Here is a 113022-nt window from a genome sequence, read left to right as displayed (position 1 = left end):
AGCACGTCAGCAATGGTGCTGGACGAGATCTCCGGTAAGAACGACACGAGCGTCTCCTTTCAGCGCAGCGGTGAGAAGCGGGACGCCCACTGGCCATCCTGCTCCAGTGTGTGAACGACGGCCTTGACGACCCCTTCGGACAATTGGGCGACCACGAGCGTGTGAGTGTCGACGCGCCGGTCCACCTCTGCGACCGCGTCGAGGTCGATGCGCTGGTGCGGATTCAGCCGGTGGGTGCTGATGCATTCCTCTACATCCGCCGGAGTGACGAAGGGGATCATCGACACCGTGCTCCTGCCGGCATCCAGGACGGACTGCAGCTGACCGGGAAGGCCGGCGTTCGCCGCCTTGATGGCCTCCAGGGAGATGCCCAGCGAGCCGATCGAGGAGGCCAGGTCGAGCGCGGCCACGGTATCGACCAGGACCGTGGCGCCGGAGGCGATGGTTCCGACGACCTCTCCGACCAGGGGCAGGCGCAGACGTCCGTACAGGCCGGCGATGATCGGCGTGAACTGAGGCTGCAGGCCGGCCGGGAGTCCCGCAACCTGGTTCTGGCTGATCTCCCAGTCGCTGCGACCCTCCACTCCCAGACGCTTGAGCGAGCCGTCGGCGTTGAACTCGTAGGCCGTCTCCAGATCGTGGTGACCGAATGGTCCCTTTCCCCGCGGACCGCCGACGTACTTCGCGGCCCCGGTGCCGTTGCCCGACAGGTTCCCGATCAGGTCCCACTCGTTGACATAGTTGACCATCGGGTTACGGCCGGCGTCCCGCTGCCTCTGAAGCCATTCCTTCGCCCGCGGAGAAAGGCTGTCCCAGGGGTCCGGACCATTGAAGGACACTCCGGCCCAACCGAACTCTGCCGCGACCAGCATCGCCTGCCACCCGCCGAGCGAATGCCCCACCGTGGAGTACGACGCTTCGGGGTGCTCTTTCTTGACGCTCTCCCGGACCCGTCGGGCGAACTCCATCGCCTCCGACGCCTGCGTACCGGGCCCGGTGTCCCCGCCCACGACCGACATGGTGTCTGCGAGGATGTCCGCCCGATGCTCCGGGTTCGTGCCGGCGAATGCGATCGTGACGTGCGAGAAGTCCGGCTTGCCTGCGACCACGGGCACCACCGCCATGCCCTGGAACCCGGAGACCGGATCGTGGTGCGAGTCGTAGACGAGGTACTCGACATCGTCGGGACCTACCTTGAATCTTGAGCCTGCGGTGTACGGAGGGTCCCGGGCCAGCGGGTCGACGAGATACGCCTCTTTGGCGATGTCATGGTCTTCCTTCTGCGTCGTCATTCGAAGACCTCCGATGTGCCGTCGCTGTAGAACACGGTCATGGCGATGCGAGGTACCGAAGGGGGAAGAGTGGGCATCATCGGAGGCGAGTCTCCTAGCGGAAATCCGAGCGTGTCGGGGCCGATGATCACCTCTATCTCCTCCCCGTCGAGGGTGGCGATCGCGTTGACGCTCCAGGCCGCTCCGAGTCCCGGCTTGCCACCTTCGCGCTTGAACCGGATCTCTTCGACATTCGCCCATCGCGAACGGAAGTGAAGGGCCGACTCTCGTTGGTACTCGAGATTCGACTTCGGTCTCTCGGTCGAGTTCCCGTACAGAATGCGGTCTCCCATCTCAGCGCACGCGGTCGTGCCCGCGAGCAGCGCACCAGCGACCGCCAGCCCTGCGACAACTGTCCGAAATTTGTTCATCACTCTCAGAGACGATGGGAGTATCAGATCATGACGTGACACGCACGTACTGGCATCAGTCGATGACCTCGGTTGACCCATCGCTGTAAGTCACCGTCAGGACCACGGGCGAGGCTGTCGGGGGCAACGTCGGCGTCTTGGGAGGTGGATCGGTATGCAGAACCGCCAGCGCGTGCGGGCCGATGATCACCTCGTAGTCCCTGCCCTCGATGGTGGCGACAGCATTCGCGCGCCACGAGGCACCGAGGCCTGGCTTGCCGCCCTCCTCCGTGAAGCGAATTCGTTCCACGTTCGCCCACACCGTGCGGAACTCCAATGCCGACTCCCGCTGATACTCGTGAGTCGACTTCGGCTTCAGCGTTCCGTACAGGATGCGGTGCCCGACGTCACCGCATCCGGTCGTGCCCAGGAGCACCGCCCCGGCGACCGCCAGCCCGGCAACAGCCGTCCAAACTCTGCTCATCACCCTCAAAGACGAGGGGCCGCGTCGGATCGTGACGCGAGGGGGCAGCGGGGCTAGGCGTGCAGCGCCGCGTTGAGCTCCACGCCGGTGCCGTTGCGGCGGAGGACCTCGACGGCTCCCGTGAGGGAGTTGCGGCGGAAGAGGAGGCCGGGCTGACCGGACAGCTCGGCGGCCTTCACCGTGCGGGGGCGGCCGTCCGCGGTCGGCGCCTCGCCGACCAGCACGACCTTGGTTCCTGCGGTCACGTAGAGACCGGCCTCGACGACCGAGTCGTCGCCGATCGAGATGCCGATGCCAGAGTTCGCGCCGAGCAGGGCCCGCTCGCCGATCGAGACGCGGTGCGTTCCGCCGCCGGACAGCGTCCCCATGATGGATGCGCCGCCGCCGATGTCCGAGCCGTCGCCCACGACGACGCCCTGCGAGATACGGCCTTCGACCATCGAGGTGCCGAGTGTGCCGGAGTTGAAGTTGACGAATCCCTCGTGCATCACGGTCGTGCCCGGGGCCAGGTGCGCGCCGAGGCGCACCCGGGATGCGTCGGCGATGCGCACGCGCTCCGGCGTCACGTAGTCGAGCAGCCGCGGGAACTTGTCGATGCCCGAGACCTGGATGCCGGCGCGCTGCAGACGCGGACGCAACCGGTCGAGGTCGGCCGGGTTCACCGGTCCGGCGTTCGTCCACGCGACGGTGGGCAGGTGCGCGAACACGCCGTCCAGGTTGAGGCCGTTGGGCTGCACGAGCAGGTGCGACAGCAGGTGCAGGCGCAGGTACGCGTCGGGCGTGGAGGCGGGAGGCGCATCCAGTTCGATCTCGACCGTCACGATGTCGACGCGCACGGCGCGGCGCGGGTCGTCGCCGGCCAGCTCCTCGAGCTCGGCCGGGGCGATCCAGCGGTCGCGGCCCGCCGGCAGCCTGCCGAGCTGGGGCTCGGGGAACCAGGTGTCGAGCACGGTTCCATCGGCGGACACCGTCGCGAGCCCGTAGCCCCAGGCGGAACGGACGTCGGTGGAACGGACGTCGGTGGAGCGGGGCGCGGCGGAATTTTCAGGCACGGCAGAGGGCATGCCCCTAGGTTAGTAGGGTGCAGATCAGCAGTGTTCCCCTCGACCTGACCGCCTCGTCCATCGACCTCACACGCCAGCTGTGCGACATCGAGTCCGTCTCCGGCGGGGAGGGCACCCTCGCCGACGCGATGGAGGCCGCGCTGACCGGCCTGCCGCATCTGGAGGTCATCCGCGACGGCGACGCGATCGTCGCGCGCACCGACCTGGGCCGCGGCCGGCGGGCGCTGATCGCCGGGCACATCGACACCGTCCCGCTCAACAACAACCTGCCGACGCGGTTCGAGGAGCACGACGGCATCCGCTATCTGTGGGGCCGCGGAACCGTGGATATGAAGGCCGGCGTCGCCGTGCAGCTGAAGCTCGCCGCCGAGCTGACAGATCCCTCCGTCGACGTCACGTGGATGTGGTACGACCACGAGGAGGTCAACGCCGAGCTGAACGGCCTCGGCCGCCTCGCCCGCAACCGGCCCGACCTCTTCGTCGGCGACTTCGGCATCCTCGGCGAGCCGAGCAACGGCGTCGTGGAGGGCGGCTGCAACGGCAACCTCCGCGTCGAAGTGCGCACCTACGGCCTGCGTGCCCACTCGGCCCGCGGCTGGGTCGGCGACAACGCCATCCACAAGGCCGCGCCCATCCTGGACATCCTCGCGGGCTACCAGGCGCGTGAGGTCGAGGTCGACGGGCTCGTCTACAAGGAGGGCCTCAATGCGGTCGGCATCTCCGGGGGAGTGGCCGGCAACATCATCCCGGACGAGTGCATGGTCCACATCAACTACCGCTTCGCTCCGTCGCGCTCGTCGCAGGAGGCCATCGAGCACATGCACGAGCTGTTCGGCGACTACGAGATCACGGTCGTCGACCGTGCAGACGGCGCCCGCCCGGGACTGGATGCGCCCCTCGCGCAGGAGTTCGTCGCCGCAGTCGGCGGTGTGGCGAAGCCGAAGTACGGGTGGACGGACGTCGCCCGGTTCAGCGCCATGGGCATCCCCGCGGTCAACTACGGCCCCGGCGACCCGCTGAAGGCGCACGCCGACGACGAGCGCGTCGACGTCGAGCAGATCGTCGCGGTCGAGGAGGGGCTGCGTGCCTGGCTCACCGGCGCCGGCGCGCGCTGACTCCACGGCGCTGCCGGATGAGGCGGGCGGCCGGGCGGTCGCCCGCGGCCCGTGGTGGACGCTGTGGTGGGTGCGGGTCCTCCTGATCTATCTGGGGGCGCGCGCGGTCACGACCGTCATCCTCCTGAGCTTCGCCGCCGCGGAGGGCGCGAACGCCTGGACGAGCGCGTCGCCCGACTACTTCTCGTTCGCGAACCTGTGGGACGGGCGCTGGTACGAGATCGTCGCCGGCTCCGGCTATCCCGCCGGCCTTCCGACGACCGACGGTGTGCATGTCGCCGAGAACGCGTGGGCGTTCCTCCCCGGCTACCCGGGGCTCGTCGACGCGGTCATGTTCCTGACCCGGTTGCCCTGGCCGATGGCCGCGGTGCTGGTGTCGTTCGCGGCGGGCGCCGGGGCGGCCCTGGTGTTCCATCAGCTGATGCGCCGCGTGGGCCTGAGCGCCTCGACCAGCCTGTTCGCTGTCGTCCTGTTCTGCGTCGCGCCCGTCTCGCCCCTGTTCCAGGTGGCGTACGCCGAGTCGCTGTACATCCTGCTTCTCGTGACCGCGCTGCTGCTGCTCGTCGAGCGGCGATACGCCTGGCTGTTCCCTGTCGTCCTGGCGATGGCATTCACGCGCCCGTCGGGGCTCGCGTTCGCCCTCGCCCTCGTGCTGCACGTCGGCTACCGGTGGATGCGGCGGCGCGACGACCCGTTCCCGGTGCGCGAGCGCGTGCTCAGCGTCTCGCTCGCCGTCTTCAGCGGCCTCGCGGGACTCGCCTGGCCGGCGATCGCCGCGATCGGGACGGGCTCGCTCACGGCCTACACCGACACGGAGCTGGCCTGGCGGTCGGCGTACATCGGGTACACGCACCTGGTGCCGTTCACGCCCTGGTTCCAGGGGGCCGACTGGTGGGCGAGCGCCATGCTCGGCATCCCCGGCTGGGTGGGCATGGCCGCGCTGGTCGTCATCGTGGCGCTGTTCGGCATCCTGCTGTTCTCCCCGGCGGTGCGGAGGCTCGGCGTCGACCTGCGGTTCTGGGTGGCCGCGTACTCGCTCTACCTGCTCGCCGTGTTCTTCCCGCAGTCGAGCACGTTCCGGCTGCTGATGCCGCTGTTCCCCCTGCTCGGCGCGCTCGCCCTGCCGCGGAGCCGGGTCTACCGCGTGGCGATCGTCGCCCTGTTCATCGCCCTGCAGGTGGGCTGGGTCGCCGTCTGCTGGTTCATCAACGGATACGACTGGTCACCTCCGTGATCCCTCCGATTTCCGCACGTCGGCAACGATGTCGGATAATAGAAGGACATCCACGAAAGGGGAGCTGCATGGCGGCCATGAAGCCGAGGACCGGGGACGGGCCGATGGAGGCTGTGAAGGAGGGACGGCTCATCATCGTGCGTGTGCCGCTCGAGGGTGGGGGACGACTGGTGGTCTCCGTCAACGACGCGGAAGCCAAAGAGCTCCACGACGCGCTTGCCAGCGTCGTGACCTCCGCCTGACCATACGCTGTATAGAGAAGGGCCCCGATCGAATCGATCGGGGCCCTTCTCGCATGTGTTGGGCCGGTGGGCCGGTCGCCTACGGCGCGAGCTTGGTGATCTGCAGCAGCCCCTCGCCGGCCGGCGACAGGGCGCTGATGACCGCGCCGGACGCGGACGTCTCGGTGATGAGCGTGCGGAAGCCGGTCGCGACCTCGTCACGCGCCGCCGGGTCGGCGACGCGTCCACGCCAGAGCGCGCGGGCGACGAGCACCGTTCCGCCCGGGCGCACCAGGCGCAGCCCGTGCTCGACGTACTCGATGACCGACTGCGGGTCGGCGTCGATGAAGACGATGTCGTACGAGTTCTCGTTCATACGCGGCAGCACCTCGAGCGCACGACCGGGGATGAGCCGCACACGGTTCGACGGCAGCCCCGCCTCGGTGAAGAACGCGCGGGCATGCTGCTGGTACTCGACCTCCACGTCGATGGAGGTGAGCTGCGCATCCGTGCCGCCGGTGAGGAGCCACAGGCCCGAGACTCCGACGCCGGTTCCGATCTCGACGACGTTCTCGGCACGCGTCGCCGCCACGACGACGGCCGCCTGGGCGCCGGTCGCGGGCGAGATGGGGTCGATGCCCAGTTCGAGCGACTGCTGCCGTGCCCGGGCGATCACATCGCTCTCGACGACGATGTCGTCGGCGAATCTCCAGTTCGAGTCCTTGTCTGACACTGCACTCCCGTCGATCGGCCTCGGGCGCGGGCCTCTTCACAGGATACGGCGGGCTCATGCGGCATCCGTGCAGGCACCGCCGCGATACCCTGGAAACGTGTTCGGGCTGACCTTCGACAAGCTGCTGATCGTGGCGGTGATCGCCGCGTTCGTCATCGGCCCGGAGCGCCTGCCCGCGTACGCCGCGAAGCTCGGTCAGCTGGTGCGGTCGCTGCGCGACTTCGCCAACGGCGCGAAGGACCGGATGCGGGATGAGATGGGCCCCGAGTTCGACGAGGTCGACTGGAAGAAGCTCGACCCCCGCCAGTACGACCCGCGCCGCATCATCCGCGAAGCGCTGCTCGAGGACGGCCCGGAGGCCGCCGGCGCGATCAAGCCCGTGACGCAGTCCGCGTACGCGCAGCGGAAGCTGCCGCTGACGGCCGGGGCGATCCCGCCGTACGACACCGAGTCCACCTGACGCGGCGCGGCGGGCTGCGCGGTCGCGCATCCACTACGCTGCGGACATGATCGCAACGGAGCAGTCGCTGAGCAGGGCGACCGTCGCGCGGTACGCCGTCGGGTCGCTCGGCACGGGCGGCTTCGCGACCCTTCCCGGGCTGGTGCTCGTGTACTACCTCACCGACTCGCTGGGTGTCGCCGCGATCGTCGCGGGCGTGGTCGTGACGGTGGCCAAGGTGTGGGACGTGGTGATCGACCCGGTGATCGGCGCCCGCAGCGACCGGATGCTCGCCGTGCGCGGCTCCCGCCGGCCGATGATGCTGCTCGGCGCGCTCGCGCTGCCGGTGTTCTTCCTGCTCACATTCGCCGTCCCGCCCGGGACGACGGCAGCGGCCGCCGCCGTCTGGGTGCTGCTCGCGTTCGTGCTGACGGCGACGGCGTTCAGCCTGTTCCAGGTGCCGTACATCGCGCTGCCGGCCGAGCTCGCATCCGGATACGACCAGAGGACGCGCCTGCTGACCTGGCGCGTGGTGGTTCTGACCTTCGCCATCCTGCTGTTCGGGGCGGGCGGGCCGGCGCTGCGGTCCCTCGGCGGGGGCAACGCCTTCGCGGGGTACTTCCTGATGGCACTGGTCGCGGGTGTGACGATCGGCGCCGGGATGCTCGTCTCGGCGTTCGTCGCGCCGCGCGGACTGCCCGCTGCCGAGCCGCCGGCGCGGGAGAGCATCGTCGCGACCGTGCGCTCGAACTACGCGGCCGGGGTGCGCGTGCTGCGCGACAGCCAGCCGTTCCGCGCTCTGCTGCTCACGTTCCTGCTGCAGGGACTGGCCACCGGCCTGATGCTCGCCGGGGCCAACTACGTCGCCACGTGGGTGCTCCACTCGGAGGACGCCGTGACGTTCCTGTTCGTGGCGCTCATCGGCCCCGCGCTCATCGTGACGCCGCTGTGGGGCGTCATCGCGCGCCGCATCGGCAAGGAGCGCGGGTTCGTGATCGCGAGCGTCCTGTTCGGGCTGGCGGCCCTGTCCATGGTCGCGCTGCTGTGGGCGCCCGGCGCGTGGGTCTATGCCCCCGTGGCGCTGGCGGGAGCCGGGTACGCGGGCATGCAGTCCCTGCCGATGGCCATGCTGCCCGACGTCATCTCGCACGACGCGCGGCGCAACGGCGAGGGTCGGGCGGGAACGTTCGGCGGCATGTGGACAGCGGGGGAGACGACGGGCATGGCGCTCGGCGCGACCGTGCTGAGCATCGTGCTCGCGGTGAGCGGCTACGTCTCGCGCAGTGCGGCCGTGGCGGAGGCGGGCGCGTCTCAGCCGGCCAGCGCCGTCGCCGGGATCGCCCTGAGCTTCAGCCTCGTGCCGGCGATCATCATCGCGATCAGCCTGGTGCCGCTGGCGCGCTACCGGCTCCGGAAGGGAGACATCGATGTCGTCGTTTGACGCAGCGGCCATCCTCGGGCGCCTCGCCGCCCTGCGCGAGGCGGACGCCCCGACGCACGGCGGCCGGGTGCTGAGCTACGTGTACGACTCGGGGATGCCCGAGATCGACGAGCTCGCGGCCGAGGCCATGCGGCTGGTGCAGCCGGTGAACGGCCTGGACCCGACGACATTCACGTCCGTCGCGGTGATGGAGCGCGAAGTCGTCGGGTTCGCCCGCGAGCTGCTGCACGGCGGGGACGACGTGGTCGGCTCGGTGACCTCAGGAGGCACGGAGTCGTGCCTGCTCGCCGTGAAGACCGCGCGCGACCTCTGGCGCGCCGCGGGCGGCACGGGGACGCCCCGCCTGCTCGCGCCCGTGACCGTGCATGCGGCGTTCCAGAAGGCGGCGGCACTGTTCGACCTGACGCTGGACCTCGTGCCTGTGGATGCGCGGACCGGGCGGCTCGACGCATCCCGTCTGATCGAGCGCATCGGTCCGGACGTCGCGCTGGTCGTCGTCTCGGCGCCCTCGTACCCGTACGCGACACTCGACCCGATCGAGGAGGTGGCCGCCGCGTGCGACGACGCCGGGGTGGCCTGCCATGTGGATGCCTGCATCGGCGGGTGGATCCTGCCGTTCTGGCGGGCGGCGGACGGATCGGCGCTGCCGGCGTGGGACTTCCGGGTGCCCGGCGTGACGAGCGTCTCGGCCGACCTCCACAAGTACGGCTACGCGCCGAAGGGAGCCAGCGTCCTTCTGCAGCGCGGGCGCGACCGTCAGCGGCGCCAGTACTTCGCGACGACCGGCTGGCCGGGGTATCCGGTCGTCAACTCCACCCTGCTCGGGTCGAAGTCGGCCGGGTCGCTCGCGGCATCCTGGGCGATCATCCAGGCGCTCGGAGCCCGCGGTTTCGGCGGCCTCGCCGAGTCGTGCCGTCGTGCCACCCGCGGGCTGCAGGACATCGTCGGCGACATCGAGGGGCTGCGCGTGCTCGGCGACCCGACCGGTCCGCTGCTCGCCGTCACGACCGACGACGCGGTGCCGCCGGAGCGCCGCGTCGACCCGCACCACTGGGCCGACCGGGTGCGGCGCCGCGGCTGGGTGTTGCAGCTGCAGCCGGGGCTGGTGCAGCCGGACGGCACGCGCCTCCCGCACACCACCCACCTCACGATCACGCCGGTGACGGAGGCGCGGATCGACGAATTGGAGGCGGCCCTGCGCGGTGCCGCCGACGAGGCGCGCGGCGTGCCCCCTGTCGACGGGGATGCGGTGCTCGCCGCCCTGCCGGGGGACCTGTTGGCGGGGCTCGCGGCGGGCGACCTGGAGCTCGACTCGGCGACGGCTGCCCACATCCTGGGCTCGATCGGCCTCGCGGGAGGCGCGACCCCCGGCCTCCCCGACGATCAAGCACCGCTGCTCGCGCTCGTCTCGGCGTTGCCGCGCCCCGTCACCGAACGCCTCCTCACCGAGCTGCTCGCCCGGGCCGTAGAGCCTCCCGACGCCTGACCCCGTCCGGTGTCCCAAGCAATCCGCTCCTGACTTTTTCGGGTCGACACGCCGTTCCTAGGCCGAAAAACTCAGGAGCTGATGCTGAGGTCGTCAGCGGACGGAGAGACCGAGCTTGCGGCCGGCGAGGCCGCGGGAGCGGGTCGCCAGGCGGTCGGCGACGGCGCGGATCGCGGCGGCGGCGGGGTCCGCAGGGTCGGTCACCACGATGGGCGCTCCGATGTCGCCGCCGGCCCGCAGCGGGATGCTGAGGGGCACGCTGGCGAGCAGCGGCACCTCCTCCTCCTGGCCGGCCGACAGCCGTCGCGCGACCTCGGCGCCGCCGCCGGAGCCGAACAGGTCGAGCACGCTGCCGTCCGGCTGCACGAGCCCCGCCATGTTCTCGATGACGCCGATGACCCGCTGGCCGGTCTGACGCGCGACGACGCCGCTGCGCTCGGCCACGTCAGCCGCGGCGGGCTGCGGTGTCGTCACCACGAGCACCTCCGCGCCGGGCAGCAGCTGGCCGACCGAGATCGCGACATCCCCGGTGCCCGGCGGGAGGTCGAGCAGCAGCACGTCGAGGTCGCCGAAGTACACGTCCGACAGGAACTGCTGGATGGTGCGGTGCAGCATCGGCCCGCGCCACGCGACGGCCGCGGAGGCCGAATCGACGAACATCCCGATCGAGACGACCTTCACGCCGTAGGCGACCGGCGGAAGGATCATGTCATCCACGCGCGTCGGCCGCGGCGCGACGCCGTTCTCGTCGGTCAGGCCCAGGATGCCGGGGATGGAGAAGCCGTGCACGTCCGCATCCACGATCCCGACCCGTAGCCCGCGCTCCGCCAGTGCGACTGCGAGGTTGGCCGTGACCGTCGACTTGCCGACTCCGCCCTTGCCGCTCGTGACGGCGTAGACGCGGGTCAGCGACTCCGGGCCGAACTGCTGACCGCGCGCCGGCCGGCCCGCCCGCAGGCGGTCGGTCAGAGCACGCCGCTCGGCGGGGGTCATCACGGAGACGTCGACGGCGACCTCGGTCACACCGGGGACCGCGGCCGTCGCCGCGCGCACGTCCCGTTCGATCGCGTCGGCCGCCGGGCACCCGACGATGGTCAGCTTGATGCCGACCTCGGCACGGCCCTGCGCATCCACCTCCACGCCGCCCACCATGTCGAGCTCGGTGATCGGCTTGCGGATCTCGGGGTCGAGCACCGCCCCGAGCGCGCTCCGGACGGCGACGGCGAGATCGACTCCCGCGCTGTCCGGCTCAGGCACGGGCCTGCTCGCCCTCGCCCGCGTCGCCCCTCTCGAGGTCTTCGAGCAGCGAGCGGAGCTCGGCGCGGATGAAGTCCTTCGTCGCCATGTCCTTCACCGCGAGCCGCAGGGCGACGACCTCGCGCGCCAGGTACTCGGTGTCGGCGAGGTTGCGCTCTGCACGCTGCCGGTCCTGCTCGATCTGCACGCGGTCGCGGTCGTCCTGACGGTTCTGCGCGAGCAGGATCAAGGGAGCGGCATACGACGCCTGCAGCGAGAGCACGAGCGTCAGCGCGATGAAGCCCAGAGCCGCGGAGTCGAAGCGCCAGGCGTTCGGGGCGAGCGTGTTCCACGCCATCCACGCGAGGACGAAGACGGTCAGCCCCAGGATGAACCAGGGCGTGCCCATCGCCCGCGCGATCCACTCGGTGAACCGGCCGAACCGGTCGCGCGACTCCAGCGGGCTGCGCCGCAGCACCGGCGTCCGGAGTCCCTTCGGGGCGTCGAGCCCCGCGTCCTGCCTACCTCCTGCCACTTCCGCCCCTCCTTCCGTTCACGATGCGGATGCTTCCGGTCTGGTCGGACGGCGCCGTGCGTTTCACGGGCTCGTCCTCGTCTTGACTTCGCCAGTCGTCGGGGAGCAGATAGTCGAGGATGTCGTCGATGGTCACCACCCCGACGAGACGATGCTTGTCGTCGACCACGGGGACCGAGACGAGGTTGTACGAGGCGAGGATGCGCGACACCTCGGCCGCGGAGGTGTCTGCCGTGACCGGCTCCAGGCTCGGGTCGAGCAGGGTGCCGAGGCGCACGTGCGGGGGATAGCGCAGCATCCGCTGGAAGTGCACGACGCCCAGGAACCGGCCGGTCGGCGGCTCGTAGGGCGGCAGGGTCACGCACACCGCGGCGCCGAGCGCGGGCGCGAGCTCGTGACGGCGGATCAGGGCGAGGCCCTCCGCGACCGTCGCGTCGGCCGAGACGATGATCGGCTCGGTCGTCATCAGACCGCCCGCGGTGTCCGGGTTGTAGCTGAGGAGCATGCGGACGTCGTCCGCCTCCTCCGGTTCCATGAGCTCCAGCAGGTGCTCGCCGCGCTCGTCGGAGAGCTGGGCGATGAGGTCGGCTGCGTCGTCCGGCTCCATCTGGTCGAGCACGTCGGCGGCCCGGTCGTCGTTCAGTTGGGCGAGGATCTGCACCTGCTCGCTCTCCGGCATCTCCTCCAGAACGTCGGCGAGACGGTCGTCCGGCAACTCCTCCGCGACCTCCAGCATCCGCTGCTGAGGGAGGTCGAGGAGGGTGTTCGCGAGGTCGGCGGGCTTCAGCTCCGAGTAGGTGGCGATGAGCTGCTCGGCCGACTGCGCCTCGCCGAGCTTCTGCTTCTCGCGCACCTCGTTCCAGGTCACGAACGTCGTCGCGCCCTTGGCGAAGGGGGAGCCGCCCGCCTTGGGCTTGCGGACGAACAGCTGGCTGACCGCCCAGTCGCCGGTCTCGGTCTCCTCGATCGCGACGTCCTCGATGGTGGCCTCGCCGCCGCCGTCGGTGAACACCACGCGACGGCCGAGGAGCTCGGCGATCACGCGCACCTCGCCGCCGCGCTGCTCGAAGCGGCGCATGTTGATGATGCCGTTGGTGATGATCTGCCCGCTGCCGATGCTGGTGACCCGCCCGATGGACAGGAACACGCGGCGCTTCCCGGGGATCTCGACGATCAACCCGACGACGCGGGGAGGGTCGTTCTTGCGGTACACGACCAGGACGTCTCTGACCTTGCCGACCCGGTCTCCGACGGGATCGAACACGGTCGTCCCGGCCAGGCGGGCGACGAAGACTCTGGGCGAACTCACCCTGTTAACCTAGCCCTCGCAGGTGAACGAAGGCTGTTTCCGTGCCCTCGCGAAGACTGGATGGAACAATGGGTGGATGAGCACACCTGGGCTGAACAACGGGCGCAACCGAATCCTCTTCCCGACCCTGCCGCGAGGCGAAGTGGTCGCCACCTTCGAGAGCTATCCCGAGGCGCAGGAGGCGGTCGACGTGCTGGCCCGCGCCGACTTCCCCGTCGACAAGGTCTCGATCGTCGGCAGCGACCTGAAGAGCGTCGAGCGCGTCACCGGCAAGCTCACCTGGGGCCGCGTCGCACTGGCGGGTGCGGCGTCCGGTGCGTGGCTCGGCATCTTCTTCGGCCTGCTGCTCATCATCTTCTCGCCGTCGGTCAGCCTCGCGTTCGTGCTCGCCGCGCTGCTCCTCGGTGCGGGATTCGGGATGCTGTGGGGCATCGTCTCCTACGCGATCAACCGGCGCAGGCGCGACTTCACGTCCGTCCAGCAGGTGATCGCGACCAGTTACTCGGTGCTCGTCGACTCCGACCTCGGCAACCGGGCACGCAACCTGCTCGCGAGCGGGGGAGCGGAGGAGCCGGCCGCGGCCCCGGGATGGACGCCGCCCGCGCAGCCGCAGCACCCGTCCGACCCGCCGCCCGCGCCTCCCGCGTCGGCACCGCCGGTCGCTCCCCAGCCGGGCGACGAGCGTCCGCCCGCACCCTCGGCCTGACCCCCTCCGCTGAGGTGCACGTCGTGGCGGCTATTTCGCGTGCGAAACAGCCACAACGTGCACCTCAGCGCTGCGAGAGCCGCCGCACCCACGCCTCCACATCGTCCGCGGTGCGCGGGATGTCGGCGGAGAGGTTCTCGGCGCCGTCCTCGGTGACCAGGATGTTGTCCTCGATGCGTACGCCGATGCCGCGGAAGCTCTCGGGGACGGTCAGGTCGTCCGGCTGGAAGTAGAGCCCGGGCTCGATCGTGAACACCATTCCGGGCTGGAGCACGCCGTCGAGGTAGAGCTCCCGGCGCGCCTGCGCGCAGTCGTGCACGTCGAGACCGAGGTGGTGGCTCGTCCCGTGCACCATGTAGCGGCGATGCTGCTGGTTCTCGACCTCCAGGGCCTCTTCGGCGCTGACCGGGAGCAGCCCCCATTCGGCGGTGCGCCGAGCGATGACCGCCATGGCGGTCGCATGGATCTCGCGGAACCGGATGCCGGGTCGCACGATCGCGAACGCCGCGTCCGCCGCCTCCCGCACCGCCTCGTAGATCAGGCGCTGCGTCTCGGTGAAGGTGCCGTCGATGGGGAAGGTGCGGGTGATGTCGGCGGTGTAGTAGCTGTCCAGCTCGACGCCCGCGTCCAGCAGGATGAGGTCGCCCGGCACCACGGGGCCGTCGTTGCGCGTCCAGTGCAGGATGCACGCGTGCGGCCCGCTCGCCGCGATCGTGTCGTAGCCGACCGCGTTGCCGTCGGCGCGGGCGCGGCCGTAGAAGACGCCCTCGACGAGTCGCTCGCCGCGCGGGTGCGCATTGATGCGCGGCAGGTCGGCGATCACGTCGTCGAAGCCGCGGGCGGTCGCCGCGACCGCAGCGCGGAGTTCGGCGATCTCGTACTCGTCCTTGACGAGGCGCAGCTCGGAGAGTTCGCGGGCCAGCCGGTCGTCCTCGTCGTGGTCCTCGGGGTCGACATCGGTGCCCTCGCCGTCGCCGTCTGAACCGTCTCCCAGCAGCAGGCGCGTCGCATCCGCGTCGTCCGTGATGCCGCGGTCGGCCTCGCGCAACACCACCGTGTCGCCGTCCACCGCGTCGAGCACCGAGCGCACCTCGGCGATGCCGCGGGTGGCCAGCGCGAGGTCACCGGCGACCTGTGCGAGCGACGGACGGGGACCGATCCAGAACTCGCCGATCTCGGGGTTCGCGTAGAACTCGTCGGAGTCGCGTCCCGCCCGCTCACGGAAGTACAGGGTCGCCTCGTGTCCGGACGCCGTCGGCTCCAGCACCAGGACGCTGCCCGGCTCGGAGTCCGAACCCCAGCCGGTCAGGTACGCGAACGCCGAGTGCGCGCGGAACGGGTAGTCGGTGTCGTTGGAGCGCTGCGCGAGGCGCCCGGCCGGGATGATGAGGCGCTTCCCGGGGAACAGGTCGGACACGCGCGCGCGACGGGCCGCCGCATACTGCGCCTGGCGGCGCGGCTCGGGCACGACCTCCGGACGCTCGGCCCATCCCGAGCCGATGTACTCGCGGAAAGCGTCGGAACCCGGGGTCGTCGAGCGGTTCTGCGTCGCGCGCGGAGCCTCATCGGACTCGGCGGCGGCATCCGTCTCGGTCGTCGTGGCGACCGCTGCGGCGGTCGGGTCGTCGACGGTGTCGGTCGCGATGTCGGCGTCTGCGGTGGCTGGCGTGGTCGGCTGGGAGGACATGGCGTCCATTCTTCCACCCGCTGGCCGCCATGCGCCCGGCCGGTCAGCGCCCTCCTAGGATGGTCACCATGGCTGATGCGCGGCGGTTCCGAGGTCCCGTCGACCTGCACACGCACTCCAGCGTGTCCGACGGGACGGAGACCCCGGCCGAGCTCATCCGCGCCGCCGCCGACGCGGGGCTGGGCACCGTCGCGCTCACCGATCACGACTCCACGGCCGGGTGGGCGGACGCCGCAGCCGAGGCCGCACGCGTCGGCATCACCGTCATCCCGGGGATGGAGCTGTCGACCCGCATCGAGTTCGCCAGCGTCCACATGCTCGGCTACCTCTTCGATCCGACGAACGAAGCCCTCGTAGCCGAGACCCGCCGCATCCGCGACGGCCGGATGCGGCGAGCCGAGGACATGGTGCGGCGCATCTCCGAGGATTACGACATCACGTGGGACGACGTCCTCGCGCAGGCGACGGAGGGCGCGACCGTCGGGCGCCCGCACATCGCCGACGCGCTCGTCGCGCGCGGGCTCGCCTCGGACCGCAGCGCCGCGTTCGCCGGGATCCTGCACTGGCGGAGCGGCTACTTCCAGCCGCACTACGCCCCGGAGCCGCTGACCGGCGTCCGCCTCATCCGCGGGGCGGGCGGTCTGCCCGTGCTGGCGCATCCCGCGACCGGCGGCCGGGGCCGCGTGATCCCGGAGGACCGGCTGCGGCGCCTGGTCGACGCCGGGCTCTTCGGACTGGAGCTCGACCACCGCGAGAACACGGCGGACGGGGTCGAACGGCTGCGGGAGCTCGCGGCGCGCTACGGCCTCCGCATCACCGGATCGAGCGACTACCACGGCGCGGGCAAGCCCAACCGGCTGGGGGAGAACACCACCGATCCGGCCGTGGTCGACGCGATGATCGAAGAAGCGACAGGCGCGGCGCCCTTCTACGCTCCGTGACCACCAGCACGTAGCCTGGACCCCGGACATGACGTCGGGGCGAGAAGGATGCGAGGTGCGCGAGTGAGACGGTTCTGGCGAGGATCGGCGGCCGCTGCCGCCCTGACGGCCGTCCTCGTCGTCGTTGCGGGCGTCACGCCCGCGAACGCCGACAGCTACCCGTCGTGGGACGACGTGCAGGCCGCGAAGAACAACGCGAGCGCGGCCCAGGCCGAGGTCGACCGGATCAACGGTCTGCTGACGGGTCTGCAGACCGCCGCGAACGCCGCGGGCGACCTCGCCGTCAAGCGGCTGGGGGAGTACGGAACCGCCGAGGCGGCCCTGCAGACCGCGACCGCCAAGGCGCAGGGTCTGGCCGAGAAGGCGCAGGAGGCATCGGCCCAGGCGGATGCGCTCAAGGCCCAGAGCGGCAAGCTCGCCGAGCAGCTCACCCGCGCGGGCACCTCATCCGTGTCGCTCCGGTTGTTCCTCAGCCCGAACGCGACGCGCTCCGACTCCCTGCTGTACCAGCTCGGCGCGGTGTCGAAGCTCGCCGACCAGGCAAGCTCGCTGTACGCCAGGGCGAACGCCCAGAAGAACCTCGCCGCGTCGCTCAGCGAGCAGGCGACCAGCGCCCAGAAAGTGCGCGACCAGCTCGCGGTGGATGCGAAGAAGGCCCTCGACGTCGCGACCGCGGCGAAGCAGGCGGCCGACGCTCAGCTCGCCGACCAGAAGAAGCACGCCGACACGCTGTACGCCCAGCTGGCGACCCTGAAGAACACCGAGGCGTCCGTCGAGAAGTCGTACGCCGAAGGGCAGGCGGCGGCCGCGGCGGCCGCGGCGGCCGCGAACCCGGGCGGCGGGTCCGACGGGTTCGCCCCGCCTCCCGGCATGGTGGTCGACCCGGCCGGCGCCCAGGCGTACGCGGCGAGCCGCCTCCCGGCCTTCGGCTGGGGCGGCGAGCAGATGAGCTGCCTGATCAAGCTGTGGAACCATGAGTCCGACTGGCGGGCGGACGCCTACAACACGTCGAGTGGCGCGTACGGCATCCCGCAGGCCTGGCCCGCCAGCAAGATGGCGTCGGCCGGCCCGGACTGGCTGACCAACCAGAACACGCAGGTCAACTGGGGCCTCGACTACATCAACCGCGCCTACGGCTCCCCGTGCGCCGCATGGACCTTCGAGATGAGCCACGACCCCAACTGGTACTGAGCGCGTCCTCCGTCCCACGCAAACAGCTCCTGAGTTTTTCGCTCCGATCCTGACGAATCGGGCGAAAAACTCAGGAGCTGTTCGCGTGGGAGGTAGGTCAGCTGGCGGGGGTGGTGGCGGAGCCGCCGCGCGAGCGACGACGGCGACGACGCGGAGCGCTGTTGCCGTCGCGGTGTTGCGATCCGCCGCCGTCGTGGGTGCCGGCGGCCGGGGCCTTGGCCTCGCCGCCCTCCGACGCGGAGTCGTCGGGAGCCGTCGAGCCCTGCGACGCGCCCTGACCGGAGCCGCGCGTGCGGCGACGGCGGCTGCTGCTCGAACGCTCCCCGCTCTCCGGGCCGGTGGAGTCGGTGCGGCCGCCGCGCGGCGACTCGGTCGCCTTGACGGCCGGGGTGGGCTTGAGCCGGCCCTTGACGCCCTGCGGGATGTCGAGGTCGGTGTAGAGGTGCGGCGACGACGAGTAGGTCTCCGTCGGCTCCGGCTGACCGAACTCGAGCGCCTTGTTGATGAGGGCCCACTTGTGCAGGTCCTCCCAGTCGACGAACGTCACGGCGATGCCGGTCTTGCCCGCGCGGCCGGTGCGGCCGGCGCGGTGCAGGTAGGTCTTCTCGTCGTCCGGGATGGTGTGGTTGATGACGTGCGTGACGTCGTCCACGTCGATGCCGCGAGCCGCGACGTCGGTGGCGATGAGGATGTCCTTCTTACCCGCCTTGAACGCGGCCATGGCGCGCTCGCGCTGCTCCTGGTTGAGGTCGCCGTGCACGGCGGCGGCGTTGAAGCCGCGGTCGTTCAGCTCCTCGACCAGCTTGGCGGCGGCGCGCTTGGTGCGCGTGAAGATCACGGTCTTGCCGCGGCCCTCGGCCTGGAGGATGCGGGCGATGACCTCGTCCTTGTCGAGCGAGTGCGCGCGGTAGATCAGGTGCTTGATGTTCGCCTGGATCTGGCCCTCGTCGGGGTCGGTCGCGCGGATGTGGACCGGTCGGGTCATGAACCGGCGCGCCAGCGCGACGATCGGGCCCGGCATGGTCGCCGAGAAGAGCATGGTGTGGCGCGTGGCCGGCGTCTGCGCGAACAGCTTCTCGATGTCGGCGAGGAAGCCGAGGTCGAGCATCTTGTCGGCCTCGTCGAGCACCATCTCCTGGACGCTGCCGAGGTTCAGCAGGCGCTGACCGGCGAGGTCGAGGAGGCGCCCAGGAGTGCCGACGACGATCTGCGCGCCGCCCTTCAGCTGGGCGATCTGGCCTTCGTAGGCCTTGCCGCCGTAGATGCTGGCGATGGAGGTCGGGCGTCCGGCGGCGGCCGTCTCGAGGTCTTCGTAGACCTGGATGGCCAGCTCGCGGGTGGGCACGACGACGAGTGCCTTCACGCCGGGCTCGGGGTTCGGGCCGAGGCGCTGGATCAGGGGGAGGCCGAAGCCGAGGGTCTTGCCGGTTCCCGTCTTCGCCTGGCCGATGATGTCCTGGCCGGTGAGCGCGAGAGGGATGGTCTGCGTCTGGATGGGGAACGGCTCGATGATGCCCTTGGCGGCGAGCTGATCCACCATGTCCTGGTCGATGTTGAGTTCTGAGAAAGTCACTGGTGAATTGCCTGTCGATTCGATTGGAGTGTCCACGCCCTGTTTCTCTGTCGCAGGCGTAGGGCCGTCGATCCTGCGCCGACGGCGTCTCCAGCCTACTGGACGGTCCCGATACACTGCTGAGCGTGTCGACTTGGTTCACCCGGCGACGGCCTTCCGTCGAGCTCCCGCGCCTGACTCCGCGGGCGCGCACGCTCCCGACCGTCCGTGTGGACCTGCACGAGGTGATGCCGGATCTGCTGCCGTATCTCGGCCAGTCCGCGTACCTCCAGCTGGAGCAGTTCGAGACGCTGTCGCGCGTCGCGGCCGAGGCGGAGGACCTGCACGCGAAGGGCCTCATCTCGGCGGCCGCCGGTCATGCCCTGTCGAAGCATCAGGGGATCGTGGCCGAGATCCGGCGCCGAGGGGACGACCCGGCCGACGCCATGAAGCCGTTCGCGGATGAGATCGAGGGCTTCAGCGCGCTCATCGTCGGCGCGGACTGGCGCGAGACGCTGCTCTCCGCCCTCGTGACGGGCGGCCTGCTCGACGACTTCTTCATCCGCCTCGCCGCCGGCCTTCCTGGCGATGTCGGACCGCGCCTCGCGCACTTGCTCGGCTCGGAGTCCGGTCAGGAGGGCGTGCTGGAGGTGCTGCGCGCGCAGATCGCGGGCGATCCGCTGCTCGCGTCTCGGCTCGCGATGTGGGGCAGGAGGCTCGTCGGCGACACGCTGCTCGTCGCGCGCTCCGCGCTCCACCTCTCGGGTAACAGGATCGCCGACGATGCGCGCATCGAGCCGATCTTCACGGAGCTGATCGCGGCGCACACGCGCCGGATGGACGCGCTCGGCCTGACCGCCTAGCCCGCGACATTCGTGCCGAATGTGCGCTCAGCGTGGGCGATAACGCACATTCGGCACGAATGTGCGCTCAGCGCGCCACGGCGCCCTTCGCCAGCGCGTGCAGCATGCGGTCGTCGTTCGTGGAGCGGACGCGGCCGATCAGCAGGTCGGCGACCGCGACGATGAGGGCGGTGCCGAGGAGCGTGATCCACCAGATCCAGCCGCCGTCCCACTTCAGGCCGGCCCAGGTGAGCGCCACCCAGAGCACGGCCGACGAGACGACGCCGACGGCCGGGATGAGCACGGAGCCGTGCGTGTGACGGTTCGGCAGCAGATAGCGTCCGGCCAGGCCGATGATGGCCCCGCCGAGGACGACGAAGAGCAGTTCCACGAGTGGGAGGCTAGCCGACGAAGCCGATGCGGCGCGACTCCTCGGTGCCGATCTCGACGTACGCGATACCGGCGGTCGGGACGACGTAGAGCCGGCCCTTGTCGTCGGTCAGCTGCAGGACACCGGTGCCGCTGGCGAGTGCGGTCTGCACCTGCCCGGCGAGCTCTTCGGCCGACTGCGACGACTCGAAGTTGAGCTCGCGGGGGGCGTTGACGATTCCGATGCGGATCTCCACTGAGGTGCCTTTCGAGTCTGACCGGCGGGTGTGAGTTCAGACTACGGCACACGGCTCGCGGCCCCCGCTCGCGTTCTCTGTCGGCGGACGCCGATACCGTGAAGGACATGATCGCTCGAGGTTTCCGGATGCACGCCGCCGGCACCCTCGCATCCCCTCCCGCAGCGGGCGGCCCGGCGCTCGACGGCTCGCAGTCGGAGGTGCTCCAGCTGCCGGACGGCGCCTCCGCCGCGGTGCTCGGAGCGCCCGGCACGGGCAAGACCACGACGCTGGTGGAGGCCCTGGCCGAGCGCGTGCTCGACCGCGGCTACCGGCCGGACGAGGTGCTGGCGCTGAGCGCCTCGCGCACCGCGGCGACGGCGCTCCGCGACCGCATCGCCCTGCGCCTCGGCGTTCCCACGCAGGGGCCTCTGGCGCGCACGGCGACATCGCTCGCGTTCCAGCTCGTCGGCGAGCGGGCGCGACGCATCGGAGCGGAGCCCCCGCGCCTCCTCACCGGAGGCGAGCAGGATCAGATCATCGCCGAGCTGATCAGCGGCCACCTGGAGGACGGAACCGGTCCGGTCTGGCCCGAGCCGCTCGTCGAGGAGGTGCGGACGCTGCGCGGATTCCGCACCGAGCTGCGCGAGCTGATGGCGCGCTGCGCCGAGCGCGGCGTCACCCCCTCCCGGCTGTCCGAGCTCGGCGCGATCACCGGCCACGACGAGTGGCGCGCCGCCGCCCGCTTCATCGCCGAGTATCAGCTCGTGGTCGACAGCTATCGCGGCGGCTTCGTCGACTCGGCCGAGCTCATCGCGTCGGCGGTCACGGTCATCGCCGAGGGCAGCTCGCTCGACGGCCTGCGCGCCGTCTTCGTGGACGACCTGCAGGAGGCGACGGTCGCGACGCTGGCGCTGCTGCGGGCGCTGGCGGCGCGCGGCGTCGCGGTCGTCGCATTCGGCGACCCGGATGTCGCATCCACCACCTTCCGCGGGGCCCAGACCACGGCCCTGGGGCAGCTCGAGGGTCGCCTCGGCGTGCCGGTGACCCGCTTCGTGCTGACCACGGCGCACCGCCAGACGCCCGCGCTGCGCGAGCTGACCGCCCGGGTGACCGAACGCATCGGCACGGCCGCAGCGGGCGTCCAGCGGCTGGCCGCGGCCGGGCGCCCGGAACCGGAGCAGCCGGATGCGGCGCAGGTGGATGCTGACGATGTGGATGCGGCCGCGCGCCGCCCCGAGATCGTGCGGCTCGTCGCGGTGTCCGCCCCCGCCGAGGCGTCGCGGCTGGCGCGCAAGCTGCGCGAACGTCACCTGCTCGACGGCGTCCCCTGGAGCTCGATGGCCGTCGTGGTCCGTTCGGGCGCCCATGTACCCGCCCTCTCGCGTGCCCTCGCGGTCGCCGAGGTCCCGACGACGACGAGCATCGCCGGGCGTCCGCTGCGCGACGATTTCGCCGCCCGCCAGCTGATCACGATCGCCGGCGTGCAGCTGGGGGCGATCGAGCTGACGCCCGCGGTCGCCACCGAACTGCTGCTCGGGCCGTTCGGCGGGCTCGACAGCGTCAGCCTGCGACGGCTGCGCCTCGCCCTCCGCCAGGAGGAGCTCGCGGGCGACGGCAACCGCCCGGGCGATGAGCTGCTCGTCGAGGCGCTGCAGCATCCCGCGCACCTGGCAACGATCGACGCGAGCCCGGCCCGCCGGGCGGCGCGCCTGGCCGAGACGTTGCGATCCGGCCGCGAGAAGGCGGAGAACGGCGCCTCGATCGAGGAGCTGCTCTGGCACGTCTGGGAGCGCAGCGGCCTCGCCGCCCGCTGGCTGGAGCACTCGGAGCGGACGGGCATCGTCGCCGACGAGGCGAACCGGCACCTCGACGGCGTCGTCGCACTGTTCACCGCCGCCCGCCGCTTCGTCGAGCGCTACCCGGAGCGTCCGGCCTCCGACTTCGTCGTCGAACTCCTCGGCGCGGAGGTGCCGGAGGACACCCTCGCCGCCCGTACTGCCGGCGACGCCGTCCTGGTCTGCACCCCGAGCGCCACCATCGGTCGCGAGTTCGAGGTCGTCGTCGTCGCCGGACTCCAGGAGAGCGTCTGGCCCAACCTGCGCCTGCGCGGTTCGCTGCTGCACCCGCAAGAGCTCGCGGACGCCGTGGAGGGTCGCACCACCGTGACCGAGGACGAGCGGGCGGAGGTGCTCGGCGACGAGCTCCGGATGTTCGCGTTGGCGGTCTCGCGCGCCCGCGGCCAGGTGATCCTCACGGCCACGGCGAACGACGACGAGCAGCCCTCCCCGTTCCTGCGCCTCGCGGCCGACCTGGCCGTCGACGACGCCGACGACGGCGCCCATCCGCTCTCCCTCCGTGGCATGGTCGGCCGGTTGCGTCGCCGCCTCGCCACGACGGGCGCACCTGACGCGGCCGAAGCGCTCGCCCGGCTGGCGGACGCGGACGTGGAGGGCGCCGATCCCGCCGCCTGGTACGGCCTGCTCGAGCCGTCGACGACCGAGCCGCTGGTCGACTTCGACGACCCGGAGGCCGTGGTCCGGGTGTCTCCGTCGCGGCTGGAGACGTTCGAGAAGTCGCCGCTGGCGTGGTTCGTGGACACGATGGCCGCCTCGCCGAGCGGTCTCGCCGCGGGCATCGGCACCGTCGTGCACGCCGTCATGGAGGAGGCGAGCACGAGCGACGACCGCGACCTCAGCGTCGAGCGGCTGTGGCAGGGCATCGAGCGCCGGTGGGGCGAGCTCGCGTTCGAGTCGCCGTGGCTGGAGGAGAAGGAACGGCGACGGACGCGGACCCTCACGGCCGGGGTCTCGGAGTACCTCCGCGACTTCGAGCGCGCCGGCGGTGTGCTGCTCGGCTCCGAGGGCGCCTTCGAGCTGCGCCTCGGCCGGGCGCTCGTGCGCGGGACGATCGACCGGGTGGAGCGCACACCGGACGGCACGGTCGTCATCGTCGACCTCAAGACGGGCAACCGCACGCCCTCGGCGGCGGAAGCGGCCGAGCACGCGCAGCTGGGCGCCTATCAGCTCGCCCTGGAGCACGGAGCGGTGGAGCAGGCCGCCGACCTGCCATCCGGCGGGGCGAAGCTGCTCTTCGTCGCCAAGGGCGTCCGCGGGAAGGGCTACCGCGAGGTCGCTCAGGACCGCGTCGACGACGAAGGGCTCGACCGGCTGCGAGAGCGCGTCGCGCGAGCGGCCGACGGCATGGCGGGCGCGACCTTCGCCGGGGTCGTCGACCTGGGCGAACGCGACCCGCACGGGAAGTACGAGTACCGCATCCACCTGGTGCCTGCGGTGAGCGCGGGAGGAGGAGCATGACGGACGAAGCGACGCACGTCGACGACGAGAGCCTCCTGGAGTGGGCGACCGAGCAGGCGGAGCTCGACCTCGTCGAGCAGGCCTTCTCACTGGCCGAGACGGAGGAGGAGCGGCCGCGCCCGTCGCGTGCGCTGAGCGCGGCGGACATCGCCGAGGCTCTCCGGCTGCCCATCCCGACCGCCCAGCAGCAGGCGGTCATCGAGGCGCCGCTCCGACCGGCGATCGTGGTCGCGGGAGCCGGCAGCGGCAAGACCGAGACGATGGCGAACCGGGTGGTCTGGCTGCTCGCGAACGGCCACGTTCGAGTTCCCGAGATCCTCGGCCTGACGTTCACCCGCAAGGCGGCGGGCGAGCTGGCGGGCCGCATCCGCACCCGTATCGAGCAGCTGGTCGCGTCCGGCGTGACCGAGGTGGAGTTCGACCCGTTCGACGCCCCGGCGGTCGCCACCTACAACTCGTTCGCGAACGCGATCTTCCGCGAGAACGCGTTGCTGATCGGCCGCGAGCCGGAGTCGGCGGTGCTCAGCGAGGCGTCGGCGTGGCAGCTCGCCCGCCGTCTCGTCGTGACCAGCACCGACGACCGCCTGGTCGAGCTCGACCGGGGCGTCGAGGCGGTCACGACCGCGGTCGTGACGCTGAGCCGGGCGCTCAGCGAGAACGTCGCCGACCCGGACGACGTCGAGCGGATGGTGGAGCAGTTCGCGCGCATCGCCGAGCTGCCGACGGGCAACGGGCGCGTGAAGGAGCTCTACGCCTCCGTGCGCTCGGCCGTCGACGCGGTCGGGTCGCTTCCTCCGCTGCTCGATCTCGCCCGCGCCTTCGCCGACGAGAAGCGCCGTCGCGGATTCGTCGAGTACTCCGACCAGGTGGCCCTCGCGCTGGATGTGAGCGAGCGCCTCCCCGCGGTGGTCGCCGACTACCGCCGGCGCTACCGCGTCGTGCTGCTCGACGAGTACCAGGACACCTCCGTCGTGCAGACGCGTCTGCTCTCGACGCTGTTCGCCGGGCAGCCGGTGATGGCGGTCGGCGATCCGCACCAGTCCATCTACGGCTGGCGCGGCGCCAGCGCGGCCAACCTCGGCCGATTCTCCGCCGACTTCACCGGTCAGCGCGCTGGGGCGGAGGGCGGAGCGGCCGAGTACGCGCTGAGCACCAGCTGGCGCAACCCGACGCGCGTCCTGGATGCGGCGAACGCGCTCGTGGAGCCGCTGACGGCCGCCTCACCGGTGCACGTCGAGCGCCTGCAGCCGCGCCCCGGTGCTGTCGCGGGGGAGCTGACAGCGATGTTCGAGCAGACGGTTGCCGACGAGGCCGAGACGGTGGCGCGCTGGCTCGGCGCACGGCTCGGCGAGCGCGACGACGACGGCGTCCCGCCGAGTGCTGCGATGCTCTGCCGGTCGCTGAAGAAGATCGACGTGTTCACGTCCGCCCTCGCCCGCCACGGCATCCCGTATCACGTGCTCGGGCTGGGCGGCCTGCTGGAGCAGCCCGTCATCGCCGACCTTGTCAGCGCTCTGCGGGTGATGCACGACCCGACCGCCGGCTCCGAGCTGATCCGGTTGCTCACAGGCGCGAAGTGGCGCGTCGGGCCGAAGGACATCGCCGCGCTGCGCGATGTCGCGTCGTGGCTCGCCGAGCGCGACCACCGGTACCAGCGGCTCGATCCCGAACTGCGCGACCGGCTGCGGCGATCCGTCGCGGGGGAGGAGTCGGCGTCCCTGGTGGATGCGCTCGACTTCGTCGTCGAGGCACCGGACGACCACGGACGGTTGGCGGGATTCAGCCCGGAGGGTCTGGCGCGGATGCGCGACGCCGGCCGACGGCTCGACCACCTGCGGTCACGGGTCGGGCTCGACCTGCTCGACCTCGTCACGCTGGTGCAGCAGGAGCTTCTGCTCGACATCGAGGTCGCGGCGAACGAGACCGCGCAGCTCGGTCAGGCGAGCCTCGACGCGTTCGCGGAGCAGGTCGCCTCGTACCTCGCGGCTGACGACCAGGCGACCCTCGGTTCCTTCCTGTCATGGCTCGCGGAGGCGGAGCAGCGCGACAACCTGGCCCCGCGCAGCGAGGAGCCGGAGCCGGGCACCGTGCAGATCCTCACCATCCACGGCGCGAAGGGCCTGGAGTGGGATGTCGTGGCCGTCCCGCGCCTCGTCGAGGGGGAGCTCCCCGGGCCGCCGCAGAGCCGCAAGGGCTGGCTGGCCTTCGGGCAGCTACCGAACGAGTTCCGCGGAGACTCTGCCGAGCTTCCGGTGATCGCCTGGCGCACCGCCGAGACCCAGAAGGACGTCAACGACTCGATCGCGGCGTTCGAGGAGGACAACCTCGCCCGGCACCTCGACGAGCAGCGCCGGCTGATCTACGTCGCCGTCACCCGGGCCCGGCAGCGGCTGCTGCTGTCCGGTTCGTACTGGTCGACCCAGACCAAGCCGCGCGGCCCCGGGTCGTACCTCCTGGAACTGCAGGAGGCGGGTCTGCTGCCGCCGGACGCGTTCCCGGACTGCGACGAGCCGGAGGAGAACCCGCTCGCGCTGACCGCATCCACCGTGACCTGGCCGCTTGAGCCGCTCGGCGCCCGCCGCACGCGCGTCGAGGCAGCGGCGGAGGCGGTCCGCCGAGCACGGGAGCGCGGGGTGGGCGACGGCGGTGTCTACGCGCGCGATCTCGACCTGCTGCTCGCCGAGCGCGCCCGACGCGCAGAAGAGGCGGGTCTCGTCGAGCTGCCCGCGCGCATCCCGGCCTCGCGGTTCAAGGACTACGTGACCGACCCGGCATCGGTGGCGGCGACCCTGCGCCGGCCGATGCCCGAGCGCCCGTACCGCCAGACGAGGCTGGGCACCCTGTTCCACCGCTGGGTGGAGGAGCGCTTCGGCACGGTCGCGGGCGCGACCGACGTGCTCGACGCCCACGTCGCCGAACTGGACGACCTCGCAGGCGACGTGCTCGAGGCCGAGCGCTTCGAGGAGCTCCGAGCCACCTTCGAGCGCAGCCAGTGGGCCGGGCGGCGTCCGGAGGAGGTGGAGCTGGAGATCCACATCACCCTCGCAGGGCAGGTGGTCGTCTGCAAGCTCGACGCCGTCTACCGGGCGGAGGACGGCATCCACGACTACCAGATCGTCGACTGGAAGACCGGCAAGGCGCCGCGCGACGCGGACGACCTGGAGCGCAAGCAGCTGCAGCTCGCGCTCTACCGCCTGGCGTTCGCGCGCTACGCAGGGATCGACCCGGAGCGGATCGACGCCGTCTTCTACTTCGTGGCCGACGACGCGGTCGTGCGGCCGGAGCGCCTCTACGCCGAGGAGGAGCTGACGTCGCTCTGGTCGTCGGCGACCGGCTTCATCCCGCCCGAGCGCCCGTAGCCTCCGGGATCCGTGCGGTCGCCGGGGGTCCGGTCGAGCATGGCCTCCACATCGCCGACGGCCATAATCGGGCCGGTCGCCGTCGAGAGCGGGTTCATCGAGTTGCTGCGGACGCGGTCCACCAGGCCGTCGAGCATCTCGACCGCGTCATCCACGATCGTCTGGTCGCGTACCTCGCGGCCGTGGAGCAGCCACCGGGCCACCTCGAGCTCGGCGTACAGCATGGCGCGCTGGGTGAACTGGCGGTCGGTGGCGACCTGCCGCGTGGAGGCGTAGGCGCCCAGGGCGCCGTCGGTCGCCTCCGGGTTCATGGCGAGCAGCCAGTGCAGGTCGCGCGCCGGGTCGCCGACGCGGAGCGCCGACCAGCCGAGCACGGCCGTGACGACATCGTCCTCGACGAGGAACGAGTCGGAGGTGAGGGAGCCGTTGATGACGGTCGGCTGGAACTGCCAGATCGAGTGGTCGGCCGCCGCATCCCGCCACCGGTCGCGCAGCGCCACGGGCAGGAGACCGGTGGATGCGGCCGATTCGATGACCGAGTTCGCCGCCGTGAGGCACTCGGCCGATGACATCACCGGCAGGCCGGCCTCGCCGACGAAGGCGGTGGGGAGCGCGTGGATGGCCGCGATGGCGTGCCCGATCGACCCGGCCAGGCCGTCGCCCGGCGGCACGTCCTCCACCGCGATGTGCTCGCCGGGGAGGAAGTCGTAGACGACGGCGCGCGTTCCCGCGACCGGCGCCTGGCCGAGGTAGCGGGGCACCTCGAACGGGAGACGGCTGCGGATGCCGGTGGTGAGTGCGCGCAGCGCGACCAGGTCGGCGCTCTGCTCGGTCTCCGCGATCTGGTTCGTCGGCACGCGCACGATGACGGTGGAGCCGTCCCTCGTCGACAGCAGCGCCGAGTCGAACTCGCCTGCGCCGCTCCTGGTGTAGCTGCGGGCGCCGGAGACGTCGAGGTCGGGAACGGCCGAGGTGGCCAGCGCGGCTAGAGTGAAGTGGGATCTGGCCATGCACCTAGGCTAATTGGACCTCCTTGCGACGGCCGTCCGCCACGCCCCGAAAGGACCTCGATGTCGTCCGCCCCGACTCCCGCCCTTCCCCTCGCCGCTCTTCCGCTCTCGCGGCACGCAACCGATCGCGACCATGCCGCGCGATCGCGGCCCGCCCTGTTCGACGAGCTCTGGGAGGAGCCGACCACGCGCGTGCTCGCGCTGTGGAAGGGACGGGCGCTGCTGACCGCGGAGAGCGTCGCGGCCGCGACCCCCGCAGCCGACGGTTGGTCGGCCCCGGATGCCGGACCGGCCGAGCTGGAGCTGCTGCCGGTGGACCGGGTCACCTCCGCGCTGATCCGCGTGTACCTCGGCCGCACCACGGTCGCCTCGGCGACCGAGCCCGCGGGCATCGCCGTGGTGCTGCAGGTGCTGACCGACGCCGCCGCGCAGGAGCTGGAGCCGGACGAGGCGCGCTGGGGCAACCTGCGTACGGTCGCCACCGCGCTGAGCGACCGCGACGCGGGCCTCTTCACCGAGGCGCTCGCGATGGCGAACTGGCACGCGACGCACACGCACTGCCCCCGCTGCGGATCGCCGACGGTGGTCGAGCAGGCGGGCTGGGTGCGGCGCTGCCTCGAGGACGGCTCCGAAGTGTTCCCGCGAACCGACCCCGCGGTCATCGTGACGGTGCTGGATGCGGACGACCGGCTCCTGCTCGGCTCCAACGCGATGTGGGAGAACTCCCGCTATTCGCTGCTCGCCGGGTTCGTCGAGCCAGGCGAGTCGTTCGAGGCGGCGGTGGAGCGCGAGATGTTCGAGGAGGCGGGCATTCGCGTCGTCGACGCCCGCTACAAGGGCTCGCAGCCGTGGCCGTTCCCGGCATCGGTGATGGTCGGCATGACGGCGCGGCTGGCCGACGATCAGGCCGCGAGCGCGCTCGATCCGGACGGTGAGGAGATCCTCGACGTGCGCTGGTTCACCCGCGACGAGTTGTGGGCGGCGCGCGAGCAGATCATCCTCCCGGGCCGCTCGTCTATCGCGCGCGCCCTCATCGAGGACTGGTACGGCGGCCCGCTCGACGAGCCGCCGGCGCCGTGAGCACCGCGCTCTCCGGCCCGGACGCCCTGCTGGCCGGGCTGGATGCTCAGCAACGGGTCGCGGCGGAGGCGCTGTTCGGCCCGGTGTGCATCCTCGCCGGTGCCGGCACGGGCAAGACGCGCGCGATCACGCACCGCATCGCGTACGGCGTCGCCTCCGGCGCCTATGCGCCCGGTCGTGTGATGGCGCTGACGTTCACCGCGCGCGCCGCTGCCGAGTTGCGCGGCCGCCTGCGCCAGCTCGGCGCCGGGGGAGTGTCGGCGCGGACCTTCCACTCCGCCGCCCTCGCGCAGCTGAACTACTTCTGGCCGCAGGTCGTCGGCGGGCAGCTGCCCTCCGTGCTCGACGGCAAGGGCCGCATCCTGGGGCATGCCGCAGAGCGGCTCAAGGTGAAAGTGGACACGGCCACCCTGCGCGACGTCGCCGCGGAGATCGAGTGGCGCAAGGTCTCTGGCCTGAGCATCGAGCAGTACACGGCCGCCGACCGGCCGACCCCCGGCTCGCTGACCGCGACGCAGGTCGCCGATCTGCTGCAGTCGTACGAGGACCTCAAGGACGAACGCAAGCAGATCGACTTCGAGGATGTGCTGCTCGCCTGCGCCGGGATGATCGAGTCCGAGCCGTCGGTCGCCCTGCAGGTGCGCGAGCAGTACCGCTTCTTCGTCGTGGACGAGTACCAGGACGTCTCGCCGCTCCAGCACCAGCTGCTCAGCCTGTGGCTGGGCACCCGCCGCGACCTGTGCGTCGTCGGCGACGCCAGCCAGACGATCTACTCCTTCGCCGGAGCCCGCAGCGAGTACCTGCTCGGGTTCGAGCACGAGCATCCCGGCGCGACCGTGGTGCGACTGGAGCAGAACTACCGCTCGACGCCGGCCGTGATCGACACCGCGAACCGTCTGATGCGCGGGAGGTCCGGCGCGCTGACCCTGCGCCCGGCCGAGATCGCCGGCGGGACACCGCACGGTGACCCCGTCACCGAGCCCTCCACCTTCGAGGACGATCGGGCCGAGGCCCGCGCCGTCGCCGGACGCATCGCCGCCGAGCTGGCCGCGGGGGCACGGCCGGAGCACATCGCGGTGCTGTACCGCGTCAACGTCCAGGCCGCGGCACTCGAGCAGGCGCTCGGCGACCTCGGGATCAGCTACCAGATCCGCGGTTCGAAGCGCTTCTTCGACCTGCCGGAGGTGCGCCAGGCCGTCATGTCGCTGCGGGCGGCCAGCCTCGCGGCCACCGAGGACCCGCTGTTCAAGTCGGTCAGCGACGTGCTCCGCTCGCTGGGATGGTCGGTGCAGCCGCCCGAGGCCCGCGGCGCCGTCCGCGAGCGCTGGGAGTCGCTGAACGCCATCATGGGCCTGGTGGACGAGCAGCCGCCCGGCCAGACGCTCCGCGGCTTCACCGACGAACTGCTCGCCCGGCAGGCCGGTCAGCACGAGCCGACGATGTCGGCCGTGACCCTCGCGACCCTCCACGCGGCCAAGGGACTGGAATGGCCCTCGGTCTACCTGATCGGCCTCAGCGAGGGCCTCGTCCCGATCAGCTATGCGAGCACCTTCGAGCAGATCGACGAAGAGCGCCGCCTGCTGTACGTCGGCATCACGCGAGCGCGTCGCAGCCTCCACCTCAGCTGGGCGGCGCGCGGAAACCAGCCCGGCAGGCCGCAGCTGCGGCAGCCGTCCCGCTTCCTGGCGGAGCTGCGGCCGACGGTCACGGCGGAAGGCCGAGGCACCCGCACTCCGGGTGCGGCTCCCACGCGAGGCTGACCCAGTCGGCGCCGCCCCAGTCCGCGCGATGCCGGAGCAGCCGCCAGCTCGCCCCGACCGGTGGCGGCGCTGCCGGCCGTCCGCGGGCAGCGGCGATGCCCGCCAGCGCCAGCGCGGCGGCGCGGGCGGCGACAATGGCGGACGTGATCGCGTCCTCACCCGGTGGCGGCAGCGTGTGCAGCTGGGTGGCCATCACCGGCCACGCCGGGTCGGCGGTCGTGCGGTGAAGGTCGACGCACCGGAGGCAGGGCGCCGTTCCGGGTCGCACCCACGGCCCGACCGTGACCCCGGCATCCCCGAATACGACCGCAAGGTGAGGGATGTCGCGCCGCAGCCAGCGGGCGGAACGCTGCGGCTGGATCGCGTACGAGCCGACCAGGACCGCGGCTTCCGCCCGATCGAGCGCCGGGTCGTCCCACGCGAGTCCGCCGCGCACCTCCGCGCCCGCGTCGGTCAGCATCCGGGCGAGGTGCGACGCCGTCGGTCCCGCTGCGTCGAGCACGACGAGCGGCGGCCGGCCGGGCGGTCGCTCGTCCCGGTTCTCTGAGCTGTCATCGCGCGTCAACACGGGCGCGACGCGCTTCAGCAGCGCCGTGGCCGCACCCGGCGGCGCGCCGGCCCTCTCCGCGAGCAGCTGCAATCCCTCGCGGGTCACGCCGCAGGCGAGCGCCGCGAGCATCCGCTCGTCGGCCGCACTGACGCCGTCGAGCACGAGCACCGGCTGCTCCACACCGAACTGCAGGCAGTCCGGAGTGCGCCAGACGCGTTGGATGCGGGGGTCGAGTGCGAGGGCCATCCCCGCATCCTGCCGGACGCCGGGGCCCGGTCAGCGGTTGTCCACAGCCGCTGACCGCGCACCCCGGTCATCCACAGGTCAGGCTTCGGTCGGCCGGTCCCGGTCGTCGCGCAGGAGGTCCTCGATGGCCTGGTCGAGCGCATCCTGCTCGGGCTCCTGACCGGTCGCGGTGGCGGTGAGGCGTGCGACCAGCGCCGACGGGTCGTCGAGGTCGGACGACTGCGGCAGCAGGTCCGGGTGCGACCACAGGTCGTCGCGCGCATCCATGCCCACCGCTTCCGTCACGGCCTGCCACATCGCGGCGGCGTCGCGCAACCGGCGAGGTCGCAGCTCGAGCCCGACGAGGGTCGCGAACGCGGACTCCGCCGGACCGCCCGATGCACGCCGGCGCCGCACCGTCTCGGCGATCGCGTCGGCCCGGGGGAGCAGGCGGGTGGCGTTGGCAGTCACCACGTCCACCCACCCCTCGACCAGCGCGAGGACGGTCTCGAGACGCGCGAGCGCCTCCTGCTGCTCCTCGGTGCGCGGCGGGATCAGCCGGCCGCTCACCATCGCCTCGCGCAGCTCATCGGGGTTGGACGGGTCGAAGTTCTCGGCCAGCGACTCCAGGGCATCGGTGTCGATGGTGATGCCCTTGGCGAAGGCCGTGATCTGCGTGATCAGCTGGAGGCGCAGCCACTTGGCGTGGCGGAACAGGCGCGCGTGTGCGAGCTCGCGCACCGCGAGGTACAGCTGGATCTGGTCGTCGGGGATGTCGAGACCGTCGCCGAACTCCGCGATGTTCTGCGGGAGCAGCGCCGCGGTGCCGTCCGGCAGCAGCGGGATGCCGATGTCGCCACCGGAGACGACCTCCTTGGAGAGCTGCCCGACGACCTGGCCGAGTTGCATCGCGAACAGGGCCCCGCCGATGGAGCGCATGACCTGGCCGGCGTTCTGCAGCATGGCCTGCATCTCCTCCGGAGCCTGCTCGGCGAGGACGCGGGTGAGCGCGTCGGAGATGCTGAGCGCAACCGGCTCGGCCAGCTGCGTCCACAGCGGCATCGTCTGCCGGGCCCACTCGGCACGGCCGATCAGCTCGGGCGCGGCGCTGAGTCCCGCGACGCCGGTCGCCTGGTCGAGCCAGAGTGCGGCGACGTGGAAGGCCTGGTCGAGCGAGGCGCGCTCGGCCGGCGTGACCGCATGGGCGCCGTCGGCGGCCAGCTGGCGCGCCTGCTGCTCGGCGATGTCCCAGTTGATGCCGCCGCCCGGGTTCATCAGCGCGTTCTGGAGCTGTCCGAGCAACGCCTGGATGCTGGCGGGATCGTTGGGGAGGCCCGCGGCGCCGGCGAGGCGGCTCGGGTCGATCGATGCGCCGTTCCCCGACAGGAACTGGTTCAGCATGTCGCGGAACTCGTCGTCGTCCCGCTCCTCGTTCTGGTCGTCGGCCATCGTCGTTCCCTACTCCTCGAAGTGAGCCGGCCGTCCGGTGAGCAGCCGTCGGGCTCGGCTTCAGGCTTGTCATCTACGCTAGCCGCTGGCGCCGGGATGCCGGGTGGGAATTGCCCTATGCTCGCTTCCGGACCGTGCGCCTGTGGCGAACACGACCCTGACGAGAGGACGCCCCCGTGACGCTGTTCGGCGACGAGGACCCGACGCTGCGCACCCAGGAGCGCACGCGCATCGCGCCGCCGCGGCGCGTGATCATCGGATGGGTCGCCATCGGCCTCGCCGTCGTCCTCGGCCTGGTGCTCGCGCTGGTCCCCGCTCCGTTCGTGATCGAGCAGCCTGGGCCCGTCTACAACACCCTCGGCACCGACCAGCAGGTCGGCGCGACGGAGGGCGGGGACGCCAAGGAGCTCATCAGCATCTCCGGCCAGAAGACCTATCCGACGTCCGGGTCGCTCGACCTGCTCACCGTCTCGGTGGTGGGCAATCCGGAGCAGCGCCCGTCGTGGATGGAGATCGCGGGCGCGTGGTTCCAGCCGAGCAAGGCGGTCCTGCCGCTCGAGTCGGTGTTCCCGCCCGGCACCACCACCGAGCAGTCGAACGCCGAGAACGCCGCCCTGATGGTCGACTCCCAGCAGGATGCGATCGCCGCCGCCCTCAACGAGCTCGGCTACACCTTCCCCGAGAACGTGGCCGTCAAGCAGCTGATCAAGGGCACGCCGGCCGCCGATGTGCTGAAGGTGGGCGACGAGATCACTTCCGTCAACGGCACCAAGATCGCGAGTGTCGACGAGCTCCGGAGCGCGGTGAAGGAGAACGGCACCGGCAAGGCGGCCGAGCTCGGGATCGTGCGCGACGGCGCGCCGACGACCGTCTCGATCACCCCGACCGAGTCGCACGGGCAGGTCGTGCTCGGCATCGGCGCCGGGATGGATTACACCTTCCCCTTCGACGTGAAGATCCAGCTCAACGACGTGGGCGGCCCGAGCGCGGGCCAGATGTTCGCGCTCGGGATCATCGACAAGCTGACGCCCGGATCCCTGAACGGCGGCAAGCGCATCGCCGGGACGGGCACGATCGACAACACGGGGCAGATCGGCCCGATCGGCGGCATCCGGCAGAAGATGTACGCGGCGCGCGACGACGGCAAGGCCGACTACTTCCTCGCGCCCGCCTCGAACTGCGACGAGGTGACCGGCCACATCCCCGCCGGTCTCCGGGTGTTCGCCGTGAAGACGCTGGACGACTCCCTCAAAGTCCTGAAGGCGGTGGAGGACGGATCGAGCACCTCCGGCCTCGCCACCTGCCCCGCCCGGTGAGCGCACGGTCGCGTAGCAGCGTTCTCCAAGCGTCCCTTGCCTAGGATGGTTCACATCCCCGCCACGCGAGACCAAGAAGGCCATACGTGAGTTCAACAGCAGCAGCTCGACCCGCAGGCCGCCGGCGCGCGGCCATCTGGATCACTCTCGGGGTGATCGTCGCGGTGGTCATCCTGTTCTTCGTCTTCGCAGGGCTGTACGCCGACATCCTCTGGTACGACCAGCTCGGCTACCTCCAGGTGCTCACCACGCAGTGGTTCGCAGGCATCGCCATGTTCTTCATCGGCTTCTTCGGGATGGCGTTGCCGCTCTGGCTGTCCATCCAGCTGGCGTACCGGCTGCGCCCGGTCTACGCCAAGCTGAACTCGCAGCTCGACCGCTACCAGCAGGTCATCGAGCCGCTGCGGCGCCTCGCGATGTACGGCATCCCGATCGTCTTCGGCATCTTCGCCGGTGTCTCCACCGCGAGCCGCTGGCAGACCGCGGCGCTGTGGCTGAACGGCACCGCCTATGGCAAGACGGACCCGCTCTTCCACCTCGACATCGGCTTCTACCTCTTCGCGCTGCCGTTCTACCGCAGCGCGGTCGGGTTCGCGTCGGCGGTCGTGCTCATCTCGCTGCTCGCGACGCTCGCCACCACCTACCTGTACGGCTCCATCCGGGTCAGCGGTCGCGAGGTGCGCATCTCGCGCGCAGCGCGCGTCCAGATCTCCGTGATCGCCGCGCTGTACCTCCTCCTCCAGGGCATCAGCATCTGGCTCGACCGCTACGCCACGGTCACCGACTCCAACGTCAACGACATGATCAACGGCGCCGCCTACACGGACGTCAACGCGACCATCCCGGGCCGCGCGATCCTGGCGGGCGCCGCGGTGTTCGTCGCCATCCTGTTCGTGCTGACGGCCTTCATCGGCCGCTGGCGCTTCCCGATGGTCGGCACGGCGCTGCTCATCGTCGCCGCACTGGTGGTCGGCGCGATCGTGCCGTGGGTCGTCCAGCGGTTCCAGGTCGACCCGAGCCAGAAGACGCTGGAGTCGCCCTACGTGCAGAAGGGGATCGACTACACCCGCGAGGCGTATGGGCTCAGCGACATCGAGACGATCCCGTACAACGCGAAGACGACGGCCGAGCAGGGCGCCCTGCGGCAGGACGCGCAGACGACCGCGCAGATCCGCATCCTCGACCCCGCCGTCGTCAGCCCGTCGTTCCGCCAGCTGCAGCAGTTCCGGCAGTACTACGCGTTCCCCGAGAAGCTGAACGTCGACCGCTACGAGGTCAACGGCACGCAGCAGGATGCGGTGGTCGCCGTCCGCGAGCTGCAGCAGTCCGGCCTCGGCGGCACCCGCAACTGGTTCAACGACACCGTCGTCTACACACACGGCTACGGTCTGGTCGCCGCCTACGGCAACCAGCGCTCTCCCGACGGCCAGCCGGTCTTCATGGAGTCGGGCATCCCCACCACCGGGACGCTCGGCACGTACCAGCCGCGCATCTACTTCGGCGAGCAGTCGCCGACGTACTCGATCGTCGGCGCCCCCAAGGGCTCCAAGCAGGTCGAGCTCGACTACCCGGGCGGCTCGGACGGCGCGCAGCAGACGTACACGACGTTCGACGGGAACGGCGGCCCGAAGCTCGACAACATCTTCAAGCGACTGGTCTACGCGCTGAAGTTCCAGGACGAGCAGATCGTCCTCTCGGACGCGGTCAACAGCAACTCGCAGATCCTCTACGACCGCGACCCGATCAAGCGCGTGCAGAAGGTCGCGCCCTACCTCACCGTCGACTCGCAGGCGTACCCGGCGGTCGTGGACGGGCGCGTCAAGTGGATCATCGACGGCTACACGACGAGCGACCAGTTCCCGTACTCGCACGTCGGCAGCTTGAGCGATGCGACGGCAGACAAGGACACACCGAAGCCCGCCTACGCCTTCGACGACATCAACTACATCCGCAACTCGGTGAAGGCCACCGTCGACGCGTACGACGGTTCGGTGACCCTGTACGCGTGGGACACCAGCGACCCGGTGCTCAAGACGTGGGAGAAGGTCTTCCCGGCCACCGTCAAGCCGGTGAGCGACATGAGCGCGCAGCTGATGAGCCACGTGCGCTACCCGTCCGACCTGTTCAAGGTGCAGCGGGCGGTGCTCGGCCAGTACCACGTCGACGACGCCGGCTCGTTCTACTCCCGTGAGGACGCCTGGACCACGCCGAACGACCCGACCTCGCCGTCGAGCAACCCGGCCCTGCAGCCGCCGTACTATCTGACGATGAAGATGCCGGGCCAGGACGCTCCCGCGTTCTCGCTCTACTCGACCTTCATCCCGGCGGGCACGAGCGAGTCGAGCCGGTCGGTGTTGAAGGGCTACCTGGCGGTGGATGCGGATGCCGGCGACACCAAGGGCAAGGTCGCGTCCGGCTACGGCAAGCTCAGGCTGCTGCAACTGCCCTCGAGCGACACCATCCCCGGTCCCGGCCAGATGCAGAACCAGTTCGACTCCGATCCGACCGTCTCGCAGCAGCTGAACCTGCTGCGACAGGGTAAATCGGAGGTCATCAACGGCAACCTGCTGACCCTGCCGGTCGGCGGTGGTCTGCTCTACGTGCAGCCGGTCTACGTCCGCTCCTCGGGTGAGACGAGCTACCCGCTGCTGCAGAAGGTGCTGGTGGCCTTCGGCGACAAGATCGAGTTCGAGGACACTCTCGACCAGGCGCTCGATGCCCTGTTCGGCGGCGACTCGGGCGCGTCCGCCGGTGACAACAACGTGCCGACCGAGGGTGGTGGCTCCGGCGGTCAGACCGGCGGCGGCACCGGCGGCGGCGAGCAGACCGGGGGAGGGACCGGCGGCTCTGCCGCGGGCAACACGGCCCTCCAGGAGGCCCTGCAGCGTGCCAACCAGGCGCTCAGCGACAGCCAGGCCGCTCTGAAGTCCGGCGACTGGACCGCGTACGGCGAGGCTCAGAAGCGCCTGCAGCAGGCGATCTCCGACGCCGTCGCGGCGGAGGGGCAGCCCGCCGCCAAGTAGTCCGCCGCCTCGATCGGCTGAAACGGCCCGCGCGTTCTCGCGCGGGCCGTTTCGTATGCTCGGCCGCCGTGCGAAGTGCGGAATCCGACAAGACGAACGCGGAAAACTCTTGCGCCGACTTTGATTGTCAGCTTTACTAACAAACATGTCGATCGACCTGGCCAAGCGCACCACCGCCTCCGATCGGGGTGCGCCGTCCGACCACGGGCTCGTCCCGGGCCGGGCGCTCCGGCCCCGGACGAAGGTGCTGCCCGAGCATGCACGCGGCCACAACCGCTCGCTCGTGCTGCAGTCCCTGTACCGCTCCGGCCGCGCCAGCCGGGCGGATCTCGCCCGGACGACGGGACTGACTCGCGTCACGATCTCGGACCTCGTGGGGGAGCTGATCGCCGAAGGCCTGGTGGTCGAGCTCGGCCAGCGCGACGACGCGCGCCCGGGCAAGCCCGCCGTGCTCCTCGACGTCAACCGCGGCGCGACGCAGATCGTCGGAGTCGACCTCAGCGAGCACGCGGTGTTCCGCGGAGCCGTCCTCGACATGGACGGCCGCATCCTGCAGACCGCCGAGGTGGAGCTCGCCGGGAGCCGCGGCGAGGAGGCGACCGCCAAGGTGCTCGCTCTCGTCGACCGCCTGGTCGAGCTGACCTCCGCGCCGGTGCTGGGCATCGGCATCGGGTCGCCCGGCATCGTCGAGGCGGATGGCGTGGTCGCCACCGCCCCGAACCTCGGCTGGGTCGATGAGCCGCTGCAGCAGCGCATCGCAGAACGCACCGGGCTGCCGGTCTTCGTCGCCAATGATGCGAACGTCGCGGTGCTGGCGGAGCACGGCTTCGCCGACGCGCAGGGCGACATGATGCTCGTCAAGGTGGGCCACGGTGTCGGCTCCGGCCTGCTGGTCGCCGGTGCGCTGGTCTTCGGAAGCCGCTTCGCCGCCGGCGAGATCGGTCAGGTGATGGTCGGCACGGATGCCGGGCCGGAGGCCCCGTACGACCGCGAGCGGTGCCTGGAGGCCTGGCTGGCCGTTCCGCGGCTGGAGTCGCGCGTGGCGGCCGCCGAGGCCGCTGGGGCGCCGGCCGAGCCGGTGCTGCGGGAGGCCGGGCAGCGGCTCGGTGTCGCGCTCGCGCCGATCGTCGGTGCACTGAACCTGTCGGAGGTCGTCCTCGCCGGTCCGGAGGAGCTTCTCGACGGCGTGCTGCTGGATGCCGTACGCGAGACCCTCCGCAACCGGACGATGGCCGGGTTCCACTCGGGCGTCACGGTCAGGATGACGAGCCAGGGCCGCGACATCGTGCTCCGCGGCTGTGTCGTGATGGTGCTCTCCGCGCAGCTGGGGGTGTCGTGATGACCCTGCTCGCCGATGCGGTCGACCTCGATCTGGACGCCTCGCGCGGGTTCCGGTTCGCTCCGGGCGTGCGCGAGGCGTTGACGGCGTTCCGCGGCCGGTGCACGGTCGTCCGGCTGGCGACGCTCGACAACGACGTGCTGGGCGTCCCGCGCTGGTACACGCTGCAGGAGGCGTGGGCCGAGCCGGGGAGCGATGCCTCTGCATCCTGGTCCGGCAATCCGGTCGTCGCCGTCGGGCCGTCGGACGATCCGGAGCTCGTGCTCGCGACCGCGACGCCCGTCGTCGTGGTCGGCGCCGACAACGCGGCGTCCCGGTGGACCCGCCAGGTGGTGGATGCGGTACGGGCCACCTGCCGTTCGGTGCTGGTCGTCGACATGGGCGAGCGCCCGGATCCGTCGTACGCCGACATCGCGACCTACGGCCACGACCGCCGCCACGGCGCCGCACTGCTCGGACTGCTGACCGGCTGCTGACCGGCCGCCCGCCGCGCCGCTCGCAGGGTCAGTGCGCCCAGGTGACACCGAGCGCCGACTTCAGCGCGTACTGCGCCGCCCCGCGGTAGGGGTGCTCCTGGCCCACGCGGGCGTACCGGAAGCTCAGCGGCATGGCCGCCTTGACCGGATGCCGCGCCGCCTCGGCACGCAGGTGTCCGATGAACTCGGGCCCGAGCCGAGGAGCCGCCCCGCCGATCACGATGTTCGGCACGTCGAGGGCGGCGGCGACGAGCAGCAGCGCGCGGGCGAGCACGCGAGCGCCGTCCGCGATGCGCTCGCGCGAGTCCGGAGCGGCAGCGAGGGCCGCGAGGTCGAGCGCCTCGAGGTCGGTGCCGTGGGGGAGGCCCAGCAGGCTCGTCACCGAGACGATCTCCTCGAGGCAGCCGCGGTTGCCGCAGGCGCACAGCGGCGCGTCCGGCCCGAACAGCACCGGGACGTGCCCGATCTCGCCGGCGCGATGCGCGGCGCCGGCGACGACCTCCCCGTCGATGATGACGGCCGCCCCGACACCCGTGCTCAGAGAGACGAAGAGCTGGTTGGCCCCGAAGTCGTCGGACGTGATCGAGTCGGCGATGGCCTCCGCGTCCGCGTCGTTGATCAGGTGGATGGGCGCGTCCACGATCCCGGACAGCTCGCGCGCCAGGTCCACGTCCGTCCATCCCAACTGCACCGATTCGCGGATCAGGGGGCCATCGGCGATGCCCGGCACCTGCACGCCGACCGCGACGATCCGTGCCGAGGTGGAGGCGACCAACCGTCGCGCGACAGAGCGCACGTCTTCGAGGGACCCCGGTGTCGCGGCCCGCTGCGTCACGGTGGCGAGCTCGTCGCCCAGCAGGTCGACGACCGCGCCGCGGACGAGTCCCGGCTGCACCAGCAGTGCGAGCAGCACGTGATTCTCCGCGGCGACGCGGAGGGTGGTGGCGCGCTTCCCGCCCGTGCTCTCGGCCAGCTGCCCCTCGATGACGAGCCCGTCGGCGATGAGCCCGGCGAGCAGGGAGGAGACGGTCGCGCTGGTGAGGCCGGTGCGGCGGGCGATCGCCGCGCGCGTCGCCGTGCCGTTCCCCGACAGCACGAGTTGCAGCGCGGTCGTGAGATTGCGCTCGCGGACGGCGGCCTGCGTCGCCTTGCCGTGCTCCTCAGCCACTGTTCTCCCGCCCGTCCCGTTGCGTCACGACACTAGCGAATCCGGACTCCTCACGTTCACCCGCCGGGACTATCCTGGCCGCGCCGGCGGGGGCGAACCTCGGCGCCGGCGACGGGATGGGGGACCGCATGGATGTTCTGGGCACCGACCGCAGCTTCGCCAGCCTCTCCACAGCGGATCTGCTCGAGGCGCGCGACCAGTACCACTGGCATCTGCTCAACAAGAAGAACGTGGTCGGCACCGCGGTGGGCCTGTACCTGATCCGGAAGAGCGATCCCTGGCCTGCCGGAGAGCACACCGACTCCGGGAGCGCGCCCCGCACGGCAGCCCGCACTGCCACCCGCGGCGAACGGACCTTCGACAACTCCGAAGTGCGCGACTACTCCTGGCCGTGCATCCTCGTTCTGGTCGACCAGTGGATCCCCGCCGACCGGTTCGGCGCAGGAGCGGACCAGGAGTCGCCGGAGGAGCTGGTGCCCCGCACCCTCTACCTCCCGGACGGTCGCACGGTGCCGGTGTGCGTCGTCCGGGTGACGGAGTCGGCACCGGATGCGTCGGCTCTCCCGCCGCGCACCTGGCCGACCTCGCGGATCGGCGGCGGCTTCCCGCTCGTCAGCGAGAGCCAGGGTGTGCAGAACCTGGGCAGCGTCGGAACGCTGGTGACCGACGGTCACACCGTCTTCGCGCTGACGAGCCGTCACGTCACGGGGCCGGCGGGCAGCCCGGTCTCGAGCTTCCTCGGCGGCGCCCTCGCGGAGGTCGGCCGTGCGAGCTCGCGCCACCTCACCCGCAAGCCGTTCTCCGATGTCTACCCACAGTTCTCGGGACGCCGAAGCTTCGCCACCCTCGATGTCGGCCTGGTGGAGGTGGACGACGTCACCGAGTGGACGTCGCAGGGCTACGGCCTTCCCGCCGCCGGAGAGCTCGCCGACCTCAACGAGCTCAACATCGGCGTGCGCCTGATCGGCGCGCGGGTCCGGGCGTTCGGGGCGGCTTCTGGCGAGTTGCGCGGGCGCATCGCCGCGCTGTTCTACCGCTACCGGAGCAGGGGCGGATTCGACGATGTGACGGACTTCCTGATCGCGCCGGACCCGGAAGCGCGACAGGATGGCGAGGGCGTGCCGGTCACCGCTCAGTCGCGGCCCGGCGACTCGGGCACCGTCTGGTATCTGGTGCAGGCCGGCGATGCTCCGCTGCGCCCGATCGCCGTCCAGTGGGGCGGTCAGAGCTTTCTGGGCTCCTCCGGGGTGGCCTTCGACTTCTCGCTCGCCACCAGCCTCAGCAGCATCCTGCGCCTGCTGGACGTCGAACTGGTCGTCGACTACAACACGGGCCCACAGCCCTACTGGGGGAAGACGGGCCACTACACGATCGCCACCTTCGCCTGCGAGAAGGTGACGGGCGCGAAGCTCCGCAGGCTGCTCGCGGCCAACACGGACCGCATCAGCTTCAGCCTCGCTGGCCTCGGCCATGGCGCGATCGACACGACGACCGTCCTCGCCAAGAAGAACGGCGGCTTCGTTCCGCTCGCCGACGTGCCCGATCTGATCTGGAAGAACCTGCCGAGTGTGGTGAAAGGTGGTCGGGACACGGCGTTCCGCACCGGCCCGGAGCATCCCGCCCACTTCGCCGACATCGACCAGCTGCTCGACGGCGAGACGCTGCGGGCGCGCTGCGTCGACGATCCGGCCGACGTCTCCGTGGCGGTGTGGCAGGACTACTACACGCGCCTCGGCCACACCGAGCCCGACAAACGCGGACTCCTCCCGTTCCGGGTCTGGCAGTTCTACGACGAGCTCGTGGCCGCGGTCCGGGCGAAGGACGTCGCGCGATACGTCGCGGCGGCCGGGCTCGTCGCCCACTATGTCGGCGACGCGTGCCAGCCGCTGCACGGATCGTTCCTGGCGGACGGACTGGAGGACGGCACCGGGAAGGGGGTGCACTCGGCGTACGAGTCCACCATGATCGACCGGCACGACGTCGAGATCGTCAGCGGGATCACGGCGGCGCTGTCGACGGCGACGCTCCCTGCGGGAGTCGCGTCGGGGCAGGAAGCCGCCGTCGCGATCGTGCGGTTGATGGATCGCTCGGCGAAGGCCATCGATCCACGTGCCCTCGTCACGGCGTACGCGGCCGTCGCATCGAAGCCGGGCGACTCGAGCGTCCGGGTGACGGACGCGTTGTGGGGCGCGTTCGGTGAGCAGACGATCGGCCTGCTCGTGGACGGCGCGCTCACGCTCGCGATGATCTGGCAGAGCGCCTGGAAGGCGGCCTCCGGCGAGTCGGCGTTTTCGGCCACGGGTCTGAGGGCGGTCGACACGGCGGTGCTCCAGCGGCTCTACGAGGACCCAGCCTTCGTGCCATCGCTCACGCTCGACCAGATCGGCCCGACGCTCGAGAAGGGCCCCGTGCGTCAAAAGAAGAAGGCCCCCTGATCAGAGAATCCCTGATCAGGGGGCCTTATCGGTTGCGGGGGCAGGATTTGAACCTACGACCTCTGGGTTATGAGCCCAGCGAGCTACCGAGCTGCTCCACCCCGCGGCACAAGAAGAAACTCTAGCACGGGATCCGAGGGGTGTGAAATCGCGAACACCGGCCCGGGCGCGTCCCCTCGTGTGGACCGGGCGTCCTACTAGAGTCGTTCCCAGATAGGGGATGCGATGGCGAGTGTCGTGACGAAGTACCGGGTGGTCGTGGTCGAGGACGACCCCGATGTCGCCTTCTTCATGAAGACCGTGCTGGAGAAGCGCGCGGATGCGGTCGCGATCGCGGTGACGAATCCCTCCATCGCCCTGGCGACGATCGCCGAGTTCGAGCCGGACCTCGTCATCACCGACATCGAGATGCCCGGCATCACCGGCCTCGACCTGCTCAAGGAACTGCGCGCCCAGTATCCGGGCATGCCGGTCGTCGTGATGACCGCGCACGTCTCGGTCGACTACGCGGTCTCGGCGCTTCGGGCCCAGGCGGACGAGTTCCTGAGCAAACCGGTCGCCTCGGCTGAGCTGGTCGCGATCGTCAACCGTCTCGCCGCAGAAGGGCGCGTCAAGCGAGCCGCAGCGCGCCGCCAGGTGGTGCTCGCGATCGGTGCTCACCCCGACGACGTCGAGATCGGCGTCGGCGGCATCCTCGCGGCGCACCGTGACGCCGGCAACGACGTCGTGATCCTCACGCTGTCGCGCGGCGCTCGCGGCGGCGACGCCGACGACCGGCAGCACGAGTCCCTCGCGTCGGCCGAGCTGCTCGGCGCCCGGCTGTTCCTCGAAGACCTGGAGGACACCCACATCTCGGCGGCGGATCCGACGGTCGGCATCATCGAGCGCGTCGTCGCCGAGATCCAGCCGGACATCGTCTACACGCACTCGTCGCACGACCGCCATCAGGACCACCGCGCGGTGCACGCCGCGACGAACGTCGCCACCCGGTCGGTGCGGACCGTCTGCTGCTACCAGAGCCCGTCCGCCACCATCGACTTCCGTCCCACCCGCTTCGTCCCGATCGACGGGTTCACCGAGACCAAGCTGCAGCTGATCGACTGCTTCCGCTCGCAGACCGAACTGCGCGACTATCTCGAGCCGGACTTCGTGCTCGCGACGGCCCGCTACTGGTCGCGCTTCGGCGGCGGCAAGACATGCGAGCCGCTGGAGGTCATGCGCGACACCGCCGACATCTCGGTGCCCGCCTCCGCCATCCACTCCGACGCGCGCGTCGCGGGAAACCGACTGAACAGGACCGCTGAATGACCGATTCCACCCGTACCCGTGTCCTGGTGACGGGAGCCGGCGGCCCTGCCGGCGTCGCGGTGATCCGCTCGCTGCTGGCCCGCGACGATGTCGAGGTCTACGCGGCCGACATGGACGGATGGGCCAGCGGCCTGTATCTGGTGGAGGAGGGGCGCAGGCGGATCGTGCCGCCCGGGCGCTCGGACGGCTTCGTCGATGCGCTCATCGCCATGAGCCGGGAGGACGGCATCGACGTGCTGTTCTCGACGGTCGACGTCGAGCTCCCGGGGCTCGCCGCGCGCCGCGACGAGCTCGAGGCGGTCGGCACGAAGCTGGCCGCGCCCTCGCACGACACCCTGGTGACCTGCCTCGACAAGTTCTCCCTCGTCCAGCGGGTCGGCGACCAGGCGCGCGTGCCGGTCACGCGGCTGCTGAACGGGGAGGGCGTCGGCGCCGACTGGACTTTCCCGGTCATCATCAAGCCGCGCAGCGGCGCCGGATCACGGGGCGTCCGCCTCATCGCGGATCGCGGCACCCTGGAGGCCCTCGGCACCGACGAGAGCATCATCATCCAGGAGAACCTGCCCGGCGAGGAGTTCTCCGTCGACGTCCTCGCGGGGCTCGACGGCAACGTCATCGCGGCCGTCCCGCGGTCGCGGGAGCGCGTGGACTCGGGCGTCTCGATCGCGGGACGCACGGTGCGGCGGGCCGAGCTCTCCGACACCGCCGCGGCAGTCGCCCGCGCGATCGGCCTCACGGGCGTCGCGAACGTGCAACTGCGGTACAGCGCCGACGGCATCCCGGCGCTCCTCGAGGTGAACCCGCGCTTCCCCGGTGCCATGCCGCTGACCATCGCGGCCGGGGTCGACATGCCGTCCCTCCTGCTCGACCTGGTCCTCGGCCGGCCCGTGCCGTCGGCCGTCGACTTCGAGGAGCTAGCCAACGTCCGGTTCCTGGAGGACGTCTTCCTCGCTCCCGGCGACGTGCTCGTCTCCGAGAACGCGGCGCACGCGGAGGGTCCGGAGGAGTGAGCGCGACGGAGGCCGGCCGGCTGCCCGCGCTGCTGCACGGCGACTTCCACGTCCACTCGACGTTCTCGGACGACGCGCGGAGCACCCTGGCGGAGAACATCGCCGCGGCGTCCGCCGTCGGCCTGCGGACGATCCGCCTCACCGACCATGTGCGCGCTTCGACGAGCTGGGTCCCCGAGTTCCTCTCCGCGGTCGCGGGGGAGCGCGTCCCGGACGGTCTGACGGTGCTCACCGGGGTGGAGGCGAAGCTGCTGGATGCGTCGGGCGCCGTCGACACCCCGCCCGGCCTGGTCGTCGGCCCCGGCGGGGTGGATGCCGTCGTCATCGGCGACCACCAGTTCCCCGGCACGGACGGCCCGTGGTCGCCCACGGCCACGCGCGAGCGGCTCGACGCCGGCCTGTCGGACGACGACGCGCTCGACCTGCTCATCGAGGGAAGCATCCGCGCGATGGAGCGCACTCCGCACGCGCAGCTGGCGCACTGGTTCTCGATCCTGCCGAAGGTCGGCCTCGACGAGACGCGGCTCGGGGAGCAGCGACTGGCGGCCTGGGCTCAGGCCGCCGCGGCGACCGGGACCATCGTCGAGGTCAACGAGAAGTGGAACTGCCCCGGCCCGGACGCCATCGCGGCGCTGCTGGACGCCGGAGCGCGTATCGTCGCCTCCACGGACAGCCATGTCGCCGCCGACGTGGGCCGTTACGACCGCGTCCCCGTTCTGTTGGACGAAGCCGCCGCCCGGGTGGACGTGGAGAAAGAGGACGCACGGTGAGCCCAGCCCGACACTCGTCCGGACCGTCCGCAGGGGACGCCGCCGAGCCCTCCGGCGAACTCCGCGAGCGCATCCAGGCCGAGCTGGAACGCGACCGCCGCTGGGAGTTCCGCCTCCCGCTCTACGGCGGGATCGCGCTGCTCATCTGTGCCGCGATCGTCGTCGTCCGAACGGTGTTCCTCCATGTCTGAGCGCAAGCGGATCGTGATCGCGGACGACGACGACGACATCCGGAACCTGATGGCGATCGCCGCGAATCGTGCGGGCGTTGACATCGTCGCGGCCGTCGACAACGGCTCCGCCGCCCTTGCCGCCGTCCAGGCCGGCGGGATCGACCTCGCCGTCCTCGACATCTCGATGCCCGGACTGAACGGCGTGGAGGTGGCCGAGGCGATCCGCGCGGACGACATCACACGTTCGACGCTCATCCTCATGGTGTCGGCGTCGGTCCAGCTGCTCACGGACCACGGTGTCGTCGCCGACCGGTCGGACAGTTTCATCGTCAAGCCGTTCAGCCCGCGCGTGCTGTCGACCCGCATCCGCGAGATGCTCGAACTGGGGGAGCCCGCATGACCCTCGACCGGTGGCTCAGCCGCATCCCGCTGGATTCGCCCTCGGCGTTCATGAAGCAGGTCCCGACGATCGTCGGTTTCGCGATCGCCGCGCTCATCGCCGCCCTGCCGAACGGCGTTCCCATCACGAACGCCCCGCTGTTCCTGGCCGGCATCGCCCTGGTGGTCGTCGCGACCGTCTTCTCGCTCGTCATCCCGTGGCGGCATCTGCATCCGGAGTGGGCGGTCGTCATCCCGGTCCTGTCGCTGCTCGCCGTCGGGCTGCTGCGGCTCGGGACGGGGTCCGCCGCCTCGCCGTTCGCGGTCCTGACCCTGCTGCCCTTCGTCTGGATCGCCTCCGAGGCGGGGCGCATCAACATCCTCATCGCGGCGCTCACCACCTTCGTCGTGCTGCTCGCGCCGCTGGTGGTCGACGGCGTCGCCCACACCGCCGGTGACATCGTCCGCGCCTTCTTCTCGCCGGTGATCTACCTCATCGTCGCGATCGTCATCAACGAGATCGCGCACCGGATGCGGGTCCAGCTCGCCGCCGCCCGTCAGTCGGGGGAGCAGCAGCAGCAGCTCCTCGCCCAGGCCGTGCAGGCGCAGGACGAGCTGGTGCTCAACGAGGCGAGGCTGAAGACCGCGAACCGCCTCATCCAGAGCATCTGGAATGCCGTGACCGAGCAGTCCGTCATCGGCACCGACCTCGACGGCCTCATCGACGTGTGGAACCCCGGCGCGGAGAAGATGCTCGGCCTGACCGAGAAGCAGGTGCTCGACGGCAAGTACCACATCATCGACTTCCACCTGTCGTCCGAGCTCGCGGAGCGGCTGCAGGATATGGATGCGCGCTTCACGACCGTCTCCAGCACCGACGACTTCTCGGCCCTGGTCGACACCGTCCGTGCCGGATCGGCGGATGTGCGCGACTGGACGTACGTGCGGCCGGACGGCAAGCGCGTCGTCGTCCAGGTGGCGGCGACACCGCGCATCGACGAGAACGGCCACCGGGTCGGCTTCATCTTCGTGGCGACCGACATGACCGAGGCGCGCGAGTTCGCCCGGCTCAAGGACGAGTTCGTCGGCCTCATCTCGCACGAGCTGCGGACGCCGCTCAGCTCGATCCTGGGCTACCTGGAGCTGCTGCGCGACGACGACGAGGATCCGCTGTCGGAGGAGCAGCTACAGTATCTGGCCGTCGCCGAGCGCAACGCGCACCGGCTGCTTCGCCTGGTCGGCGACCTGCTGTTCACCGCACAGGTCGAATCCGGGCGGTTCCCGCTCGACATCAAGGGCGTCGAGCTGAACACCGTGGTCTCCGCCTCCGTGGAGTCCGCCCGCCCGGTCGCCGCGAACGCGGGCGTGACCCTGGTCGCCGAAGTCCCCGATCACACCGTCGATGTCCGGGGCGACACGCTCCGGCTCGGCCAGGCGGTCGACAACCTGGTCTCGAACGCGCTCAAGTTCACGCCGTCCGGCGGCACCGTCACCGTGGCGCTGCGCCACGAGGGCGACGAGGCTGTGATCGCCGTGAGGGACACCGGCATCGGCATCCCCGCCGTGGAGCTGAGCCAGCTGTCGCAGCGCTTCTTCCGTGCGTCCACCGCGACCCGCAACGCGGTCCCGGGCGTCGGACTCGGTCTCACCATCACGAAGGCGATCGTGACCGCTCACGGCGGCCGCCTCGACATCGCCAGCGAGGAGGGGGTCGGAACGTCCATCAGCATCGTCCTGCCGGTGGAGACACCGCGGCCCGTGACCGAGGCGATCCCGCACGTGGAGGTGGCGCCATGACCGACCGGCCTGCAGAGCTCACCGTCGACGACCGCACCATCGCGGTCGCGGTCGCCCAGTTCGCGCCGGGCGACGACCGGGTGCACAACCGGGATGTGGTCGCCGGCCTCATCGCGGTCGCGGCCTCCCGAGGCGCCCGCCTCGTGATCCTGCCCGAGTACGCCTCCTACTTCACCGATCCGCTCGGGCCGTCGTTCGCCCGGAACGCCGAGCCGCTCGACGGCGACTTCGTCGGCTCCCTCTCCGCCGCCGCCCGCGAGCACGGGCTGTTCGTGGTGGCCGGCCTCGTCGAGCGCACCGATCAGGCGCACCGGTTCTCGAACACCCTCGTCGCGGTGGGTCCGTCGGGCGACGTGCTCGCGACGTACCGCAAGCAGCATCTCTACGACGCGTTCGGGGCGAAGGAGTCCGAGTGGGTCGTCCCGGGCGACCTGGACGAGCCGCAGACCTTCGAGGTGGACGGCGTGACCGTCGGCCTTCAGACCTGCTACGACCTGCGCTTCCCGGAGGTGACGCGTCGCCTCGCCGACGCCGGCGCGCTGCTGGTTGCTGTGCCCGCCGAATGGGTGCGCGGCCCGCTGAAGGAGTTCCACTGGTCGACGCTGCTCGCGGCGCGTGCCATCGAGAACACCCTCTACGTCGCCGCGGCCGACCACCCGCCGTCGATCGGGGTCGGCGCGAGCGCGATCCTCGATCCGATGGGGGTCACGCTGGCCGGACTCGCCGACACGACCGGCGTCGCCGTCGCCGACGTGTCCGTCGCGCGGGTGCGCGAGGTGCGGGAGCGCAATCCCGCACTGGCCCTGCGCCGCTACCGGGTGAGTCCGCTCTGATGGCGACGACGCACGACTTCTTCCTCACCGGCGACCACGAGCAGGGTCGCGGGATCGTCCTCGACGCCCTGCGCGGGCAGGGCTTCGCGGTGACGCCGGCGCCGAACGGCGCGTTCACCGTGCAGCGGGGGAGCACCGCCATGACCGTCCTCTTCGGCGGGCTCGCCGGGTCGCAGCTGCGGATGACCTTCCTGCTGCGCTTCCAGGTCGACCAGGAGGGGCGCCTGGTCGCCCGGCTGTCGCGCGACCAGGTGGGCGCGGCGGTGAGCGGCGGGGCGATCGGCGCCACCAAGGCCAAGGCCGTGTTCGAACAGTGCGTCGCCGACATCGGCGGCCGGCTTCGGGCGGCGCAGCTGTTCGCCGGCGAACTCCGCCAGTGATGGATCGATCGGTGCCGGTGCTCCTGCCGGTGCCGATCGCTCAGCGAGGCAACGCGGCGAGACGCCGTGCCGCCTCCTCGAGCACGTCGATGCGCTTGCAGAACGCGAACCGGACCAGGGATGCGGTCCGCGCCGCATACTCGCCCCGGCTGAACGCGCCGAGCGGCACCGCGACGACTCCGGCCAGCTCCGGCAGCCGACGGCACAGCTCGACGCCCTCCGGGAAGCCGAGCGGGGCTGCGTCGGCGACCACGAAGTAGGTCCCGTCCGAAGGAAAGACGCCGAAGCCGGCGGCGGCGAGCCCGGCGGAGAGCACATCCCGCTTGTGGCCCAGAGCCTCGGCGATGCCGGTGAAGTAGGCGTCCGGGAGCCGCAACCCCGCGGCGATCGCCGGCTGGAACGGCGCGCCGTTCACGTAGGTGAGGAACTGCTTCACGGCGAGCACCGCGGTGACGAACTCCGGAGGGGCGGTCAGCCAGCCGATCTTCCAGCCCGTCGTGTTGAAGGTCTTGCCACCGGACGAGATCGCGATCGTGCGCTCCCGGGCACCCGGCAGCGTCTCGATCGGGATGTGCTCTGGCCCGAACGTCAGGTGCTCGTAGACGGAGTCGGTGACGATCACGGCGTCGTGCCGTTCGGCCAGCTCCACGATCGCGGTGAGCGTCTCCCGGTCGAGCACGCTGCCGGTGGGATTGTGCGGTGTGTTCACGAGGATGGCGCGTGTGCGGTCGGTCACCGTCTCGCGCAGCCGGTCGAGGTCGGGGCGGAAGGCCGGCGGCTCCAGCGGGACGGTGCGGTGCACGCCGCCCGCCAGTGCGATCACGGCGCCGTACTCGTCGTAGTACGGCTCGAATGTGACCACCTCGTCGCCCGGTTCGAGCAGCGCGAGCAGCGTCGCCGCGATCGCCTCGGTCGCGCCGGCGGTGATGAGCACCTCCCGGTCCGGGTCGAGCTCCATGCCGTAGAACCGCTTCTGGTGCTCGGCGACGGCCAGGCGGAGGTCGGGAATGCCCATCCCGGGCGGGTACTGGTTCTCGCCGTCGCGGATGGCCGCCACGGCCGCCTCCAGCACCGCGGCGGGTCCGTCCTCGTCCGGGAACCCCTGGCCGAGGTTGATCGCGCCCGTCCTCGACGCCAGCGCGCTCATCTCGGCGAAGATCGTCGGCCGCACGGAGCCGTCGGCTCCGAGCAGTCCTGCACCCGTGGCGGCGCGCCGCCAGCCTCCCGTGATCGTCATAGGACAACGCTACGGCCTTACTCGCATCCAACCCATTGGGTACGTTGGGGAGAGTCATCGACACGCAGAAGGTCGCCCACAGCAACGGCAAATAGAACGCCCAGGTTCGCATCCCAAGCTGTCTGTGCTTGGAAGGAGCAACACCATGACCGACACCCCGAACACCCCGGAGCCCGCGAAGCCCCAGCACGACGCCGACACCGACGCGGTCGTGGATGCTGCCGGCACTGAGCGCACCAGCATCGAGCACACCGGCGCCGCGACCCCCGCAGCGCCGTCCGAGACCCCCGCCGCTCCGGCGGCGCAGACCCCCGCGGCCGAGACCCCGGCCGAGCAGGCTCCCGCAGCCGGAGCCGGATGGACCGCCCCGGCCGCGCAGAGCACCGGCGACACCGCCGCGCAGCCGGCGCAGCAGCAGCCCACCGCCGCGCAGCCGACGGTTCCGCAGCCCACCGCCGCGCAGCCGACGGTTCCGCAGCCCACCGGCGCGCCGTACCAGGCGCAGCAGCACCAGCCGCAGACCTACGGGCAGCCGTACGGCCAGCAGCAGCAGCCCCAGCAGCCGCACTACGGCAACGGCGCCTTCGGCCAGCCCGGCGGGTACGGCCAGCAGCCGCAGCAGCCCTACGCCCCCAACGCCCACCAGCAGGGCTACGCCGGCGCACCGGGCGCCGCGACCGCTACGGCTCCGGCGAAGCCCGCCAAGAACCGCAGCACCGGCCTCATCATCGCGACGCTCGCCATCGGCGCGCTCGTCGGCGGCATCGCCGGCGCCGGAGCGGGTGTCGGCATCTACGCCGCCACCGACGGCGGCAACGCGACGATCAAGACCGTCTCCGGCCCGCAGAACATCACGGTGAACGACTCCAACGACGCGAGCACCATCACCGCGGTCGCCGCCAAGGCGTCCCCGAGCGTCGTCACCATCTCGGTGAGCGCGTCGAGCTCCGGCGGCACCGGCTCCGGCATCATCCTGACCTCCGACGGCTACGTGCTCACCAACACGCACGTCGTGACGCTCGACGGCCAGGCGGCCAACGTCAACGTGACGGTCACCGACAACGACGGCAAGATCTACACGGCCAAGATCGTCGGAACCGACCCGACCACCGACCTCGCCGTCATCAAGCTGGACAAGGCGTCCGGGCTGACCCCGATCAGCTGGGGCGACTCGAGCAAGCTCAACGTGGGCAACACCACGGTCGCCATCGGTGCCCCGCTCGGCCTCTCCGGCACGGTCACCGACGGCATCGTCAGCGCGCTCAACCGCAGCATCAGCATCGCCTCCTCGGCCGCTCCGAAGGACGACTCGAACAGCGACGGCGGCAGCCAGAACCCGTTCAACTTCGACTTCCCCGACCAGGGCGGTCAGCAGCAGCAACAGCAGCAGAGCGCCGGAACGATCTCGCTCCCGGTCATCCAGACCGACGCGTCCATCAACCCGGGCAACTCCGGTGGTGCGCTGCTCAACAGCAAGGGCGAGCTGATCGGCGTCAACGTCGCCATCGCCAGCGCGGGCGGCTCCAGCTCCGACGGCTCGCAGTCCGGCAGCATCGGCGTCGGCTTCGCCATCCCGTCGAACCTGGCCAAGCGCGTCTCCGACGAGATCATCAAGAGCGGCTCCGCCACGCACGGCCTGCTGGGCGCCTCGGTCGCCGACGCGAGCACTGACAGCAAGGCCACCACGGTCGGCGCACTGATCAAGAGCGTCACCAGCGGCGGCGCCGCGGCCGGTGCGGGCCTCAAGGCCGGCGACATCGTGGTGAACCTCGACGACACCCCGATCACCGACGCCACCGACCTGACCGCCCAGGTCCGCGCGCAGGCGGCCGGCTCGAAGGTCGACGTCACCTACATCCGCGACGGTCAGACCAAGACCGCGACCGTGACGCTGGGGTCCCTCCCGACCGAGTGATCGCGCCGATCCAGCACACCGAGAAGGGCCGTCCCGCAGGCGCGGGACGGCCCTTCCCCGTTCCCGGCTGAGCCGCAGACCCGGCTGATAGGCTCGACGCCGACCCGCTACAGCGAAGGACCAGATGCCGGACGACATCGTGAACACCCTCCCCGGTGTCTCGTACGTGATGCCCGTGCTCAACGAGGTCACCCATGTGCGGGCCGCCGTCGACAGCCTTCTGGCGCAGGACTACGCCGGGCCGTTCGAGGTCACCATCGCCCTCGGTCCGAGCATGGACGGCACGACCCAGTTGGTCGAGGAGCTCGCCGCTGTCGACAGCCGCATCCGGGTCGTCGACAACGTCGTGGGCTCGACACCCGCCGGTTTGAACCTCGCCATCCGCGAGTCGCAGTACCCGATCGTGATCCGGGTGGACGCGCACAGCGTCCTTCCGCCGGACTACGCGCGGGTCGCCGTGGAGACCATCCTGGAGACGGGCGCAGACAACGTCGGCGGACTGATGGATGCGCAGGGCACCACCGACTTCGAGCGCGCCGTCGCGCGTGCGTACGGGAGCCGTGTAGGCCTGGGCGGCACGAAGCTGCATGTCGGCGGCGAGGCCGGTCCGGCCGAGACGGTCTATCTCGGCGTGTTCCGCCGCGATCGCCTGATCGAGGTGGGGCTCTTCGACGAGGAGATCAAGCGCGGCCAGGACTGGGAGCTCAACCGGCGCCTCCGCACCACGGGTGGCACAGTCTGGTTCACGCCGCGGCTCAAGGTCACCTACCGCCCCCGCCCGAACCTGTACCGGCTCGCCCGGCAGTTCTTCTCCACCGGCATCTGGCGGGGCGAGCTCGCGCGGCGCTTCCCGGCATCCAATGGGCTGCGCTACTTCGCGCCGCCCGTGATGGTGGTGGGCGTCGCCGTCGGCACGGTGCTCGGTATCGTCGGCATCATCCAGGCCCTCCTCGGCGCCGCGCCGTGGCTGCTCTGGGGCTTCGCCATCCCGGCTCTCTACGTGGTGATCGTCGTGGTCTCCGCGCTGCTCTGGGGGCGACGCGACGGTTTTCGCCCGTTCCTGTGGTTTCTCGTAGTCTTGCCGTGCATCCACTTCAGCTGGGGGATCGGCTTCGTCCTCGGATACCTGTCGCTCACCCGCAACATCACGGCCCACACGGGAAGGTAGGAATGACCGCACCCGGACCTGCGGCGCACGGCGCCCGTCCGTCCTCGATCGCCGAGCTGAAGGCCGTCGCGCAGCCCCCAGAGGTGCGCGGACGCCGCAACGCGGAGCACTGGACGGCCTCGCTGTACCTCCGCAACCTGTCGCCGTATCTGACCTGGGTGCTGCTCAAGACCTCGATCTCGGCGAACGGCGTGACCGGCCTGATGATCCTGACGGGATGGGCGACCGCCGCGGCCCTGCTCATCCCGGGCATCGCCGGCGCGGCTCTCGCACTGGTGCTCGGCCAGCTGCAGATGCTGGTGGACTGCTGCGACGGCGAGGTGGCGCGCTGGCGCCGCACGTCGTCGCCCGCGGGCATCTTCCTCGACAACGTCGGCCACTACTCGACAGAGACCCTGATCGCGATCGTCCTCGGCATCCGCGCGGCGGGCTATCCGCTGGAGACGCCGGAGGACTTCCTCTGGACGAACCTCGGCACCCTGCTCGCCCTGGTGATCGTGCTCAACAAGGCGCTCAACGACATGGTGCGCGTGGCGCGCGCCAACGCCGGACTGCCGAAGCTCGCCGACACGCAGTCGGAGTACGCGCCGACGCACGGGCTCATCGCGACGCTGCGGCGTGCGGCGAAGTTCCTCCCGTTCCACCGGCTGTACCACTCGGTGGAGCTCACCATCCTGATCTTCGTCTTCTCCATCGTCGGCCTGTTCATCGGCGCGACGCTCGCCGACCGCATCCTGCTCTGTGCGCTCGTCCCGCTGTCGATCCTGGCGCTGATCGGGCACTTCGTGACCATCATGGCGTCGCGGCGGGTCCGTGGCTGAGCTGCCCGCGGTCGCGGTCGTGGTGCTCACGCAGGGCGCCCGGCCGGTCGAGCTGCGCCGCGGCGTGGAGTCGGTGCTCGCCCAGGAGGGCGTGACCACCGACGTCGTCGTGGTCGGCAACGGGTGGGACCCGGCCACCGCAGACCTGGCGCTTCCCGCAGGGGTGCACGTGCTCGCCCTGCCCGAGAACGTGGGCATCCCCGCCGGACGCAACGCCGGGGTGCCGCTGGTGCACGGCGAGTGGCTGTTCTTCCTCGACGACGACGCCGACATCCCGTCGCGCACGTTCCTGGCGGACGCCGTCGCCAAGCTCCGCGATGACCCCGGCATCGGGATGCTGCAGCCCCGGCTTCGCGTGCCCGACGGCGCCCCGGCGCCCCGGCGTTGGATCCCGCGCATCCGCAAGGGCGACCCGGAGCGCTCGAGCAATGTGTTCGCCGTGCTCGAGGCCGCCGTGGTCCTCCCGCGTGCCGTCTTCGAGCAGGCCGGCGGCTGGGCCGATCCGTTCTTCTATGCGCACGAGGGCATCGACCTCGCGTGGAAGGTCTGGGACCAGGGCAAGCGCGTCTGGTACGCGGGCGACCTCGTGGCGGAGCATCCGTCCGTGTCGCCGACCCGGCACTCGTACTACTACCGGCTCAACGCGCGGAACCGCGTGTGGCTGGCCCGCCGTAACCTCCCGGCTGTGCTCATCCCGCTCTATGTCGGATCGTGGACCGGCATCCAGTTGCTGCGCTGGTTCCGCAAGCCCGCCGTCCTGCGTGCGTGGTTCGGCGGCTGGGCCGAGGGCTGGCGCACCGACCCGGGCGAGCGACGCCCGCTGCGGTGGAGGACCGTGGCGCGGATGACGGCAGCAGGACGGCCACCGATCGTCTGAACACCCGGTGGCGCCGCGTGGATGCGGTCAGCCGACCTGGCGCCGGCTTCCCGCCTCGCCGTCGTCTGCGGAGCCCTCAGCGGCGGTCCCACCGCCTGTGCGCGCGTCGGCCGGAGCGCCGGAGGGGCCGGACTCGATGACGTACGGACCCCGCGGCAGTTCGGACTCGATGGCCTCCGTCGGCGCATCCTTCCGCCGGCCGCGGCGGGGGAGTGCGCCCCGGAGCACGGTGCCCACCCGGACCACGCGCGTGCCGGTCGCCGTACCGAGGCGACGCACCGCTCCCGGGCCTTCGTTCGGGGTGAGGACCTCGGGGATGACGAGCGGTGGCGGGCCGAACGCGAGACGCGCGTTCTGCACGACGCGTCGCCCGAGGATGTTGTTGCCCGTGCCGCCGATGACGGCGCCGACGCCGAACGGGATGGCGCGGGCGAGGATGCTCGCCCCGCCGCGCACCGCGAACTGGCGGATGAACGTGTTCTTCAGCCGGTCGACCAGCGGACCGACGACCATGCTCGGAAGCGTCGAGGTGACGAGCTCGCCCCAGTAGGCAGTGCGGGTCACGCCGCCCCCGCCGAACTGGCCGGCCAGCTGACGCACGAGGTCGGATCCCTCTTTGCCGAGCATCATCGTGAGCACCAGGGCTCTGGCGCGCTCGGGGTCGTCGACGGCGATGCCGTGCAGCTCGCTCATCGACTGCGCGTACAGGGCGGTCGCCTCCAGGAAACCGGCCGTCTCCAGCCCGGAGAGGGCCAGGGTGATGCCGGTGCCGATCGCCGGGATGACGGCGGTGGCTCCGACCGCGGCCCCACCACTCGTCACGGCGGCGAGGTACCGGCGTTCGAGGATGCGGGCCAGTTCGTCCGCCGACGCGCCCGGGTGACGGCGGCGGATGCTGCGCAGGTGGGCCACCACGACCGGCCGTTGGATGCCGAGGAAGCGGTCCAGGGTCGTGTTCACCGCGCGCGGGGTGTCTCCGCCGCGCGACGGTCCTCCGGTGACGGAGATGATCGGTTGCTGCTTCTTAGCCATCTCCTCAGAGTGTAGGCCGGTTCCCGATCAAGACGACCGGCGACGCCGTTCCCGTGCGCTCAGGTACTCGCGAGCCGACAGTACGCGGACGTCGCTCGGCAGGTGTTCGGTCGAGATGTCCTGCGTGAGCGTCGACACGTCGGTCCCGAGCACCGCCGCGATGCGCATCATCGTCAGCAGGCTGGGGTTCGCCCCTCCGCGTTCGATCTTGCCGAAGTTGGTCACGTGCATGGCGGCGAGACTCGCGATCGCCTCCTGGCTGAGGCCCAGGCGGACACGGGCACGACGGATGCGTTCGCCGAGCAGGAGGGCGGCGGTCCCTGCGGGGTTCTTCATAGTTCATCAGTGAAGAGCCGAACGCCCCTTCTGCTCCAGAGCACGAGCACCCCGAACATCGAACCTCACGCGTTGGTCACAGAAAATGCCGGTGATACCCGTATTCCGCGGGAGCCCTCCGGGCCGCGCGTGCGACCCGGAGAGCTCTCGTCAGAAGCTGATCTGCCAGAGGTACTCGCGGCCGTCGGGCGGGAACCACCGCACGACCAGCACGGTGTCGCGGGCCGGCTCCGGGCCGGAGAGGCTCGCCCGGACCGCCTCGCCCGGTGGCACGGAGCTGGGCGCGCTGACCCGCAGCCGCGCGCTTCCGGAGACGCTCAGGGTCAACCCGTTGAGCGTCTCCTTCCCCGCATTGACCAGGCGGTAGTGGGGTGCCGCGGAGCGGTCGACCCGCCACGGGACGGGGTACGCCAGGCGGCGCGGACGAGGGGCGGGAGAGGGGCTGCGAAGAAACCGGAGACGATTCATGCGACGACGCTAACCAGCCCCTCCGACGCTCGACGCCCCGAAATCGGGCACGAACACCACTTCCGGGGAGAACCCGCCGAAATCTTTTCTGGGGACGGTTTCACGCCCTGGGGAGAACGCTCGAACTTAGGTGCCGTAGTCGGCGTTGTACAGCTCCAGGACATCCCCGATCGGTCCGTCGAGCACGAGCGCGCCCTTGTCGAGGTAGAGCCCGCGTTCGCAGAAGCGCCGCAGGTCCTTCTCGTTGTGCGAGACGAAGAACAGCGTCCTCCCGCCCGCGAGGAGCTCCTCGATGCGCCGGTAGCACTTCTCCCGGAAGCCGCGGTCGCCGACGGCCAGCACCTCGTCGACGAGCAGCACCGGCTCCTCCAGCTGCGAGATGACGGAGAACGCGATGCGCACCTTCATGCCGCTCGACAGGTGCTTGTACGGGGTGTCGACGAAGTCGCCGATCTCGGCGAAGTCGATGATCTCGCCGAACCGCTCGTCGATCTGGGAGCGGGTCATGCCGTGCAGGCCGGCCGTCAGGTAGACGTTGTCGCGCACCGTGAGGTCGTCGACGAATCCCCCCGTGATCTCGATCAGCGGGGCGACGCCGTCGCGCACGGTCACGGTTCCCTCGTCCGGCAGCATGACGCCGGCGACGAGCTTCAGCAGCGTCGACTTGCCCTGGCCGTTGCGGCCGACCACGCCGATCGCCTCACCCGGCTGCACGTCGAAGCTGACGTTGCGGAGCGCCCAGAAGTCGTCCGGGCGCACCCGGCGCTCGCGGGTGGAGAAGAGGTCCTTGAACGAGCGGCGGGCTCCGCGATTGCGGCGGAAGCGCACGCCGAGACCGTCGACGGCGATGACGGGGGGCACTCAGATCTCCTTCAGGACGTCGCGCTCGAAGTGCTTGAAGACGAGCCAGCCGATCCCCAGCAGCACCAGTGACATCGCCGCGCTGACACCGACCAGGAACCAGTCCAGCTCCTCGGCGAAGAACGCCGAGCGGTAGAGGCTGAAGATGCCGGTGAGCGGGTTGAACGCCGACCAGAAGTGCAGCGAGAACAGCACGTCCGTCTGCGCGCCGGGATGGGCGGTGAGGTAGGCGGCGCAGTGCCGCGCGGCGATGCCTGCCCCGCACCCGCCGGGCAGGTCGCGGGCGCTGTAGATGATGGGGGAAGCGTAGAAGAGGAAGCGGAGTGCCAGCTTCACGGCGCGCTCCAGGTCGCGGAAGAACACGACGAGCGGCGCCACGATCAGCCCGACGCCGATGGTCAGCACCGTCTGGATGAGGATCGCGACAGGGAACAGCAGCACGTCGACGTTGAGGCGCGCGCCCGTGAGCACGGCGAAGAACGCCAGCACCGGCAAGGACAGCAGGAACTCGATGCCCTTGGACGCAACGATCCGGTTCACCCAGATGGTCCGCGGGATCATCGTCGAGCGGATCAGCTTCGCCTCGCGGATGAACGCCCGCGTGCTGTCCGAGACGGCGCCGTTGAACCACATCCACGGCAGCAGGGCGGCGAGCAGGAACACGATGTAGGGGTTCTCACCGACATCGCGCTTGAAGATGACCGTGAAGACGAACCAGTAGATCGCGCTCATCACGAGCGGATCGAGGATCGACCACAGGTAGCCGAGGACGCTCGTCGAGTAGCGGACGCGGAGGTCGCGCTTGGTCAGCAGCCAGAGCGAGTGCCGGTAGCGCGAGAAGCGCGAACGCTGCGCAGGGCGCACTTCAGTCGGGATACTGGTCACGAGAACCCATCGTATTGATCGAAGCCGCGTGAAAGCTCACGCCGACATCCGACTATACGAAAAGATTCGCGCGCTCCAGGTCCTCCTGGAAGTCGACCTCGACGGCGTACAGGTCCGAGATGTCCACCGGCTCGACCAGCAGGCGGTCCTGCTCGATCGCCAGCTCGATGCCGCGCTCGAAGTAGTCCTGGTCGCCGACGCGCTGCAGCTGACGCAGCAGGGCGGCCTTGTCGCCGGAGGAGATGTAGTTGATGCCGACCGCCTCGCCGAGACCGCCCTTGACGGTCTTGGACAGCTCCTGGATGTAGCCCTCCGGGCCGGTCGTGTACTTGACCTCCTCGTCCGCGACGGACGAGGTGTTCACGGTGACGAAGGTCTGGTCGCGGGCCACCATGGCGGCACCGCGCACGAGGACGGCCGGGTCGAAGACCACGTCGCCGTTCATCCAGAGCACGCCGCCGGGGCCCGACGCCTGCAGGGCGCGCATGAGGCTCTTGGAGGTGTTGGTCTGGTCGTACTGCTCGTTGTAGACGAACTGCGCGTCGGGGAACGCCTCGATGATGTGCTCCAGCTTGTAGCCGACGACGATCGTCACCTGGGCGTCCTTGCCGAACGCCGCGTGGATGTTGTCGAACTGCTGCTGCATGATGGTGCGGCCGTCGTTCAGTTCGGTCAGCGGCTTCGGAAGGCTCCGTCCGAGTCGGCTTCCCATGCCGGCCGCGAGAATCACTACCTGGGTCGTCACAATCATCTCCTTGTCCTACGCGGCCCGGCCTGTGCAGCGACTTCCTTCGTCGCCGCCGGCCTCGCCCGGGAGAGGCTCACCCAGGAATTCATCCGCGCTTACGCGTTTAGACACCCCTTCATGCCTCCCACAGACTACCGGGGGGCATACACGGGGGGCAGGGGTTGACGGATGTCGTTGTTGGGTCGTTATGTTCCTCACAGGACATTCGGAGCAGACCGATCGCGTCACGCTCGTGCGGGGGGTACGCAGGCGCGTGGGTATTGGTACGTTAGCGGGGTGAGTTCCGAGCACGCGCGTCCCCAGAGCACCGAGCCCGAGGAGGGTCGGGCGACGGAAGCGGCGGAGACGGCGAAACGGGGATCACAGAGGGGGGACACCATGGCGGAGGCTGCAGAGCCGACGACCGCGCAGGGCGGGGCCGACACCGGCCCGGCACCACGGGCGAAGCGTGCCCCGGCGAAGACGGCTGCGGCCGCCGCCGGCACGAGCACGCGCGCTCCGCGGACGAGAACGACCGCGGCGAAGCCGCGGCAGAGCACACGCACGAAGACCGAGACGGCCGCGGCGGGCGCCGCCCCGACCGTCGTGCTGGAGGCGCCGAAACCGGCGGAGACCCGGCCGACGGTGCTGACCATCAGCGGTGTGCAGAAGCGCTACGGCGACACGGTCGCCGTCGACGGGGTGACCCTCGACATCGCGGAAGGATCCTTCTACGGGATCGTCGGACCGAACGGCGCAGGTAAGACGACGACGCTCTCGATCGTCACCGGGCTGCTCCGGCCGGACGCCGGCCGCGTCGTCGTCCACGGCGTCGATGTCTGGGCGGAGCCGGTCCGTGCGAAGCACATCATCGGCGTGCTGCCGGACAAGCTCCGGCTGTTCGACCGCCTCACCGGCGCCCAGTTCCTCCGTTACGCGGGCACCCTGCGCGGGCTGAGCGCCAAGACCGTCCGTGCTCGGACAGGCGACCTCGCCGCCGCGTTCGGGATCGAGGACGCCCTCGACCGCCTCGTCGCCGACTACTCCGCGGGCATGACCAAGAAGATCGCCCTGGCCGCCGCCATGATCCACTCGCCGCGGCTCCTCGTTCTCGACGAGCCGTTCGAGTCGGTCGACCCGGTGTCGGCGGCGAACATCATCGACATCCTGCAGCGCTACACCGCGGCGGGCGGAACGGTCGTCGTCTCGAGTCACGGCATGGACATGATCCAGCGCGTGTGCGACAGCGTCGCCATCATCGTCCGCGGGCAGGTGCTGGCCTCCGGGACCATCGACGAGGTGCGCGGCGAGCAGACGCTCGAAGAGCGCTTCGTCGACCTGGCCGGCGGTCGCAAGGCAGCGGAAGGCATGGAGTGGTTGCACAGTTTCTCGGACTGAAGCTGCGGATCATGGGCAACGCCTTCCGGCGGAGCCCGTGGCAGATCTTCGGCCTGGTGATCGGGCTGCTCTACGGAGGCTTCATCACCGTCCTCGTCGTCGGCTCGCTGGTCGCCGCACGGCTCGTCCCGGATGTCGCGGCGACGCACAGCGTCCTCGTCGTCATCGGGTCGGTGGTGCTCGCCGGGTTCGCCCTGCTCCCGCTGCTCTTCGGCGTCGACGACACGCTCGACCCGCGGGAGTTCGCGCTCTTCGGCATCCCGAACCGATCGCTCGCCACCGGCCTGCTGCTGGCCGGCCTGCTCGGCATCCCGTCGCTCGTGCTCATCATCTGCGCGGCGACCACGGTCGTCACGTGGTCGCAGAACCCCGGAACGGTGCTGGTCGCCCTGATCTGCGCGGTCGTGGTGGTGCTCACCTGTGTGCTGGCCTCACGCGTCACGACCGCGATCGCCCACTCGATGCTCTCGACGCGCCGCTCCCGCGAGGCGGGCGGCGTCATCGGCATCCTGCTGCTCGTGCTCATCGGCCCGGTGCTGCTCCTGCTCGTCACGGTCGACTGGGGCCGCGACGGTCTCGGAGCCCTCGGCGGCGCGGCCGGCTGGCTCGCGTGGACGCCGCTCGGCGCCATGTGGTCGGCGCCCGGCGCGGCCGCGCAGGGCGACTGGGGCGCTGCCGTGCTGCAGCTGATCATCGCGCTCGTCACGCTCGGCCTGCTCTGGCTCGGCTGGACGGCGCTCGTCGCCTACGTCGTCGCGTCGCCAGAACGCGAGCAGCGGTCGAAGGACTACCACGGCCTCGGCTGGTTCGACCGGCTGCCCGGCGGCCCGACCGCCGCGATCGCCGCGCGCTCGATGACCTACTGGGGCAGGGATGCGCGCTACTGGGTGTCGATCGTCCTCATCCCGGTGATCCCGGTCGCGGTGGTGGTCGCCCTCGCCCTCGCCGGGCTCCCGTGGCACTTCATCGCCCTCGTGCCGCTGCCGCTGGTGTGCCTGTTCCTCGGCTGGAGCATCCACAACGACCTGGCCTACGACAGCACCGCGATCTGGCTGCACCTCGTGTCGGGCACGCGCGGCATGGCGGACCGCGCCGGGCGGATGTTCCCGCCGGTCGTGGTGGGCATTCCGGTGCTCGTGGTCGGCTCCATCGCCACGACCATCGTCTTCGGCGACTGGGCCGTGCTGCCGTCCGTCGCGGCGCTGAGCGGGGCGATCCTGGTCATCGGCCTGGGCCTCTCCAGTATTTCGTCCGCGCTGTTCCCGTACCCGGCGACGAAACCGGGCGACAGCGCGTTCACGCAGCCGCAGACCTCGGGCGCCTCCGCGGCGCTGGTCCAGTCGCTGAGCTTCTTCGCCATCCTGATCCTCGCCTCGCCCGTGCTGGTGTTCCTCATTCTCGGGATCACCGTCAACGTGTTCTGGCTGGCGATCGCGCCGGTGGCGGCGGTGCTGATCGGCTTCGCCACCCTGTTCTTCGGGATCTGGCTGGGCGGCCGGGTGTTCGACCGCCGCGGGCCGGAGATCATGGCCTTCGCGAACCGCAACGACTGAGCGGGCGCTTGTCGGGCATCCCCGACGCATCCTCCCGTACGGCGTCTAAACTGGTGGCATGAACGAAGCGAGCATCTCCGAGCCGGGCGGCCAGCCGAGCGGCGGCGGGGCGACGACGCTCGACCGCGAGCTCGAGGAGCTCCTGCAGAACCAGGAGCCGGGCGACCACGAGCGCTTCTCGCACTACGTCAAGAAGGAGCAGATCCTCGAGTCGGCTCTCACGGGCAAGCCGGTGAAGGCGCTGTGCGGCAAGATGTGGACGCCGAACCGCGACCCCGAGAAGTTCCCGGTGTGCCCGACCTGCCGCGAGATCTACGAGGGCCTGCAGGGCGAGTAGCCCTCGGCCACGTCGCCCGGCCGGGCTCAGCCGAAGAGGGTGGGCAGCACGGGGTCGCCGCGGCCCAGACGGAATGCCTCGTCCGGCAGCTCCGCCATGGCGAGCGCGCGGTGCTCGCGCGCCCGGAGCGTCCCCTCGACGCCCAGGTGCTCGCGGTGCACCTCGCCGTCCGTGATCAGCGGCACCAGGAGGTCGCGCCCGCTGTCGTCCGGCGTGTCTCCCTTCTCGACGATGTGCACCACCTCGGCCACCGCCGTCCCGCGCGCGTCGAGCCGGCGGATCGGGTGCTTGCGGCCGCCGATGCTGGCCTTGCCGTCCGACTTCTTGGCGACGGAGATCCACTCGCCGCCGTCGCCGCTGCGGTGGGCGACGAGCTTGTAGACCATGCCGGAGGCGGGATGTCCGGAGCCGGTCACGACGGAGGTGCCGACCCCGTAGGAGTCGACGGGGGAGGCGGCGAGGGCCGCGATCGTGAACTCGTCGAGGTCGTTGGTGACGGTGATGCGGGTCTTCGTGGCGCCGAGGGAGTCGAGCTGCTGGCGCACCTGCTTGACCAGCTTGGGCAGGTCGCCCGAGTCGAGCCGCACGGCGCCGAGCTCCGGACCGGCCACCTTCACGGCCGTCTCGATCGCCTTCTCGACGTCGAAGGTGTCGACCAGGAGCGTGGTGCCGGGGCCGAGCGCATCCACCTGGGCCCGGAAGGCGTCCTCCTCGGAGTCGTGCAGGAGAGTGAAGGCGTGGGCCGCGGTCCCCATCGTCGGCACGCCCCACGTGCGCCCGGCCTCGAGGTTCGACGTCGCCGAGAACCCGGCGATGAAGGCGGCGCGGGCGGCAGCGACCGCCGAGCGCTCGTTCGCACGGCGTGAGCCCATCTCGGCCAGCGGGCGCCCGGCCGCCGCGGCCACCATGCGCGCGGCGGCCGAGGCCACGGCGGAGTCGTAGTTGAAGACGCTCAGCAGGAGGGTTTCGAGGATGACGCCCTCGGCGAAGGGGGCGTCCACGATGAAGAACGGCGATCCGGGGAAGAACAGCTCGCCCTCGCGGTAGCCGCGGATCGTGCCGGAGAAGCGGTAGTCGGCGAGCCAGTCGATGGTCTCGTCGCGCACCACGTGGTTGTCGCGCAGGAACTGCAGCTCGGCATCCTGGAACCGGAACTGCTCGATCAGCTCCAAGAGCCGTCCGGTGCCGGCCAGCACGCCGTAACGGCGTCCATCGGGAAGCCGGCGGGTGAACGCCTCGAACACGCACTCGCGGTCGTGGGTGCCGGCGAGCAGCGCGGCGTCGAGCATCGTGAGCTCGTAGCGGTCGGTCAGTAGCGCGGAGGACGCGGCTCTCTCGGTCACGTCGCCAGCCTACTCACGCCACCCGGCCTACTCACGCCTCCGTGCGCCACCGGACCGGTAGGCTGGAGTGCTGTGACGGATGCGCCGATTGGGATCTTCGACTCGGGTGTGGGCGGGCTGACCGTCGCCCGGGCGATCCGCGACCAGCTGCCGAACGAGTCCATCCTCTACGTCGGCGACACCGCGCACTCCCCGTACGGGCCGAAGTCGATCGCCGATGTACGCCGCTACTCGCTCGAAGTGCTCGACTTCCTCGTCGACCAGGGCGTCAAGATGCTCGTCATCGCGTGCAACACCGCGTCCTCCGCGATGCTGCGGGATGCGCGCGAGCGCTACGACGTGCCGGTGATCGAGGTCATCCAGCCGGCTGTCCGGCGTGCCGTCTCCGCGACGCGCACTGGCCGGGTCGGGGTGATCGGCACGGTCGGCACCATCGCCTCCCGCGCCTACGAGGACGCTTTCGCTGCCGCACCGACCCTCCAGCTGTTCACGCAGGCGTGCCCGCGGTTCGTCGAGTTCGTGGAGGCGGGCGTCACGAGCGGCGAGGAGGTGCTGCGGGTCACCGCCGAGTACCTGCAGCCGCTCCGCGACGCCGACGTCGACACGCTAGTGCTCGGCTGCACGCACTACCCGTTCCTGAAGGGCGCGATCTCGTACGTGATGGGGGAGGGCGTCTCCCTCGTCTCCAGCGACACCGAGACCGCCAAGGACGTCTACCGCACCCTCGTCGGCCAGGGGCTCGAGCGCCGCTCGCCGCTGCCGCCGACCATCCACTACGAAGCCACCGGCTCGGACGCCGACACCTTCCTGCGCCTGGCCCACCGGTTCATCGGCCCCGAGGTCTCGCAGGTCGACCTGGTGCACACCGGGGTCATCGACCTCCCGCTCTGACCATCCCATCCACGCCCACGAGCCATTGATCCCACCGAGGAGACCTGAGTGACCGACATCACCCGCGCCGACGGGCGCACCCCGGACCAGCTGCGTCCCGTGACCATCGAGCGGGGATGGAGCCGACAGGCCGAGGGCTCCGCGCTCATCTCCTTCGGCAACACGCGCGTGCTCTGCACCGCCTCCTTCACGAACGGCGTTCCGCGCTGGATGTCGGGCAAGGGCCGCGGCTGGGTCACGGCCGAGTACGCCATGCTTCCGCGCTCGACGAACGAGCGCATGGACCGGGAGTCGGTCAAGGGACGCGTCGGCGGCCGCACGCACGAGATCAGTCGTCTGGTCGGGCGCAGCCTGCGGGCCGTCGTCGACATGAAGGCGCTCGGCGAGAACACGATCGTCCTCGACTGCGACGTGCTGCAGGCCGACGGCGGCACACGCACCGCCGCGATCACCGGCGCCTACGTCGCCCTCGCGGAGGCGCTCGAGTGGGGTCGCGAGCACCGCTTCATCGGGCAGAAGGCGACGCCGCTGATCGACTCGGTCTCCGCGGTCTCGGTCGGCATCATCGACGGGACTCCGATGCTCGACCTCGCCTACGTCGAGGATGTGCGGGCCGAGACCGACATGAACGTCGTCGTGACCGGCCGCGGCCTCTTCGTGGAGGTGCAGGGCACCGCGGAGGGCGCGCCGTTCGACCGTGGCGAGCTGAACTCGCTCCTCGACCTCGCGCTCGCCGGCACGACCGAGCTCGCGGGCATCCAGACGGCGGCCCTCGCCCCGGCCGCGGCGGCCGCGGAGGCCTGAGCGTGGTCCGCGTCGTCCTCGCAACGCACAACCAGCACAAGGCGCGCGAGTTCCAGCAGATCCTCGGGCGGGAGGTTCCTGGCCTCGAGATCGTCGCCTACGACGGCCCCGAGCCGGTGGAGGACGGCGTCAGCTTCGAGGAGAACGCGCTGATCAAGGCGCGCGCCGCCGTCGCCCACACCGGGCTCCCCGCACTCGCCGACGACTCGGGCATCTGCGTGGATGTGATGGGCGGCGCTCCGGGGATCTTCTCCGCCCGCTGGGCGGGCTCGCACGGCGACGCGGCAGCCAACCTGCGGCTGTTGCTCGATCAGCTGGCCGACATCCCGGGCCCCGACCGCGCCGCGCACTTCACGGCTACCCTCGCGCTCGTCACGCCGGGTGGCGAGCCCACCGTCGTCCAGGGCATCTGGCCCGGAAGCATCGCACGCGAGCCGCGCGGGGAGAACGGGCACGGCTACGACCCGATCTTCGTGCCGGACGGACACGACGTGACGGCGGCGGAGCTGGAGCCCTCGGCGAAGAACGCGGAGAGCCACCGCGCCCGAGCGCTGTCGGCGATCGTCCCGGCGCTGCGGGAGCTCGGCGAGAGCTGAGAACGGCACTCATTCCCATCTAGGTCTGGGCCCTGGCGGTGGAGCGAACTTCTATCTACCGTAGAAGCTGAGATGAGTCACGACCACGGCCACACCGCCAACCGCAACCGCCTGCTGATCGCCATCGGCATCGTGGCGGTCGTGCTCGTCGTCGAGGTCGTCGGCGCGTGGGTGAGCGGCTCCCTGTCGCTGCTGGCGGACGCCGGCCACATGCTCAGCGACCTGGCCGGGCTCATCATCGCGCTGATGGCGACCATCGTGGCCGCGCGTCCGGCGACGGACCGGCAGACGTTCGGCTTCCGTCGGGCCGAGGTGTTCGGCGCGCTCATCAACGGACTCATCCTGGTCGTCGTCGCGGTGACGGTCACCGTCGGCGCGATCGGGCGGCTGGTGGGCGGCGAGACCGAGGTGCACAGCATCCCGATGCTCGTCGTCGCGGCGATCGGACTCGTCGCCAACTTCGGCGCCCTGCTGCTGCTCCGGCCCTCCGCCGGCCACTCGATCAACATGCGCGGGGCGTACCTGGAGGTGTTCGGCGACCTGGTCGGGTCGGCCACCGTCATCGTCGCGGCGGTCGTCATCCTGCTCACCGGCTTCACCCCGGCCGACGCGATCGCATCGCTGCTGATCGCCGCCCTGATCGTGCCGCGCGCGTTCGTGCTGCTGCGCGACGTCGTGCGGGTGCTGAGCGAGGCGGCGCCGGCGGACACGGATGTGGCCGAGATCCGGGATCACATCCTCGGCACGCCGGGCGTGGTGGCCGTGCACGACGTGCACGTCTGGGCGATCACGTCGGGCGCCCCGGTGTTCAGCGCTCACGTCGTCTGCGAGCCCGCGGTGTTCCGCGAGGGACGGACGGGCACCCTGCTCGACGAGCTCTCCGGCTGCCTGACGACGCACTTCGACGTGGAGCACTCCACGTTCCAGCTGGAGCCCGCGGAGCACGCCGCGCACGAGGACGAATTCCACCGCTGACCCGGCGGCGCTGACCCGTTTGGCGCGGTCGGCGGCTCAGGCCTCTGGGTGCGTGGGCGCGGGTGCCGGCTCGTCGACAACCGCGGGAGCGGCGGCGCTCTCGGCGGCCTTCCGCTTGGACTTGCGCAGCGACTGGAAGTAGTGGAACAGCGTCGGCACCAGCGTGATGACGACCGCGCCGATCAGGATGACGTCGATGTAGCTCGAGACGAAGTTCGCCACGGGCGGGATGTAGCCGATCAGGTAGCCGAAGAAGGTCAGGCCGGCGCCCCACAGCAGTGCGCCCAGGGCGTTGTACAGCGAGTACTTCTTGTAGCTCATGTGGCCGACGCCCGCGGCGACGGGCGCGAAGGTGCGCACGATCGGCACGAACCGGGCAACAATGACCGCGAGGGCCCCGAAGCGCTCGAAGAACTGGTTGGTGCGCCGCACGTTCTCCATCGAGAACAGTCCGGTCTCCTTGCGTTCGAAGATCCGTGGGCCGGCCTTGTGCCCGATGAGATACCCCGCCTCACCGCCGAGAAACGCGGCGAACGCGATGGCGAGGCAGACCCACCAGATGTCGACCCCGAACACCAGCGAGGTGTGCGTCAGCAGCCCCGAGATGATCAGCAGGGTGTCGCCGGGCAGGAGGAAGCCGACCAGCAGACCGGTCTCGGCGAAGACGATTCCGCAGACCACCAGGAGCGCCCACGGACCCGCCGAGTGGATGATGGTGTTCGGGTCGAGCCACGGGATGAGGCCGGCGTGATGGATCACGGTTCTCCAGGAGGGATCGGTGGGAAAGCTGAGCCCGAGTTTAGCGTCGGCCATGCGCTGGAAGCTGCACGAAGCGTGCGAATTCGGATCCGCCCGAGAAGATCATCCTGGGGTCGTACACGGTGCGGGAGAAGGGACTCGAACCCTCACGCCGAAGCACAGGAACCTAAATCCTGCGTGTCTGCCAGTTTCACCACTCCCGCAGTGCGCTGGGCGCGGCTACGACATTAGCTCATGGACGCGCGGAGCGACCTCCGTGCCGTACAGCTCGATCGAGCGCATCAGGTCGTCGTGGGGCAGCGTCCCGTTGCTCATCTTGATGTCGAAGCGCGAGGCGCCGAGTCCCTTCGCGGCGTAGGCGATCTTCTGCGCGACCGTCTCCGGCGAGCCGACGACGAGCGCGCCGTCCGGCCCCGCCTCGTGCTCGAAGCGCGCGCGGGAGGCCGGCGGCCAGCCGCGCTCGCGGCCGATCCGGTTCGTCATCACCTCGTAGTGCGGCCACAGGATGTCCTTGGCCTCCTGGTCCGTCTCGGCGATGAAGCCGGGGGAGTGCACGCCGATCGGGAGGGTGGTGTCCTGTCCGAACTGCTCCAGCGCCTTGCGGTACAGCTCCGCCAGCGGCTGGAACCGCATCGGGCCGCCGCCGATGATGGCGAGCACGAGCGGGAAGCCGTAGTGCGCCGCACGCACCACCGACTCCGGGCTCCCGCCGACGCCGATCCACGTCTTCAGCAGGCCGTGCTCGACGTGCGGGTACACCGACTGCCCGTCCAGGGATGGACGTAGCTCGCCCGTCCAGGTGACCGGCTCCTGCTTGCGCACCTCGGCGAACAGGTTCAGCTTCTCCTCGAACAGCTCCTCGTACTTCGCGAGGTCGTACCCGAACAGCGGGAAGGACTCGATGAACGATCCTCGCCCGAGAATGACCTCCGCGCGGCCTCCTGAGATGCCGTCGAGCGTCGCGAACCGCTGGAACACCCGCACGGGGTCGTCCGAGCTCAGCACCGTCACGGCGGACCCGAGGTGGATGCGCTCGGTCTGCCCTGCGATCGCCGCGAGCACGACCTCGGGCGCCGACACGGCGAAGTCCTCGCGGTGGTGCTCGCCGACGCCGAAGAAGTCGAGGCCGACGCGGTCGGCCTGCACCCCCTCCGCCACGACGTTGCGCAGTGTCTGCGCCTGCGACAGCGGCTTCCCGTCGGCATCCAGCGTCACGTCGCCGAACGTGTCGATCCCGAGTTCCAGCTTCCCGGCCATGTCATCCCTCGATTCATGCGTCTGCATGGATATGCAAGCGCGTCGTCGGCCAGGGTATTCCGTGTCAGGCGGGGCGGGGTCTGCGCGGGACGTAGCGCGGGATGTAGCGGGCCAGCATCCCGGCGCCGACCAGTCCGAGCACGCCCATGACCCCGCTCGCGAACGAGATGGAGACGAGCGCCGTCAGCAGCGACACGAACAGGGGAGCGGCGGCCTGCCCGGCGTCGGCGGAGAACCGCCACGCGCCGAGGAACGGTGCGGGCCGGTCCTTCGGCGCCAGGTCGGCGCCGAGGGTCATCACGATGCCGGAGCCGATGCCGTTCGCCACCGAGAGGAACAGCGAGACGCCGATGTACCAGGCGACCGCCGAGCTCAAGTCGTGCGAGAAGGCGAGCACCAGGAAACCGAGACCGAGGCCGAGCATCGACGGGATGGCGCTCCACATCCGTCCGAACCGGTCCATGATCTGCCCGCTGGCGTAGAAGAGCGCGAAGTCGACGGCCCCGGCGAGACCGATGATCAGCGCCGTATTCGACTCGCTCAGGCCGATAGACACCGCCCAGAGAGGCATCAGGACGGTGCGGGCAGAGCGGATCGCCGCCACGAGGGAGACGCCGGCGCCCATCCGGAGGAGCACCTCGCGGAACGACCAGATGGTGCGGAACAGCCCGTGGGTGCGCTCCTCGGCCTCCTCCTCGCCGGTGGTCACCTGGGCGCCCGACTCGTCGGTCACCCGCGCTGACGGCCCGAACATCTTCTCCGGGTCGGGGAGCGCCAGGAGCACGACGACCGAACCGAGGCAGCTGATGATGAAGATCCAGAAGACGGACTGCGTCGACCCCGTCACGGCGATGACGGCCGACGCGATGAGCGGGCCGATGAACCATCCTGCGCGGAAGATGCCGCCGAGGGTCGACAGTGCCCGTGCGCGGTAGCGGGCGGGGACGTACGACGTCATGAACGCGTGCCGCGCGAGGGCGAAGACGGCGGTCGCGATGCCGACGAGGAAGATGCCGGCCATCAGCACCCAGTAGTTCGGCGCAAGAAGACAGATGACGACGCCGACGATCGCGACGACGGCCGCGCCGATCATGGAGGTGCGCTCGCCGACCCGCGACACCACCCATCCACTCGGGATGTCTCCGGCGAGCTCGCCCAGCATCACCATCGAGGCGATGAAGCCGGCCATCGCGAGGCTCGCGCCGAGGTTGCCTGCGGCGATGGGGATGATCGGGATGATCGCTCCCTCTCCGACGGAGAACAGCAGCGTCGGGAGGAAGGCGGCGAGGGCGACGGAGCGGAAGCTGAAGGGGCGCTCTTCGGAAGTCATTTCGTTAACACCGTACAACTTCCGTTCGCGGGCGCTCGCCCGGTCGCGCAGGGTCGGCGTCAAGGGCGGCCCGGTAGGCTGGAGGACGACATGATCGAACTCGACCTCTCCTCCCAGATCGCCGACCTGCGGTCCACCTTCTCCGACATCACCGCGGTGGTCGACGTCGACCGCCTGCGCGCCGACATCGCCGACCTCAGCGAGAAGGCGGGAGCCCCCGACCTCTGGGACGACACCGCCAACGCTCAGAAGGTGACAAGCGCGCTCAGCCACCGCCAGTCGGAGCTCGCGCGCATCACCGCCATCGAGCGCCGCCTCGACGACCTGGAGGTGCTGGTCGAGCTGGCCAACGAGGCGGAGGACGAGGAGTCGGCGGCCGAGGCTCGTGCCGAGCTGCAGTCGCTGCAGGCCGCGCTCGGCGACCTCGAGGTGCAGACGCTGCTGAGTGGCGAGTACGACAACCGCGCGGCCATCGTGACCATCCGCTCGGGGGCCGGCGGCGACGACGCCACCGACTTCGCCGAGATGCTCATGCGCATGTACCTGCGCTGGGCGGAGCAGCACAAATACCCGGTGAAGGTCATGGACACCTCCTACGCCGAGGGCGCCGGCATCAAGTCGGCGACCTTCGAGGTGGATGCGCCCTACGCGTTCGGAACGCTGTCGGTCGAGGCCGGCACGCACCGCCTCGCCCGCATCAGCCCGTTCGGCTCGGCCGACAAGCGCCAGACGTCGTTCGCGGCCGTCGAGGTCATCCCGCTGATGGAGGAGGCGACCGAGGTCGAGGTCCCGGAGGGCGACATCCGCGTGGATGTGTTCCGCTCGTCCGGTCCCGGCGGCCAGTCGGTCAACACGACCGACTCCGCGGTGCGCATCACCCACCTCCCGACCGGCCTCGTCGTCTCGATGCAGAACGAGAAGTCGCAGATCCAGAACCGTGCGGCCGCCATGCGCGTGCTGCAGACCCGCCTCCTGCTGTTGCAGAAGGAGGAGGAGGCCGCGAAGAAGAAGGAGCTCGCCGGCACCATCACGGCGAGCTGGGGCGACCAGATGCGCTCCTACTTCCTCTACGGCCAGCAGCTGGTGAAGGACCTCCGCACGGGATACGAGTCCGGCAACCCCAGCGCCGTGTTCGACGGCGACCTCGACGGCTTCATCGCCGCGGGCATCCGCTGGCGCGCGGGCAACAAGTCCGAGGATTAATCCGGGGGCGTCCTGCGGTCGGAAGCGGAGGCGTTTCCGACCGACGCGCCGTGCTGGGGCACGGAAGGGAGGCGTCGGCGCCGGGACCGCCGCAAGTCTCCTCCGTTCGCGCACGCCCTTCGCGCGGGTGCCGTTGAGTCTGGATCGCGGGATGCATCCACGACGGTCGAGGGCGGGTGACCGCAGGGCAGGCGTGGATCGCGCGTCCGGCTGGCTGTCAGGGTTGTGGCGCACGGGCATGTCGCTACTGCGGATCGGAGCGGGACTGCTTAGTCTCAAGGGGTCATGATCCGGTTCGAACACGTATCCAAGCAGTACCCGGGCACAGCGCGCCCGGCACTCAACGGCATCAACCTGGAAGTGCTGCGCGGAGAGTTCGTCTTCCTCGTCGGCGCCTCCGGCTCCGGCAAGTCCAGCTGCCTGCGCCTCATCCTCAAAGAGGAGAAGCCGACAAAGGGCAAGATCCACGTGCTGGGGCAGGACCTCGGCACGATCTCGTCGCGCAAGGTGCCGTACTTCCGCCGCAACATCGGTGTCGTCTTCCAGGACTTCCGGCTGCTGCCGAACAAGAACGTCTTCCAGAACGTCGCCTTCACCCTGCAGGTGATCGGCAAGTCGCGCGGCTTCATCCAGGAGGCCGTACCCGACGTTCTGAAGATGGTCGGCCTCGACGGCAAGGCGCAGCGCCTGCCGCACGAGCTCTCGGGCGGTGAGCAGCAGCGCGTGGCGATCGCCCGAGCGGTGGTCAACAAGCCACAGGTTCTCCTCGCCGACGAGCCGACCGGAAACCTCGACCCCGCGACGAGCGCCGGCATCATGGCCGTGCTCGAGCGCATCAACGCCGGAGGCACGACCGTCGTCATGGCGACGCACGAGGCCGCGATCGTCGACCAGATGAAGCGCCGCGTGATCGAGCTGGTCGGCGGCCAGATCGTGCGCGACGAGCGCCACGGCGGATACGGCTTCACGGCCGCGATCCCCATCGCGCAGCCGCTCGAGCGCGACGAACCGGTCTCCGCCGCGACGCCCGTGTTCGCGGGAGCCGCTGCCGCGTCGGCGCCGGCGTCCGCCGCCCCGATGACCCGGCCGAACGCGCCGACCTCGACGCCGACCGCCCCGGTGGCGGTGCCGCAGGCCGCTCCGCAGCAGACCGCACCCCAGCAGGCGGTGCCGCAGCAGGCGGTGCCCCAGCAACCCGCGCACGAGCCGCATCCCGCGCACCAGCCGCAGCACGCGCAGCCCGCGCATCAGCCCCAGCACGCGCAGCCCGCCGAACAGCCGCAGCCCGCCGCCTACCCGGCGCCCGTGCAGTTCGCGACAGCGCCCGTCCCTCCGGCCCCTGCGTCGGAGGAGCTCCCCGAACACCTGAACTTCACGGCGAACCTCGACCTCAGCGGTCTGCGCGAGGACTCCGACCGTGACGGCGACCAGAATGTGGGGCCGACGAAATGAGATTCGGACTCATCTGGTCGGAGGTCGGCAACGGCCTCCGTCGCAACCTGTCGATGGTCGTCTCGGTCATCCTCGTCACGTTCATCTCGCTGACGTTCGTCGGCACGGCCGTGCTGCTGCAGATGCAGATCGGCCAGATGAAGACCTACTGGTACGACCGCGCGCAGGTCGCCGTGTACATGTGCACGACGACCGACAACTGCGCGAGCGGACCGGCCACCGACCAGACCATCGAGGCGGTCAAGAAGCAGCTCGAGTCGCCGGAACTCGCCCCGTATATCCAGAAGTTCTACTTCCAGGACCAGAAGCAGGGCTACGAGCAGTTCAAAGAGCAGTTCAAGGGCAACCAGATCGCCGACTTCGTCACGCCGGACATGATCCCGCAGACCTTCTGGGTGAACCTGAAGGACCCGAACCAGTCGGCGGTGCTCACCGAGACGCTCTCCGGTTCGGCCGGCGTGCAGAGCGTGGTCGACCAGCGGAGCTACCTGGATCAGATCTTCAGCATCCTGAACGCTGCGAGCTACACCGCGATCGGCATCGCCGCGCTCATGCTCGTGGCCGCTGTGCTGCTGATCGCCACGACCATCCGGCTCTCCGCCTTCTCGCGAAGGCGGGAGATCGGGATCATGCGGCTCGTCGGCGCGTCCAACCGGTTCATCCAGACGCCGTTCATCATCGAGGGCGTGATCGCGGCCCTGATCGGCTCGATCCTCGCCTCCGTCGTGATCGCGCTCGGCGTGCAGTTCTTCGTCCGCGGCTACCTCAGCCAGCGCATCCAGTCGATCAACTTCGTCGGGATGGAGCAGGCCTGGCTGGTGATCCCCATCCTCGTGGTGATCGGCGTGTTGCTAGCCGCCGCGTCGGCCAACTTCGCGATCAAGCGCTACCTGAAGGTCTGACACCCGCCCGCAGACCGGCCGAGGGCGATAGACTGGTCCGCTGCCCGGCACCGTGCCGGGCGTCGACCATCGCCGATGTGAGGAGCGAGCTGTGCCGAAGGAACGGGGCCAGAAGGTCGTGGCCACCAATCGCCGGGCGCGCCACGACTACACGATCGAGGACACCTTCGAGGCGGGCCTCGTGCTCACCGGGACCGAGGTGAAGTCGCTGCGGATGGGGCGGGCGTCCCTCGTCGACGGCTACGCGTTCGTCGATGGAGGCGAGGCCTGGCTCGACGCCGTGCACATCCCGGAGTACGCGGACGGAACGTGGAACAACCACGCCCCCCGGCGCAAGCGGAAGCTGCTGCTGCACAAGGCGCAGATCCTGAAGATCGAGAACAAGGTCAAGCAGGGCGGCTACACGATCGTGCCGCTGTCGATCTACTTCAACGACGGCCGGGCGAAGGTCGAGATCGCTGTCGCCAAGGGCAAGCGCGAGTACGACAAGCGCCAGGCGCTGCGCGAGCGTCAGGACCAACGTGAGGCGCAGCGGGCGATGTCCACGCGCGGCCACCTGGGCGAGTGAGCGCCCGGGCGGAGTGACAGCCCGGGCGGAGTGACAGACTGAGGGTATGGACTCGACCGCTCAGCGCATCCCGATCGAAGGCACGTACAACTTCCGGGATGTCGGCGGGTACCCGGTCGAGGGCGGTACGACCCGGCGGGGCAAGCTGTATCGGGCCGACGCGCTCGGCCGCATCGGGCCGGCGGGCCGCGACGCCCTGCGCGAGCTGGGCATCCGCATCGTGATCGACCTGCGCGACGACTTCGAGGTCGCGGCGCTGCCGGACGCCCTGGACGGGCTCGACGTCGAGGTGCTGCACCTCCCGGTGTTCGAGGGATCGGGCGCGTCCGCCTCCACCGTCGGGGCGACCATCGTGCACCTGTACGACAAGATCGTCTTCCAGCACACCGATGTCATCGTGCGCGCGCTGCGCGAGATCGCGGACACGGGGGAGGAGCCCGTGGTCGTCCACTGCACGGCCGGCAAGGACCGCACCGGCATAGTCGTCGCACTCGCCCTGCTGGCGGTCGGGGTCGACCGGGAGACCGTCGTGTCCGACTACGCGGTCACCGAGGACAACCTGCGCGGACCGTGGCTCGAAGGGATGCTGGAGCTCGTCCGCGGCTACGGCGTCGAGGTCACGCCGGACCTCCGGATCATCCTCGGCGGAAGCCCGCGCGAGGCGCTGGAGACCACGATCGACCGGATCGAGCAGCGTGCGGGGAACGTGCGCCAGTACCTGCTCGACGCCGGGCTGGACGAGGTGGAGCTCGCCAAGCTGCGATCCGTGCTGGTGGAGCCGGCCTGACGCTCTGCGATGCTGATGCTGCGACGCCGCGCTCTGGCGTTCTCAGGTCGGCGTCCGGATTCTCATCGGACCCATAACCGCCTCCCAGCGCCAACAACGCTGTCGGATGCTTTCATGTGAGCATGAGCAACACGCCGCCCACCGATCCCACCGAGCCGCTGCCGCCCTATCAGGGCCAGACGCCGCCGCCCGGTCCTGCTGCGCCGGCGGCTCCGGCAGCGCCGGCCGCGACTACGGCAGCGCCGGTCGTCGGTGAACCGTTCTACAAACGACACGGTCTGGCGTTCGCCATCTCGACGCTCGTGCTGTCGATCGTCGTGCTGCTCGGCCTCGTCACGGCCGGCTCCTTCGCGGTCGCCAGCGTGGTGTCGCACCTGGGTGGGCGCGCGATCTCGCACGTCCTCCCCGGTCAGGGCCACGGACAGCAGCCGGGTGTTCCCGGTATGCCGGGGCGTCCGGGTGACGGCGGCGGGAACGGCAAGGGCGGCGGTCAGCAGGGTGGCGGCGAGGACCAGAAGGGGCGCGTCCTGCTCCGCGGCACCATCGCATCCATCACGGGGGACACCTGGACGATCGACCGCGAGAGCGGCGCGTCGGTCGAGGTGCGGGTGACGTCGTCGACCGTCTTCGGCACGCCGATGCAGTCGGCATCGAAGTCGGACTTCGCCAAAGGCGACGAGGTGATCGTGATCGCGAAGCGTGCAGACGACAGCGTGACCGCGACGCGCGTGCTCAAACTGGATGCGTTCCCGACCCGTCCGCCGTCGACGCCGGGGACACCGCAGACTCCCGGTTCCTGAGGCTCTAGACCGCGGCTCGTCAGGAGGCGGAGAACCGCGCGTGCACCTGCACCGCGATCGTCAGCTCCTCCGGCTTGAGCGAGAGAGTGGAGCCCCCGGTGTCGGCGGACACCGCCCGGGCGAACAACGGCTGCGGCGGCTGACCGGGGGCCGAACCGTCGCCGAGCATGCCGGGGTCGCTGAGGGCGAGCGGCTTCACCGTCGTGAGTCCGAGGCTCGTCGCGTACACGGTCGCCTTGGCGACGGCGTTCTCGACCGCCCGTCGCCGCGCCTCCTGCGTCAGGCTCTGCCGGCGCGCCTCCGTGAGCGACCAGGTCACCCCGTCCACCGCGACGCCGTCGAGCAGCGACACTACGCCGACCCAATCGGACAGCGCGGCCAGGTCGTTGAAAAGGGCGTCGATCCCGACCTCGGCATGGTGCACGACGTCGAGCCGGCGGCCGTCGTTGCTCCAGGGTCGGTCGCCCCAGACCCGCAGCTGGTCGGAGGACCACTGAGTGACGGGTCCGCTCTGCGGGTTGTGGAGGTCGCGCAGCTCGCTGCTGAGCTGGAGCTGGCGCTGCGTCGTGAGGGCGAGCACCTCATCCCGCGACGGCCCCTCGTAGGAGACCCGGAGCCGCGCCGCTCCGCGCTCGGCCGGATGCCGCAGCTCGTACTCTCCCTGGACGGTGATGATCGTGTCGGCCATTCCCCGATGGTGGCATAAACGGCCGCTCGACGATGTTGTACTATGAGTAGCTGCCCGCCCTGGCGGCGGCACCAGCATCTGGACAACTCAACAGCGCGTGACAGCGACCCGGCCACTCGGCCGCGCATGGGGATGATCGGTTTCGACATTGTCTGCGTGACTGTGAGAAGCGGGTCGAGGATGCATGGTTATCTCGTTAACGATCCATGCGAAAAAATAAGTGCCAATAACAAGAGCACTGTCTCGGCCAAGGCCGACTTCGCCCTCGCGGCGTAAGTTCACCTCCGCCATTTGAGAGACCGTCAGACCGGGAATCGTCCTCTACCCGGATCCTGGCGTCAGCTAGAGGACTTGCTTCTGCATTGAGCATCAGGGTGCAGAGGGACTTCCACTGATACTGGGCCCGTCGGAGCAGGTGCCAGCGACAAGCTCCGGGGCCGAGAAAGCGATTTCACTGGCTACGCCCGTAGAAGGCACATGACCACAGCAGTGGACGGGGGTTCGATTCCCCCCATCTCCACCATCAGGTCGCTGTCACGTGTTGTTGTCGAAAGTCCCCCGGAAACCCGGGGGACTTTCGTGTTTCTGACGCGTCGCAAACACTGCCTGTCCGCGAGTGGACCCTCCCTGCGACACTGAGCCGGAAATGACCGGACCAGTGGGAGGTACACCATGACCGATGACGTTGAATCCGTCGCCCCGATCGACTTCGTGATCATCGAATTCCCGGCGGGGCAGCAGAACTTCTCGGGGGAGGTGATCGACGAACTCCTCGCTCTGGTCGACGCGGGCATCATCCGCCTGGTGGATGCGATCGTCCTCGTCAAGGACGAGGACGGCTCCGTGGAGGCCGTCGAGCTGTCGGAGCTGGAGGGCCCGTCGGCCCTCGCCACGCTCGCGGAGCAGCTTGCCGACTTCCTGGCGGAGGCCGACATCGCGACCCTGTCCGAGGCGATGGAGCCGGGGAGCGTCGCCGGCGCGATCGTCTACGAGAACCTGTGGGCGGCGCCGTTCGCGGCCGCCGCACGCCGGGCCGGAGGCAGGCTCATCGCCGACGGCCGCATCCACAGCCAGGACATCGCCGACGCCCTCGAGGCGGAAGCCGAACTCGAAGCAGCAGAAGAGCAGGAAGAACAGGGAGTCTGAGATGTTGAGAGCAGCACGAGTCGGACGGGTCGGCGTCGTCCGCGCGCCCGTCGCCAAGGCGGCCGTGGTCACCCGCGCCGTCACACCGGGCCCAGCGCCCGTGGCCAAGGCGGCCGTCGTCGGCGCCGCCGTGACCCCGCGCCGCCGGCGCATCTGAGGGGGCGTCATGGCCATCGACCGCGCAGCCCGCAGCGTCCTGCCGATCCCGGACCGCCCGTCGCCCGGGCTCACCACGTATGACGCGAAGGACCCGGACACGTCGTATCCGCCGATCACCCCGCTGCGGCCACCGGAAGGTGCGCCCAACGTCCTGGTGATCCTCATCGACGACGTCGGATTCGGCGCATCCAGCGCCTTCGGTGGCCCCTGCGCCACCCCGAACGCGGAGCGTCTCGCCGCGAACGGGCTGACCTACAACCGTTTCCACACGACGGCGCTGTGCGCCCCGACCCGCGCGGCGCTGCTCTCCGGGCGCAACCACCACTCTGTGGGGATGGGCAGCATCACCGAGACGGCGACCTCGGCGCCCGGAAACAGCTCGCTGCGGCCGAACACCAAAGCGCCGCTCGCGATGACCCTCAAGCTGAACGGGTACTCGACGGCGCAGTTCGGCAAGTGCCATGAGGTCCCGGTGTGGCAGTCGTCGCCGATGGGGCCGTTCGACGCCTGGCCGTCCGCGGGTGGAGGCTTCGAGACCTTCTACGGGTTCATCGGGGGTGAGGACAACCAGTGGGATCCGGCCCTCTATGACGGGACGACCCCGGTCGAGCCGCCGGCCACCCCGGAGGAGGGGTACCACCTGACGGAGGACCTCGCCGACCACGCCTCCACCTGGATCCGGACGCAGAAGGCGCTCATGCCGGACAAGCCGTTCTTCGTGTACTTCGCGCCAGGTGCGACGCATGCGCCGCACCACGTGCCGAAGGAATGGGCCGACAAGTACGCCGGGAAGTTCGCCGGCGGGTGGGATGCGCTCCGTGAGCAGACCTTCGCGCGCCAGAAGGAGCTCGGGGTGATCCCCGCGGACGCCGAGCTGACCCCGCGGAACCCCGAGATCCCGGCCTGGGACGACATGCCCGACGAGCTGAAGCCGGTGCTGGAACGCGAGATGGAGGTCTACGCCGGGTTCCTCGAGCACACCGACCACCATGTCGGCCGTGTGCTCGACACGATCGAGGACCTCGGCATCCTCGACAACACGCTGATCTACTACATCATCGGCGACAACGGCGCATCGGCCGAGGGGACGCTGAACGGCGCCTTCAACGAGATGGCCAACTTCAACGGCATGGCCGCGCTCGAGACGCCGGAGTTCCTGCTCTCGAAGCTGGACGAGCTCGGCAGCCCGAGCTCGTACAACCACTATGCGGTGGGCTGGGCCTGGGCGATGGACACGCCCTTCCAGTGGACCAAGCAGGTCGCCTCCCACTGGGGCGGCACCCGCAACGGCACCATCGTGCACTGGCCGGACCGCATCACCGACAAGGGCGGCCTGCGGTCGCAGTTCACCCACTGCATCGACATCGCGCCGACGGTGCTGGAGGCCGCAGGGCTTCCGGAGCCCACGTTCGTGAACGGAGTCCAGCAGTCGCCGATCGAAGGCACCAGCATGGTCTATACGTTCGACAGCGCGGACGAGCCGGAGCGGCACGATCTCCAGTACTTCGAGATGTTCGGCAACCGCGGCATCTACTTCAAGGGGTGGAGCGCCGTCACGAAGCACCGCACGCCGTGGAACCTGGTCGGAGGCACCGTCCCGGCTTTCGACGACGACGTGTGGGAACTGTACGACGGGAACGTCGACTACAGCCAGGCGCGCGACCTCTCCGCCGAGCAACCGGACCGCCTCCACGCGCTGCAGAGGCTGTGGCTGATCGAGGCGGTGAAGTACAACGTGGTCCCGCTCGATGATCGAACAGCGGAACGGCTCAGCCCGCAGCTGGCCGGGCGCCCCGTCCTCGTGCACGGCAACAGCCAGCTCCTGTACCCGGGGATGGGCCGGCTGTCCGAGAACAGCGTCATCAGCCTGAAGAACCGCTCGTTCTCGGTCACCGCCGAGCTGGAGATCCCGGACGGCGGAGCATCGGGCGTGGTCGTCGCGCAGGGCGGACGGTTCGGCGGATGGGCGCTCTACCTGGTCGACGGCGTCGCGCGCTTCACCTACAACGTCCTCGGCATCCAGCTGTTCACGACCGAAGCCGGGGAACCGGTGCCGGCGGGGACACGGCAGGTGCGCGCCGAGTTCGCTTACGACGGCGGCGGCCTGGCGAAGGGCGGCGATGTCACGCTCTACTACGACGGCCGCGAGGTCGGCTCCGGGCGGATCGGGGTCACCCAGCCCATGATCTTCTCGGCCGACGAGACGACCGATGTGGGCTACGAGTCGGGGACTCCCGTCTCGCCCGACTACACGACCGCCACGAGCCGGTTCACCGGGCGCATCCGCTGGGTGCAGCTCGATGCCGGGCTGGACGACAACGACCACTTCATCGACGACGACGAGCGACTGCGGGTGGCGATGGCTCGTCAGTGACGGGGTGGTGGTTCCGCGCCGGCGGACGACGGTCGGTCGTCCGCCGGCGCGGAGTGGTCAGGACTCTTCGTCCGCCTTCGGCTGATCAGGGCGTCGGCGACCGGTGAGCACGACCACGAGCACGCCGAGCAGGGCGAGCACCACGATCCCGACGCCGATACCGATCACCAGCGCGATGCTTCCAGAGCCCGAACTCCCGGTCGCCTCGGCGGCGGGGGCCGGACTCGACGTCGCGGCGCCGGTGCTCTGTCCACCCGCCGCTGCCGCTCCCGCCGCGCACGCCGGTGGGCCGTCGCTGCCGGGCGCTTCCGCGGTCCCTGCCGGAGGCTGGTAGGTGAACGGGATGGTGCCGGAAACGGTGTGCCCGTCCGCCGAGACGATCTGCCAGGTCACCGTGTACGCCCCCGGTGCGCCGAGGGCCACCGGAGCCGTGACCGTGCGGTCGGTGATGGTGGGGCATCCCGTCTCGTAGTGACGGTTCGCCGCGTCGGTGACCTGCACAAGCGACGACGAGCCGTCGCCGCTGAGGTCGAGCACGCGGTCGTTGAACGTGAGGGATGCGCTCTCGAGCGGCGTCGACTGGGTGGAGCCGGCCGACGGCGTGCTCTGCACGAGGTAGTCGTGAGCGCTGGCGGCCGCGGCGGGGACGACGGCCAGCAGGCACGCCAGGGCGACTCCGGCCAGAGCGGACAGGGCCGAGGGCCGCATCCGGGCGCGGGCTGTCCGGGTCACCCGTCAGCCCCGCGGGCTCGTCGCCGTGCCGCGGCGCGTGAGGGCGAACACCGCCACGACCAGGGCGATCGCACCCAGCGCGAGTCCGCCGATCCCGAGACCGATCGCGACCGCGTCGCTCGCCGCGGACGACGCCGTCGGTGCAGGCGCGGCCGGTGTGCTCGTCATCAGCGGACCTGCGGCGCCATCCTCCGCGGGCGGCGCGTCCGTGACGTAGAGGGTCGGGGCCGGGTGCTCCGGCTCTTTCCCGTCGGCGGGGGTCTTCTCATCCCAGTCCACGACCGTGCCGTCGGAGTAGGTCTGCTGGGTGGGCAGCAGGATGCTGCCGGTGTCGGGGACCGCTCCCGCGGAGATGACGAACTGCTGGAACTCGCCCGGTGCGACCTGCACGCCGGGGCTCGCCGTCCAGATCACCTTCACCGGCGCCTCTGTGATGGTGCCGTCATCCGTCTTCACCGGCTTCGCGAGCTTCTCGGTGACGACCTCAGTCGTCCAGCCGGTGAGGGGCTGGTAGGAGACGGAGGTGAACGGGGTGTCGGTGGGCAGATCCACCTCCAGTTTGACCGTGCCGGCGGTGGCGGACTCGGTGGGCACCTTGAACGTCAGCGTGGCGTAGCTGCCCGGCTGAGCCTGGTCCGGATTCACCCGGACGTGGGCGCTGGCGGCGAGGGGGAACGAGAGGGCGAGGGCGGCGGCGGCCACGGTGGCGGCCGCGCCCGTGAGGAAACGCGTGTTCATGAGAAGGGTCCGATTCTCGACCGCGTGCTGCGGCCGGGTAGGCAGATGGGTGGGAGAACCGCGAGACGCGGCAGACCTCTGCCCGGCGGGGGAGCGGAGAGCTCAGGCCGGGCCCATGAGCGCCGGAGGACCCCGGTGACGGAGGCGCCCGAGCACGACCGTGCGATCGGGAAGGATCACCGGGACCGTCTCGACCCGCGCCTGCGCCACCGGCACGTCGACGACGGCGACCGCGGTCAGCAGCCGCCGCAGCGAGAAGGCGGTGAACTCGGAGACGGCCACGAACACGCGCTCGCCGTAGCGGAGCGCTGCGAGGGTGAGGAGGGCGGCCGCGGCGTGGGCCAGCCACATCCACGATCCGCTGAGTGACATGGCTGACATCGGCGTCGCTGCCGCACCGTCCGTCACCATCGTGAGGTGCGATCCGGGATGGAGGTGGCCGGTCGCTCCCGCGAAGTGCGCGGACGGGCTCAACGAGAACAGCGCGTGGAACAGGAACTGGCTGAGCGCGACCGACGAGGCCGACCGCCACAGCGCCGACCGCTTGCCGGCGAGGACGATGCAGCCGAGCCCAGAGAACACGAGGCTGAGCGTCAATGCCACCGCGCTCGGCGGCAGCCCTCCGCCCGCGACGTGGAACAGCGCGGCGACGAAGGTCGCGAAGCCGGCGGCGATGAGGCCGCGAGCCACACGTGCGCTGCGCGTAGACATGTCACTCCGTCGAAGGTGGGGGCAGGTCGAGTCTACCCACAGGGGGTCGGGCGCCGTCTCTGGTGGGACTACGTCGACGCCTGGGCCAGCGCCCAGTCGAGCGTGACGCCGAGGGCCGTCAGCACCGAGATGTGGCCATCGCGCGGGCGGATCCACAGCTCGGCGTCGGGGAGGCGTTCGAGGAGGGATGCCGCGTGCTGGGGTGGGACGACACGGTCGGAGCCGCCCTGCACGAGGAGGACCGGCGGCCGGACCGCACGCAGATCGAAGCCCCACGGCGAGACGTAGGCCAGGTCGTCGTCGGCCTCGCCCGCCGGGCCCTCCGCGGCTCCGGCGCCCGCGTCCGTCCCGAGGGGACCCCAGTCGGCGTTCAGTGCGTCGTAGTCGCGCGGAGTGAAGGACTCGGGGTCGAACTCGGCGGTCTCGGCGTAGGCCAGTCTGGCCTCGCGGCCGGAAAGGGCGGCGCGGAGGGCGTCGGGGGACGCCATCCCGGAGAACCAATCGGGGGAGCCGTCGAACGGCGAGAGGCCGGCGAGCGTGACGATCGCGGCCACCCGTTCCGGTTCGAGGGCGCCCAGCGCGAGAGCATGCGGGCCGCCCCCGGACGCGCCGACGGTGACGAACCGCTCCACGCCGAGGAGGTCGGCCACGGCGAGGATGTCGAGCGCCGCATCCGCGATCGAACGCCCAGGGCGGACATCCGAGCCGGGATAGCCGGGCCGCGTGACGGAAAGCACGCGCATCCCGCGCGCCTCGGCGGCAGCGGCCACCGGGGCGATCACAGCACCCGTCTGCGGCGTGCCATGGTGCCAGACGAGCACCGGGGCGTCCGGCGCACCGCCCGTGTCGAAGAAGCGGAGCGCTCGGCCGTCGGCCGTGCGCACATCCTGCCGGGTCACGCGTTCCAGCCGTCCAGCTCGGCGAAGAGCTCCGCCTTGCGGGCGTCCGACGCGAACGACGCCTCGATCGAGGTGCGGGCGAACCGGCGGGCCTGATCCACGGAGAGGCCCAGCGCATCCCGGACCGCGGCGAAGTTCTGCCCGACGTAGCCGCCGAAGTACGCGGGGTCGTCGGAGTTCACGGTGACGCGGACGCCCGCCGCATCCAGCCGGTGCAGGGGGTGGTCGCGGACGTCCGGCGTCGCCTGCAGGCGAACGTTCGAGAGGGGGCACACGGTGAGCGGGATGCGCTCCTCGGCCAGCCGCGCGACGAGCTCCGGATCCTCGATCGAGCGGATGCCGTGGTCGATGCGCTCGGCATGCAGCAGGTCGAGCGCCTCCCGCACGTACGCGGGCGGGCCCTCCTCGCCGGCGTGGGCGACCGCGTGCAGGCCGGCGGCGCGGGCGCGGGCGTAGACGCCCTCGAACAGCGACGGCGGGTAGCCGACCTCGGCGGAGTCGAGTCCGACACCGACGATGCGGTCCGTGCGGCGGAGCCCGGCGGTCAGCGCCTCCTCGGCGGAATCGACCGGCTGATCGCGCAGGAAGCACAGGATGAGGCCCCCGGACATCCCGAGATCGCGCTCGGCCTCATCCAGCGCGTCGCCGATGCCGTCCACGACGTCGTCGAACGCGACACCGCGCGACGTGTGCGCCTGCGGGTCGAAGAACAGTTCGGCGTGGCGGACTCCCTGCGCGTGCGCGCGGCGGAGGTAGCGACGCGTCAGCTCCGCGAAGTCCTCGCGGGTGCGGAGTACGGCCATCGTCGCGTAGTAGAGGTTGAGGAACGACTGCAGGTCGTCGAAGTCGTACTGCGCCGACAGCTCCTCAACCGTCGCGTAGGGGAGGTCGATGCCGTTGCGGGCGGCGAGCTCGAACGCGAGCTCCGGCTCCAGCGTCCCCTCGATGTGGAGGTGCAGCTCGGCCTTCGGGAGGGAGTTGAGGGCGTCGTCGGTGAGGGCGTCGTCGGTCATGCTCCGATCCTCCCACCGACGGACGGGGTTGCGCCGCACGTATGACGCGGCGGGAGCGCGGGTCCCGTTAGCCTCGCGTCATGAGACGTCGTATCGCGCTTGCCTGCGTCGGTCTCGCGCTTGTCGTCGTAGGACTCGCCGTGGCGCGCGGGATGGACGGACCGGTCGCGGCCTTCGTCGGCGACGCGCTCTACGCCGCACTCATCGTGGTCGTGATCGCGTTCCTCGCTCCACGTGCATCCGCAGTGACTGTGGCCGTTGCCGCCTTCGCCGTGTGCGCCGCCGTCGAGCTGTTCCAGCTGACCGGGGTGCCCGCAGCTCTGGCGGACTCCGTTCCGGCCGTCGCACTGGTGCTCGGAACGACCTTCCAGTGGACCGACCTGGTGGCCTACGCGATCGGCGCGATGCTGACGGGAGCGGTGGATGCGGTCAGCCGACGCGCAGCAGGATCTTCCCGCGGTGGGTCGACGACTCCATCCGCCGGTGCGCGGCCGCCGCATCCTCCAGCGGGAACACCGAGTCGATGACCGGGCGCACGCGGCCGTCGGCCAGCAGCGGCCACACGTTCGCCCGCACGGCGGCGATGATCGCGACGCGCTCGGCGAGCGGCCGGGCGCGCAGCGTGGTGCCGTGGATGCTCGCGCGCTTCCGCATGAGCAGCCCCATGTCGACGGCGGCGGGAGTTCGATCGCGGACGGCGATGGACAGGATGCGGCCACCCGTCGCGAGAGCGTCCAGGTCGCGTGCGATGTACGCGCCGCCGACGATGTCGAGCACCACATCCACCCCGCGGCCGTCGGTGAAGGCCCGAGCGGCCTCGACGAAGTCCTGGGTGCGGTAGTCGACTGCGGCGTGCGCACCCACCTCCCGGCAGAACGCCGCCTTCTCTTCGCTGCCCGCTGTCGCGATGACATCAGCGCCGAGTGCGCGGCCCAGCTGGATCGCCATGGTCCCGATGCCGCTCGACCCGCCGTGGACGAGCAGGGCTTCGCCCGCGGCGAGCCGCCCGAGGTCGAAGACGTTCGACCAGACGGTTGCGGCGACCTCGGGCAGTCCGGCCGCCTCGACCAGGTCGACCGAGTCGGGCACGGGAAGGACCAGGCCGGCGTCGACAGTCACCAGTTCGGCGTAGCCGCCTCCCGGGAGCAGGGCGCAGACGCGGTCGCCGACCTGCCAGGCGTCGACGCCGTCGCCGACCGCATCCACGACGCCCGAGACTTCGAGCCCCGGCCAGTCGGGAGCGCCGGGCGGTGAGGGATAGTACCCGCGCCGCTGGCTCAAATCGGCGCCGTTGAGCCCGGCGGCCGTGACGCGGATCCGGACCTCGCCGGCCGCGGGGACCGGATCGGGCCGCTCGGCGATGGTCAGCGCGTCGGCGTCGCCCGGCTCCGGCACGACGACGGCGCGCATCAGGCGCCTCTCGCAGGCTGGGTCGGCTCGACGCGGTCTGTGCGGCGGCCCAGCACATCTCGGATCCGCACCTTGCTCGAGTACTCGATCGATCCGTACCGGAACAGCCGGACGGCGATGCGCAGCACGATCACGGAGAGCACGAACAGCTCGACGATGATGATGATCGCCTGCCACAGCGGCAGCGACCCGAAGGCGTTCAGGATCAGCGCCGTGATGGGGGCCGTGTACGGGAAGTACGCCAGCAACTGCACGATCGGCGAGTTCGGGGAGCTGATGGCAAAGCCCGACGCGTAGAGCGGGATGACCACGGCGAAGATCACCACCGAGAACACCGGGGCCGCATCCTTCGCCGTCGGCATGACCGCGCCGACGGCCACCAGCGTTCCGGTGAACAGGGCGAACCCGCCGATCAGGATGAGCGCGCCGACGATCATCTTCTGCGGATCGAACACGAGCCCGCTGAGGTCGAAGTTCGGCAGTTGCAGCTGGTCGCGGAAGAACAGGTACCCGATGAGCATGGGCAGCGCGAACACCGCCAGCTGGATGATGCCGATCGCGAAGAGCGAGATGACCTTGCCGAGAAGCAGGTTCGTCGGATTGATCGTCGTCAGGATCATCTCCGTGACGCGGTTCTCCTTCTCTTCCAGCGTCGAGTTGAGCATCTGGTTGCCGAGGAACACGATGACGATGAAGAAGGCGGCCAGGAACACCAGGGCCGGGAGGATCGCCTCGAAGCCGGGTGCCCGCTTGCCGTCCGCGAACGTGGTGGTCGAGGTCTTCACATCCCCGCGGAGCACGGCGACATCGGTCGGGCTGTCCAGTTTCTGCTCGACGCTCGCCGAGAGGAGCGACTCGGCGACGGCCGAGTACTTGCTGTTCTGGAAGACGCCGGAGTCCTCGCCGTAGACGCGGACGGTCTGCTTCGCGGGATCGGCGGGGTAGGCGAAGTAGGCGGGCGTCCCGCCGATCTGCACCTCCTCGACCCCCTCTGCCTCGGAGGCGATCTGGGTGCCGCCGTACTCCTTGGCGATGGTCGCGTCGATGAGGCCGGAGTCGTCGGTGTACAGGAACTCGAAGCGCGAGTTCTTCTGCTGGTCGGCGGTGTTCGCGGTCGACACGTTCGAGGCGATGATCAGGCCGCCGAGGCCGAAGACGAGGATCGGGATGATGAGCGTGATCGCCCAGAACCGCCGCTTCGTGATGGTGCGGCGGAACTCGAACGAGATGACGGTGCTCAGATTGTGGCGGGCCATGCTCAGTCCTCCTCGCGGCTCTCGGCGCCGTAGACCTCGACGAAGATGTCGTCGAGCGACTTCCGGGTGGGGGAGAAGCGGGAGACGGGAACGCCCGCATCCACGAGTCCCCGCAGGATCGCGGCCGGGTCGACACCGTCGACGGCCTCCAGTTCGGCATGGCCGCCCTCGTCGGACACGATGCGGTACGAGGAGGAGTCGGGCAGGCGGTCGGCGTCGTGGTCCACCTGGACGATCGTGCCGCCGAACTGCTCCTGCACCTCCTCGACCGTGCCGTAGGCGCGCGCGCCGCCGTCTTTCAGCAGGATGACGCGGTCGCAGAGACGCTCGACCTCCTCCATCTGGTGGGTCACCATCATGACGGTGGAGCCTGCGCGCTTCTGGTCGTCGATGATGTCCATCAGCAGGCGGCGGTTGACGGGGTCGAAGCCCTTGGTCGGCTCGTCGAGGATGAGCAGCTCCGGATCGTTCATGATCGTCACGCCCAGCTGCACCTTCTGCTGCTGGCCGCCGGAGAGCTTGTCGAGCCGCACCTTCTCCTTGTCGCCGATCCCCACGCGTTCGAGGTAGGAGCGGGACCACCGCCTGGCCTGCTCGGCGCCGAGGCCCTTGAGCCGGCCGAAGTAGACCATCACGTCGATCACGGACTCCTTCTTGTAGAGCCCACGCTCCTCCGGCAGGTAGCCGAGGCGCTCGCCGGCCTCCGGGCTGAACGGTCTGCCGTCGATGTGCAGGACACCCGCCGTCGGCTGGTAGATGCCGAGGAGTGCCCGGATGGTCGTGGTCTTGCCCGAGCCGTTGCTGCCGAGGAAGCCGAACGTCTCGCCGCGGTTGATGTCGAACGACAGATCGCGGATCACCGTCGTGCGCCCGAAGTCCATCCGGAAGTTCGCGATGTGGACCAGCGGCTCCGTCGTCGTGGGGGTCTGTGCGCTCATCGTGGTCAGCCTAGGCGAGCGGCCCAGCGCCGGCGAGCGATTCCAGCAGGGCCGGGTGCAGCAGTCCGTTCGAGGCGAGCGACGACCCGTTCCCCGGGCCGGGCGTGCCGTCGACTGACGTGAACGTTCCGCCGGCCTCCTCCACGATCGGCATGAGCGCGGCGAGGTCGTAGGTCTTCACGCCGAACTCGGCCACCGCATCCACCAGACCCTCGGCCAGCAGCATGTACGACCACATGTCGCCGTACGCGCGGTCGCGCCAGATGCGGCGGGTGAGGGCGATGAGACGGTCGAGGTAGCCGGCTTCGTCCCACTGGGCGATGCTCTGGAAGCTGAGAGACGCGTGCTCGAGGTCGGCCACCCCGGAGACACGGATGCGGCGTGGCTCGGCGCCGGGCGCATCCGTCGTCCATGCGCCGCCACCGGTCACTGCCCACCAGCGCCGGCCCAGCGCGGGGGAGCTGACCAAGCCGACGCGTGGGACGCCGTCGACGGCGAGGGCGATCAGCGTGCCCCAGACCGGCACGCCGCGCAGATAATTGGCGGTGCCGTCGATCGGGTCGACGATCCACTGACGGGTCGTGTCGCCTTCCGTGCCGTACTCCTCGCCGAGGATGCCGTCCTCCGGGCGCTCGGCGGCGATCGTCTCGCGGATGGCGCGCTCGACGGCGAGGTCCGCCTCGGTCACCGGTGAGCGGTCGGGCTTCGTCTCGACGTGCAGGTCGCGGTCGAGGAAGTGCTCCAGCGAGATGCGGTCGGCCTCCTCTGCGAGCCGGAGGGCGAGGTCGAGGTCGGCGGCGAGGGCTGTGGATGCGGTGTCGGGCACGATCCGAGCCTAGCGTCGCGGCCTTGGCAGGGGACGTGGCAGAGGGTACCTGTGGAAACATGCGAAAGATCGTGTACGCAGGCTCAACGTTCTACACCGGGGATGCGCTCGCGGAAGCGCTGATGGACTACGCGCGGGCTCTCGCACGGCATGGCATCGCCGACACGGTCTTCGTGCCGGGCCGCACCATGCAGGGGGAGACCGACAAGGTGGAGCTGCTCGTCGGGCCCGCGAGTCAGATCGTGAGCGAGCCGGTGGAGCTCGTGGGGGTCGAGATCGAAGACGAGGAGCTGGTCGCGCGGCTGCGGGAGATGACCGCGCAGCTGGCACCGCGGAAGCCGGCGGCAGAAGTGGCGGACGGCTCGACCGGAGAACGGGACGATCGCCCGTTCGACGACATGCTCTGACACCCCCTCGGCACGTCCCCGCCGTCGCGCTCCCACGCCGGCGCTTGTTGCCCGGCATCGCCTCCAATACGCTCGCGGTAGCCCTGCGGGGCGGAGCGGAGGCACCATGCGTTTCATCCGGCGACCCGTGAGCGCGCGGGAGCGTGCCGCCGCCGCTGCTCCCGAGCCGCTGATGCGCCGCAGCCCGTTCCTGTTCGGCTACCTGATGGCCCTCGGTGCGATCGGCGCGGTCGCGACCGGCTTCATGCTGTACGGCCTGCGCTCGATCATCTTCTCGGTCTTCCTCGCGATGTTCGCGACCGTCGGGCTCGACCCGCTGATCCGTTGGTTCCAACGGCGCGGGGTGCGGCGCGGCTGGGCGATCACCACCGTCATCCTCATCATCGTCGCCGTGCTGGTCGCGATCATCTGGGTGGTGGTGCCGCTCATCGTCCAGCAGGTCTCGTTCCTGGCCACGGCCGTCCCGCAGGAGATCACCAAGCTGCGGGCCGAAGGCTGGTTCGACACCGTCAACGAGGCGAGCAACGGGGTCGTCGGCCAGGTCGTCTCCTGGATCTCGCAGCAGGTGCAGGACCCGCAGACCTGGGCGACCATCGGCAACGGGCTCGTCGGATTCGGCCTCTCGGTGCTGAACGCGGTCACCACCGGCTTCTTCATCGCCATCCTCACGATCTACTTCATCGCCTCCTACGACTCCACCAAGCAGGCCGCCTACCGGCTGGTGCGCCGCTCGCACCGCGACCGGTTCGAGAGCTACGCCGAGCGCATCCTGCAGAACTTCGGCAAGTACCTGAGCGGGATGGTCGTGCTGGCGTTCTGCAACTCGGTCTTCAGCCTCATCCTGCTTCTCACCACCGGCGTCCCCGGTGCCTTCCTCATCGCGCTCGCCGCGTTCTTCATCACGCTCATCCCGCTCATCGGAACGGTGCTGACGACCGCCGTCATGTCGGTGCTCGCGTTCATCCACTCGCCCGTCAGCGGCGTGGTGGTGCTCGTGCTGATGCTCGTCTATATGCAGGTGGAGGCGTACATCCTCACGCCGCGGGTGATGGGGAAGGCGGTGCAGGTGCCCGGATCGGTCGTCCTGATCTCGGCGCTCGCCGGTTCGACGCTGTTCGGTCTGCCCGGAGCGCTCGTCGCCATCCCGATCTCGGCGGGCATCATCCTCATCATCAAAGAGGTCGTGATGCCCCGGAAGGAGCTCCGCTGACCCGAGCGATCCTCGATTGGCGAGAACCGCGAAACGGATGCTAATGTTGAGCCTCGGTTCGGGTAACCGGATCGGATGCGCCTCTAGCTCAATCGGCAGAGCAATTGACTCTTAATCAATGGGTTCAGGGTTCAAGTCCCTGGGGGCGCACCAACGGAAAGCCCGGTCGCACCTAGCGTGCGGCCGGGCTTTTTCCATCCAGCCGGGCACAGCGTGTCGCCGAACTGTGAGTCGTTGCGCACTTCGTGTCGAGTGGTGAGCAGAGGTCGCGACTCGGTAGGGTTCGGCAGGGATGCAGCGGGGAGGAAGTGCGTGCGTCGTCGAGTCGTGACCGCGTGGGCGGCATCTGTGGCTCTCGTGCTCGTGGGCCTCGTCTCTGCGGTGGTCGCCGCCGTGAATCGTGTGGGTACGTCGTCGCTCGGATCATCGGCGGGGCTGACGCTCGGGGCCGTCATTCTCGGTGGGGGACTGCTCGCAACCGTCGTGGTGACCGGCGTGTGGGGCTTGCAGAACTTTCGGTGCCGGGCCGCACTGCATCGCCGGTATCCGGATGCGGTGGTGTTGACGGCGCGGCGGGATGACTTCCGCGACCTCATCGACGTCGACGCGCTCGGCATCCTGTATCGAGACATCCCGTTCTTCGTCGGCGTGGTCGTGGATGAGGACGGCATCTCGGCCTGGGCGGGCGGCGATCCCGGCGAGGCTCCCCGCATGCTGGCCTTGCTCCCGTGGAGCGAACTGGGTCCGCTGGAGCGCTCGGCGACGGAGAGCACCCTGCCGCGATACGTCCTCCGCTCGGAAGTCAACACAGGGGATGGCGTGGTGGCGCTGCAACTGAGCGTGAGCTCGGCGTGGTCGGGCGGCCTGCTCCCGCAGGGGCACCGGGCGTCGGGTGAAACCCTGGCGGCGCTGGAGGCGGTCCGAGGGCGGCCGGCGTCACCGAGACGTCAGTAGCGTCGAAGGTCCTCCGAATCGGTCGATCTGAGACGCCCGGGAAGCACGCCCCGAATTCCCCGACGTCCGGTCTCGACGTGAACGGAGCCGTCGTCGAATGTCAGCTCCACGCGCGATCGCCCGGGGCCGACCCATTCCCGTATGCGACCGGCGGCGACGGCCTCGATGGCCTTCTCCGCGAAGCTGATGCCGGGTTCGTCGTAGGCGAGCTCCCACCGACCGCCGCCTCCGCTCTCGACTTCCAGCACGATCCACTGGTCGGCGATGAGGGTCACGGAGCGAGCGCCCGGCCGGTGCGGGAGGACGCGGATCACTGGGATGCCGTCCGGCTGCTCGGCGATGACCCGAGCGCGGGACCCGACGATTCGTCGCGCGGCCGCCTCCAACCGTGCGAACGTCTCGGGCGTGGCGCGATCGAGCCACGCGTCCGGGTCCGCCGTCGATGCCACGCACCGACCCTAATCGAGCCGCCGTCGCACCCGCCAGCGCCGCCGACTCGTAAGTCGTTGCTCCGCGTGTCGACTGGTGACGTGATGTCGCATCGGGGCCGTCACTCCGTCTTCGACGCGACCTGGCGCAGCTCCAGGAGCGGGCAGCTGAACGGGTCCTTGTCTCCAAGGCCGACTTGGTTGATGTGGCGCGTGACGATCGCGTACGACTGCAGGAGGCCCGTCTCGGTGTAGCGGGTGCCGTTCGCGTCGCAGAAGGCGCGGATCATCGGTGCGGCCCGGCGCAGGTGGGGGCGCGGCATCGACGGGAACAGGTGGTGCTCGATCTGGTAGTTGAGCCCGCCCATCAGGAAGTCGATGGTGCGTCCGCCGCGGATGTTGCGGCTCATCAGCACCTGCCGGCGGAGGAAGTCGAGCTTCATGTCGTGCGGCACCAGCGGCATCCCCTTGTGATTCGGTGCGAACGACATCCCCATGTAGAAGCCGAACAATCCCAGCTGAACGCCGAGGAACGCGGCCGCCTTTCCCGGCGGGAGGACCAGGAGCACGAGGGCCAGGTAACCGAGGATGCGGACCGCGAGGAACGACACCTCCACGGCCCGGCGCCGCAGCTCACCGCGCGCGAACACCCGCCGAACGCTCGACGCGTGCAGCGACAGACCCTCGAGAAGCAGGATGGGGAAGAAGAACCAGCCCTGGTGTCCGATCAGCCAGCGCACCGGCCGGGAGCGTTTCGCCTCCACCTGCGCGGCCGTGAACGAGATCACCGGCAGCTCGATGTCGGGGTCGGCGCCCTCCTGGTTGGGATTGGCGTGGTGCCGCGTGTGCTTGTGCTGCCACCAGCCGTAGCTCATCCCGACGAACAGGTCGCCGACGATGAGGCAGATCCAGTCGTTCCAGCGACCGGACCGGAAGATCTGGCGATGGGCGGCGTCGTGGCCGAGGAAGGCGATCTGCGTGAAGACGAACGCGAACACCACGGCGGTGACGAGCTGCCACCAGCTGTCGCCGATGATGACGAACGCCGCGATCATGGCCGCGGTGACGACGGGGACCAGGATGAGTTTGGTCCAGTAGTAGCCGTAGCGGCGGTGCAGGAGACCGGCCTCGCGGACCATCGTGGCGAGTTCGGAGTAGCCCCCGTCACGTCCGGTCGAACGTGTGGCGGTCGAGCGTACGCCCGTGGGCTGGAGGCCCGTCGAGCGTGGAGACAGTTGCGACATTGCGGGCCCCGAATCGTTGCGAGTCGCGCCGGGGTCCGGGACGCTGTGTCGCTGATTCTACGCCGCCAATCACGATCGTGGCGGTATGGGGGCGACCTCTCAGGTGCGGTTGCGCTTGGCCAGCGTCGAGCGCCGCACCAGGCCGATCACCAGGGTCGCGATCACCAGCACGATGCCGATGATGCCCAGCCACAAGAGCCCCTTGATGGCGAAGCCGACGATCGCGAGGATCAGCCAGAGCACGATGAGGACGATCACCAGGATGAGCATGCACCGAACCTACTCCGCGGGCGGCAGGAAGTAACCCTGCTCCGCGCGGGAAGGCTGGCTCATGCCCTCCTAGAGCGCCGACAGCTCGGCCGCCCAGTGGGCGGCGAGCGACCGCAGATGACGGTGAGTGAGACGGAATGACACCGGATGGCCCTCCTCGAACCGAACCTCCTCCGTTGCCCAGGGCGGCGCGCCTTCGTGGGCGAAGACAATGGTGATCGTTGCGCCGTCGGTATCCACCTCACTCCGTTCGAAGCGCAGCGCTGGCTCGATGAAGTCCAGGGAATCGGCGTGCGACGGATCGCTCTCGTCGACGCCGCCGTCCCCGGCAGCCGCCAGCCACTTCTCCAGCGCCCGTGCCTCCTGGATCGTCAGGCACGGGTCCGTGAACCGCCACTCTCGTCCATCGACGCCGCCGTGCCCGCGGATCACCAACCAGTCGCCGTCGCCGATGCCGTCGCCTGAGCCCGGGGCCAGATCCGGAAACTGGCGATCGTCGATCGTCAGCTCCACGAACCGGCCGTCGCCCTCGAACCTCACACTCGGCCGGTGACCGTCGCCGGGCCCGCCACCCGCGGACGCGCGACCAGGCGGTGGTGGAAGCGCCGCGCCAGTGGGCGCTCCAGCGCGAACCACGAGACCGTCGCCGCTGCAACGGTGAGGGGGAGCGCCAGCAGGAGGGTGATGTTCGGGTCAGGGGCGAAGCGCACCTGGAGCAGCAGGATGATCGGGTAGTGCCACAGGTACATGCCGTAGGAGATGCGGCCCAGGTAGTCGAACGGCGGCAGCGAGAAGATCCGGGTGAGCAGCGAGCTCTGGTGCGTCACGAGGAAGGCGATGAGCGCGCACGTCGCGATGCCGACGGCCGGGAGACCGATCGTGTAGTACAGGTAGACCTTCTTCTCGGCGCCGGCTACGTTGAACTCGGGGACGAGCACCGCGACCGCGGCGAGGTAGACGAGTGCCGGGCCGACCGCCCACGCGGAGACGCGGCGGAGGATGTTCCCGGCGCCCGCGTGGAACGCGACCGCCAGCAGAGCGCCCATCAGCAGCATGTCGACGCGGAAGGTCGTCGCGAACGTCTGGTACAGGTTGCTCGGGTCGAAGACGAGGAAGCGCGAGACCACCACCGCGAGCACCAGCACGCCGATGAGGATGGTGAGGGCGCGCAGCGGCCGGCGGAAGCGCAGCGCCAGGATGACCAGCAGCGGCCAGAGGATGTAGAACTGCTCCTCGACGGAGAGCGACCAGAGCGGTCCGAACGCGCCGAGCGCTCCGCTGTTGGTGATGACGATGAGCCAGTTGGAGAAGTAGAACAGCACGCCCGGCGTGGACGACAGCGTCGCCGGGGCGAGCGTCCCGAACCGACCGGGGAGGAACAGCGCGATGGTGTCGACGACCAGCACGAGCAGCAGGAGCGCGGGGACCAGGCGGAGGATGCGGCGGCCCCAGAAGCGCAACAGGTCGATGCGACCCAGCTTCTCGTGCTCCCGGAGCAGCAGTGTCGTGATGAGATAGCCGCTCAGGACGAAGAAGACGTCGACGCCGAAACCGCCGCCGTGCATCCACGAGACATGGGCGTGCGCTGCGATCACCGCGAGGACGGCGAAGCACCGGATCCCGTCGAGTCCCTTGATTCTCTGCACAGGCAGAGAGTCTAGGTCACGTCGGGTCAGCGGTCGCGCGCGATCACCGAGAAGTCCTTGTCGCCGAGCCCCGCATCCACGGCACGTTGCAGCTCGGCGGCGACGAGGGCGGCCGCCGGGAGCGGGGCGTCGGCGGTGGCGATCATCAGGCGGAGGTCCTTGGCGAGCAGGGAGGCGGAGAACTGGGTGTCGTCGAAGTCGCCGGACGCCACGACGGGACCCTTCATGCCGGCGATCGGGGCGATGGTGGTCAGCGGAAGCATCGAGAGCACCTCATCGGTGGACAGGCCGCCGGCGGTGCCGAGCCGGAGGGATTCGCTCAGCGCCTCCATCGAGATGGCCAGCGCCAGGTTGGCCACCAGCTTCGCGGCTGCCGCCTTCTCGGGGCGATCGAAGGTGCGGATCTTGTCCGGGTCCGCCCACAGGGCCACGACGTTGCGGGCTTCGCGGGCGGCGTCGTGCTCCCCGCCGATCAGCACCGCGAGGCTCCCGGCACGTGCCGGGGCGAGCGAGCCGACCACCGGCGAGTGGATGTAGCGCACGCTCGCATCCTCGGCCCACGCCGCGAAGTCGGCCGCGTCGGAGGGCGCGACGGTCGTGACGTCGATCCACAGCGCTCCCTCCGGGACCGGCAGGGACGGCTCGATCACGGTCTCGCGAACGGCCTCCGGGCCGAACAGGACGGTGATGACCGCGTCCGCCCCCTCGATCGCCTCGGCGGCAGAGGACGCGATGTGCGCGCCCCGGCGTCCGACCGCTTCGGCCGGTTCGGGGGACCGGTTCCACGCGGTGACGTGGTGACCGGCGTCGATGAGGTGGGTGACCAGCTCGCGGCCCATGCGGCCGAGCCCGAGGAAGGCGATGTCCATGTCCTCCACTGTGCGCCTGAGGCAGCGCGCAGGGAAGGGGCGGGTCAACTCCGCCGGGTGAGCGCATCCTGTCGCGCGAGCAGGAACGCGCGCTCGGCGTCACCGCCGCACAGCGAGGCGGCGACGGCGTACTCGTCCGCCGCCTCGGCCGTCCGCCCGGCGCGCAGCAGGAGCCCGGCCCGCACGCCATGGAGCAGGTAGAAGCCGGCGAGCGGTTCGCGCAGCGGCTCCAGCGCGGCCAGCCCCGCGTCCTCTCCCTCCACCTCCGCCACGGCGACTGCACGGTTCAGCGCGACCACGGGCGTGGGGGAGGCGCGCAGCAGCTGGTCGTAGAGGGCGACGATCTGCGGCCAGTCCGTCTCGGAGGCCGTCGAGGCGTCGTCATGCACCGCTTGGATGGCCGCCTGCAGCTGATACGGACCCGGTCGCCCGCGCGCCAGGCACAGACGGACCAGCTCATGCCCTTCGGCGATCTGCTCCGCGTTCCAGCCGGACCGGTCCTGCTCGGGGAGAGGGATGAGAGCGCCGGCGGCATCTACCCGGGCCGCGCGGCGCGCATCCACCAACAGCAGCAGGGCGAGGAGACCGAGCACCTCCTCCTCGTCCGGGAGCAGGGAACGCAGTTCGCGCGCCAGCCGGATCGCCTCCGTGCACAGCTCCTCCCGCACGAGCCGATCGCCGGCGCTCGCTGCGTACCCCTCGCTGAACACGAGGTACACGACGGCCAGCACGGAGCGCAGCCGGGCGGGGAGGTCGTCGGCGGAGGGGATGCGGTACGGGATGCGCGCGTCGCGGACCTTCGCCTTGGCACGCGAGATGCGCTGCGCCATCGTCGGCTCGGGCACGAGGAACGCCCGGGCGATCTCGGCGGTGGTCAGCCCGCCGAGCAGGCGGAGGGTCAGGGCGACGCGTGCCTCCGGCGACAGGGCGGGATGGCAGCAGGTGAAGACGAGGCGGAGTCGGTCGTCGGCGATGGCGTCGGCGGCATCTGCAGAATCCGCACGGCCGTCGCCGGTCAGCTGCCGCAGCAGCATCGCCTCGGCTTCCTTCTCGCGCCCGACCGCATCCCGCCGCAGCCGGTCGATCGCTCGGCGGCGGGCGGTCGTGATGATCCAGCCGGCCGGTGCGGGCGGGATGCCGTCGCGCGGCCAGCGCTCGGCGGCGACGGCGAAGGCGTCCTGCACCGCGTCCTCTGCGCGGTCGAGGTCGCCGAAGACGCGGTACAGCACGGAGACGGCGCGGCCGTACTGCTCCCGGAACACCGACGCGATCGCGGCGGCGTCCGGCAGCGGAACCGCCACACCGTTCTCCATGCCGGGTGCTCCCGTCACTCCGCGAAGGGCCGCACCTCGATCGGCAGAGTGGTGGCCAGCGCGAGTCGCCTGCCCCACTCGAGCGCCGCATCCAGGTCTGGCGCCTCGACGATCGTGAAGCCGCCGAGATGCTCCTTGCCTTCGGCGAAGGGGCCGTCGGTGACGAGGACTTCGCCATCCTGCGGGCGCAGCACGGTGGAGGCCGACGCCGGGAGCAGGCCGTTGGAGAACACCCAGGCGCCGGCCGCACGGATGTCGGCGTTGAGGGCGTCGAGATCGCGCCCGATGGCGGCGAGCACCTCGGGCGGCGGGGCTGCTCCATCCGGCTGGTAGACGCTGAGCAGGTACTGGGTCATTGTCGTGTTCCTCTCCGGAGCGCCGCTGGGGAGGGCGCTCTCACCGTCTACACGAACACCCTGCCGCATTCTCGACAGCGGCGGCGGAATCCGCCGGAGTCTGCCTCCACCGGTTCAGGCGAGCGCGCGACGGTGGCGGTCCTCCGGCAGGAACAGTGCGGCGATCAGGCCGCCGACGCCGAGGATCGCCAGCACGGCCATCGCGGTGCCGTACGCCGCACCGCCCGCGTCGATGTTGGCGACGAGGATGGTGCCGGCGATCGCCGTGCCGAGCGTCGATCCCAGGTTGGACACGCTCCGCGACAGCCCGGAGATCTCTCCCTGGGCCTTCTCCGGGAACGCCGACTGCACGACGTTCACCGACGGCGTGAGCATCAGGCCGAGCCCGGCGCCGATCAGGAACAGCCCGGGCACGAACGACCACTCCGTCGTGCTCACCGCCACCAGCCAGATCAGCAGTACAACGCCGGGGATGCAGAGCACGAATCCGGTCAGGATGAGGCCGCGCTGCGAGAAGCGCTTCGCCAGCCTCCCGGCGATCAGCGATGTGAGGAGCAGTCCGACCGTCGCCGCGGTGAAGATGACGCCCGTCTCGATGGCGTTGTGGCCGCGAACCACCTGCAAGTAGGCCGACACCGTGAACGAGGTGCCCATCAGGAGCACCCACTGCAGGTTCTGGGTGATCAGCGCGATGTTCGACACCCGGTTCTTGAACAGGGAGGTCGACAGCAGCACCTCCTTGCCCGCGCGCTCACGGCTGCGCACCCACCAGAAGAAGAGGAAGAGGATCACGATCCCGGCGAGGACGAGCCCGATCATCAGCGGGACGCTGGTGTCGGCCGCGAGGATGCCGAGCACCAGCACGAAGAGTCCGAGGGCGGAGAGCACGGCGCCGACGACGTCGAACGGCCGGTCGGGGTCGGCGGGCACCGGGTCGGTCAGACGGCGGCTCAGCAGCAGGATGATCACGATGATGAGCGCCTGGAACAGGAACGCGGCGCGCCAGCTGATCGCGCTGGTGATCAGGCCGCCGATCAGCGGACCGGCGGCGGCGCCGATGCCGCCGAGCGCGCTGATAATCCCGAACGCCCAGGCACGCGTCGCGATGTCGGGCAGGTAGAGGGTGGTCAGGATGTAGACCGGTGGGATCAGCAGCGCCGTCCCGATCCCCTCGAGGATGCTGTTGCCGAGGATGAGAGCCCACAGCCCGGGGGAGAGCGCGCTGATGATCGCGCCGATCCCGTAGACGATGAGCCCGAGGGTGAAGCAGCGTTTCCGGCCGATCTTGTCTGTCAGCTTGCCCGCCGGGATCATCAGGGCGGCCATGGTCAGCAGGAACAACGTGATGCTGACCTGGATGCCCTGGACCGTCGTGTCGAGATCGCGCGACATGTCGTTGATCATCACGTTCATGTTCGAGCCCGCGAAGCTGCAGATGAACTGCGCGAGCGCGAGCGGCGCGATCAGGCGCCGGACCGATGCGTGCGAGACGCCGACGGCTGCTGCGGTCATGGTGACCTCCGATCGGGAGGGTGACCTCCGATCGGGAGGGCGGACTCCGCCCGGATCGTAGCTCCGCGGGTGCGACCCCGGGTAGACGGCAATCCGTCCGGCCCGGAACATCTCTCTCGCCGGTCGGAGGGTCGCGGGGTTACCATCCGGCCATCGACTGGAGGGACACCATCATGGCCGCAGACGAGCACGCCTTCCCGGATATCGCCGACCACGGCCTGATCGGCGACCTGCAGTCGGTGGCCCTGGTGTCGACCGAGGGATCGATCGACTGGTTCTGCTCACCCCGCTTCGACTCGCCCGCGGTCTTCTCGTCGCTGCTCGACCGCGAGAAGGGCGGGTTCTTCCGCATCCGGGCGGAGGACGACGGGATGCGGATCAAGCAGATGTACTTCCCGCAGACGGCCGTCCTCATCACCCGGTTCATGTCTCCCTCCGGGGTCGGCGAGGTGATCGACTTCATGCCCGTCGCCGACGAGCCCACCATCCCGAGCGACAACCGCGTGGTGCTGCGCGGCATCCGGGTGGTCCGCGGCGAACTCGACTTCCATATCGAGTGCCGCCCGCGATTCGACTTCGGCCGCCGTCACCACACGGCGAGCGCGGCCGACGGCGGCGTGGTGTTCGAGGGCGACGCGGTCCGCGCATCCCTTACCGGGCTGACGGCCGACGAGCTCGCTGCACTGGACCTCGCCGGCGGCGATGTGGATGCGACGGTCACGGTCGCGGCGGGAGAGCTCCGGCTCTTCGTGTTCCAGACCGCGCCGGAGTCCGGAGCCGAGCCGCTCACCGCGGACGCCGGGCAGGCGGCCTTCCGCGAGACCGTGGCGTTCTGGCGGGACTGGCTGCAGCGCAGCACCTACTCGGGCCGCTGGCGCGAGTCGGTGGAGCGTTCGGCGATGGTGCTGAAGCTGCTGCAGTACGCGCCGAGCGGCGGACTGGTCGCCGCACCGACGGCCGCGCTGCCCGAGCAGCTCGGGGGAGTGCGCAACTGGGACTACCGCTACACCTGGATCCGGGACGGCTCATTCTCGGTCTTCTCGCTCCTGGCGCTCGGCTACACCGAGGAGGCGATCTCGTTCGCGCTGTGGGTCTCCGATCGGGTCGCCGAGCAGGCCGGCGAGAGCTCCGGCCCGCTGAAGATCATGTACCGGATCGACGGCTCCTCCGACCTGGAGGAGCGCGAGCTGGAGGACTTCGAGGGCTACGCGGGGTCGCGTCCCGTGAACATCGGCAACGGCGCCGCCGATCAGCTGCAGCTCGACATCTACGGCGAGGCGATGGACGCGCTGTACGCCACCGAGGGCTACCGGCCGATCGGGCACCCCGGCTGGAGCAAGCTGTGCCGCATCCTGGACTGGCTGCTGGCGAACTGGGACCAGCCGGACGAGGGCGTCTGGGAGACGCGCGGCGGCCGCAAGGACTTCACCTACGGGCGCATCATGTGCTGGGTCGCCTTCGACCGGGCCATCGCCATCGCCCGCGACCGCGGCCTCCCCGCTCCTCTCGAGTCGTGGATCGAGGCGCGTGACGCCGTCTACGAGCAGGTGTTCACCCGGTGCTGGAACCCGGACCGGCAGGCGTTCGTGCAGTACCCGGGCACCGACGTGGTGGATGCGATCACACTGCTCATGCCGCTGGTGGGCATGATCTCGCCGCAGGACCCCATGTGGCTGTCGACGCTCGACGCGATCACCGAGGAGCTGGTGACCGACAGCCTGGTGTACCGCTACAACCCGGCCGCGTCGCCGGACGGCCTGCCCGGCGCGGAGGGCACGTTCTCGCTGTGCTCGTTCTTCTATGTGAACGCGCTCGCGGACGCCGGGCGCATCGAGGAGGCGCAGTACGCCTTCGAGAAGATGCTGACCTACGGCAACCACCTGGGGCTGTTCGCCGAGGAGATCGACCCGGCGGGGCTGCAGCTGGGCAACTTCCCGCAGGCGTTCACCCATCTCGCGCTGATCCGCGCGGCGATCACTCTGAACGCTGCGCTCGACCGGCAGCAGAAGCGAGAGGCGGCCCCTCCAGGCGCCCCGCGGACGACCTCCGGCCGACCGCGCCGCTGACGCGCAGGTAGACGATCAGCCAGGCGAACACGACGACGCCGGCGACGAGTTCGGTCGCGGTCAGCACGTAGTAGCCGACGACGAAGAACAGCAGGACGGCCACGATCGTCGCGAAGAACACGTAGCCGAGCACGAAGAATGCGACGGGAGCCTCGGGCAGCGCCGCCCGCACCCAGAAGACGACGAGCGAGAACACCAGCACCATCCCGACCGCCGACACGTTGTGCAGGACCTGCGAGACGTTCAGCGGGAACAGCCCGACCCCCGCGAGAAGCACCCCGATGAGGATGAGTCCGACGCGGACACGGATGAGCGCGGCGCGCCGACGGTCGGCGACCGGATCGCCCTCCGACGCCGGGGCCAGGAAGCGCGTGTCCGTCGCGTAGCGCGCCATCGCCGTGACGATCACGCCGGCGATGATCAGGGTCAGGTTGAAGGAGAGAGACGAGATCGACTGGGTCATGCCCAGTGCGCTCAGGTGCAGCATCCACCAGTGCGGGTCCGGGGCGCTCAGCATCGCTGTCAGGATGCCGACGATGACGAAGGCGGCGAGCACGGTGGACAGCCGCATCAGGCTCATGTTCACCGCCGACAGGAACACGGCGTACCCGGTGACGGCCGCCGCGGTCGCCGCGAGCGCGGACGCGGAGAGGAAGTACACGGTCGCGTCCTGGAACCCGTCGGCGAGCACCGTTCCGAGCACCAGCCAGCCGAGGAGCGCGATGACGCCGTGCGCGACGGCGATGGCGATGGTGTCGAACACGTCGACGGGGGAGATGCCCGCCCGCCGCCGCTCGCCGGGGGCGGCGAACGGGGTGAGGCCGTCGCGCATCCACAGCCTCCCGACCACGTACGCCAGCACGGCGACGATCCCGCCCGCGTACGCGACGAACTGGCCGACGGAGTCCGGGCCGGCGATCGGCAGGTCGCGACCCCAGAACAGCGGGAGGGCGACGATGCCCGCGAGGACGAACGACGCGGCGCCCGCGACGATGGCGGCCCCCTCCGCCTTGAGCAGCGGAGTGCGCCGCATCTGCCCAACGGTGTCGCCCATGTCACCACCTCGCCGGCCGGGAACGCGCTCACTGTACCGCCGTGCGGAGCGCGGGCACCAGGCAGCGTTCCCGCCGCCTGGGCCGACCGCGCGGCCGCCGCGGGGTCCCGCGGGAGTCAGCCGCCGGTCACCGTCTCCACGATCGCCGCGCGGAGCACTTCGCCCGCTATGCGGCCACTTGCGGGGGTCGGGTGGATGCCGTCGACCGAGGTGTGCGGGCGCCACCGGCCGTCACCGGTCCTCACCTCCGTCCACGGATCGACCCACGTCCAGCCGGAGCGTCGGGCGAGGTCGCGGAGTTCCCTGTTGAGCTCGAGTGTCACGGCCGCCCGGTCGTCGTTCCGCGGCGCGACCGCCGAGAGGATACGCAGCGGAACGCCGGTCTTCTCGAAGATCGCGGTGATGTTCGTCAGCGTCCGCGGGTTCGGGCGGTCGTCGACCGGTGCATCGTTCGTGCCCGCCATGACGACCACCACCTGCGCGTCGGGAAGAGGGGTCACGTGGCGGAGGATGTCGGCGGTGGTGTCACCGTAATGCCGGTAGCCGCCCACGTCGGCGACGTCGCCCGTGGCGGCGGTGGCGACCCACGTCCAGTGCGTCGGCAGGCCGAAGCGGTCGGTGGAGGCGGTGATGGAGTCGCCGATCGCACCGAAGCGGATTCGATCGGTCTGTGGCACCGAGGTGCAGGAGGCGATGAGCAGCGGGACGAGGAGGAGGGCGGCCAACGACCGGGCGAGGCGATCCCAGCCGCGTCGCCCGTTCATTCATCCTCCGAGTTGCCGGTCGATGTAGGGGGCCAGAGCCGTGGCGTACTCCCTGCTGAGATGCGAGAAGTCGCGATAGACGATGACCGAACCGACCTGAGGGTAACACCACTGCTCGTCGCAGAACCGGTCGCGCAGGGCGATGCGGGTGACGTGGTGCTGCTGCTCGGCTTGTGTCGCGGCCTGGGTGATCACCATGGACGGCGGCAGGGCGGAGGCTCGCGGCACGGCGCAGGACATCGGATCGCTCGCGTGGCCGGCGAGGCAGGTCGGGACGGATGTCCCGATCGTGCGCGGGACATCCTCGAAGACGTAGACCCGCTTGCCGGAGGCGCGCCATCCCTCCCACTCGTCCAGGAATCCGTCGATGGCGGGATCGGCGAGCGGGTGGTCGGGCGGGGACGCGAACGTGTACGCGGACGAGAAGGATGCGGTGAACACGGCGCTGACCGTGGAGTCGGAGGCGAGGCGGGCGTTCAGGTTCTTCACCCACTGATGGCACGCCGCCTGATTGGCGTCGGTCGTCTCGTTGGGGAGGACACGCAGCGCCAGCGTTGCCGGGCACGAGGTCTTGACGTAGGAGACGACCTGCCAGCCGCGCTTCTTGCCGACGGCGTCGAGGGCGGGGATCCAGGCGGACGCGTGCGAGTCCCCGACGATCGCCACCTTCTTCGTCGCCTTCGACGCCGGAGCGCCGTACGAGCAGGTCACGAGCTCCGAGCCCTCGAATCCGGGCAGGCACAGCGGCTGCTCCTTCGACACCGCGACCGCGACCCGGCTGACGTCGACGGTTCCGGTGACCGGTGAGCAGGCGGCTTCGTGGGTGAGGGCGGCCGGCCCCTGGCAGGCGCCCGAGCGCGGTGCTGCCGCCACCGGGGTGCCGACGGTGGGAACGATGACGAGCACCGCGCTGAGCGCCACCACCGCGGCGCCACCGGCGAGCGCGAACCCGTAGGGGCGCCACCCGCTGCGGAGCAGACGTCCGCGCCGGACGGGATCCTCGACGGCGACCTTCGTCACCCAGGCCAGCGCTGTCGCTCCGATCAGGATGGCGATCTTCGTCTTCCAGCCCAGTGGATGCCCCAGGATGAACGGGAGGATGACGATCGCCGGCCAGTGCCAGAGGTACAGGGAGTACGAGACGTCTCCCAGGAACGTGGCCGGCCGTCGTGACAACCACCATCCGGGACCGTAGGGATGAGGGTTGCCGCAGCAGAGGATCAGCGCGACGGTCGCGCCGATCGGCACGATGGCGGTGAACCCCGGGAACGGCGTCGCGGCCGTGTAGGTGGTGGCCGCGAAGGCGAGGGCGCAGACCGCGGCCCAGGCGGTCAGGGTGGCTGCCGGGCCGCTGAACCGCCGGTCGGCCGCCAGAAGCGCCGCGAGACCGCCGGCCCCGAACTCCCAGACACGGGTCGGCGTGACGAAGTACGCCCCGGCGGAGTTCACGGCGGTGTAATAGATGGAGAAGGCGAGCGACAGGACGGAGATGACGGCCAGGCCGATGATGAAGACGGTGCGACCGGAGGTCCGAGACGTCGACTTCACACGTCGCCCGGCGATCCAGAAAAGGCCGATCAGGATGAGCGGCCACACCGCATAGAACTGCTCCTCGACGGAGAGGGACCAGAAATGCTGGGCCACCGTCGCGCTCTCGCTCATCGCTGAGTAGTCGACGGCGTTGGCGGCCAGCAGCCAGTTCTGGACATAGAGCGCGCTGGCGATCAGCTGCCGGGCCGACGCATCCCATGTCGTCGCGGGCGCCCAGAGGTAGACGGCGACGCACGACACCGCGAGCACCAGCAGGGATGCGGGGAGCAGCCGCCGGATGCGCCGCCCCCAGAACGTGGTCAGCGGAACACGCCCGGTGCGGCTGAAGTCGCGGAAGAGGTGCGCCGTGATGAGATAGCCGGAGATGACGAAGAAGACATCGACGCCGACGTACCCTCCGGTGAGGCGTTCGGGCCAGAGGTGGTAGAGCACCACCGCCAGGACGGCGACAGCACGGAGGCCCTGGATCTCAGGCCGGAACCCCGTTCCTGGCTTGTCCGCGGTCGCTAGGGCGGCGGACCGGTCCCGGGGTTCGTTCACGAGTTCTAAGAGTAGAGCACTCCGGCGGCTGATCGCGAATTATACGTTTTACATGTGCAATATGCATAATCCCCGCAAATCAGCGCCATGAGCGGCTTCAGACGGTCTCCCCCCGCTCCAGCAGAGCGACACCGATCTTCGAGTCCGCCATGCCGTAGAACACCCAGTCGCGGCCGTCCACCGTCTCGATGGCCGTCGGGAACACGACGTTCGGCACGATGCCGCTGCGCTCGTCCTCCGTCTCGGCCGAGAGCAGCGGTTCGGTGGTGCGGTCGAGCACCCGCCACGGCTCGTCGCCGTCGAGGATCATCGCGCCGGCGGCGTAGTTGACGTTCTTCTGCTGCGCGACCCCCGACTCCAGCCGGCCGGTGACACCGTGGTGGATGAGCAGCCAGCCTTCGGGGACGCGTCGCGGCGCCGGGCCCGCACCGATCTTGAGCTCCTCGAACGGGAACTCGGGACCCGCCAGGAACCGGTTCTGCCGCCAGCGGGCGAGCTCACGCAGGTCGCGCTGCACAGCCTCGACGGGGATGAACGCGATCCAGATGCTGGGCCGACTCTCGCCCGCGGGGGGATGCTCGCCCTCGCCCGGGCGGATTTCGCCCAGGTCCCACACCGGCCGGTGGAGCACGGCGAGGCTCGGGGTGCCGTCCGGCGCGGTGACCGGTTCGGGGAAGAACACGGTGTCCTTGTTGTGGAAGAGCGACAAGTCGATCCCCAGCTCGTCGTCGTACTCGAACGACACCGGGCCGAGCCGCCGCCAGGCGCGCAGGTCGTCGGAGACGGCGACCGCGGTGTGCGGGCCGAGCGGTCCGTAGGCGACGTACGTCATCACGTGCAGCCCGAGCGACGGGATGAACGTGATGCGCGGGTCCTCGACGCCCGCGTTCGAACGGCCGCGCTCGAAGGGGCGGTCCGGTTCGAGGACGACGCCCTGGCGTTCGACGGCGACCGGGACGCCGTCCTCCGTGATCACGCGGGCGAGGCCGACGCGCGAGACGTTGCCCTCGGCGACCAGGCGCGGCAGCAGGTACAGGTCGCCGTCGGGGCCGTGGCCGGACGCGGGGTTGAGGACCCCCTCCGCCTCGAGCGGGTCGCCCGCGACAGGGGTCATCACGACGCCCGCGCGCGAGAGCCGGTACGGGAACGCGCTCATGCGTCCACCTCCTTGTAGAAGTACAGTTCGCGGACCCCGGGCGGAGCATCCCATCCCTGGGCGAACGACCAGCGGCCGTCGAGCTTCTGGAGGCCGCCCCAGGCGAGCGAGCCGCCGCGGTTCAGCTCCAGTTGCGTGAACGGGTCGTCGAGCCGGTACAGCGCCTGCGCTGCGGCGAAGTCGCCGTCGGCGTCGGCGTAGAAGAAGTCGAGCACCAGGTGGTCGCCGTCGACGACGGCGCAGGCGACCTCGAACAGCGAGCCGGGGAGCGGCGACAGGTCGAGGTAGGGCTGCACGTCGAAGCGCCACTCGAGGCCGTCGGTCGAGCGTCCGACCGTGGGCCGGCCGCCGCATCCCTCGGACAGGAACATGAGGTACTCGCCGCCGATCCGCACCGCCCGGCCGTGCTCGTCGCGCGGGATCACCGCTCCCTTCGCCCAGTACTCCGAGACCTCGTAGGGGACGACGAGGCCGCGCTTCGTCCAGTGTTCGAGGTCGTCCGAGACCGCGCTCATGATGTCGACGGCGACGGATCCGTCGTCCCGTCGCCAGATCGCGTTGTAGAAGAGCACGTAGCCGGTGTCGAGGGCGTAGACCTTCGGGTCCTCGACGCCGAGCGTCTCGTTCGCGAGCGTCGGATAGAGGATCGGGTTGGCGGGGGAGTCGTGCCACACGCCGTCCCGCCGGACCGCGTGACCGATCCGGCTGGCGGTCGACTCCTTGCGCGGCGATGCCCGGTAGAACAGGTGCACGTCGTCGCCCCGCTGGATGACGGTCGGGTTGAAGACCGAGTCGCTCGTCCATCCCACCCCGGTGGGGTCGTCCCACTGGCCCTCCGGGCGGAAGGTCAGCGCGTCGTCACGGACGAACGGTCCGATCGTCCAGTCCGGGCGCACCGGGTAGTGCGCCGAGAACTGGTCGGTCGAGATGCGGTCGGTGAGGGCGTTGGTGTGCGCGAGCGCCTCGCGGTAGCTCGCCAGCAGGGCGTCGTGCTCCGCCGGAGCGGTGTGGACGGTGTCCATGGTCTCCCGTGGTTCGTTTCTGTGGATGGACGGGGTGGGTCAGCCCTTGACGGACGAACCCAGGTCGGTGGAGGTGAAGTAGCGCTGGAACACGATGAACAGCACGACGACGGGCGCGGCCAGCACGACGGCTCCGGAGAGGATCGCGCCGTACGGGTTCGCGGTGGACCCCGCGACCGTCGAGATGTAGTTCGCCAGCGAAACGGCCAGCGGCTGCAGGCTCGCCTCCTTGGTGATCAGGAACGGCCAGAGGAATTCGTTCCACGGGCCGATGAAGGTGAGCAGCAGCACCGTGACCAGGGCCGGACGCACCAGGGGCAGCGCGATCCGCCACAACAGACGGAACTCGCCGGCCCCGTCGACGCGGGCGGCGTCGAACAGCTCCTTGGGGAGCTGCAGGAAGTACTGCCGGAAGATGAGCACGGCCGCCGAGTTGATCGCGAACGGCAGGATCATCCCGAGGTAGTTGTCGGCGAGCCCGTAATTGCGTGCGATGAGCACGTACAGCGGGATCATCAGCAGCTGGAACGGGATGGTCTGCACGAGCAGTGCGAGGGCGAAGGTGACCCCGCGTCCGCGCCACTGCAGCACCGCGAGCGAGTACCCGGCCAGCACGCCGAACACGACCGTGCCCAGGAGCACGCCGCCGGTGAAGATCCCCGAGTTCACGAGGCCGGTCACCAGGTTGATGCGCGAGTTGATCTCGGCGTAGTTCTGCAGCGTCAGGTTGCCCGGGTTCGGGAAGGCGCCCGCGATCGTCGTGTCGGGGGCCGTCTGAAGCGACCCGACCAGCATGTAGTAGAAGGGGAACAGGAACGCGATAGCGCCGAGCGTCAGCACGATGCCCTGCAGGATCGCCTGCCCGCGGCTCAGCCGCCGCGGGGTGCCCAGGTCCCTCCTGCGCTTGGTCCGCGCCGGTGCGACGGCACGTGGGGTGGTCTCCGTGGTCATGACTCGTTCCTCCCTCCGACGAAGCGGTTCTGCAGCCAGCCGATGATGAGCACCCCGATGACGAGGATGACCCCGATCGCGGAGGCGTATCCCGGGTGGCCCTGCTGGATGCCCTGCTGATAGATCAGCAGCACCGGCGAGGCGGATCGGCCTTCCGGCCCGCCGCCTCCGGTGAGCAGGTAGGGCTCGGTGAACAGGTTCGCGCCGGTGATCGTCGCGAGCAGCAGGACCAGCACGGTCGCCGGACGCACGCCCGGAACGGTGACCGACATGAACTGCCGGATCTTGCCCGCGCCGTCGGTGGCGGCCGACTCGTACAGCTCGGTCGGCACGTTCTGCAGCGCCGCGAGGTACAGCAGGATGTAGAAGCCGAGACCCTTCCACGTGACGTAGATCGCGATGGACGGCATGGCGAGCGCCGGGTTCGAGAGCCAGCTCGGGCTCGGCGCCAGCGGACCGAGGATCTGGTTGACGAGTCCGTTCTGGCCGAACAGGAACAGCCAGACGGCGATGGTCGCCACACTCGCTGTCACGTACGGCACGTAGTAACTCACCCGCAGGAAGGTGCGGAACCGGACGATGCTGTTCAGCCCGGAGGCGAGAAGCAGCGACAGGATGACGGTGAGCGGCACATTGATGATCAGGAAGATGCCGACGTTGACGAACGACTGCAGCACCTGGGGGTCGGTGAACGCCTGGATGTAGTTGTCGAACCCGACGAACGGGCGATCCACGTTCGCCCCGGGCGCCGCGAAGAAGTAGTCGAAGAACGACATGTACACCGCGAAGCACAGCGGGAACGCGAAGATCGCGAGCACGAAGACGAGGTACGGCGCGCTGAACAGCCAGCCGAGCGGATTGGTGCCCAGGATGCGCTGCACGAGCGGCGGCCGGTGCGTGCGCCCCGACCCGGCGGCGGGCGAGGCGCCCGCCGCCGGCCGTGCGGTGTCAGAACCGCGGACGGAGGTGCTCATGGCTACTTCTGGGCCTGGAGCTTGTCGATCTTGTCGGCTGCCGCCTTGAAGACGTCCTCCACCGATCCGCTGCCGTTCACGACCGCCTTCGTGTAGGCGTCACGAAGAGCCTGCATCTGCGCGATCGTGTTCGTACCGGTCGGGTCGTCCACCGTGCGAGCGCTCTGCGCGCCGAACTCCTTGTACGCGGGGTGCGAGTCGAAGTACGACGCGTAGGTGGTGGCGAGGTCCTTGCGGATCGGCATCTGGCCGCTGACGTCGAGCAGTTTGCCGTCCTGCTCCTGGCTGGTCGCGAACTTCAGCACATCCCAGGCCGTTCCCTGGTTCTTGCACGAGGTGTACATACCGATGTTCTTCGCGTCCGGGAAGGTGTAGGTCTCGTCGGCCGACTTGCCGTCCTTGGTCGGGACGGGGACGGAGCCCCACTGGACCTTGTCGCCGTAGTACGCGATGGCCCAGGGGCCGACGATGGCCATGGCGGACTTGCCGTCCTGGAACGCGTCGCCCTGGTACTGCTCCTTGCCGGCGAGCCCATCGCTGTAGATGGTCTTCCAGAAGTTGGCGACATCCAGCGAGTCCTGGTCGGCGATGGTGGCCTTGCCGTCCTCGATGAAGGTCTTGCCACCGGTCTGGGCGGCGAGCAGCGGCAGGTAGTCGAAGTTCACCTGGAAGAACTCGCTCGTCGGGGCCGGGTAGATCGCGTACGGAGCTGCGCCGGACGACTTGATCTTCTGCGCGGCGGCCAGGAACTTGTCGTAGGTCGACAGGTCGGGCTTCTCGGGGTCGAGGCCGGCCTTCTGGAAGATGGCCTTGTTGTAGAAGATCATGACGGGGTTCTGCTTCCACGGCATCTGGTAGTAGTCGCCGTCGGCCGACTTGTACTGGGCCGCGGCGTCACCGCTGCGGGCCTCGATGTACTTGTTCCCGTCCGGGAACTTCGACAGGTCGACGAGGCCGCCCTGCTTCTGCCACTGGCCGGTGGCCGCCGGGAGGTTGTTGAACACCAGGCACGGCGTGGTTCCCGCAGTGATGGCGGCGCCGATGACCTCCTCGGTGCTCTTTCCGGCAGGCACCTCCTGCGCCTTGATCTTCTCCTTCGGGTGCGCGGAGTTCCAGGCCGAGACCATCGCCTTGCCCCACTGCACCTCCTGGGTGTTGTTGGAGTACCAGATGGTGATCGGGCCGTGCGCCTTCATGGCGTCCGTGCTGCCGCCTCCGCTCGAGCCGCACGCGGCCAGGGTGCCGGCGACGATGCCGGCGGTGATGAGGGAGATGGCGATCCTACGCTTTCGCATTGTCTCTGCCTTTCGGTGGGTGTGGGGGTGGGGTCGATCAGCCGGCCGACGGCGGGGCGGTGGATGCGCGCACCACCAGCCGGGCGGGCGGCAGCGCGACGTCGCCGGGTTCGCCGTCCTCCACCAGCCGCAGCAGCGCGGTGGCGGCGGCGGTTCCCCAGCCGGCCGGGTCGTTGTCGAGGGTGGTGAGGGAGGGGTAGACGAACGACCCGATGTGCGAGCCGTCCAGTCCGGTGATGGAGAGCTCGGCCGGGAGGTCGAGCCCTCGCTCATGTGCGACGCCCATCCCGGCGATCGCCATGGGGTCGTTCCCGTAGACGATCGCGGTCGGGCGGTCCTCTGTCTCGAGCAGGGCCTTCGTGGCCTCGGCGCCCTGCTCGGGAGAGAAGTCTGTGGTGACGACGACGGGGGAGATCCCGGCCGCCGCCGCGGCGAGCTCGAAGCGCTCACGCCTGCGGAGCCCGTGCAGCATCCGCTCGTCGCCCGAGACGTGGGCGATGCGGCGGTGCCCGAGCTGAACGAGGTGCCGGACGAGCTCGTCGATGCCGGAGTCGTAGTCGCGGGTGATGACGGGGAAGGGGCTGCCACCGGGCGGTTCGCCGAGCGACACGGCATAGGAGCCGAGCCGCGAGATCAGCGGGATGCGCTCGTCCGCGGCGAGGAGGTCGGTGAGCAGGAACCCGTCGACGCGCTTGTCGGCGATGAGCCGCTCATACGCACGCTCCTCGGCGGCGCGGTCGGGCACGACGGTCAGCACGAGCACGTTGCCGCGTTCGGCCAGCACGGTCTCCACTCCGGCGATGAACGAGGCGAAGAACGGGTCCACCTCGATCGTCCGGGGTTCGCGCCGCAGCACCAGCCCGAGGGCGTAGGCGCGCCGGGTGCTCAGACCGCGGGCCCCGGGATGCGGTGTCCAGCCGAGGTCGCGGGCGGTCTGCAGGATGCGCTCCCGCGTCTCGCTCGCGACCCCCGGCCGCGCGTTCAGGGTCAGCGACACGAGCGACTTGCTGACGCCCGCGGCGCGGGCGACGTCGTTGATCGTGACGTTGGCCGGACTCATGCGTGGCTCACTTCGGGGTCACCGTGGTGAAGCCGCCGGGGAGGACCACGATGATGCCGTGGGCTCCGACGGTCTGCGTGCGGCCGACCTGGCGGCCGGAGGAGTCGTAGCTGGTCGCGGTGACCGGGCCCGTCGCATCCAGCTTCTGCGGCACCGGCAGCTTCGTCGCGTTGACGTAGACGTCGAGGCTGCTGCTGCCCGCGAGTCCGAGGTGCGACACGACGGGCTGGACGAGCAGGGCATCCAGCCGTGCGGTCCCGGAGACGCGCGCAGTCACCGTCGTGGCCTGGGCGGGAACGGGGATGGGCAGGGTCTGCGGCAGCAGGAACACCGGGCTGGGCGCGATGCCCTGCTCACCGGGGCGGACGTTGTCGGTCCGGCCGAGGGGCAGCGTCAGGCGGCCGACCGAGGCGGTCCACGAGGTCGTGCCTGCTCCGCCCGGACCGAGGTCGGCGATCGGCAGGATGCGCGCCGCCGGGTGGCCCGTGGGAAGCGTGACCGTGACGGTGGAGCGGTCGGAGGCCTGCAGGTAGGCGCCGCCCGACCAGTT

109 protein-coding genes, 3 tRNA genes and 1 other RNA gene (2 of these 113 only partly in view) are annotated in these 113022 nt (G+C 70.3%); 54 read left to right on the top strand and 59 right to left on the bottom strand.

Going from position 1 to position 113022, the window contains the following annotated elements; genetic code table 11:
* The 5 genes in view from BLR91_RS11065 to dapD are tightly spaced (at most 53 nt apart) and all read right to left on the bottom strand, a layout consistent with a single transcriptional unit that may run on beyond the window.
* Positions 1 to 47: the beginning of a hypothetical protein gene (locus tag BLR91_RS11065; RefSeq protein WP_089875310.1), read on the bottom strand. 313 nt of this gene lie to the left of the window's left edge; 47 of the gene's 360 nt are visible here — the first part of the coding sequence; the start codon lies at positions 45 to 47; the stop codon falls past the left edge of the window.
* Between the two features lie 12 nt (positions 48 to 59).
* The gene (locus BLR91_RS11060; protein ID WP_089875311.1) at positions 60 to 1292 is read right to left on the bottom strand and encodes a DUF6792 domain-containing protein; all 1233 of its coding nucleotides are present in this window, start codon (positions 1290 to 1292) and stop codon (positions 60 to 62) included.
* Positions 1289 to 1705, bottom strand: a complete 417-nt coding sequence (locus tag BLR91_RS11055) for a hypothetical protein (protein WP_231918890.1) — start codon at positions 1703 to 1705, stop codon at positions 1289 to 1291. Before BLR91_RS11055 ends, BLR91_RS11060 begins: the two co-directional genes overlap by 4 nt.
* Before the next feature lie 52 nt (positions 1706 to 1757).
* On the bottom strand, positions 1758 to 2165 hold the full coding sequence (locus BLR91_RS11050) for a hypothetical protein (protein WP_231918889.1): 408 nt from the start codon (positions 2163 to 2165) through the stop codon (positions 1758 to 1760).
* 53 nt (positions 2166 to 2218) lie between these two features.
* Positions 2219 to 3229, bottom strand: a complete 1011-nt coding sequence (gene dapD / locus BLR91_RS11045; protein ID WP_089875313.1) for a 2,3,4,5-tetrahydropyridine-2,6-dicarboxylate N-succinyltransferase — start codon at positions 3227 to 3229, stop codon at positions 2219 to 2221.
* Between the two features lie 17 nt (positions 3230 to 3246).
* Between dapD and dapE the strand changes: the two genes are divergently transcribed.
* The 3 genes from dapE to BLR91_RS11030 all read left to right on the top strand — a co-directional run bounded on the left by dapE (position 3247) and on the right by BLR91_RS11030 (position 5820).
* Positions 3247 to 4344 (top strand): succinyl-diaminopimelate desuccinylase, encoded by a 1098-nt coding sequence (gene dapE / locus BLR91_RS11040; protein ID WP_089875314.1) that lies wholly within the window; start codon positions 3247 to 3249, stop codon positions 4342 to 4344.
* Positions 4313 to 5578 (top strand): hypothetical protein, encoded by a 1266-nt coding sequence (locus BLR91_RS11035; protein WP_089875315.1) that lies wholly within the window; start codon positions 4313 to 4315, stop codon positions 5576 to 5578. Before dapE ends, BLR91_RS11035 begins: the two co-directional genes overlap by 32 nt.
* Before the next feature lie 68 nt (positions 5579 to 5646).
* Positions 5647 to 5820 (top strand): DUF3117 domain-containing protein, encoded by a 174-nt coding sequence (locus BLR91_RS11030; RefSeq protein ID WP_018190460.1) that lies wholly within the window; start codon positions 5647 to 5649, stop codon positions 5818 to 5820.
* A gap of 79 nt (positions 5821 to 5899) precedes the next feature.
* Here the strand turns inward: BLR91_RS11030 and BLR91_RS11025 are convergent, their stop codons facing one another.
* Positions 5900 to 6532: an O-methyltransferase gene (locus BLR91_RS11025; RefSeq protein ID WP_018190461.1), complete on the bottom strand. Its 633-nt coding sequence runs from the start codon at positions 6530 to 6532 to the stop codon at positions 5900 to 5902.
* 97 nt (positions 6533 to 6629) lie between these two features.
* On the opposite strand from BLR91_RS11025, the gene BLR91_RS11020 reads away from it, so the two are divergent.
* The 3 genes from BLR91_RS11020 to BLR91_RS11010 are packed head-to-tail and all read left to right on the top strand — an operon-like array spanning position 6630 to position 9898.
* Positions 6630 to 6992: a twin-arginine translocase TatA/TatE family subunit gene (locus BLR91_RS11020; RefSeq protein ID WP_018190462.1), complete on the top strand. Its 363-nt coding sequence runs from the start codon at positions 6630 to 6632 to the stop codon at positions 6990 to 6992.
* A 46-nt stretch (positions 6993 to 7038) separates the two neighbouring features.
* Positions 7039 to 8412 (top strand): MFS transporter, encoded by a 1374-nt coding sequence (locus tag BLR91_RS11015; protein WP_089875316.1) that lies wholly within the window; start codon positions 7039 to 7041, stop codon positions 8410 to 8412.
* The gene (locus BLR91_RS11010; RefSeq protein ID WP_089875317.1) at positions 8399 to 9898 is read left to right on the top strand and encodes a pyridoxal phosphate-dependent decarboxylase family protein; all 1500 of its coding nucleotides are present in this window, start codon (positions 8399 to 8401) and stop codon (positions 9896 to 9898) included. Before BLR91_RS11015 ends, BLR91_RS11010 begins: the two co-directional genes overlap by 14 nt.
* Before the next feature lie 93 nt (positions 9899 to 9991).
* Here BLR91_RS11010 and BLR91_RS11005 read toward each other — a convergent pair whose 3' ends face one another.
* The 3 genes from BLR91_RS11005 to BLR91_RS10995 are packed head-to-tail and all read right to left on the bottom strand — an operon-like array spanning position 9992 to position 12978.
* The gene (locus BLR91_RS11005) at positions 9992 to 11155 is read right to left on the bottom strand and encodes an Mrp/NBP35 family ATP-binding protein (RefSeq protein WP_089875318.1); all 1164 of its coding nucleotides are present in this window, start codon (positions 11153 to 11155) and stop codon (positions 9992 to 9994) included.
* Complete coding sequence (locus tag BLR91_RS11000) at positions 11148 to 11669, bottom strand: DUF1003 domain-containing protein (RefSeq protein WP_018190466.1); 522 nt, start codon at positions 11667 to 11669, stop codon at positions 11148 to 11150. The genes BLR91_RS11005 and BLR91_RS11000 overlap by 8 nt, the downstream gene beginning before the upstream one ends.
* The gene (locus tag BLR91_RS10995) at positions 11656 to 12978 is read right to left on the bottom strand and encodes a magnesium transporter MgtE N-terminal domain-containing protein (protein WP_018190467.1); all 1323 of its coding nucleotides are present in this window, start codon (positions 12976 to 12978) and stop codon (positions 11656 to 11658) included. Before BLR91_RS10995 ends, BLR91_RS11000 begins: the two co-directional genes overlap by 14 nt.
* A 76-nt stretch (positions 12979 to 13054) precedes the next feature.
* On the opposite strand from BLR91_RS10995, the gene BLR91_RS10990 reads away from it, so the two are divergent.
* Positions 13055 to 13684: a general stress protein gene (locus BLR91_RS10990; protein WP_018190468.1), complete on the top strand. Its 630-nt coding sequence runs from the start codon at positions 13055 to 13057 to the stop codon at positions 13682 to 13684.
* 64 nt (positions 13685 to 13748) lie between these two features.
* Here BLR91_RS10990 and BLR91_RS10985 read toward each other — a convergent pair whose 3' ends face one another.
* Positions 13749 to 15380 (bottom strand): aminopeptidase P family protein, encoded by a 1632-nt coding sequence (locus tag BLR91_RS10985; protein ID WP_089875319.1) that lies wholly within the window; start codon positions 15378 to 15380, stop codon positions 13749 to 13751.
* Positions 15381 to 15439: 59 nt separating this feature from the next.
* Here BLR91_RS10985 and BLR91_RS10980 point away from each other — a divergent pair, with 59 nt between their 5' ends.
* Together BLR91_RS10980 and BLR91_RS10975 are read left to right on the top strand one after the other, a co-directional pair.
* On the top strand, positions 15440 to 16312 hold the full coding sequence (locus tag BLR91_RS10980) for a PHP domain-containing protein (RefSeq protein WP_020075136.1): 873 nt from the start codon (positions 15440 to 15442) through the stop codon (positions 16310 to 16312).
* Positions 16313 to 16375: 63 nt separating this feature from the next.
* On the top strand, positions 16376 to 17503 hold the full coding sequence (locus BLR91_RS10975) for a hypothetical protein (protein WP_018190473.1): 1128 nt from the start codon (positions 16376 to 16378) through the stop codon (positions 17501 to 17503).
* 97 nt (positions 17504 to 17600) lie between these two features.
* Here BLR91_RS10975 and BLR91_RS10970 read toward each other — a convergent pair whose 3' ends face one another.
* A complete protein-coding gene (locus BLR91_RS10970; RefSeq protein WP_089875320.1) occupies positions 17601 to 19076 on the bottom strand; it encodes a DEAD/DEAH box helicase in 1476 nt (491 codons plus the stop codon).
* A gap of 125 nt (positions 19077 to 19201) precedes the next feature.
* Here BLR91_RS10970 and BLR91_RS10965 point away from each other — a divergent pair, with 125 nt between their 5' ends.
* A complete protein-coding gene (locus tag BLR91_RS10965) occupies positions 19202 to 19918 on the top strand; it encodes a ferritin-like fold-containing protein (RefSeq protein ID WP_020075135.1) in 717 nt (238 codons plus the stop codon).
* A 67-nt stretch (positions 19919 to 19985) separates the two neighbouring features.
* Here the strand turns inward: BLR91_RS10965 and BLR91_RS10960 are convergent, their stop codons facing one another.
* Both BLR91_RS10960 and BLR91_RS10955 read right to left on the bottom strand, forming a co-directional pair.
* On the bottom strand, positions 19986 to 20288 hold the full coding sequence (locus BLR91_RS10960; RefSeq protein WP_020075134.1) for a hypothetical protein: 303 nt from the start codon (positions 20286 to 20288) through the stop codon (positions 19986 to 19988).
* 10 nt (positions 20289 to 20298) lie between these two features.
* Positions 20299 to 20523 carry a DUF3107 domain-containing protein gene (locus BLR91_RS10955; RefSeq protein ID WP_018190477.1) on the bottom strand — a complete coding sequence of 75 codons (225 nt, stop codon included), beginning with the start codon at positions 20521 to 20523 and terminating at the stop codon, positions 20299 to 20301.
* A gap of 107 nt (positions 20524 to 20630) precedes the next feature.
* On the opposite strand from BLR91_RS10955, the gene BLR91_RS10950 reads away from it, so the two are divergent.
* Together BLR91_RS10950 and BLR91_RS10945 are read left to right on the top strand one after the other, a co-directional pair.
* A complete protein-coding gene (locus tag BLR91_RS10950; RefSeq protein WP_172823205.1) occupies positions 20631 to 23819 on the top strand; it encodes an ATP-dependent helicase in 3189 nt (1062 codons plus the stop codon).
* Positions 23816 to 27178, top strand: a complete 3363-nt coding sequence (locus tag BLR91_RS10945; protein WP_089875322.1) for an ATP-dependent helicase — start codon at positions 23816 to 23818, stop codon at positions 27176 to 27178. Before BLR91_RS10950 ends, BLR91_RS10945 begins: the two co-directional genes overlap by 4 nt.
* Here BLR91_RS10945 and BLR91_RS10940 read toward each other — a convergent pair.
* Positions 27109 to 28188 carry a phosphotransferase gene (locus BLR91_RS10940; protein WP_018190480.1) on the bottom strand — a complete coding sequence of 360 codons (1080 nt, stop codon included), beginning with the start codon at positions 28186 to 28188 and terminating at the stop codon, positions 27109 to 27111. The genes BLR91_RS10945 and BLR91_RS10940 overlap by 70 nt on opposite strands.
* Positions 28189 to 28248: 60 nt before the next feature.
* On the opposite strand from BLR91_RS10940, the gene nudC reads away from it, so the two are divergent.
* Both nudC and BLR91_RS10930 read left to right on the top strand, forming a co-directional pair.
* Positions 28249 to 29268, top strand: a complete 1020-nt coding sequence (gene nudC, locus BLR91_RS10935) for an NAD(+) diphosphatase (protein ID WP_089875323.1) — start codon at positions 28249 to 28251, stop codon at positions 29266 to 29268.
* Complete coding sequence (locus tag BLR91_RS10930) at positions 29265 to 31028, top strand: ATP-dependent helicase (RefSeq protein WP_089875324.1); 1764 nt, start codon at positions 29265 to 29267, stop codon at positions 31026 to 31028. The genes nudC and BLR91_RS10930 overlap by 4 nt, the downstream gene beginning before the upstream one ends.
* Here BLR91_RS10930 and BLR91_RS10925 read toward each other — a convergent pair.
* A complete protein-coding gene (locus BLR91_RS10925) occupies positions 30973 to 31824 on the bottom strand; it encodes a hypothetical protein (RefSeq protein ID WP_089875325.1) in 852 nt (283 codons plus the stop codon). The two genes, BLR91_RS10930 and BLR91_RS10925, sit on opposite strands and share 56 nt — an antisense overlap.
* A gap of 78 nt (positions 31825 to 31902) precedes the next feature.
* On the bottom strand, positions 31903 to 33252 hold the full coding sequence (locus BLR91_RS10920; RefSeq protein WP_089875326.1) for a zinc-dependent metalloprotease: 1350 nt from the start codon (positions 33250 to 33252) through the stop codon (positions 31903 to 31905).
* 176 nt (positions 33253 to 33428) lie between these two features.
* On the opposite strand from BLR91_RS10920, the gene BLR91_RS10915 reads away from it, so the two are divergent.
* From BLR91_RS10915 to BLR91_RS10900, 4 genes are all read left to right on the top strand, one after another.
* Positions 33429 to 34568, top strand: coding sequence for a YlbL family protein (locus tag BLR91_RS10915; protein ID WP_089875327.1), 1140 nt, complete (start codon positions 33429 to 33431; stop codon positions 34566 to 34568).
* Between the two features lie 86 nt (positions 34569 to 34654).
* A complete protein-coding gene (locus BLR91_RS10910) occupies positions 34655 to 37591 on the top strand; it encodes a UPF0182 family membrane protein (protein ID WP_231918888.1) in 2937 nt (978 codons plus the stop codon).
* 145 nt (positions 37592 to 37736) lie between these two features.
* On the top strand, positions 37737 to 38930 hold the full coding sequence (locus tag BLR91_RS10905; protein ID WP_089875329.1) for an ROK family transcriptional regulator: 1194 nt from the start codon (positions 37737 to 37739) through the stop codon (positions 38928 to 38930).
* Positions 38930 to 39406, top strand: coding sequence for a hypothetical protein (locus tag BLR91_RS10900; protein WP_018190488.1), 477 nt, complete (start codon positions 38930 to 38932; stop codon positions 39404 to 39406). Before BLR91_RS10905 ends, BLR91_RS10900 begins: the two co-directional genes overlap by 1 nt.
* 28 nt (positions 39407 to 39434) lie before the next feature.
* On the opposite strand, the gene BLR91_RS10895 is transcribed toward BLR91_RS10900, so the two are convergent.
* Positions 39435 to 40574, bottom strand: a complete 1140-nt coding sequence (locus BLR91_RS10895) for an ROK family transcriptional regulator (RefSeq protein WP_089875330.1) — start codon at positions 40572 to 40574, stop codon at positions 39435 to 39437.
* A 128-nt stretch (positions 40575 to 40702) separates the two neighbouring features.
* On the opposite strand from BLR91_RS10895, the gene BLR91_RS10890 reads away from it, so the two are divergent.
* Positions 40703 to 43009, top strand: a complete 2307-nt coding sequence (locus tag BLR91_RS10890; RefSeq protein WP_089875331.1) for a S1/P1 Nuclease — start codon at positions 40703 to 40705, stop codon at positions 43007 to 43009.
* Between the two features lie 32 nt (positions 43010 to 43041).
* Here BLR91_RS10890 and BLR91_RS10885 read toward each other — a convergent pair.
* Positions 43042 to 43115, bottom strand: a tRNA-Met gene (locus tag BLR91_RS10885).
* Between the two features lie 119 nt (positions 43116 to 43234).
* Between BLR91_RS10885 and BLR91_RS10880 the strand changes: the two genes are divergently transcribed.
* The 8 genes from BLR91_RS10880 to BLR91_RS10845 are packed head-to-tail and all read left to right on the top strand — an operon-like array spanning position 43235 to position 49658.
* A complete protein-coding gene (locus BLR91_RS10880) occupies positions 43235 to 44317 on the top strand; it encodes a response regulator (RefSeq protein ID WP_089875332.1) in 1083 nt (360 codons plus the stop codon).
* On the top strand, positions 44314 to 45327 hold the full coding sequence (locus BLR91_RS10875) for an ATP-grasp domain-containing protein (RefSeq protein WP_089875333.1): 1014 nt from the start codon (positions 44314 to 44316) through the stop codon (positions 45325 to 45327). The genes BLR91_RS10880 and BLR91_RS10875 overlap by 4 nt, the downstream gene beginning before the upstream one ends.
* On the top strand, positions 45324 to 46097 hold the full coding sequence (locus tag BLR91_RS10870) for a PHP domain-containing protein (protein ID WP_089875334.1): 774 nt from the start codon (positions 45324 to 45326) through the stop codon (positions 46095 to 46097). Before BLR91_RS10875 ends, BLR91_RS10870 begins: the two co-directional genes overlap by 4 nt.
* Positions 46094 to 46288, top strand: a complete 195-nt coding sequence (locus tag BLR91_RS10865) for a hypothetical protein (protein WP_089875335.1) — start codon at positions 46094 to 46096, stop codon at positions 46286 to 46288. The genes BLR91_RS10870 and BLR91_RS10865 overlap by 4 nt, the downstream gene beginning before the upstream one ends.
* Entirely contained in the window at positions 46281 to 46670 is a 390-nt protein-coding gene (locus BLR91_RS10860) for a response regulator (RefSeq protein ID WP_089875336.1), read from the top strand. Before BLR91_RS10865 ends, BLR91_RS10860 begins: the two co-directional genes overlap by 8 nt.
* Entirely contained in the window at positions 46667 to 48445 is a 1779-nt protein-coding gene (locus tag BLR91_RS10855; RefSeq protein WP_089875337.1) for a sensor histidine kinase, read from the top strand. Before BLR91_RS10860 ends, BLR91_RS10855 begins: the two co-directional genes overlap by 4 nt.
* On the top strand, positions 48442 to 49278 hold the full coding sequence (locus BLR91_RS10850; protein ID WP_089875338.1) for a carbon-nitrogen hydrolase family protein: 837 nt from the start codon (positions 48442 to 48444) through the stop codon (positions 49276 to 49278). The genes BLR91_RS10855 and BLR91_RS10850 overlap by 4 nt, the downstream gene beginning before the upstream one ends.
* Positions 49278 to 49658 carry a hypothetical protein gene (locus tag BLR91_RS10845; RefSeq protein ID WP_089875339.1) on the top strand — a complete coding sequence of 127 codons (381 nt, stop codon included), beginning with the start codon at positions 49278 to 49280 and terminating at the stop codon, positions 49656 to 49658. The genes BLR91_RS10850 and BLR91_RS10845 overlap by 1 nt, the downstream gene beginning before the upstream one ends.
* 40 nt (positions 49659 to 49698) lie before the next feature.
* Here the strand turns inward: BLR91_RS10845 and BLR91_RS10840 are convergent, their stop codons facing one another.
* The gene (locus BLR91_RS10840) at positions 49699 to 50895 is read right to left on the bottom strand and encodes a pyridoxal phosphate-dependent aminotransferase (protein ID WP_089875340.1); all 1197 of its coding nucleotides are present in this window, start codon (positions 50893 to 50895) and stop codon (positions 49699 to 49701) included.
* A 145-nt stretch (positions 50896 to 51040) separates the two neighbouring features.
* Between BLR91_RS10840 and BLR91_RS10835 the strand changes: the two genes are divergently transcribed.
* The 4 genes from BLR91_RS10835 to BLR91_RS10820 all read left to right on the top strand — a co-directional run bounded on the left by BLR91_RS10835 (position 51041) and on the right by BLR91_RS10820 (position 55676).
* Positions 51041 to 52810: a S1C family serine protease gene (locus tag BLR91_RS10835; RefSeq protein WP_089875341.1), complete on the top strand. Its 1770-nt coding sequence runs from the start codon at positions 51041 to 51043 to the stop codon at positions 52808 to 52810.
* A 124-nt stretch (positions 52811 to 52934) separates the two neighbouring features.
* Positions 52935 to 53978, top strand: a complete 1044-nt coding sequence (locus BLR91_RS10830) for a glycosyltransferase family 2 protein (protein WP_089875342.1) — start codon at positions 52935 to 52937, stop codon at positions 53976 to 53978.
* 2 nt (positions 53979 to 53980) lie between these two features.
* Positions 53981 to 54799 carry a CDP-alcohol phosphatidyltransferase family protein gene (locus tag BLR91_RS10825; RefSeq protein WP_018190502.1) on the top strand — a complete coding sequence of 273 codons (819 nt, stop codon included), beginning with the start codon at positions 53981 to 53983 and terminating at the stop codon, positions 54797 to 54799.
* The gene (locus tag BLR91_RS10820) at positions 54792 to 55676 is read left to right on the top strand and encodes a glycosyltransferase family 2 protein (RefSeq protein WP_089875343.1); all 885 of its coding nucleotides are present in this window, start codon (positions 54792 to 54794) and stop codon (positions 55674 to 55676) included. The genes BLR91_RS10825 and BLR91_RS10820 overlap by 8 nt, the downstream gene beginning before the upstream one ends.
* Positions 55677 to 55703: 27 nt before the next feature.
* On the opposite strand, the gene BLR91_RS10815 is transcribed toward BLR91_RS10820, so the two are convergent.
* From BLR91_RS10815 to BLR91_RS10795, 6 genes are all read right to left on the bottom strand, one after another.
* A complete protein-coding gene (locus BLR91_RS10815; RefSeq protein WP_089875344.1) occupies positions 55704 to 56708 on the bottom strand; it encodes a hypothetical protein in 1005 nt (334 codons plus the stop codon).
* A 27-nt stretch (positions 56709 to 56735) separates the two neighbouring features.
* Positions 56736 to 57044: a helix-turn-helix domain-containing protein gene (locus tag BLR91_RS10810; protein WP_020075110.1), complete on the bottom strand. Its 309-nt coding sequence runs from the start codon at positions 57042 to 57044 to the stop codon at positions 56736 to 56738.
* A 150-nt stretch (positions 57045 to 57194) separates the two neighbouring features.
* Positions 57195 to 57512: a hypothetical protein gene (locus tag BLR91_RS20005; protein ID WP_157695062.1), complete on the bottom strand. Its 318-nt coding sequence runs from the start codon at positions 57510 to 57512 to the stop codon at positions 57195 to 57197.
* Positions 57513 to 57638: 126 nt separating this feature from the next.
* Positions 57639 to 58373 carry an ABC transporter ATP-binding protein gene (locus BLR91_RS10805; RefSeq protein ID WP_018190507.1) on the bottom strand — a complete coding sequence of 245 codons (735 nt, stop codon included), beginning with the start codon at positions 58371 to 58373 and terminating at the stop codon, positions 57639 to 57641.
* Positions 58374 to 59237 (bottom strand): ABC transporter permease, encoded by an 864-nt coding sequence (locus BLR91_RS10800; RefSeq protein WP_018190508.1) that lies wholly within the window; start codon positions 59235 to 59237, stop codon positions 58374 to 58376.
* A gap of 73 nt (positions 59238 to 59310) precedes the next feature.
* Positions 59311 to 60003: a phosphocholine cytidylyltransferase family protein gene (locus tag BLR91_RS10795; protein ID WP_026307130.1), complete on the bottom strand. Its 693-nt coding sequence runs from the start codon at positions 60001 to 60003 to the stop codon at positions 59311 to 59313.
* A 381-nt stretch (positions 60004 to 60384) separates the two neighbouring features.
* Between BLR91_RS10795 and BLR91_RS10790 the strand changes: the two genes are divergently transcribed.
* The 3 genes from BLR91_RS10790 to BLR91_RS10780 are packed head-to-tail and all read left to right on the top strand — an operon-like array spanning position 60385 to position 63273.
* Positions 60385 to 61383, top strand: coding sequence for an ABC transporter ATP-binding protein (locus BLR91_RS10790; protein ID WP_089875345.1), 999 nt, complete (start codon positions 60385 to 60387; stop codon positions 61381 to 61383).
* A complete protein-coding gene (locus BLR91_RS10785) occupies positions 61359 to 62936 on the top strand; it encodes a hypothetical protein (RefSeq protein ID WP_231918887.1) in 1578 nt (525 codons plus the stop codon). Before BLR91_RS10790 ends, BLR91_RS10785 begins: the two co-directional genes overlap by 25 nt.
* Before the next feature lie 58 nt (positions 62937 to 62994).
* Positions 62995 to 63273, top strand: coding sequence for a DUF3039 domain-containing protein (locus BLR91_RS10780; RefSeq protein WP_018190512.1), 279 nt, complete (start codon positions 62995 to 62997; stop codon positions 63271 to 63273).
* A gap of 26 nt (positions 63274 to 63299) precedes the next feature.
* Here BLR91_RS10780 and BLR91_RS10775 read toward each other — a convergent pair whose 3' ends face one another.
* Entirely contained in the window at positions 63300 to 64616 is a 1317-nt protein-coding gene (locus BLR91_RS10775) for a nicotinate phosphoribosyltransferase (RefSeq protein ID WP_089875347.1), read from the bottom strand.
* A gap of 72 nt (positions 64617 to 64688) precedes the next feature.
* Here BLR91_RS10775 and murI point away from each other — a divergent pair, with 72 nt between their 5' ends.
* The 4 genes from murI to BLR91_RS10755 all read left to right on the top strand — a co-directional run bounded on the left by murI (position 64689) and on the right by BLR91_RS10755 (position 67882).
* Positions 64689 to 65507 carry a glutamate racemase gene (gene murI, locus BLR91_RS10770; protein ID WP_018190514.1) on the top strand — a complete coding sequence of 273 codons (819 nt, stop codon included), beginning with the start codon at positions 64689 to 64691 and terminating at the stop codon, positions 65505 to 65507.
* A gap of 48 nt (positions 65508 to 65555) precedes the next feature.
* Positions 65556 to 66311 (top strand): ribonuclease PH, encoded by a 756-nt coding sequence (rph, locus tag BLR91_RS10765; RefSeq protein WP_018190515.1) that lies wholly within the window; start codon positions 65556 to 65558, stop codon positions 66309 to 66311.
* Between the two features lie 2 nt (positions 66312 to 66313).
* A complete protein-coding gene (gene rdgB / locus BLR91_RS10760) occupies positions 66314 to 66907 on the top strand; it encodes an RdgB/HAM1 family non-canonical purine NTP pyrophosphatase (RefSeq protein WP_089875348.1) in 594 nt (197 codons plus the stop codon).
* A gap of 72 nt (positions 66908 to 66979) precedes the next feature.
* Complete coding sequence (locus BLR91_RS10755) at positions 66980 to 67882, top strand: cation diffusion facilitator family transporter (protein ID WP_089875349.1); 903 nt, start codon at positions 66980 to 66982, stop codon at positions 67880 to 67882.
* Between the two features lie 36 nt (positions 67883 to 67918).
* Here BLR91_RS10755 and BLR91_RS10750 read toward each other — a convergent pair whose 3' ends face one another.
* From BLR91_RS10750 to BLR91_RS10735, 4 genes are all read right to left on the bottom strand, one after another.
* Positions 67919 to 68695, bottom strand: a complete 777-nt coding sequence (locus BLR91_RS10750; RefSeq protein WP_231371057.1) for a DedA family protein — start codon at positions 68693 to 68695, stop codon at positions 67919 to 67921.
* Positions 68696 to 68764: 69 nt separating this feature from the next.
* Positions 68765 to 68844: transfer RNA gene (locus BLR91_RS10745), tRNA-Leu, on the bottom strand.
* Positions 68845 to 68860: 16 nt separating this feature from the next.
* A complete protein-coding gene (locus BLR91_RS10740; RefSeq protein ID WP_018190519.1) occupies positions 68861 to 69898 on the bottom strand; it encodes an LLM class flavin-dependent oxidoreductase in 1038 nt (345 codons plus the stop codon).
* Positions 69899 to 69962: 64 nt separating this feature from the next.
* Positions 69963 to 71228, bottom strand: a complete 1266-nt coding sequence (locus BLR91_RS10735; RefSeq protein WP_089875350.1) for an MFS transporter — start codon at positions 71226 to 71228, stop codon at positions 69963 to 69965.
* 90 nt (positions 71229 to 71318) lie between these two features.
* Between BLR91_RS10735 and prfB the strand changes: the two genes are divergently transcribed.
* From prfB to BLR91_RS10705, 6 genes are all read left to right on the top strand, one after another.
* Positions 71319 to 72431 carry a peptide chain release factor 2 gene (prfB, locus tag BLR91_RS10730; protein WP_089875351.1) on the top strand — a complete coding sequence of 371 codons (1113 nt, stop codon included), beginning with the start codon at positions 71319 to 71321 and terminating at the stop codon, positions 72429 to 72431.
* 285 nt (positions 72432 to 72716) lie between these two features.
* On the top strand, positions 72717 to 73883 hold the full coding sequence (ftsE, locus tag BLR91_RS10725; RefSeq protein WP_089875352.1) for a cell division ATP-binding protein FtsE: 1167 nt from the start codon (positions 72717 to 72719) through the stop codon (positions 73881 to 73883).
* Entirely contained in the window at positions 73880 to 74785 is a 906-nt protein-coding gene (ftsX, locus tag BLR91_RS10720) for a permease-like cell division protein FtsX (protein ID WP_018190523.1), read from the top strand. Before ftsE ends, ftsX begins: the two co-directional genes overlap by 4 nt.
* 91 nt (positions 74786 to 74876) lie before the next feature.
* Positions 74877 to 75353 carry an SsrA-binding protein SmpB gene (smpB, locus tag BLR91_RS10715; RefSeq protein ID WP_018190524.1) on the top strand — a complete coding sequence of 159 codons (477 nt, stop codon included), beginning with the start codon at positions 74877 to 74879 and terminating at the stop codon, positions 75351 to 75353.
* A 46-nt stretch (positions 75354 to 75399) separates the two neighbouring features.
* Positions 75400 to 76140 (top strand): tyrosine-protein phosphatase, encoded by a 741-nt coding sequence (locus BLR91_RS10710; protein ID WP_089875353.1) that lies wholly within the window; start codon positions 75400 to 75402, stop codon positions 76138 to 76140.
* A gap of 122 nt (positions 76141 to 76262) precedes the next feature.
* On the top strand, positions 76263 to 76940 hold the full coding sequence (locus BLR91_RS10705; RefSeq protein WP_231918886.1) for a DUF5666 domain-containing protein: 678 nt from the start codon (positions 76263 to 76265) through the stop codon (positions 76938 to 76940).
* A gap of 19 nt (positions 76941 to 76959) precedes the next feature.
* On the opposite strand, the gene BLR91_RS10700 is transcribed toward BLR91_RS10705, so the two are convergent.
* Entirely contained in the window at positions 76960 to 77628 is a 669-nt protein-coding gene (locus BLR91_RS10700; RefSeq protein ID WP_018190527.1) for an SIMPL domain-containing protein, read from the bottom strand.
* A gap of 128 nt (positions 77629 to 77756) precedes the next feature.
* Between BLR91_RS10700 and ssrA the strand changes: the two genes are divergently transcribed.
* The 4 genes from ssrA to BLR91_RS10685 all read left to right on the top strand — a co-directional run bounded on the left by ssrA (position 77757) and on the right by BLR91_RS10685 (position 81307).
* Positions 77757 to 78151: a transfer-messenger RNA gene (gene ssrA / locus BLR91_RS10695) on the top strand.
* Positions 78152 to 78300: 149 nt separating this feature from the next.
* The gene (locus BLR91_RS10690) at positions 78301 to 78774 is read left to right on the top strand and encodes a DUF6325 family protein (RefSeq protein ID WP_018190528.1); all 474 of its coding nucleotides are present in this window, start codon (positions 78301 to 78303) and stop codon (positions 78772 to 78774) included.
* Between the two features lies 1 nt (position 78775).
* Positions 78776 to 78931, top strand: coding sequence for a hypothetical protein (locus BLR91_RS20170; RefSeq protein ID WP_018190529.1), 156 nt, complete (start codon positions 78776 to 78778; stop codon positions 78929 to 78931).
* Positions 78932 to 78940: 9 nt separating this feature from the next.
* Positions 78941 to 81307 carry an arylsulfatase gene (locus BLR91_RS10685; RefSeq protein WP_089875355.1) on the top strand — a complete coding sequence of 789 codons (2367 nt, stop codon included), beginning with the start codon at positions 78941 to 78943 and terminating at the stop codon, positions 81305 to 81307.
* 57 nt (positions 81308 to 81364) lie between these two features.
* Here BLR91_RS10685 and BLR91_RS10680 read toward each other — a convergent pair whose 3' ends face one another.
* The 5 genes from BLR91_RS10680 to BLR91_RS10660 all read right to left on the bottom strand — a co-directional run bounded on the left by BLR91_RS10680 (position 81365) and on the right by BLR91_RS10660 (position 85400).
* Positions 81365 to 82039 carry a copper resistance CopC family protein gene (locus BLR91_RS10680; protein WP_231918885.1) on the bottom strand — a complete coding sequence of 225 codons (675 nt, stop codon included), beginning with the start codon at positions 82037 to 82039 and terminating at the stop codon, positions 81365 to 81367.
* A gap of 3 nt (positions 82040 to 82042) precedes the next feature.
* Positions 82043 to 82777 carry a YcnI family copper-binding membrane protein gene (locus BLR91_RS10675; RefSeq protein WP_089875356.1) on the bottom strand — a complete coding sequence of 245 codons (735 nt, stop codon included), beginning with the start codon at positions 82775 to 82777 and terminating at the stop codon, positions 82043 to 82045.
* 102 nt (positions 82778 to 82879) lie between these two features.
* Positions 82880 to 83488 carry a hypothetical protein gene (locus tag BLR91_RS10670; protein ID WP_231918884.1) on the bottom strand — a complete coding sequence of 203 codons (609 nt, stop codon included), beginning with the start codon at positions 83486 to 83488 and terminating at the stop codon, positions 82880 to 82882.
* A 68-nt stretch (positions 83489 to 83556) separates the two neighbouring features.
* On the bottom strand, positions 83557 to 84387 hold the full coding sequence (locus BLR91_RS10665) for an alpha/beta fold hydrolase (protein ID WP_089875358.1): 831 nt from the start codon (positions 84385 to 84387) through the stop codon (positions 83557 to 83559).
* The gene (locus tag BLR91_RS10660) at positions 84384 to 85400 is read right to left on the bottom strand and encodes an adenosine deaminase (protein ID WP_089875359.1); all 1017 of its coding nucleotides are present in this window, start codon (positions 85398 to 85400) and stop codon (positions 84384 to 84386) included. The genes BLR91_RS10665 and BLR91_RS10660 overlap by 4 nt, the downstream gene beginning before the upstream one ends.
* A gap of 80 nt (positions 85401 to 85480) precedes the next feature.
* On the opposite strand from BLR91_RS10660, the gene BLR91_RS10655 reads away from it, so the two are divergent.
* Positions 85481 to 85927 (top strand): ribosomal maturation YjgA family protein, encoded by a 447-nt coding sequence (locus BLR91_RS10655; RefSeq protein ID WP_089875360.1) that lies wholly within the window; start codon positions 85481 to 85483, stop codon positions 85925 to 85927.
* On the opposite strand, the gene BLR91_RS10650 is transcribed toward BLR91_RS10655, so the two are convergent.
* The 4 genes from BLR91_RS10650 to BLR91_RS10635 are packed head-to-tail and all read right to left on the bottom strand — an operon-like array spanning position 85830 to position 89830.
* Positions 85830 to 86810: an NAD(P)H-quinone oxidoreductase gene (locus tag BLR91_RS10650; RefSeq protein ID WP_089875361.1), complete on the bottom strand. Its 981-nt coding sequence runs from the start codon at positions 86808 to 86810 to the stop codon at positions 85830 to 85832. The two genes, BLR91_RS10655 and BLR91_RS10650, sit on opposite strands and share 98 nt — an antisense overlap.
* Positions 86810 to 88066: an ABC transporter permease gene (locus BLR91_RS10645; RefSeq protein WP_018190537.1), complete on the bottom strand. Its 1257-nt coding sequence runs from the start codon at positions 88064 to 88066 to the stop codon at positions 86810 to 86812. Before BLR91_RS10645 ends, BLR91_RS10650 begins: the two co-directional genes overlap by 1 nt.
* Before the next feature lie 2 nt (positions 88067 to 88068).
* Positions 88069 to 89004 carry an ABC transporter ATP-binding protein gene (locus BLR91_RS10640; RefSeq protein ID WP_089875362.1) on the bottom strand — a complete coding sequence of 312 codons (936 nt, stop codon included), beginning with the start codon at positions 89002 to 89004 and terminating at the stop codon, positions 88069 to 88071.
* A gap of 10 nt (positions 89005 to 89014) precedes the next feature.
* Positions 89015 to 89830: an inositol monophosphatase family protein gene (locus BLR91_RS10635; RefSeq protein ID WP_089875363.1), complete on the bottom strand. Its 816-nt coding sequence runs from the start codon at positions 89828 to 89830 to the stop codon at positions 89015 to 89017.
* A 59-nt stretch (positions 89831 to 89889) separates the two neighbouring features.
* On the opposite strand from BLR91_RS10635, the gene BLR91_RS10630 reads away from it, so the two are divergent.
* The 4 genes from BLR91_RS10630 (at position 89890) to BLR91_RS10615 (ending at position 92401) form a co-directional block, all read left to right on the top strand.
* Positions 89890 to 90237, top strand: coding sequence for a hypothetical protein (locus tag BLR91_RS10630; protein WP_089875364.1), 348 nt, complete (start codon positions 89890 to 89892; stop codon positions 90235 to 90237).
* A gap of 106 nt (positions 90238 to 90343) precedes the next feature.
* Positions 90344 to 91447, top strand: coding sequence for an AI-2E family transporter (locus tag BLR91_RS10625; RefSeq protein ID WP_089875365.1), 1104 nt, complete (start codon positions 90344 to 90346; stop codon positions 91445 to 91447).
* Positions 91448 to 91524: 77 nt separating this feature from the next.
* Positions 91525 to 91600 (top strand) — tRNA-Lys (locus tag BLR91_RS10620).
* 195 nt (positions 91601 to 91795) lie between these two features.
* Positions 91796 to 92401: a hypothetical protein gene (locus BLR91_RS10615; RefSeq protein ID WP_157694641.1), complete on the top strand. Its 606-nt coding sequence runs from the start codon at positions 91796 to 91798 to the stop codon at positions 92399 to 92401.
* On the opposite strand, the gene BLR91_RS10610 is transcribed toward BLR91_RS10615, so the two are convergent.
* The 9 genes from BLR91_RS10610 to BLR91_RS10575 all read right to left on the bottom strand — a co-directional run bounded on the left by BLR91_RS10610 (position 92395) and on the right by BLR91_RS10575 (position 100039).
* A complete protein-coding gene (locus BLR91_RS10610; RefSeq protein WP_089875367.1) occupies positions 92395 to 92850 on the bottom strand; it encodes a hypothetical protein in 456 nt (151 codons plus the stop codon). The two genes, BLR91_RS10615 and BLR91_RS10610, sit on opposite strands and share 7 nt — an antisense overlap.
* 101 nt (positions 92851 to 92951) lie before the next feature.
* On the bottom strand, positions 92952 to 94073 hold the full coding sequence (locus tag BLR91_RS10605; RefSeq protein WP_089875368.1) for a fatty acid desaturase family protein: 1122 nt from the start codon (positions 94071 to 94073) through the stop codon (positions 92952 to 92954).
* A gap of 99 nt (positions 94074 to 94172) precedes the next feature.
* The gene (locus tag BLR91_RS20165; protein ID WP_018190543.1) at positions 94173 to 94343 is read right to left on the bottom strand and encodes a hypothetical protein; all 171 of its coding nucleotides are present in this window, start codon (positions 94341 to 94343) and stop codon (positions 94173 to 94175) included.
* A 69-nt stretch (positions 94344 to 94412) separates the two neighbouring features.
* The gene (locus BLR91_RS10600) at positions 94413 to 94883 is read right to left on the bottom strand and encodes a WapI family immunity protein (RefSeq protein ID WP_089875369.1); all 471 of its coding nucleotides are present in this window, start codon (positions 94881 to 94883) and stop codon (positions 94413 to 94415) included.
* Positions 94880 to 95989 carry an acyltransferase family protein gene (locus BLR91_RS10595; RefSeq protein ID WP_018190545.1) on the bottom strand — a complete coding sequence of 370 codons (1110 nt, stop codon included), beginning with the start codon at positions 95987 to 95989 and terminating at the stop codon, positions 94880 to 94882. Before BLR91_RS10595 ends, BLR91_RS10600 begins: the two co-directional genes overlap by 4 nt.
* Positions 95990 to 96015: 26 nt before the next feature.
* Complete coding sequence (locus BLR91_RS10590) at positions 96016 to 96858, bottom strand: NAD(P)-dependent oxidoreductase (protein ID WP_089875370.1); 843 nt, start codon at positions 96856 to 96858, stop codon at positions 96016 to 96018.
* Between the two features lie 44 nt (positions 96859 to 96902).
* Positions 96903 to 98171: an RNA polymerase sigma factor gene (locus tag BLR91_RS10585; protein WP_089875371.1), complete on the bottom strand. Its 1269-nt coding sequence runs from the start codon at positions 98169 to 98171 to the stop codon at positions 96903 to 96905.
* 14 nt (positions 98172 to 98185) lie between these two features.
* Positions 98186 to 98527, bottom strand: coding sequence for a YciI family protein (locus BLR91_RS10580; protein WP_089875372.1), 342 nt, complete (start codon positions 98525 to 98527; stop codon positions 98186 to 98188).
* A 114-nt stretch (positions 98528 to 98641) separates the two neighbouring features.
* Positions 98642 to 100039, bottom strand: coding sequence for an MFS transporter (locus tag BLR91_RS10575; protein ID WP_089875373.1), 1398 nt, complete (start codon positions 100037 to 100039; stop codon positions 98642 to 98644).
* A gap of 173 nt (positions 100040 to 100212) precedes the next feature.
* Between BLR91_RS10575 and BLR91_RS10570 the strand changes: the two genes are divergently transcribed.
* Complete coding sequence (locus BLR91_RS10570) at positions 100213 to 102105, top strand: glycoside hydrolase family 15 protein (RefSeq protein ID WP_089875374.1); 1893 nt, start codon at positions 100213 to 100215, stop codon at positions 102103 to 102105.
* Here BLR91_RS10570 and BLR91_RS10565 read toward each other — a convergent pair.
* The 10 genes from BLR91_RS10565 to BLR91_RS10520 all read right to left on the bottom strand — a co-directional run.
* A complete protein-coding gene (locus BLR91_RS10565; protein WP_089875375.1) occupies positions 102014 to 103159 on the bottom strand; it encodes a hypothetical protein in 1146 nt (381 codons plus the stop codon). The two genes, BLR91_RS10570 and BLR91_RS10565, sit on opposite strands and share 92 nt — an antisense overlap.
* Before the next feature lie 116 nt (positions 103160 to 103275).
* Complete coding sequence (locus BLR91_RS10560; protein ID WP_089875376.1) at positions 103276 to 103923, bottom strand: SGNH/GDSL hydrolase family protein; 648 nt, start codon at positions 103921 to 103923, stop codon at positions 103276 to 103278.
* Positions 103924 to 106014: an acyltransferase family protein gene (locus BLR91_RS10555; RefSeq protein WP_089875377.1), complete on the bottom strand. Its 2091-nt coding sequence runs from the start codon at positions 106012 to 106014 to the stop codon at positions 103924 to 103926.
* 97 nt (positions 106015 to 106111) lie between these two features.
* Positions 106112 to 107170 (bottom strand): glycoside hydrolase family 130 protein, encoded by a 1059-nt coding sequence (locus tag BLR91_RS10550; protein ID WP_089875378.1) that lies wholly within the window; start codon positions 107168 to 107170, stop codon positions 106112 to 106114.
* Positions 107167 to 108192, bottom strand: a complete 1026-nt coding sequence (locus tag BLR91_RS10545; protein ID WP_089875379.1) for a hypothetical protein — start codon at positions 108190 to 108192, stop codon at positions 107167 to 107169. The genes BLR91_RS10550 and BLR91_RS10545 overlap by 4 nt, the downstream gene beginning before the upstream one ends.
* 39 nt (positions 108193 to 108231) lie before the next feature.
* The gene (locus BLR91_RS10540) at positions 108232 to 109143 is read right to left on the bottom strand and encodes a carbohydrate ABC transporter permease (protein WP_018190557.1); all 912 of its coding nucleotides are present in this window, start codon (positions 109141 to 109143) and stop codon (positions 108232 to 108234) included.
* Entirely contained in the window at positions 109140 to 110117 is a 978-nt protein-coding gene (locus BLR91_RS10535) for a carbohydrate ABC transporter permease (protein ID WP_089875380.1), read from the bottom strand. Before BLR91_RS10535 ends, BLR91_RS10540 begins: the two co-directional genes overlap by 4 nt.
* Before the next feature lie 2 nt (positions 110118 to 110119).
* Positions 110120 to 111412, bottom strand: coding sequence for an ABC transporter substrate-binding protein (locus tag BLR91_RS10530; RefSeq protein ID WP_089875381.1), 1293 nt, complete (start codon positions 111410 to 111412; stop codon positions 110120 to 110122).
* 37 nt (positions 111413 to 111449) lie between these two features.
* Positions 111450 to 112472 carry a LacI family DNA-binding transcriptional regulator gene (locus BLR91_RS10525; RefSeq protein WP_089875382.1) on the bottom strand — a complete coding sequence of 341 codons (1023 nt, stop codon included), beginning with the start codon at positions 112470 to 112472 and terminating at the stop codon, positions 111450 to 111452.
* 7 nt (positions 112473 to 112479) lie between these two features.
* Positions 112480 to 113022, bottom strand: partial view of a hypothetical protein gene (locus BLR91_RS10520; protein ID WP_089875383.1) — the 3' portion only. The gene runs 1545 nt beyond the window's last position; 543 of the gene's 2088 nt are visible here — the last part of the coding sequence; its start codon lies off the right edge, out of view; the stop codon is at positions 112480 to 112482.

The sequence above is a fragment of the Leifsonia sp. 466MF genome (genome assembly GCF_900100265.1).
Classification (GTDB): domain Bacteria; phylum Actinomycetota; class Actinomycetes; order Actinomycetales; family Microbacteriaceae; genus Leifsonia.
The sequence above is the reverse complement of the archived record's forward strand: the minus strand, read 5'-3'. Positions and strand labels throughout refer to the sequence as shown.

Coding starts and splice junctions, on each gene's coding strand:
- BLR91_RS11060 (WP_089875311.1), bottom strand. CDS start 1,292: ATGACGACGCAGAAGGAAGACCATGACATCGCCAAAGAGGCGTATCTC.
- BLR91_RS11050 (WP_231918889.1), bottom strand. CDS start 2,165: ATGAGCAGAGTTTGGACGGCTGTTGCCGGGCTGGCGGTCGCCGGGGCG.
- dapD (WP_089875313.1), bottom strand. CDS start 3,229: ATGCCCTCTGCCGTGCCTGAAAATTCCGCCGCGCCCCGCTCCACCGAC.
- BLR91_RS11030 (WP_018190460.1), top strand. CDS start 5,647: ATGGCGGCCATGAAGCCGAGGACCGGGGACGGGCCGATGGAGGCTGTG.
- BLR91_RS11015 (WP_089875316.1), top strand. CDS start 7,039: ATGATCGCAACGGAGCAGTCGCTGAGCAGGGCGACCGTCGCGCGGTAC.
- BLR91_RS11010 (WP_089875317.1), top strand. CDS start 8,399: ATGTCGTCGTTTGACGCAGCGGCCATCCTCGGGCGCCTCGCCGCCCTG.
- BLR91_RS10990 (WP_018190468.1), top strand. CDS start 13,055: ATGAGCACACCTGGGCTGAACAACGGGCGCAACCGAATCCTCTTCCCG.
- BLR91_RS10985 (WP_089875319.1), bottom strand. CDS start 15,380: ATGGACGCCATGTCCTCCCAGCCGACCACGCCAGCCACCGCAGACGCC.
- BLR91_RS10980 (WP_020075136.1), top strand. CDS start 15,440: ATGGCTGATGCGCGGCGGTTCCGAGGTCCCGTCGACCTGCACACGCAC.
- BLR91_RS10950 (WP_172823205.1), top strand. CDS start 20,631: ATGATCGCTCGAGGTTTCCGGATGCACGCCGCCGGCACCCTCGCATCC.
- BLR91_RS10945 (WP_089875322.1), top strand. CDS start 23,816: ATGACGGACGAAGCGACGCACGTCGACGACGAGAGCCTCCTGGAGTGG.
- BLR91_RS10940 (WP_018190480.1), bottom strand. CDS start 28,188: ATGGCCAGATCCCACTTCACTCTAGCCGCGCTGGCCACCTCGGCCGTT.
- nudC (WP_089875323.1), top strand. CDS start 28,249: ATGTCGTCCGCCCCGACTCCCGCCCTTCCCCTCGCCGCTCTTCCGCTC.
- BLR91_RS10925 (WP_089875325.1), bottom strand. CDS start 31,824: ATGGCCCTCGCACTCGACCCCCGCATCCAACGCGTCTGGCGCACTCCG.
- BLR91_RS10920 (WP_089875326.1), bottom strand. CDS start 33,252: ATGGCCGACGACCAGAACGAGGAGCGGGACGACGACGAGTTCCGCGAC.
- BLR91_RS10905 (WP_089875329.1), top strand. CDS start 37,737: ATGTCGATCGACCTGGCCAAGCGCACCACCGCCTCCGATCGGGGTGCG.
- BLR91_RS10900 (WP_018190488.1), top strand. CDS start 38,930: ATGACCCTGCTCGCCGATGCGGTCGACCTCGATCTGGACGCCTCGCGC.
- BLR91_RS10890 (WP_089875331.1), top strand. CDS start 40,703: ATGGATGTTCTGGGCACCGACCGCAGCTTCGCCAGCCTCTCCACAGCG.
- BLR91_RS10880 (WP_089875332.1), top strand. CDS start 43,235: ATGGCGAGTGTCGTGACGAAGTACCGGGTGGTCGTGGTCGAGGACGAC.
- BLR91_RS10875 (WP_089875333.1), top strand. CDS start 44,314: ATGACCGATTCCACCCGTACCCGTGTCCTGGTGACGGGAGCCGGCGGC.
- BLR91_RS10860 (WP_089875336.1), top strand. CDS start 46,281: ATGTCTGAGCGCAAGCGGATCGTGATCGCGGACGACGACGACGACATC.
- BLR91_RS10855 (WP_089875337.1), top strand. CDS start 46,667: ATGACCCTCGACCGGTGGCTCAGCCGCATCCCGCTGGATTCGCCCTCG.
- BLR91_RS10850 (WP_089875338.1), top strand. CDS start 48,442: ATGACCGACCGGCCTGCAGAGCTCACCGTCGACGACCGCACCATCGCG.
- BLR91_RS10845 (WP_089875339.1), top strand. CDS start 49,278: ATGGCGACGACGCACGACTTCTTCCTCACCGGCGACCACGAGCAGGGT.
- BLR91_RS10840 (WP_089875340.1), bottom strand. CDS start 50,895: ATGACGATCACGGGAGGCTGGCGGCGCGCCGCCACGGGTGCAGGACTG.
- BLR91_RS10835 (WP_089875341.1), top strand. CDS start 51,041: ATGACCGACACCCCGAACACCCCGGAGCCCGCGAAGCCCCAGCACGAC.
- BLR91_RS10830 (WP_089875342.1), top strand. CDS start 52,935: ATGCCGGACGACATCGTGAACACCCTCCCCGGTGTCTCGTACGTGATG.
- BLR91_RS10825 (WP_018190502.1), top strand. CDS start 53,981: ATGACCGCACCCGGACCTGCGGCGCACGGCGCCCGTCCGTCCTCGATC.
- BLR91_RS10815 (WP_089875344.1), bottom strand. CDS start 56,708: ATGGCTAAGAAGCAGCAACCGATCATCTCCGTCACCGGAGGACCGTCG.
- BLR91_RS10810 (WP_020075110.1), bottom strand. CDS start 57,044: ATGAAGAACCCCGCAGGGACCGCCGCCCTCCTGCTCGGCGAACGCATC.
- BLR91_RS20005 (WP_157695062.1), bottom strand. CDS start 57,512: ATGAATCGTCTCCGGTTTCTTCGCAGCCCCTCTCCCGCCCCTCGTCCG.
- BLR91_RS10790 (WP_089875345.1), top strand. CDS start 60,385: ATGGCGGAGGCTGCAGAGCCGACGACCGCGCAGGGCGGGGCCGACACC.
- BLR91_RS10780 (WP_018190512.1), top strand. CDS start 62,995: ATGAACGAAGCGAGCATCTCCGAGCCGGGCGGCCAGCCGAGCGGCGGC.
- BLR91_RS10755 (WP_089875349.1), top strand. CDS start 66,980: ATGAGTCACGACCACGGCCACACCGCCAACCGCAACCGCCTGCTGATC.
- BLR91_RS10750 (WP_231371057.1), bottom strand. CDS start 68,695: ATGGCCGACGCTAAACTCGGGCTCAGCTTTCCCACCGATCCCTCCTGG.
- BLR91_RS10740 (WP_018190519.1), bottom strand. CDS start 69,898: ATGGCCGGGAAGCTGGAACTCGGGATCGACACGTTCGGCGACGTGACG.
- BLR91_RS10735 (WP_089875350.1), bottom strand. CDS start 71,228: ATGACTTCCGAAGAGCGCCCCTTCAGCTTCCGCTCCGTCGCCCTCGCC.
- prfB (WP_089875351.1), top strand. CDS start 71,319: ATGATCGAACTCGACCTCTCCTCCCAGATCGCCGACCTGCGGTCCACC.
- ftsE (WP_089875352.1), top strand. CDS start 72,717: ATGATCCGGTTCGAACACGTATCCAAGCAGTACCCGGGCACAGCGCGC.
- ftsX (WP_018190523.1), top strand. CDS start 73,880: ATGAGATTCGGACTCATCTGGTCGGAGGTCGGCAACGGCCTCCGTCGC.
- BLR91_RS10710 (WP_089875353.1), top strand. CDS start 75,400: ATGGACTCGACCGCTCAGCGCATCCCGATCGAAGGCACGTACAACTTC.
- BLR91_RS10705 (WP_231918886.1), top strand. CDS start 76,263: ATGAGCAACACGCCGCCCACCGATCCCACCGAGCCGCTGCCGCCCTAT.
- BLR91_RS10700 (WP_018190527.1), bottom strand. CDS start 77,628: ATGGCCGACACGATCATCACCGTCCAGGGAGAGTACGAGCTGCGGCAT.
- BLR91_RS10690 (WP_018190528.1), top strand. CDS start 78,301: ATGACCGATGACGTTGAATCCGTCGCCCCGATCGACTTCGTGATCATC.
- BLR91_RS20170 (WP_018190529.1), top strand. CDS start 78,776: ATGTTGAGAGCAGCACGAGTCGGACGGGTCGGCGTCGTCCGCGCGCCC.
- BLR91_RS10685 (WP_089875355.1), top strand. CDS start 78,941: ATGGCCATCGACCGCGCAGCCCGCAGCGTCCTGCCGATCCCGGACCGC.
- BLR91_RS10675 (WP_089875356.1), bottom strand. CDS start 82,777: ATGAACACGCGTTTCCTCACGGGCGCGGCCGCCACCGTGGCCGCCGCC.
- BLR91_RS10670 (WP_231918884.1), bottom strand. CDS start 83,488: ATGTCTACGCGCAGCGCACGTGTGGCTCGCGGCCTCATCGCCGCCGGC.
- BLR91_RS10660 (WP_089875359.1), bottom strand. CDS start 85,400: ATGACCGACGACGCCCTCACCGACGACGCCCTCAACTCCCTCCCGAAG.
- BLR91_RS10655 (WP_089875360.1), top strand. CDS start 85,481: ATGAGACGTCGTATCGCGCTTGCCTGCGTCGGTCTCGCGCTTGTCGTC.
- BLR91_RS10650 (WP_089875361.1), bottom strand. CDS start 86,810: ATGCGCGCCGTCGTCGTGCCGGAGCCGGGCGACGCCGACGCGCTGACC.
- BLR91_RS10645 (WP_018190537.1), bottom strand. CDS start 88,066: ATGGCCCGCCACAATCTGAGCACCGTCATCTCGTTCGAGTTCCGCCGC.
- BLR91_RS10640 (WP_089875362.1), bottom strand. CDS start 89,004: ATGAGCGCACAGACCCCCACGACGACGGAGCCGCTGGTCCACATCGCG.
- BLR91_RS10630 (WP_089875364.1), top strand. CDS start 89,890: ATGCGAAAGATCGTGTACGCAGGCTCAACGTTCTACACCGGGGATGCG.
- BLR91_RS10625 (WP_089875365.1), top strand. CDS start 90,344: ATGCGTTTCATCCGGCGACCCGTGAGCGCGCGGGAGCGTGCCGCCGCC.
- BLR91_RS10605 (WP_089875368.1), bottom strand. CDS start 94,073: ATGTCGCAACTGTCTCCACGCTCGACGGGCCTCCAGCCCACGGGCGTA.
- BLR91_RS20165 (WP_018190543.1), bottom strand. CDS start 94,343: ATGCTCATCCTGGTGATCGTCCTCATCGTGCTCTGGCTGATCCTCGCG.
- BLR91_RS10590 (WP_089875370.1), bottom strand. CDS start 96,858: ATGGACATCGCCTTCCTCGGGCTCGGCCGCATGGGCCGCGAGCTGGTC.
- BLR91_RS10585 (WP_089875371.1), bottom strand. CDS start 98,171: ATGGAGAACGGTGTGGCGGTTCCGCTGCCGGACGCCGCCGCGATCGCG.
- BLR91_RS10580 (WP_089875372.1), bottom strand. CDS start 98,527: ATGACCCAGTACCTGCTCAGCGTCTACCAGCCGGATGGAGCAGCCCCG.
- BLR91_RS10575 (WP_089875373.1), bottom strand. CDS start 100,039: ATGACCGCAGCAGCCGTCGGCGTCTCGCACGCATCGGTCCGGCGCCTG.
- BLR91_RS10570 (WP_089875374.1), top strand. CDS start 100,213: ATGGCCGCAGACGAGCACGCCTTCCCGGATATCGCCGACCACGGCCTG.
- BLR91_RS10565 (WP_089875375.1), bottom strand. CDS start 103,159: ATGGGCGACACCGTTGGGCAGATGCGGCGCACTCCGCTGCTCAAGGCG.
- BLR91_RS10560 (WP_089875376.1), bottom strand. CDS start 103,923: ATGAACGGGCGACGCGGCTGGGATCGCCTCGCCCGGTCGTTGGCCGCC.
- BLR91_RS10550 (WP_089875378.1), bottom strand. CDS start 107,170: ATGAGCGCGTTCCCGTACCGGCTCTCGCGCGCGGGCGTCGTGATGACC.
- BLR91_RS10545 (WP_089875379.1), bottom strand. CDS start 108,192: ATGGACACCGTCCACACCGCTCCGGCGGAGCACGACGCCCTGCTGGCG.
- BLR91_RS10540 (WP_018190557.1), bottom strand. CDS start 109,143: ATGACCACGGAGACCACCCCACGTGCCGTCGCACCGGCGCGGACCAAG.
- BLR91_RS10535 (WP_089875380.1), bottom strand. CDS start 110,117: ATGAGCACCTCCGTCCGCGGTTCTGACACCGCACGGCCGGCGGCGGGC.
- BLR91_RS10530 (WP_089875381.1), bottom strand. CDS start 111,412: ATGCGAAAGCGTAGGATCGCCATCTCCCTCATCACCGCCGGCATCGTC.
- BLR91_RS10525 (WP_089875382.1), bottom strand. CDS start 112,472: ATGAGTCCGGCCAACGTCACGATCAACGACGTCGCCCGCGCCGCGGGC.